The sequence below is a fragment of the Colwellia sp. RE-S-Sl-9 genome (assembly GCF_048296855.1).
GTDB lineage: Bacteria > Pseudomonadota > Gammaproteobacteria > Enterobacterales > Alteromonadaceae > Pseudocolwellia.
On record NZ_CP182631.1, the window covers coordinates 1730144 to 1845486 of the forward strand.

General features: G+C 35.7%; 81 protein-coding genes and 1 pseudogene (2 of these 82 running past the window's edge). 50 read left to right on the top strand and 32 right to left on the bottom strand.

Annotated elements, in window-relative coordinates; genetic code table 11:
- On the bottom strand, positions 1–823 hold the 5' portion of the coding sequence (locus ACM9HF_RS07505; RefSeq protein WP_473616704.1) for a helix-turn-helix domain-containing protein. 65 nt of this gene lie to the left of the window's left edge; 823 of the gene's 888 nt are visible here — the first part of the coding sequence; it begins with the start codon at positions 821–823; the stop codon falls past the left edge of the window.
- Between the two features lie 249 nt (positions 824–1072).
- Between ACM9HF_RS07505 and ycaO the strand changes: the two genes are divergently transcribed.
- A complete protein-coding gene (ycaO, locus tag ACM9HF_RS07510) occupies positions 1073–2827 on the top strand; it encodes a 30S ribosomal protein S12 methylthiotransferase accessory factor YcaO (RefSeq protein ID WP_473616708.1) in 1755 nt (584 codons plus the stop codon).
- An 84-nt stretch (positions 2828–2911) separates the two neighbouring features.
- Here the strand turns inward: ycaO and ACM9HF_RS07515 are convergent, their stop codons facing one another.
- The 3 genes from ACM9HF_RS07515 to ACM9HF_RS07525 all read right to left on the bottom strand — a co-directional run bounded on the left by ACM9HF_RS07515 (position 2912) and on the right by ACM9HF_RS07525 (position 8032).
- Positions 2912–4696, bottom strand: coding sequence for a DEAD/DEAH box helicase (locus tag ACM9HF_RS07515; RefSeq protein ID WP_473616711.1), 1785 nt, complete (start codon positions 4694–4696; stop codon positions 2912–2914).
- Positions 4697–5019: 323 nt separating this feature from the next.
- On the bottom strand, positions 5020–7407 hold the full coding sequence (locus ACM9HF_RS07520) for an AAA family ATPase (RefSeq protein WP_473616714.1): 2388 nt from the start codon (positions 7405–7407) through the stop codon (positions 5020–5022).
- Between the two features lie 130 nt (positions 7408–7537).
- Positions 7538–8032 (bottom strand): zinc ribbon-containing protein, encoded by a 495-nt coding sequence (locus ACM9HF_RS07525; RefSeq protein ID WP_077338116.1) that lies wholly within the window; start codon positions 8030–8032, stop codon positions 7538–7540.
- A 208-nt stretch (positions 8033–8240) separates the two neighbouring features.
- Here ACM9HF_RS07525 and leuS point away from each other — a divergent pair, with 208 nt between their 5' ends.
- From leuS to lipA, 13 genes are all read left to right on the top strand, one after another.
- Positions 8241–10829 carry a leucine--tRNA ligase gene (leuS, locus tag ACM9HF_RS07530; RefSeq protein WP_473616718.1) on the top strand — a complete coding sequence of 863 codons (2589 nt, stop codon included), beginning with the start codon at positions 8241–8243 and terminating at the stop codon, positions 10827–10829.
- Between the two features lie 127 nt (positions 10830–10956).
- Complete coding sequence (locus ACM9HF_RS07535; RefSeq protein ID WP_245825360.1) at positions 10957–11466, top strand: LPS-assembly lipoprotein LptE; 510 nt, start codon at positions 10957–10959, stop codon at positions 11464–11466.
- 54 nt (positions 11467–11520) lie between these two features.
- Positions 11521–12564: a DNA polymerase III subunit delta gene (gene holA / locus ACM9HF_RS07540; RefSeq protein WP_473616723.1), complete on the top strand. Its 1044-nt coding sequence runs from the start codon at positions 11521–11523 to the stop codon at positions 12562–12564.
- A complete protein-coding gene (gene nadD / locus ACM9HF_RS07545) occupies positions 12564–13253 on the top strand; it encodes a nicotinate-nucleotide adenylyltransferase (RefSeq protein WP_473616726.1) in 690 nt (229 codons plus the stop codon). Before holA ends, nadD begins: the two co-directional genes overlap by 1 nt.
- A gap of 172 nt (positions 13254–13425) precedes the next feature.
- Positions 13426–13743 carry a ribosome silencing factor gene (gene rsfS, locus ACM9HF_RS07550; RefSeq protein WP_077338120.1) on the top strand — a complete coding sequence of 106 codons (318 nt, stop codon included), beginning with the start codon at positions 13426–13428 and terminating at the stop codon, positions 13741–13743.
- An 11-nt stretch (positions 13744–13754) separates the two neighbouring features.
- Entirely contained in the window at positions 13755–14225 is a 471-nt protein-coding gene (gene rlmH / locus ACM9HF_RS07555) for a 23S rRNA (pseudouridine(1915)-N(3))-methyltransferase RlmH (RefSeq protein ID WP_473616729.1), read from the top strand.
- Positions 14226–14231: 6 nt separating this feature from the next.
- Positions 14232–16208 carry a penicillin-binding protein 2 gene (gene mrdA, locus ACM9HF_RS07560; RefSeq protein WP_473616733.1) on the top strand — a complete coding sequence of 659 codons (1977 nt, stop codon included), beginning with the start codon at positions 14232–14234 and terminating at the stop codon, positions 16206–16208.
- Positions 16205–17320 (top strand): rod shape-determining protein RodA, encoded by a 1116-nt coding sequence (gene rodA, locus ACM9HF_RS07565; protein ID WP_473616736.1) that lies wholly within the window; start codon positions 16205–16207, stop codon positions 17318–17320. Before mrdA ends, rodA begins: the two co-directional genes overlap by 4 nt.
- A gap of 29 nt (positions 17321–17349) precedes the next feature.
- Positions 17350–18114, top strand: a complete 765-nt coding sequence (locus ACM9HF_RS07570; protein WP_473616740.1) for a septal ring lytic transglycosylase RlpA family protein — start codon at positions 17350–17352, stop codon at positions 18112–18114.
- A gap of 322 nt (positions 18115–18436) precedes the next feature.
- Positions 18437–19618 carry a serine hydrolase gene (locus ACM9HF_RS07575; protein WP_473618268.1) on the top strand — a complete coding sequence of 394 codons (1182 nt, stop codon included), beginning with the start codon at positions 18437–18439 and terminating at the stop codon, positions 19616–19618.
- Positions 19619–19974: 356 nt separating this feature from the next.
- The gene (ybeD, locus tag ACM9HF_RS07580) at positions 19975–20238 is read left to right on the top strand and encodes a DUF493 family protein YbeD (protein WP_473616744.1); all 264 of its coding nucleotides are present in this window, start codon (positions 19975–19977) and stop codon (positions 20236–20238) included.
- Between the two features lie 117 nt (positions 20239–20355).
- Complete coding sequence (gene lipB, locus ACM9HF_RS07585) at positions 20356–21015, top strand: lipoyl(octanoyl) transferase LipB (RefSeq protein ID WP_473616747.1); 660 nt, start codon at positions 20356–20358, stop codon at positions 21013–21015.
- Positions 21005–21973: a lipoyl synthase gene (gene lipA / locus ACM9HF_RS07590; protein ID WP_076418822.1), complete on the top strand. Its 969-nt coding sequence runs from the start codon at positions 21005–21007 to the stop codon at positions 21971–21973. Before lipB ends, lipA begins: the two co-directional genes overlap by 11 nt.
- A 102-nt stretch (positions 21974–22075) precedes the next feature.
- On the opposite strand, the gene norR is transcribed toward lipA, so the two are convergent.
- Positions 22076–23674, bottom strand: coding sequence for a nitric oxide reductase transcriptional regulator NorR (gene norR / locus ACM9HF_RS07595; protein WP_473616754.1), 1599 nt, complete (start codon positions 23672–23674; stop codon positions 22076–22078).
- Positions 23675–23958: 284 nt separating this feature from the next.
- On the opposite strand from norR, the gene hmpA reads away from it, so the two are divergent.
- Positions 23959–25140 (top strand): NO-inducible flavohemoprotein, encoded by a 1182-nt coding sequence (gene hmpA / locus ACM9HF_RS07600; RefSeq protein ID WP_473616758.1) that lies wholly within the window; start codon positions 23959–23961, stop codon positions 25138–25140.
- A 138-nt stretch (positions 25141–25278) separates the two neighbouring features.
- Here the strand turns inward: hmpA and ACM9HF_RS07605 are convergent, their stop codons facing one another.
- From ACM9HF_RS07605 to prmB, 3 genes are all read right to left on the bottom strand, one after another.
- Complete coding sequence (locus tag ACM9HF_RS07605; protein ID WP_473616762.1) at positions 25279–26439, bottom strand: MFS transporter; 1161 nt, start codon at positions 26437–26439, stop codon at positions 25279–25281.
- Positions 26440–26994: 555 nt separating this feature from the next.
- Complete coding sequence (aroC, locus tag ACM9HF_RS07610; RefSeq protein ID WP_473616766.1) at positions 26995–28086, bottom strand: chorismate synthase; 1092 nt, start codon at positions 28084–28086, stop codon at positions 26995–26997.
- A 43-nt stretch (positions 28087–28129) separates the two neighbouring features.
- A complete protein-coding gene (gene prmB, locus ACM9HF_RS07615; protein ID WP_473616770.1) occupies positions 28130–29065 on the bottom strand; it encodes a 50S ribosomal protein L3 N(5)-glutamine methyltransferase in 936 nt (311 codons plus the stop codon).
- Positions 29066–29119: 54 nt separating this feature from the next.
- On the opposite strand from prmB, the gene smrB reads away from it, so the two are divergent.
- Entirely contained in the window at positions 29120–29659 is a 540-nt protein-coding gene (gene smrB / locus ACM9HF_RS07620; RefSeq protein WP_473616773.1) for an endonuclease SmrB, read from the top strand.
- 23 nt (positions 29660–29682) lie between these two features.
- Here smrB and sixA read toward each other — a convergent pair whose 3' ends face one another.
- Positions 29683–30159 carry a phosphohistidine phosphatase SixA gene (gene sixA / locus ACM9HF_RS07625; protein ID WP_473616776.1) on the bottom strand — a complete coding sequence of 159 codons (477 nt, stop codon included), beginning with the start codon at positions 30157–30159 and terminating at the stop codon, positions 29683–29685.
- A 210-nt stretch (positions 30160–30369) separates the two neighbouring features.
- Here sixA and ACM9HF_RS07630 point away from each other — a divergent pair, with 210 nt between their 5' ends.
- The 3 genes from ACM9HF_RS07630 to ACM9HF_RS07640 all read left to right on the top strand — a co-directional run bounded on the left by ACM9HF_RS07630 (position 30370) and on the right by ACM9HF_RS07640 (position 38507).
- The gene (locus ACM9HF_RS07630; protein WP_473616780.1) at positions 30370–33165 is read left to right on the top strand and encodes an insulinase family protein; all 2796 of its coding nucleotides are present in this window, start codon (positions 30370–30372) and stop codon (positions 33163–33165) included.
- 220 nt (positions 33166–33385) lie between these two features.
- Positions 33386–37963 carry an EAL domain-containing protein gene (locus ACM9HF_RS07635; RefSeq protein WP_473616784.1) on the top strand — a complete coding sequence of 1526 codons (4578 nt, stop codon included), beginning with the start codon at positions 33386–33388 and terminating at the stop codon, positions 37961–37963.
- Positions 37964–38207: 244 nt separating this feature from the next.
- Entirely contained in the window at positions 38208–38507 is a 300-nt protein-coding gene (locus ACM9HF_RS07640; protein WP_473616788.1) for a hypothetical protein, read from the top strand.
- 607 nt (positions 38508–39114) lie between these two features.
- Here ACM9HF_RS07640 and fadJ read toward each other — a convergent pair.
- Both fadJ and fadI read right to left on the bottom strand, forming a co-directional pair.
- Positions 39115–41283 (bottom strand): fatty acid oxidation complex subunit alpha FadJ, encoded by a 2169-nt coding sequence (fadJ, locus tag ACM9HF_RS07645; RefSeq protein ID WP_473616791.1) that lies wholly within the window; start codon positions 41281–41283, stop codon positions 39115–39117.
- Positions 41283–42590, bottom strand: a complete 1308-nt coding sequence (fadI, locus tag ACM9HF_RS07650) for an acetyl-CoA C-acyltransferase FadI (RefSeq protein WP_473616793.1) — start codon at positions 42588–42590, stop codon at positions 41283–41285. The genes fadJ and fadI overlap by 1 nt, the downstream gene beginning before the upstream one ends.
- 342 nt (positions 42591–42932) lie before the next feature.
- Between fadI and ACM9HF_RS07655 the strand changes: the two genes are divergently transcribed.
- From ACM9HF_RS07655 to ACM9HF_RS07695, 9 genes and pseudogenes are all read left to right on the top strand, one after another.
- Entirely contained in the window at positions 42933–43889 is a 957-nt protein-coding gene (locus ACM9HF_RS07655; RefSeq protein ID WP_473616795.1) for an AAA family ATPase, read from the top strand.
- A 29-nt stretch (positions 43890–43918) separates the two neighbouring features.
- A complete protein-coding gene (locus tag ACM9HF_RS07660; RefSeq protein WP_473616797.1) occupies positions 43919–44941 on the top strand; it encodes a DUF58 domain-containing protein in 1023 nt (340 codons plus the stop codon).
- The gene (locus ACM9HF_RS07665) at positions 44929–45444 is read left to right on the top strand and encodes a DUF4381 domain-containing protein (protein ID WP_473616800.1); all 516 of its coding nucleotides are present in this window, start codon (positions 44929–44931) and stop codon (positions 45442–45444) included. The genes ACM9HF_RS07660 and ACM9HF_RS07665 overlap by 13 nt, the downstream gene beginning before the upstream one ends.
- A complete protein-coding gene (locus ACM9HF_RS07670; protein ID WP_473616802.1) occupies positions 45441–46436 on the top strand; it encodes a vWA domain-containing protein in 996 nt (331 codons plus the stop codon). The genes ACM9HF_RS07665 and ACM9HF_RS07670 overlap by 4 nt, the downstream gene beginning before the upstream one ends.
- A 1-nt stretch (position 46437) precedes the next feature.
- Complete coding sequence (locus tag ACM9HF_RS07675; protein WP_473616805.1) at positions 46438–48348, top strand: vWA domain-containing protein; 1911 nt, start codon at positions 46438–46440, stop codon at positions 48346–48348.
- Positions 48342–50033 carry a BatD family protein gene (locus ACM9HF_RS07680; protein ID WP_473616808.1) on the top strand — a complete coding sequence of 564 codons (1692 nt, stop codon included), beginning with the start codon at positions 48342–48344 and terminating at the stop codon, positions 50031–50033. Before ACM9HF_RS07675 ends, ACM9HF_RS07680 begins: the two co-directional genes overlap by 7 nt.
- A gap of 224 nt (positions 50034–50257) precedes the next feature.
- A complete protein-coding gene (locus ACM9HF_RS07685; RefSeq protein ID WP_473616812.1) occupies positions 50258–50773 on the top strand; it encodes a sigma-70 family RNA polymerase sigma factor in 516 nt (171 codons plus the stop codon).
- Positions 50766–51478 (top strand): annotated as a pseudogene (locus ACM9HF_RS07690) (DUF3379 family protein). The gene ACM9HF_RS07685 and the pseudogene ACM9HF_RS07690 overlap by 8 nt, the downstream one beginning before the upstream one ends.
- A gap of 376 nt (positions 51479–51854) precedes the next feature.
- Entirely contained in the window at positions 51855–53075 is a 1221-nt protein-coding gene (locus ACM9HF_RS07695; RefSeq protein ID WP_473616815.1) for an EAL and HDOD domain-containing protein, read from the top strand.
- 101 nt (positions 53076–53176) lie between these two features.
- Here ACM9HF_RS07695 and ACM9HF_RS07700 read toward each other — a convergent pair whose 3' ends face one another.
- Positions 53177–55750: a glycoside hydrolase family 3 protein gene (locus ACM9HF_RS07700; protein ID WP_473616819.1), complete on the bottom strand. Its 2574-nt coding sequence runs from the start codon at positions 55748–55750 to the stop codon at positions 53177–53179.
- 349 nt (positions 55751–56099) lie between these two features.
- On the opposite strand from ACM9HF_RS07700, the gene ACM9HF_RS07705 reads away from it, so the two are divergent.
- From ACM9HF_RS07705 to ACM9HF_RS07715, 3 genes are all read left to right on the top strand, one after another.
- Positions 56100–57428 carry a GH1 family beta-glucosidase gene (locus ACM9HF_RS07705; RefSeq protein ID WP_473616822.1) on the top strand — a complete coding sequence of 443 codons (1329 nt, stop codon included), beginning with the start codon at positions 56100–56102 and terminating at the stop codon, positions 57426–57428.
- Between the two features lie 88 nt (positions 57429–57516).
- A complete protein-coding gene (locus tag ACM9HF_RS07710) occupies positions 57517–59043 on the top strand; it encodes an MFS transporter (RefSeq protein ID WP_473616826.1) in 1527 nt (508 codons plus the stop codon).
- A 173-nt stretch (positions 59044–59216) separates the two neighbouring features.
- Positions 59217–60218 carry a LacI family DNA-binding transcriptional regulator gene (locus ACM9HF_RS07715; RefSeq protein WP_473616829.1) on the top strand — a complete coding sequence of 334 codons (1002 nt, stop codon included), beginning with the start codon at positions 59217–59219 and terminating at the stop codon, positions 60216–60218.
- Positions 60219–60396: 178 nt separating this feature from the next.
- On the opposite strand, the gene ACM9HF_RS07720 is transcribed toward ACM9HF_RS07715, so the two are convergent.
- Positions 60397–61206 (bottom strand): helix-turn-helix domain-containing protein, encoded by an 810-nt coding sequence (locus ACM9HF_RS07720; protein WP_473616832.1) that lies wholly within the window; start codon positions 61204–61206, stop codon positions 60397–60399.
- 136 nt (positions 61207–61342) lie between these two features.
- Between ACM9HF_RS07720 and ACM9HF_RS07725 the strand changes: the two genes are divergently transcribed.
- Both ACM9HF_RS07725 and ACM9HF_RS07730 read left to right on the top strand, forming a co-directional pair.
- The gene (locus tag ACM9HF_RS07725) at positions 61343–62110 is read left to right on the top strand and encodes a phytanoyl-CoA dioxygenase family protein (protein ID WP_473616835.1); all 768 of its coding nucleotides are present in this window, start codon (positions 61343–61345) and stop codon (positions 62108–62110) included.
- Positions 62111–62357: 247 nt separating this feature from the next.
- The gene (locus tag ACM9HF_RS07730; RefSeq protein WP_473616839.1) at positions 62358–63458 is read left to right on the top strand and encodes an NHL repeat-containing protein; all 1101 of its coding nucleotides are present in this window, start codon (positions 62358–62360) and stop codon (positions 63456–63458) included.
- Positions 63459–63672: 214 nt separating this feature from the next.
- Here ACM9HF_RS07730 and ACM9HF_RS07735 read toward each other — a convergent pair whose 3' ends face one another.
- The 3 genes from ACM9HF_RS07735 to ACM9HF_RS07745 form a co-directional block, all read right to left on the bottom strand.
- On the bottom strand, positions 63673–64941 hold the full coding sequence (locus tag ACM9HF_RS07735) for a glycerate kinase type-2 family protein (RefSeq protein ID WP_473616842.1): 1269 nt from the start codon (positions 64939–64941) through the stop codon (positions 63673–63675).
- Positions 64942–64995: 54 nt separating this feature from the next.
- On the bottom strand, positions 64996–66576 hold the full coding sequence (locus ACM9HF_RS07740; protein WP_473616845.1) for a sodium:solute symporter family protein: 1581 nt from the start codon (positions 66574–66576) through the stop codon (positions 64996–64998).
- A gap of 169 nt (positions 66577–66745) precedes the next feature.
- Entirely contained in the window at positions 66746–69226 is a 2481-nt protein-coding gene (locus ACM9HF_RS07745) for a TonB-dependent receptor domain-containing protein (protein WP_473616848.1), read from the bottom strand.
- Between the two features lie 292 nt (positions 69227–69518).
- Here ACM9HF_RS07745 and ACM9HF_RS07750 point away from each other — a divergent pair, with 292 nt between their 5' ends.
- The 4 genes from ACM9HF_RS07750 (at position 69519) to ACM9HF_RS07765 (ending at position 74321) form a co-directional block, all read left to right on the top strand.
- On the top strand, positions 69519–70787 hold the full coding sequence (locus tag ACM9HF_RS07750; protein WP_473616851.1) for an MGH1-like glycoside hydrolase domain-containing protein: 1269 nt from the start codon (positions 69519–69521) through the stop codon (positions 70785–70787).
- A 21-nt stretch (positions 70788–70808) separates the two neighbouring features.
- Entirely contained in the window at positions 70809–71801 is a 993-nt protein-coding gene (locus tag ACM9HF_RS07755) for a carbohydrate kinase family protein (RefSeq protein ID WP_473616854.1), read from the top strand.
- Positions 71802–71816: 15 nt separating this feature from the next.
- Positions 71817–72992 (top strand): AGE family epimerase/isomerase, encoded by a 1176-nt coding sequence (locus ACM9HF_RS07760; protein WP_473616858.1) that lies wholly within the window; start codon positions 71817–71819, stop codon positions 72990–72992.
- 171 nt (positions 72993–73163) lie between these two features.
- Complete coding sequence (locus tag ACM9HF_RS07765) at positions 73164–74321, top strand: ROK family transcriptional regulator (protein WP_473616862.1); 1158 nt, start codon at positions 73164–73166, stop codon at positions 74319–74321.
- A gap of 21 nt (positions 74322–74342) precedes the next feature.
- Here the strand turns inward: ACM9HF_RS07765 and ACM9HF_RS07770 are convergent, their stop codons facing one another.
- Positions 74343–75173 carry a helix-turn-helix transcriptional regulator gene (locus ACM9HF_RS07770; protein WP_473616865.1) on the bottom strand — a complete coding sequence of 277 codons (831 nt, stop codon included), beginning with the start codon at positions 75171–75173 and terminating at the stop codon, positions 74343–74345.
- Between the two features lie 158 nt (positions 75174–75331).
- On the opposite strand from ACM9HF_RS07770, the gene ACM9HF_RS07775 reads away from it, so the two are divergent.
- The 5 genes from ACM9HF_RS07775 (at position 75332) to ACM9HF_RS07795 (ending at position 85189) form a co-directional block, all read left to right on the top strand.
- The gene (locus tag ACM9HF_RS07775; protein ID WP_473616868.1) at positions 75332–75628 is read left to right on the top strand and encodes a SemiSWEET transporter; all 297 of its coding nucleotides are present in this window, start codon (positions 75332–75334) and stop codon (positions 75626–75628) included.
- Between the two features lie 416 nt (positions 75629–76044).
- Complete coding sequence (locus ACM9HF_RS07780) at positions 76045–77751, top strand: methyl-accepting chemotaxis protein (protein WP_473616871.1); 1707 nt, start codon at positions 76045–76047, stop codon at positions 77749–77751.
- Between the two features lie 393 nt (positions 77752–78144).
- Entirely contained in the window at positions 78145–80904 is a 2760-nt protein-coding gene (locus ACM9HF_RS07785) for an EAL domain-containing protein (RefSeq protein WP_473616874.1), read from the top strand.
- A gap of 211 nt (positions 80905–81115) precedes the next feature.
- A complete protein-coding gene (locus ACM9HF_RS07790) occupies positions 81116–83662 on the top strand; it encodes a glycoside hydrolase family 2 TIM barrel-domain containing protein (RefSeq protein WP_473616879.1) in 2547 nt (848 codons plus the stop codon).
- 363 nt (positions 83663–84025) lie between these two features.
- Positions 84026–85189: a serine hydrolase domain-containing protein gene (locus tag ACM9HF_RS07795; RefSeq protein ID WP_473616882.1), complete on the top strand. Its 1164-nt coding sequence runs from the start codon at positions 84026–84028 to the stop codon at positions 85187–85189.
- Positions 85190–85206: 17 nt separating this feature from the next.
- Here the strand turns inward: ACM9HF_RS07795 and ACM9HF_RS07800 are convergent, their stop codons facing one another.
- Complete coding sequence (locus tag ACM9HF_RS07800) at positions 85207–85833, bottom strand: LuxR C-terminal-related transcriptional regulator (protein WP_473616885.1); 627 nt, start codon at positions 85831–85833, stop codon at positions 85207–85209.
- A 157-nt stretch (positions 85834–85990) separates the two neighbouring features.
- On the opposite strand from ACM9HF_RS07800, the gene ACM9HF_RS07805 reads away from it, so the two are divergent.
- Positions 85991–86476, top strand: coding sequence for a hotdog fold domain-containing protein (locus ACM9HF_RS07805; protein WP_473616887.1), 486 nt, complete (start codon positions 85991–85993; stop codon positions 86474–86476).
- Positions 86477–86540: 64 nt separating this feature from the next.
- Here the strand turns inward: ACM9HF_RS07805 and ACM9HF_RS07810 are convergent, their stop codons facing one another.
- The 3 genes from ACM9HF_RS07810 to ACM9HF_RS07820 all read right to left on the bottom strand — a co-directional run bounded on the left by ACM9HF_RS07810 (position 86541) and on the right by ACM9HF_RS07820 (position 94489).
- Entirely contained in the window at positions 86541–91733 is a 5193-nt protein-coding gene (locus tag ACM9HF_RS07810; RefSeq protein ID WP_473616891.1) for a DNA repair ATPase, read from the bottom strand.
- Positions 91734–91798: 65 nt separating this feature from the next.
- The gene (locus tag ACM9HF_RS07815; RefSeq protein ID WP_473616893.1) at positions 91799–93781 is read right to left on the bottom strand and encodes a flotillin family protein; all 1983 of its coding nucleotides are present in this window, start codon (positions 93779–93781) and stop codon (positions 91799–91801) included.
- A gap of 75 nt (positions 93782–93856) precedes the next feature.
- A complete protein-coding gene (locus ACM9HF_RS07820) occupies positions 93857–94489 on the bottom strand; it encodes a hypothetical protein (RefSeq protein WP_473616896.1) in 633 nt (210 codons plus the stop codon).
- A gap of 280 nt (positions 94490–94769) precedes the next feature.
- Between ACM9HF_RS07820 and ACM9HF_RS07825 the strand changes: the two genes are divergently transcribed.
- The 7 genes from ACM9HF_RS07825 (at position 94770) to ACM9HF_RS07855 (ending at position 103596) form a co-directional block, all read left to right on the top strand.
- Positions 94770–95195 carry a hypothetical protein gene (locus ACM9HF_RS07825; protein ID WP_473616898.1) on the top strand — a complete coding sequence of 142 codons (426 nt, stop codon included), beginning with the start codon at positions 94770–94772 and terminating at the stop codon, positions 95193–95195.
- A 340-nt stretch (positions 95196–95535) separates the two neighbouring features.
- A complete protein-coding gene (locus ACM9HF_RS07830; RefSeq protein ID WP_473616900.1) occupies positions 95536–95997 on the top strand; it encodes a (2Fe-2S)-binding protein in 462 nt (153 codons plus the stop codon).
- 3 nt (positions 95998–96000) lie between these two features.
- A complete protein-coding gene (locus ACM9HF_RS07835) occupies positions 96001–98175 on the top strand; it encodes a xanthine dehydrogenase family protein molybdopterin-binding subunit (protein WP_473616903.1) in 2175 nt (724 codons plus the stop codon).
- 327 nt (positions 98176–98502) lie between these two features.
- Entirely contained in the window at positions 98503–99567 is a 1065-nt protein-coding gene (locus ACM9HF_RS07840) for a GGDEF domain-containing protein (protein WP_473616906.1), read from the top strand.
- Between the two features lie 478 nt (positions 99568–100045).
- A complete protein-coding gene (locus ACM9HF_RS07845; protein ID WP_473616910.1) occupies positions 100046–100525 on the top strand; it encodes a hypothetical protein in 480 nt (159 codons plus the stop codon).
- A complete protein-coding gene (locus tag ACM9HF_RS07850; protein WP_473616913.1) occupies positions 100515–102128 on the top strand; it encodes a GMC oxidoreductase in 1614 nt (537 codons plus the stop codon). The genes ACM9HF_RS07845 and ACM9HF_RS07850 overlap by 11 nt, the downstream gene beginning before the upstream one ends.
- A complete protein-coding gene (locus ACM9HF_RS07855) occupies positions 102121–103596 on the top strand; it encodes a ferritin-like domain-containing protein (RefSeq protein WP_473616916.1) in 1476 nt (491 codons plus the stop codon). Before ACM9HF_RS07850 ends, ACM9HF_RS07855 begins: the two co-directional genes overlap by 8 nt.
- A gap of 302 nt (positions 103597–103898) precedes the next feature.
- Here ACM9HF_RS07855 and ACM9HF_RS07860 read toward each other — a convergent pair whose 3' ends face one another.
- The 11 genes from ACM9HF_RS07860 to cysE all read right to left on the bottom strand — a co-directional run.
- Complete coding sequence (locus ACM9HF_RS07860) at positions 103899–104441, bottom strand: hypothetical protein (protein WP_473616920.1); 543 nt, start codon at positions 104439–104441, stop codon at positions 103899–103901.
- A complete protein-coding gene (locus ACM9HF_RS07865) occupies positions 104441–106933 on the bottom strand; it encodes a LamG domain-containing protein (RefSeq protein WP_473616923.1) in 2493 nt (830 codons plus the stop codon). The genes ACM9HF_RS07860 and ACM9HF_RS07865 overlap by 1 nt, the downstream gene beginning before the upstream one ends.
- Before the next feature lie 720 nt (positions 106934–107653).
- Positions 107654–108976, bottom strand: a complete 1323-nt coding sequence (locus ACM9HF_RS07870; protein ID WP_473616926.1) for a hypothetical protein — start codon at positions 108974–108976, stop codon at positions 107654–107656.
- A gap of 237 nt (positions 108977–109213) precedes the next feature.
- Complete coding sequence (gene fdx, locus ACM9HF_RS07875; RefSeq protein ID WP_473616928.1) at positions 109214–109552, bottom strand: ISC system 2Fe-2S type ferredoxin; 339 nt, start codon at positions 109550–109552, stop codon at positions 109214–109216.
- Positions 109553–109556: 4 nt separating this feature from the next.
- Positions 109557–111431: a Fe-S protein assembly chaperone HscA gene (gene hscA, locus ACM9HF_RS07880; protein WP_473616931.1), complete on the bottom strand. Its 1875-nt coding sequence runs from the start codon at positions 111429–111431 to the stop codon at positions 109557–109559.
- A gap of 14 nt (positions 111432–111445) precedes the next feature.
- Positions 111446–111973, bottom strand: a complete 528-nt coding sequence (gene hscB / locus ACM9HF_RS07885) for a co-chaperone HscB (RefSeq protein WP_473616935.1) — start codon at positions 111971–111973, stop codon at positions 111446–111448.
- A gap of 26 nt (positions 111974–111999) precedes the next feature.
- Positions 112000–112323 carry an iron-sulfur cluster assembly protein IscA gene (gene iscA, locus ACM9HF_RS07890; protein ID WP_076419319.1) on the bottom strand — a complete coding sequence of 108 codons (324 nt, stop codon included), beginning with the start codon at positions 112321–112323 and terminating at the stop codon, positions 112000–112002.
- A gap of 17 nt (positions 112324–112340) precedes the next feature.
- The gene (gene iscU / locus ACM9HF_RS07895) at positions 112341–112721 is read right to left on the bottom strand and encodes a Fe-S cluster assembly scaffold IscU (protein WP_473616940.1); all 381 of its coding nucleotides are present in this window, start codon (positions 112719–112721) and stop codon (positions 112341–112343) included.
- Positions 112722–112821: 100 nt separating this feature from the next.
- A complete protein-coding gene (locus ACM9HF_RS07900) occupies positions 112822–114036 on the bottom strand; it encodes an IscS subfamily cysteine desulfurase (RefSeq protein WP_077340741.1) in 1215 nt (404 codons plus the stop codon).
- 36 nt (positions 114037–114072) lie between these two features.
- Entirely contained in the window at positions 114073–114585 is a 513-nt protein-coding gene (iscR, locus tag ACM9HF_RS07905; RefSeq protein WP_076419316.1) for a Fe-S cluster assembly transcriptional regulator IscR, read from the bottom strand.
- A gap of 184 nt (positions 114586–114769) precedes the next feature.
- Positions 114770–115343, bottom strand: partial view of a serine O-acetyltransferase gene (gene cysE / locus ACM9HF_RS07910; RefSeq protein ID WP_473616947.1) — the 3' portion only. It continues 236 nt past the right edge of the window; the window shows 574 of its 810 coding nt (coding positions 237–810); its start codon lies beyond the right edge, outside the window; it ends in the stop codon at positions 114770–114772.

Genomic DNA, 115343 nt, shown 5'->3' on the forward strand with positions numbered 1-115343 from the left:
TTGTGGTTTCTTTAAAACCTAGGTATTCAGCTAAGCTATCTATATCACATTGTTCAATCACCAATCGCCGCTTAGCTTCAAGAACAACATAACGATCTATATAAGATTTTGCAGTTACCCCACTTATTTTTTTACATAAAAGATTTAATGTCTTATAAGTGATCCCTAACTTATCCGCATAAAATCCAGCTTCTCTGGTGTCGTTATAATGACTCTCAATTATTTTTTGAAACGCAACAAACTTTTTAAGATGTGAACTAGGTAAGGTATAAGTTAAATTTTTTCTTTCCCTTGATAGTATCATTATCAAGGCACCAAATAGAGATATTATAATTTCAAGAAATGGATTAGCTTGACTGATTTCAACATTCAATTCATCGATTAATCGCATCGTACTTTGTTCCAAACTTTTATTTAAACTTATATGAGGAACAAAAGTCTTAGGCATAGTCGAACCTAAAGAAAATGGAATAGATAATTTACTATGTAAACGAGTAAGAAATAACTCTGTATAAATAATGACTTTACCTTTTAATTTATTAGAAAAATCAAATGCCTGTATTTGTCCCTTATTCACAAAAAGAACACTACCCGCTTGAAAATATGTTTTCTCAAAATCTATTAAGTGATAACCAGTTCCTTGTTCAATAACAATCAAAATATTAAAACCAAGTCTGTGTGGTAAATTAGGTCGAGTTTCCCATTGATTAGAGCGTTGTTGAAGAGTTTCTAATTCCACAACCTCCAATTCAAACGCATCAGACCTATAGTAAAATGACACTTCTGGCACATATTTAATTTTAGACTTTTGTTTAGAAAGCATATAGCTTTATCCTAAAGGTAATGAAACAAGAACTGATATACCCGTAGCCATTGAATATGCGGGGATAAAATAAAAACAAAGCTAGCCACACAATAATACGATTAGAGCCACTAACTATACCCGTAACCTTTAGCGTGTCTTAATATTAAAAGTAAAATCTTACACTTTGAATGGTAACGAGTATAGCTTTCGGTATAATAATCTTCATAATATGCATTAACTTAATATACCCACTGCCGAGACATTTTCATGACTGAAAGCACAAACGAAAAAACCTTTATTAAAGGTAAAGATCGCGACCTTGAATCATCTATTTCTACCATGCAAGAAAAGCTTGTTTCTTTCGGTTTTGATATTGTAGAAGCGTCATGGTTAAACCCGCTTGCTAATTGCTATTCTGTTCACATTAAAGATGCATCATGCGGATTAATGTTCACTAACGGTAAAGGTTCTTCCGCAAAGTCATGTTTAGCCAGTGCTTTAGGTGAGTATTTTGAGCGTTTAAGTTGTAATTACTTTTTTGCTGATTATTATTTAGGTGAAGAAATCTCGAATAGTGAGTTTGTTCACTACCCAAATGAAAAGTGGTTTTTCAGCGAAGACGATACCATTCCAGAAGGTATTCTTGACGAAGGTTTATGGGATTACTTTGATCCTAATAAAGAAATAACCGTTGATAAACTTTACGACATGAACTCAGGTAACGGTGAGCGTGGGATTTGCGCCCTACCTTATATAAGAGAGCGTGATCAAAAAGCTATTTATGTGCCTGTAAATGTTATTGGTAATGTGTTTGTTAGTAATGGTATGTCGGCAGGTAATACCCAAAACGAAGCGCGCGTACAAAGCTTGTCTGAAGTATTTGAACGCTACGTAAAAAATAAAATTATTGCAGAAGGTATTTGTTTACCTGAAGTACCTCTAGAAGTATTAGAGCGATTCCCAACTATTTTAGCCGATTGTAAAGAACTAGAAAGCCATGGTTTTCACTTACGTATTGCTGATGCATCCTTAGGTGGCTTATACCCGGTAATGAGCGTAACCTTAATTAACCCTAAAGACGGAAGTGTATTTGCGTCGTTTGGTGCTCATCCAAGTTTTGAAGTGGCATTAGAACGTACCGTAACTGAATTATTACAAGGTAGAAGTTTAGATCAATTAGACGTATTTCAACCGCCAAGTTTTGATGAAGACGAAATAGCCTCACCTCATAACATTGAATTACACTTTATTGATTCAAGTGGCTTTATTTCTTACGACTTTTTTAAAGAAACGCCTGATTACGAATTTGTTGATTGGGATTTTGACGCCGATACACAAAGCGAATATGACAACCTTGTAAAAATTATTCACGACATGGGTCACGACATATTGATATCTGACTATAACCATTTAGATGTATACGCTTGTCGTATATTAGTACCTGGTATGTCAGATATTTACCCTGTAGATGAAATTGTTTGGAACAACAATAACGACGGGGCCTTATTCAGAGAAGCCTTTTTAACATTAAAAGATGGTGATCCAGAGGAATGGCTAGAAATTTTAGACGCATTAGAGCAAGGCGGATACAACGACGCACTTGCTGCCGCAGAATTTATTGGTTTAGCGCCAGACGCTGGGACAACGTGGGCAGACTTCCGCTTGGGAGAGATGAAAGCTGTACTTGCACTAGCAGCACAGGATGAACAAGCACTTGATTGGGTTAACTGGGCATTACATTTAGACCAAAACAATGAAGAAAACACACGTAAATATCGTTGTTTACAAGCACTACTTGAAATAAAGTGGGATGAATCGCGTGACTATAGCCAATACATGACCTCTTTAGGATTAATGTACGGTAAAGAGCTTTCAGAGCGTTGTTTAGATATTGTTGAAGGTAAGATAGTATTTGATGGTTTACATTGCCCAGGCTTGAGCTTAGAAGGTTTTGAAACGCATCAAAAGCTACTTGAAGGATATAAAAAGCTGCAAGCTGCAAAAGTTAAAAACTGGAAGTAATAATTATATTTCAATCATAAAAAAAGACGCTAATTAGCGTCTTTTTTTGTTTCTGTCACCCTAATGAGGATGAATCAAACTAAATTAGCTTGGTCTACGTTCTGTACGACGAGGACGTTCTGCTGGTGCAGCTGAAGCATCAGAAACACTAATATCAATAGCTTGACGACGAATACGTACATTCTTCAATTGCTTAAACGACTTCTCAGGCATACCTTTAGGTAACTGAACAAAACTATGTTTTTCGTGTAAGTTAATTGCGCCAATATAGCTGCTATCAAGAGAAATTTCGTTAGCAATAGCACCAACAATATCGCCAGGCTTAGCGCCATGCTCTTTACCTACTTCTAGGCGGTATGTTTGCCAATCAACGTCTGTACGGTTTTCTTTCGCTTTACGAGGAGCTCTTTCACCACCACGACCAGCATCTCTTCCGCCACGACTATCTCTTGCGCCACGCTCATTTCTTCCACCACGGTCATTTCTAGCGCCACGATCATTTCTGTCGTTACGTTCACGAGTATCACGACGAGGCTTAGGATCTTCTTTTGGTTGTAACGGCTGGTTAATCTGTCTTTCAAATAATAATGCTGCCGCTAAGTCTGTCATTGAAAGCTCTGACTGTTCAGCCATTTGCTCAACAATTTCACGCATTGCTTTAATATCTCTATTAGCAACAACATCAGCTATTTTAGTACGAGTACGTTCAATACGTGCTTTACCAATATCTTCAATATTTGGTAACTCATAAGTATTGATTGTGCCAGACGTTAAACGTTCATAATGACGTAATGAATACATTTCACGAGGACGACAGAAAGCAATTGACATACCTTCACGACCAGCACGGCCTGTACGACCAATACGGTGAACGTAAGCTTCGTTATCACCTGGTAAATCGTAGTTAATAACTAAAGTAATACGAGGAATATCTAAACCACGAGCTACAACATCTGTTGCTACTAAGATTGAAGATTTACCTGATTTCATTTGATCAATAGTACGTTCGCGTTGTTGCTGGTTCATATCACCATTCAACGGAAGTGCTGGGTAACCTGCGCGTTCTAATTTTTCAGCAACATCTACAGTATCGTTACGAGTACGAACAAAAACAATCATTGCATCGTATTCAACACTTTCAGCAATACGTTCAAGTGCTGTAATTTTGCTAATGCCACTAACTTTCCAAGCAAACTGTTGGATGTTTGCTTTAGATTTTTTAACAGCTGCAATTTTAATATGTTCAGGATCTTTTAAGAAACGGTTAGCGACTTTACGAATTTGCGCAGGCATAGTCGCAGAGAATAACGCCATTTGCGTTTGCTTAGGTAAATGCTCAAGGATCCATTCAATGTCTTCTAAAAAGCCCATGTTTAACATTTCATCTGCTTCATCTAATACACAGAAAGAAAGGTTATCTAGTTTTAAGCTTTTACGACGTAAGTGATCCATTAAACGACCAGGAGTACCTACTACAACTTGTGCGCCACGCTCAAGTTGTTGAAATTGTGGTTGGTAAGATTGGCCACCATATAAAGTAGCAACCTTTAAACCTTTCATGTTTTTAGCAAATGTTTCAATAGCTGCGGCTACTTGAATTGCTAATTCACGCGTTGGTGCTAACACCATTAATTGAGGTTTTTTAATTGATGTATCAATTTTTGCTAAAGCAGGTAAGCCAAACGCAGCAGTTTTACCTGTACCAGTTTGCGCTTCACCTAAAACATCTTTACCCGCTAAAAGTGGCGGAATAGTTTGTGCTTGGATAGCAGTTGAAGATTCAAAACCTAAGGTTTTTAATGCAGATAATAAAGTTTCAGGCAAGCCTAAAGAGTCAAAGCTCACAGGAGCATCGTTAGTTGTTGTCATAATATTGTCTTCTCTTGGCAAGATTTGATTCAGGGAAAAAATATTTTAATCAAAGATCTCGCATACATATATACGAGGAAACCACCAGGAAGACTTAAGGCACAATCGGGATGCTAAATATGAACATTTAGCTAGGCAAGTCTATTGGGCGGATATACCCCACTCATTTCACATCAAGCATTGCTTATTGAAGTCAGCTTAAGTGAGGCGCGCATTATACAGACTATACAATTTTATACAAGATAAATATGAGTATTGTGTGTAAATAATAGACTTCTCTTTTATATTATTGAATATTTACTCTAACTTTTTACGTACTGACCTTACTCACCACCTTCTAACATATCAGCAAAAGAAGAAAGTTTTTCTAATGCTAAGCTATGCACTGTTTTTCTTGGATATCGTCCTAAACTATTCGCTTTTCCCGCAGTAACTCCTAGCAGTAATTCTAACGATTGATCAATATCTTCAACAGCATGTATAGCAAACACGCCTTCTTCTACCGCATTAATCACTTCATCAGACAGCATGAGGTTGATGACATTGGTGTGAGGAATGATAACCCCTTGTTTTCCAGTTAAACCTCGGTCTTTACATAAACGATAAAAGCCTTCTATTTTTTCATTCACGCCGCCAATAGACTGTACTTCACCGTGCTGATTAATTGAGCCTGTAATAGCAATCCCCTGATCAATAGGCAGTTGGGTAATTGATGAAATTAATGCGCACAATTCGGCCATTGAGGCACTATCACCATCAATATGGCCATACGATTGTTCAATCGCAATATTAGCTGAAATTGAAACAGGAAATTCTTGACCGTATTTATGCCCCAAATACCCCGTCAACAATAAAAATCCTTTTGAATGAATAGATTTTCCTAAATCGACTTCGCGTTCAATATCAGTAACACCTTGGCTACCAGCATACACAGTAGCGGTAATACGGGCAGGAGTACCAAAAACACTCTCACCAATTTCAAGTACAGTTAAACCATTTACTTTGCCCACTTGCTTACCTTGCGTGGTAATAAGTACTTGTCGTTCTTTAATTTCGCTCAACCATGTTTCACTAATACGTCCTGTTCTTCTTTCCTTAGCCGCAAGCGCTAACTTGATATGTTTAGCGGTAAGTTCACCTTCTTCTTTGAGCTTATTCCATAAATAATGAGCTTCATCTAATAAGTCGTTAGAATGAACGATATTAGCTGATATTTTATGTTGATGTTCTTCTCTTCTTAGCGCGTACTTTATCAGCTCCACAATGGCATCGTTTGATACCGTTGGATATTGATTTTTTTGTGCGCGTTGTCGAATTAAATTCGCATAGGCTATAAGGTTATCGTCGTTTTTATCAAGGTATCGATCAAAATCAGCAAGCACTCTAAACAGCTCGTTAAACTCTTGATCGTAAGCGTGCAAGGTGTAATAAATGTCAGCGTCGCCTAAAAGTATAATTTTTACTTTTAACGGAATTTTTTCAGGTTGAAGGCTATACGAACCAGGCTGAGAAAACTCAGAATATGGATTTTCTATAGTAACTTCTTGAGTTTTTATCGCTAATTTAAGGCGTGCCCACACTAATGGCTGGTTTAAAATTTTCTCAGCATCTAATAATAAATAACCACCATTAGCTTTATGTAGAGCGCCCGGTCGAATCAAACGATAACTCGTATAAGAACTGCCTTGAAAGCTAGCAAAATCAACATGCCCAAATAAGTTTTGATAAGTTGGATTTTGCTCATAAACAACAGGAGCGCCGCCATTCGCTTCTCGCGAAACTAATAAGTTAGGTAAAAAATGCTCTACCATAAGTTTGCGATTATCTTTGGCTTTTTGTTTTTCGTTATCTTCCCCTACTAAAATATCAAGTACCGTATCAACTACGTGCACTTTTACTTTAGATAAGTATTTTAAAACACCTAAGTTACTCGAAAACTCATGTTCTAACTCTTTTAATAAAGGCTGAATACTTTGAGCTGCAGTTTCATTTTTAAGCTTTTTAAGTTTATCAGTAGATAAACGTTTCCACTTAGGCAGTTCGATTAACTCTTCCGAGAGTAGGTTTTCTAACTCTGTTAACGACTGATAAAATGCGCTGCGCTTTTCTTCATCTAAGCTTGCTAGTTCGTTTTCACTTAACGGCTTTCCATCAACAACAGGAGAAAAACCAATCTCGCCGTTTTCTTCAAATAACATAACGTTGCACTTTAAAGCGGTTTCTTCAACTTTACTGATCGCTTCATCATACTGTTGGTTAAATTCACGATCGATTGCTGCTTTTTGACGCTGATAACTAGGGTTATCAAACAGCTCTGGAAATAATGCAATTAAATCATCAATAAAAGTATTAATACGAGCAACCAGTTGTTTGCCATCTCCCGGACTTAAATATAACTTATACGGGGCATGAGTATCATCAAAGTTATTGATATAACACCATTCTTCAGGCGTATTTTGATTTTTAGCTGACTCGGTAAGCATTTGTTTTATTAATGTTTGTCTACCCGTTCCATGCTCCCCCATTGCAAACACATTAAAACCAACTGAGTTCATGGCTAAACCAAATTCTAACGCTTCTTTAGCTCTTTCATGCCCAACAAAAGGCTGTTTGATTTTTTCAATATCGTCTGACTGAGTGAATAGAGATTCTGGTAATTGCGCCGTTAATTTTTGAGGTTTGACCAAGGTGGTAACGGTTTCTGATGTCATGAAGATCTCACTATAAAGGTTAGGAAAACAAGCACTTTGCTGGGAAAAAGCTATTTAAAGCCATAATAAAGGCATAGTGTACTCTTACATTAAGCTAGATAGCAAAGCACAGATTAAAAAATAAATATATTTATGGTGTTAAGCTTTTTCGACAAAAAGTCGTACCATTACATTTGATACAAGATGAGAGAATAGTGACGTGGTGTATTTGCTGTAAATGATGACAAGTTAAGCATTCTACTTCGCCAAAGCCAATATAGTCGCCTTCCTTGTACAAACCATCATGAACAAAGTCTTCTTGAAGTTCAGCCCATTCAACACGTGTTTGGTCAGTTACGCACGCAAGATTTTTCCAAAAAGTTTCTTTTAATAATTGAAGATATAAAGAATGTTGAATATCTGATTGTGACTGTTGATAAAACTCGATTAAATCTAACTTAAAGTTAGCGATAAATTGTTGGTACTTTTCTTCTGGAATACTTTCGGCAGATTTTACCCACTTTTTAGCTTCTTCTACTAATTCAACTACATGCGTAAGCTCATGTGATTTTAAATCATCAAACCAGCTTACTAAATCATTACCGCTAGTATGTGAATTATTGTGAGTGTTAGACTTTTTAGTCATATTATCCCCTTCAGCTAAACTGATAACAAAGTGACATACAGCTAATTTGAGTATAGACAATATTCCTAAAATACTTAAATTAGTTTATTTATAGTGTGTAGATAAGGTATTCTATAGGTATTAATTTATCCCCTTATATGATCAAGAATGCAATCAATAATTTCTTGAAAATAATAAGCAATTTTTTTGAATACCTGAGAAATCGTTAATGGAATCCATCTACAATCCCCAATCTATAGAAGCCGAAGTTCAACAACATTGGACCGAAAACAAAACATTTGCTGCAGTTGAAAAACCTGAGCAAGAAAAATTTTATTGTTTAGCCATGTTCCCTTACCCAAGTGGTAAATTACATATGGGCCATGTTCGTAACTATAGCTTAGGCGATGTTATTTCTCGATATCAGCGTATGCAAGGCAAAAACGTAATGCAACCTATGGGCTGGGATGCGTTTGGTTTACCTGCTGAAAATGCGGCAATCAAAAACAAATCAGCACCTGCTAAATGGACTTACCAAAACATTGACTACATGCGTAATCAATTAAAGTCGTTAGGTTTTGGTTACGATTGGGACCGCGAATTTGCTACCTGCGATAAAGACTACTACCGCTGGGAACAATGGTTTTTCACTAAACTTTACGAAAAAGGCTTAGTGTACAAAAAAAATGCTACTGTGAATTGGGATCCTGTTGATCAAACCGTTCTTGCTAACGAACAAGTTATTGATGGCAGAGGATGGCGTTCAGGTGCAATAGTTGAGCGTAAAGAAATCCCACAATGGTTTATTAAAATTACCGATTATGCTGAAGAGTTATTACAAGATTTAGATCAATTAACTGACTGGCCTGAACAAGTAAAAACTATGCAACGTAACTGGATTGGTCGCTCAGAAGGTGTTGAATTAACCTTTAATGTTGCCGATTCAAACGAAAGTTTTGATGTTTACACAACTCGCCCAGACACTTTAATGGGTGTAACGTATGTAGCCGTAGCTGCACAACACCCGCTAGCTTTAGAGGCGGCTAAAAATAACGCTGACGTTGCTGCGTTTATTGAAGGTTGTAAAACCAATAAAGCTACTGAAGCCGACATGGCAACAATGGAAAAGAAAGGTGTTGATCTTGGCTTAAAAGCTATTCACCCGATTACCGGTGAGTTAGTTCCTGTTTGGGCAGCAAATTTTGTATTAATGGATTATGGTTCAGGTGCTGTTATGTCGGTTCCTGGACACGACCAACGCGACTGGGAATTTGCTACTAAATATGGCTTAAACATTACGCAAGTGATTGCGGGTGCTGAAGGCGAAGATATTGCAACAGCTGCTATTACAGAAAAAAATACCTTAATTAACTCAGGTGAATTTGACGGATTAAACTTTGAAGAAGCTTTTAAAGCCATTTCAGATAAATTAATTGCTGAAAACAAAGGATCTATTAAAGTTAACTATCGTCTACGTGATTGGGGTGTTTCTCGTCAACGTTATTGGGGCACACCGATCCCAATGATCAACTTAGCTGATGGTACCTCTGTTGCTGTTCCTGAAGATCAGCTACCTGTAGAGTTACCTGTAGACGTAATTATGGATGGCGTAACATCGCCTATTAAAGACGACCCAACATGGGCTAAAACAACATACAATGGCGAAGACGCACTACGCGAAACCGATACATTTGATACCTTTATGGAATCGTCTTGGTATTACGCACGTTTTTGTTCATCTGACGATAAAACACAAATGCTTGATCCAGAAAAAGCAAACTATTGGTTACCTGTTGACCAATATGTTGGCGGTATTGAGCACGCTATTTTACATTTACTTTATGCGCGTTTTTTCCATAAATTATTACGAGATGTAGGCCTAGTTGATTGTGACGAACCTTTCAAAAAGTTACTCTGTCAAGGTATGGTATTAGCGGATACTTATTACCGTGAAGCTGAAAATGGCTCTCAAGACTGGATAGCACCAACAGACGTAGAAGTTGAACGTAACGAAAAAGGCCAAATAACAGCAGCTAAAAGTAAAATAGACGGTGAAGCGGTTATTTCAGCGGGCATGAGTAAAATGTCTAAATCTAAAAATAATGGTATTGACCCACAAGCAGTTATACAACAATACGGTGCTGATACCGTTCGTTTATTTATTATGTTTACTTCACCACCGGAGCAAACGTTAGAATGGTCTGACTCAGGGGTTGAAGGCGCACATAGATTCTTAAAACGTGTTTGGAAGCTTGCTTACGACTTTACTCAAGAAGAAGCTTTAACACCTGAACAAACACTAGCAAATGTGACATTAAATGCAGATCAAAAAGCATTACGTCGCGAATTACATAAAGCAATTGGTAAAGTAAGTGATGATATTGGTCGTCGTAATACCTTTAACACGGCAATTGCTGCGATTATGGAGTTAATGAACCATTTAACCAAAGCAAAATTAGATACGGTTGAAGATCGCGTTGTCATGCAAGAAGCCGTCAGAGCTGTTATTTTAATGCTTACTCCTATTGTTCCGCACTTAAGTCATCATGTTTGGAACATTATTGGCGATGGTAATGCTGTTGAAAATACACCATGGCCTGCCGTTGATGAAAGTGCCTTAGTTGAAGACAAAAAACTAATTATCGTACAAGTAAACGGTAAATTACGTGCAAAAATTACCGTTGCAGCCGATGCAACTAAAGAGCAAGTAGAAACAATAGGTTTTGCAGACGAAGTTGTCGCTCGATTTATTGAAGATAAAACGATACGTAAAGTGATATATGTTCCAGGTAAGTTATTAAATATAGTCGCTAACTAAAAACACATATCTATTGTAATTCAAGGGTAGAAATATTATTTCTACCCTTTTAATACTTAATTTTATTATTAAAAATTCATATCAACTCATTCGTAAAAGTTGGTAGAACAATCAGAGAAATGTAACATTGAAAATAAACGTTAAATCAAATAGCTGCACTTTATGGTTATGCTTAATTTTAACATTCGGCTTAATTCAAGGATGTGGATTTCAATTACGCGGCGATTATTTACTTTCTCCTCAATTACAAAACATCTATGTAAGCTCAGTTGATAAACATGGCGAGCTAACACGTTTAGTAAAGCAACATTTATTGTTTAATAAAATAAACATTACTCCGCAATTAACACAACAAACACCTGAATTACGTATTTTAAATGACACCTTAGATAGAAGAACCCTCTCGGTATTTTCTAATGGTCAGGTAGCAGAATACGAGCTTATTTATTCAGCTAAATATCAATTGATTTTTGAAGACCAAGAAGTCAGAGATTATGAAATTGAATTAAATAGAGATTATCAAGACGATCCTAATTTAGCGCTTGCAAAAAGTCGTGAGTTAACGCTAATGTTAAGTGAAATGCGTCAAGAAGCAGCAGATAAAATTTTAAGAAACTTATCAAGTTTAAAATTATAAGTTTTACTGTTTACGCTGTTCTAAATACCACACAAAGAAACTAAGCTATTCATTATGCGTATTTACCATAACAATTTGTCAGGTACACTTAATCAAGGCTTCAAACCTGTTTGGTTAATATTTGGTGATGAGCCATGGCAAAAAAATGATAGCTTAGCCACAATTAAAAACACTTACTTACAACAAGGCTTTGACGAGATTATTCGTTTTACTGCCGATGATAAGTTTGATTGGTCAAATGTCACTTATGAATACCAATCAATGAGTTTATTTTCCAGTCAACGTATTATCGAAATAGAAATAATATCCGGCAAGGTCAATGAAACCGCAAGTAAAGCACTCATAGCGTTAAGTGAACAATTTAATAACGATGTTATTTTAATTATTCATGGTGCAAAGCTTGATGCCGCCCAACAAAAAAAGAAATGGTTTAAAACCTTTGAAAACCTAGGTTGCTTTTTACCTTTATACGATATTGAAGGTAAACAACTCCACCAGTGGCTAAACCGCCAAATTAAGCAGCTTAATCTAAATATTCACCCTGATGTTCTTCCCTTGATGATTGAGCTATTTGAAGGTAATTTACTAGCTTTAGATCAAGAACTTCAAAAGCTTTCTATTTTGTTTGGTCAAAATCTAATAACAATACAAGACGCTGAAAAAATCATTATTAATCAGGCTAAATTTAATCCTTTTCAAGTGATTGATACCTTATTAATAGGCAATTTAAAAAAATGCGTTTCTATTCTTGATCAGCTTCAACATGAAGGGGCTCCAATAGGTCAATTAGTGTGGTTTATGCACAAAGAAATATCTCAATTAATTGCAATGCAAGAAAGGCTTAAACAAGGCGAATCAATCAACGATTTGTACAAGTTTTATCGTATATGGGATAAGAAAAAGCCCTTATATCAAAATGCCTTAAACAATATGAGTATGCATAATTTACAGCAGGGTTTAAGTCGATTAGCACAAGTTGATTTGATCAGTAAAACCGCCAGCGACTTTAATCCCTATTTGTTACTTTCAGATGTTTGTATCACCTTATATTTTGGGCAAACAACGTCAAACTTACCGTTAGATTACGAATATAGTTAATGAACACCTCAGAGAATATAAAAGATAAAGCACTAAAAATAGGCATTTTAGGTGGTACTTTCGATCCTATTCATAAAGGCCATATAGAGCCTGCTAAACAAGTCATCAAACAGTTTTCTCTCGACAAAGTCCTCGTAATTCCGGCGCATAAGCCACCTCATAAAAATAGTACAAATGCTTCAACAGAACATCGTGTAAACATGGCAAAACTGGTTTGTAAAAAAGAACCTTTTTTTGAGTTAGACATAAGAGAAATAAAACGCTCTACCCTATCGTACACAATAGATACGTTGAAAGAAATTAAAGCAGAATACCCCACAAGTGAACTGTATTTTATTATGGGAATGGATTCATTATTAAGCTTTACCACCTGGTATTTATGGCAAGAAATTCTGCAACAATGCCATTTAATTGTGAATACTAGGCCCGGTTACGATTTATCAACCATTAACAATGAAAGCAAAAAATTATTAGCTACACACCAATATTTATCTTCTTCTGCGGATATCACTACAGATAATAACGCAGTAAAAAAGTCAGGATATATTTTTTTACACAATTGTGACGACGTAAATATTTCATCCACTGAAATTAGAAAAAATCTAGTCAATAACCTTGACTGCTCACAATGGTTACCTAGCGATATTATTGAATATATTAACGCTAATCAGTTATATAGAAATAAATAGCCCATATTAAAAACAGACCATAGTTCTCTTTTATTCATCGAACGTGCTAATAACTACTCTAAATTATTAAGTAAGTTTTCGATTCAAGTAAAATGCACGCTTACCTAAGAATTTAAAAAGTGATATTATGTAGCTCATATATAACCATTAATAAAACCAAAGAGAACACACGTTGGAAAATACCGCACTTAAAGCCTTTGTTATTGAAAAACTAGAAGACATGAAAGGCCGAGATATTACCGTTTTAGATATATCAAAAAAATCAAGTTTTGCTGATTACATGATCGTATGTTCAGGCAACTCAAACAGACATGTAAAATCAATTGCCCAATCAGTTGCTATGGAATGTAGAGCTGAAGGTTTAGAACCTTTAGGCATTGAAGGAAATGATGTGGGCGAATGGTCACTCGTAGATCTAGGTGAAATTATCGTTCATGTTATGACTGACCCTACTCGAGATTTATACCAAATAGAACAATTATGGGAATAGTATAGTTTATTATGCGTATTACCCTTTACGCGGTAGGCAATAAAATGCCATCGTGGGTCACGGAAGGATTCAACGAGTATTGCCGAAGATTTCCGCGTGATATGTCATTTCATTTAGTTGAGATCCCTCCAGGTAAACGGGGGAAAAACGCAGATATTTCTCGTATTCTCGAAAAAGAAGGTGAACTAACCTTAGCGGCTATTCCAAAAGGAAACCGTATTGTTACCCTTGAAGTAGAAGGCAAACCTTGGACAACACCTCAATTAGCTCAACAACTTGAACGCTGGCACCACGACAGCAGAGATGTTGCGTTGCTTGTGGGTGGACCTGAAGGGCTAGCACCTGCTTGTATTCAAGCATCTGAACAAAAATGGTCTTTATCACCACTCACTTTACCTCACCCTATGGTAAGAATAGTTGTTGCTGAAAGTTTATACCGTGCGTGGAGCATTAATAACAACCATCCATACCACAGAGAATAACCTTAAGTGTCAGCACGTAAACGCATTTCTATAAAAAACCATACGGCAGAAGCTAACTTATTTGCACGTAGAGCTTTTATTTCATTTATCGGAATACTAATTATGTTGCTGATCTTATTCAGTAATATATATAGTCTTGAGGTTAATTCTTACGATAAATACCAAACAAAATCTAACTCTAATCGTATAAAGTTATTGCCTGTTGCTCCTAACCGCGGTCTTATATTTGATCGAAACGGCGTTTTATTAGCTGAAAACAAACCTATTTATAGTTTAGAAGTCATTCCTGAAGATGTTAAAAACATACAAGAAAAACTAACAGAAGTAAGTCAATTATTAGATATTAGCGCAGAAAAACAAGAAAAAGTTCTAAAGTCAATTCGTAGCAAACGACGTTTTAAACCTGTTGAAATACACTCTAGGTTGAGTGATCAACAAGTTGCAACTTTTTCGGTAAATCAACATAAATTCCCTGGTTTTTTTATTGATGCTCGATTAAAACGTTACTACCCATTTGGTGATTTAACGACACATTCAATAGGTTATGTGGCTAGAATAAACCAACGCGACAACATAAAACTTGAAGATCAGGGTAAAGCTGATAACTATGCTGCAACCCGTAATATAGGCAAATTGGGCTTAGAAAAATATTACGAAGACGTGCTACATGGCACCATTGGTCACCAAGAAGTAGAAATAAATAACCAAGGTAGAATAATAAGAACCCTAAGCTTTAATCCTCCTGTACCAGGAAAAGACATTACACTAAGTCTTGATATTGAATTACAAATGGTCGCTAAACGCGCCTTATCGGGAAAACGCGGTTCAATCGTTATTATGGATCCTCGCAATGGTGAAATACTCGCAATGTATTCAAACCCTAGCTACGACGGTAATTTATTTGTTCACGGCATTAGTAGTAAAAATTACAATAAATTAAGAAACTCTAAAGACTTACCTTTTATCAATAGAAGTACGCAAGGCCTATTTCCGCCAGCTTCAACCATAAAACCTCTTATCGCCTTAACAGGTCTAGAAGAGAAAATGATCACCCCAGAATATGAAATTTTTGATCCCGGCTTTTATCAACTTAAAGGTGTGAAAACCAAAAGGCGCGATTGGAAAAAATGGGGGCATGGTAAAGTCAATTTAACCAAATCTTTAGAAGAGTCTTGTAATGTGTATTACTACGACCTTGCCTTTAGATTAGGCATAACGCGTATAAGTAACATGATGGAAAAGTTTGGCTTTGGTGAGTATAGCGGTTTAGATATTCATGAAGAACGAAGCGGTACTATGCCAAGTATTGAATGGAAAAGAGCTAAATATAATCAACAATGGTATACCGGCGAAACGCTATCTGTGGGTATAGGGCAAAGTTATTGGACAGTAACCCCCATTCAACTCGTTAATGCAATTACAATTTTGGTCAATAAAGGTGAAGTAAAAATACCACATTTATTAAAATCAACGACCGAAACAACCAATATCATCATTGATAATAAAAAATCAGTGTCTACTGTCACTAAAGATGTCATTTACGAAGACAAACCCCCTATCATTATACAAGATCCTAAAAATTGGGATTTAGTATTAGATGCTTTACATAACACTGTTCAAAAATACGGAGCAACAGGTTATAACGCATTTAAAGGAACAACTTACGATGCAGCAGGTAAAACTGGTTCAGCGCAAGTTGCCAATATTAAACAAGATGAAAAATACGATGCTGAAACTACACAAGAGAATCAACGCGATAACGCTATGTTTATCTCTTTTGCTCCCTATGAGTCACCAGAAATAGTCGTAGCGGTTGCTATAGAAAACGTAGCAAAAGGTGGTGGTGCATCAAACGCAGCGCCAGTAGCAAGACAAATGATGGATCAGTATTTTGGTGACAGAGTGATTATCAGTAAAGATCCAAGTCGCCACCCACATCACACAAAAGTTTATGGTGAAAAAAACGTGAGTAACCACAAGTGAGAACAGCAGGCCAAGATCATCAAAGGCATAGAACCCTACTTCAACGTATTCATGTCGACCTTCCTCTATTAATTGGTATTGTATGCTTAATGATATTAGGCCTCTTTGTTGTATACAGTGCTGGTGGACAAGAATTAGATATTGTCATTAGACAATCTATTCGCTTAGGCATAGCCTTAGTCGTTATGTTAGTTGTAGCACAAATTCCACCTATGTCTTATCAAAAATGGGCTGTACCTATGTTTGTTTTAGGCTTAATGTTACTTGTGTCTGTACTCTTATTTGGACACATAGGTAAAGGTGCGCAACGCTGGTTAGACCTAGGTTTTATGAAATTTCAACCCTCTGAAATAATGAAACTTATTGTACCTATCACCATCGCTTGGTACGTAAGCCAATACGATCTACCAGCAAAAATATCTAATATCATTATCGCTTTTATTTTAGTACTTATGCCTACACTACTCATCGCTAAACAACCCGACTTAGGCACCTCTTTACTGATTGCTTGCTCAGGTATATTTGTTATATTTTTAGCAGGCGCTAGTTGGAAGTTAATTGGTGTTTGTGTGGGTTTAGCTTCAGGCTTTGCACCTATTTTATGGTTTTTCTTGATGGAAACTTATCAAAAGCAACGTGTATTAACCTTCTTAAATCCAGAACAAGATCCTTTAGGCAGTGGATACCATATTATTCAATCAAAAATAGCTATAGGTTCAGGAGGAATTCATGGCAAGGGTTGGTTACAAGGTACACAATCTCAACTGGAATTTTTACCTGAACGACATACCGACTTTATTTTTGCCGTATTTAGTGAAGAATTTGGTTTAATAGGCGTTTCTGCATTACTGGCCGTTTATCTAGCCATAGTTATACGAGGGCTTTACATTGCCATTAATGCTCAACAAGCCTTTACTAAATTGTTAGCGGGTAGTTTAACCTTAACTTTTTTCGTTTATGTTTTTGTTAATATTGGTATGGTTTCTGGTTTATTACCTGTTGTAGGTGTCCCCTTACCTCTTGTAAGCTACGGTGGTACATCTATGGTAACCCTAATGGCTGGGTTTGGCATGATCATGGCAATAAGCACCAATAAACGCGTACATGCATAATAAGTACAAATAAATAAACAAGGCTGAGTATGAGACACGAGAAATGGTTAGTTTTATTAATAATATTGATTAGTGCTTGTAGTACTCAAACAGGTCGATACCACCAGAAAGATGACAGCACCCCCACTCGAACACCTACAGCGGCTGAATTGTTAGATGCAGTACCCAGAAATGAAGCCCATAGTAGAGGTGGAAATAAAAATTACAATGTCAGAGGTAAAAACTATCAAGTTATAGAGTCTGCCAATAACTTTAAACAAACGGGTGTTGCTTCTTGGTATGGCAATAAATTTCATGGTCATTTAACATCAAATGGTGAAGTTTATAACATGTATAGCATGAGTGCTGCCCATAAAAACTTACCCCTGCCCACTTATGTAAAAGTAACAAACCACCTCAATAAAAAATCAGTGGTTGTTCGAGTAAACGACCGTGGTCCTTTTCATGAAAACAGAATTATAGATTTATCTTACAGTGCGGCCTACAAACTTGATATGCTAAAAAAAGGTACGGCAATCGTTACCATTGAAGCCATTAATACTGATCAAACTCTTGAGAAAAACACATCTCCCATCGGTTATATTCAAGTTTTTGCAACTCAGCATAAACATATAGCGATAGAAACATCTAATGCCTTAAAAAAACAATATACCTACAAAATTAGCACTCCATATCAAGACGGGGTTTATCGAGTAAAAATAGGCCCATTCATCAGTCAAATGAAACTTGAACAAGCACTCACTAAAATCAAACAAAGTGGGTATCCGAAAGCATTTAAAAGCTACATAGAATAGTCTAAGTTAAAGATAAATAACCGCAGCTCACATTATTATTTATCTTCAATTAACTTTATTTGGAGTAAATACCCTTTACCACTTAAGAGGCTATTTCAGAGCATCTTAAATGATAACGGGTATATAAAGCTAAAATTTAACCAGCGACTACCACTAAAAATAATAAAAATATCAATTCACTCTATATTTTTTGTATAAAATACACGAAAAGTAACAACTTCCTCCTTACTAGACCATAGTAATAAAGAATAATAATGCTATACTGCTGAAAAATATTTTGGCTTTTATAACAGTAGAATAAAGGAACATTATGCTTATTTTTATGACGAAGAAACTGCTTTCGTCACGCGCAAAAATCTTCACATTACTAGGTACATTATCTCTTAGCGCATTCTCCCCCGTACATGCAAATAATATTATTCCAGCTCCACCAACTGTAAACGCAAAAGCACATATATTGATCGACTTTACAACAGGTAAAGTTATCTCTGAAGAAAATGCTGACAGTTTATTAGCGCCTGCTAGTTTAACTAAAATGATGACAAGCTATATTATCGGTAAAGAATTAACCTCTGGTAATATAAAAAATACCGACAAAGTCACCATTAGTGAATCAGCTTGGGCAAAAAACTTCCCTGAATCATCTAAAATGTTTATTGAAGTAGGCACTGAAGTATCCGTAGAGCTACTTAACCAAGGCATTATTGTTGCGTCAGGTAACGATGCCTGTGTTGCCATGGCAGAACATATTGCAGGTAGCGAAAGCGCCTTTGCTGATTTAATGAATGCTCATGCAGAACAACTCGGTATGAACAGCAGTTACTTTGAAAACAGCCATGGCCTAGACAGCCAAGAACACAAAACTACAGCACGCGACATGGCCACTTTAGCCAAAGCTCTTATTAACGATGTACCTGAAGAATATAAAATATACAAACAAAAGTCTTTTACTTACAACAACATAAAACAATATAACCGTAACAGCTTGTTATGGGACAAAAGTATGAATGTTGACGGCTTAAAAACAGGACACACTTCACAAGCCGGTTACAGCTTAGTAACATCTGCAACTAAAGGCGATATGCGTTTAATCAGTGTGGTTATGGGTACCGAAAGCGAAAGAGCACGTAAAGTAGAAAGTAAAAAACTACTCAATTACGGCTTTAGATTTTTTGAAACTTATACACCATACAAAGCAGGCGAAAAATTTGTTACCAATCGCGTTTGGATGGGTGATGTTCCTGAAGTTGACTTAGGCATTATGGTAAGCACTCCAATTACCATTCCTCGCGGACAACGTAAAAATTTAGAAGCTAATTTTGAATTAAGTAAACAACTTACGGCACCTTTAGGTAAAGGCGAAGTCGTAGGTAAAGTATTTTTACAACTTAATGGCGAAGATATAGCAGAATATCCACTAGTAACCCTTCAAGAAATTAATGAAGGTAGTATGTTTAGTCGTTTAATGGACTACGTAAAGCTACAGTTTGCAGATCTACTTTAAACAAAATTAAATCTTATCGACTAAATTTGAAGGGATACGTTTAACGTATCCCTTTTTCATTTTCAGTAAACTAAAGTATTGTCGGTCTTGAGTTGAGCCAACTCTTATTTTATCTTTATAACAAGTAGTTAACTATCTCTTAAACCCAATTCAGGTTAAATAAATATTCGTTTTCGATCATCACTCTTTATTTTGAATAAAATATCTCATGAATGAAACAAGTATAAACTGTGTTTTCAGCTTTACAGTAGTAGCAGCTAAATTTCAAAAACATATCAGATGAGGTTAGCGCTAAAGCGCAAATTAGTGATAAAATAGTTTATATCACTATAATCTGAAAGTCCCTAGGTACAAAAATGCAAACTAAGTTTGATGAATTATTAGAGTTTCCTACCGTTTTAAACTTCAAAGTAATGGGTGTTGCTTGTGATGAGCTGCCAGATCTTATTATTGCTGAATTACAAAAACATACTCCGGATGATTATTCTCCCAAAATAAAACCTAGTTCGAAAGGAAACTATCATTCAGTTTCAATTGCGGTAACAGTAACAAGTAAAGATCATATTGAAACAATTTATAAAACACTTACTGCTATTGAAGAAGTACGTTACGTACTTTAATACGAATAATCGCACCATAAATATAAATCCTTATAAGCTGTACAATGTAATGTCATTTTTATTCTTTTATAATACGTTTAACACATCAGTCCGTTTACTATATACCAAGGCCAATGTATGAATGACTCCTTGATTGTTAGACAATTAAATCAAACGGATTACACAACCGTTTGGCATGCCATGCAGAGCTTTACGGATAATCGTAATGATGAAACATTAGATGAAATTTGGTTAGTTGAGCACCCTGCTGTTTTTACACAAGGACAAGCAGGTAAAGAAGAGCACATACTAAGTACAAGTAATATTCCTATTGTAAAAGTAGATCGTGGCGGGCAAGTAACTTACCACGGACCAGGACAGCAAGTTTTATACGTATTAATTAACCTTCGTAGAAGAAAAATGGGTGTAAGAAATCTTGTTACACTAATTGAAAATGCGATTATTGATTCACTTAATGACTATGGCATTACAGCAGTAGCAAAACCTGATGCTCCAGGCGTTTATATAGATAACAAAAAGGTAGCATCGTTAGGCTTAAGAGTAAGAAAAGGTTGTTCTTTTCACGGTTTAGCATTGAACGTTAACATGGATTTGTCACCATTTTTACTCATTAATCCATGTGGCTACGCAGGTTTAGAAATGGTTCAAACCTCTACCTTAAATGGACCAAAAAACGTATTAGAAGCAGGAGAGTCTTTAGTTAAGCATATAAGCACTCTTTTAAACTCAAACACTATTGTATATAAAACAGGGTTGGAAACATTAAATGACAACTAAATCATCACGTATAGAAGCTGGTACTAAACTGCGTGACGCCGATAAAATGGCGCATATCCCTATTAAAGTTGTTCCTTCTGAAAGAGAAACAATGTTACGTAAACCTGAATGGTTACGTATAAAATTACCAAGAACAACAGATCGTATCGACGCGATAAAGTCAGCTTTACGTAAACATGATTTACACTCAGTATGTGAAGAAGCCTCATGCCCTAACCTATCTGAATGTTTTAACCACGGTACAGCAACCTTTATGATTTTGGGTGATATTTGTACACGTCGTTGTCCGTTTTGTGATGTAGGTCACGGTCGTCCTTTAGCCGTAAATCAAGACGAACCTAAAAAACTAGCTCTTACCTTGAAAGACATGGCACTTAAATACGTAGTTATTACCTCAGTAGATAGAGATGATTTACGTGACGGCGGTGCACAACAATTTGCTGAATGTATTAAAGAAATTAGCGTACATTCTCCACACACCAAAGTTGAAATATTAGTTCCAGATTTTCGTGGTCGTATGGATAAAGCATTAGAAATACTGAACGCTCATCCTCCTCATACTTTCAACCATAATATGGAAACAGCACCACGCTTATATACCAAAGCTCGCCCAGGTGCCAACTACCAATGGTCATTAGATTTATTGAAGAAATTTGGCGAAGCTAATCCTACTGTTCCTACTAAATCAGGCCTTATGGTTGGTTTAGGTGAAACTAACGAAGAAATACTAGAAGTAATGCGTGATTTACGCGCTCATGGTGTAACCATGTTAACCATTGGTCAATACCTACAACCAAGTAAGCATCATTTACCAGTTGAACGTTACGTACACCCTGACGACTTTGACATGTTTCAAAGAGAAGCTATGAAAATGGGCTTTGACCACGCAGCCTGTGGCCCACTAGTTCGCTCTTCTTACCATGCTGATAAACAAGCTGCAGGTGAAGAAGTTAAGTAATTTCTATTACTTTTAACCTTGATAAAGGTGAACTGAATTCAGTTCACCTTTTTTATATCTATTTTTCGTTAACAACGACCTATTCCTAATACAATAATATATTTAGACGACTGTTTTTATTACATTAACCCCCAATCTTTTTGCTAAACGATTTAAATTTGCTCTATCCGTATTTAAACGTTTAGCGGCCATACTCCAACTCCCCTTTTCTTCAGTTAATACTTTACTGATCAACATCTTTTGAAATTCATCGACTTCATGCCGTAAGTTCATTGACGACTGAACAGAGCTTTCAGCTATTCTTTTCATTTTTTCTTGGAGAGTTGTTCTATTTTGATTAAAAAACTCATTACTTAAATTATCACAATCACTTAATGTTATTTTAACCACCGCTTTATTTTTTTGTTTAGCAAAAGCCTTTAAAGCGGCTCTGCTTAATAAATGTTCTAACTCACGAATATTACCCGGCCAATGATAAGCAGATAAATACTCAATAACATCTGGTGATGTTTTAAGTTGCTTAATACCTAATTTACGTTTCGTTTTTTCAATAAAGAATCCTGTTAATAAGGCAATATCCCCTACTCTTTCTCTTAGAGGTGGGACTTCAATTGGATACACATTTAAACGATGAAATAAATCGGCTCGAAAGTTTCCTTTTTCAACTTCATTTTGTAAATTACGATTAGTGGCTGCAATAATTCTTACATCTACAGTGATTAGTTTGTCTTGCCCTACTGCTTGAATTTCATTACTTTGAATAGCTCTAAGTAGCTTACTTTGTGCAGCTAAAGGTAACTCACCTACTTCATCCAAAAACAAAGTACCACCATCAGCAATAACAAACTTCCCTGCTCTATTTTTATCAGCTCCGGTAAAAGCGCCCTTAACATGACCAAATAACTCACTTTCGATTAAATTATCAGGTAATGCGGCACAATTAACATAAACAATAGGTAAAGTGTTTCGAGAAGATTGTTGATGAATGTCATGTGCCACTAGCTCTTTGCCTGAACCACTCTCACCTTGTATTAATACGTTGTAATGTGATGATGCCACAAGTGTTATTTCTTTCTTCAAATGTATCATTTTGGCGCTTTGGCCAATTAATTCATTTTGTTCAGAAACAACATTAGGTTGACTTAATGCAGCAACAACTTGGTTGGAATGATCAATATTTCGCTCTAACTGTTCAAGTGTTAAAGCAGTATTTAAACTCACTGAAGCCATTGCGGTGATCAATTCCAATGTACGTTCAGGAATGTTGTCAAAAAGTTCAGGAATTAAACTATCTAAAGTCAAAATACCAATTAATCGGTCTTCAAAGTGTAGCGGTATCCCCATACATGAATGAATAGGTAAATCGCCGTCATGAGCAATTAACAAACCATCATACGGATCGGGTAATGGGCAATTACTTGGAAACCTAACAAATTTTTCTGATTGGCAAATTTTAGTTAAACGCGGGTGTTCAGCTATAACAAAGCGTCTCCCTAGCGTGTCTTTACTTAACCCTTGTAGCGCTAAAGGCACCAAGTATTCACCTTTAACTGCAAGTACAGCAACGGCTTCGCAAGTAATAGCTTTTCTGATCGTCGATAACAAATTATCAAAACGATCATTACTAGTGAGACTTTTAGTTAAATTTAACGACAATTCAATAAGTGCCGCTGAAGAAATTTCATTCATAGCATCAATCATTTAAGTAAAACACAGTCCCAGTGTGTCAAATAAAAAACAAAAAGTCAAAAAGACACAAAAATCAAGGAGTCATTTTGACTCTTAAAATCAATAAAAAATACAAATAAAAACATAAACCTTTGAAATTAAAATATAAATAAAAGATGGCTCAACTATTGTAATGCTTAATTCATTACGTTTTTAACAATAATTTACCCATTTTTTAATTAGGCTTTATTTACCTTGTAGCAATGTAAATGAACTAATAGGTGGGCATTACATATTTAATCACTTAGGAGCCATTAATGTTAACTACCGAACATATTGCTGTTGTAAAAAGTACAATTCCTTTATTAGAAGCTGGCGGGCCAGCTATTACCGATCACTTTTATCGACGTATGTTTACTCATAATCCCGAATTACAAAATATTTTTAATATGAGTAACCAAAAAACAGGACGCCAGAAAACCGCTTTATTTGAAGCAATTTTAGCTTACGCTAAAAATATTGATAATTTAGCCGTACTAAAACATGCCGTTGAGCGCATTACACAAAAACATACGAGCTTTCATATTCAACCAGAGCATTATCAAATTGTAGGCTTGCATCTTATTGAAACCTTACGAGAGCTCCTGCCTGAACAATTTACTGAAGAAGTAGAGTCTGCGTGGACAGCTGCTTATGGCGTATTAGCTACCATATTTATTAACCGCGAAGAAGAGTTATACCGTGAACGCGAAGCAAGCTATGGCGGTTGGCGAGGCAAACGTGCTTTTTGTTTAGTGGATAAAACAGTGGAATCAGCCTTAGTTACAAGCTTCGTTTTTGAACCAATGGATCAACAACCTGTTCTTGATTATCAAGTAGGGCAATATATTGGAATAGAATTAACACCCTCAGGTAGTGAACATATAGAGATACGCCAATATTCTCTGTCCGATAAGCCAAATGGTAAAAGCTATCGTATTTCGGTAAAACGAGAGCTAGGTGAACAAAATGGTTTAATGTCTAATCACTTACACGACAACCTAAATGTTGGCGATTTAGTAGATTTACATGCACCAGCGGGTGACTTCTTTTTTGTGAATCGTGAAGCGCCAGTGGTTTTAATTTCTGCAGGTGTAGGTATCACTCCTATGCAAGCTATGTTAGAAAAACTGGCTGATGAAGATTACGACAATCAAATTCATTATATTCACGCTTGTGAAAACGAGGATCAACATTCATTCGCAAAGCGTACTCAAGATTTATGTCACAGCAAGGGCTGGTCTTACAATACTTGGTATAAAGAGCAAGCTATCGAAAAAGAAAATACTCATCATGGTTTTATTAATTTTAACCAAGTTGATCTACCGTTAAACGATGGTAATTTTTACTTATGCGGACCTGTTGGTTTTATGAAATTTGCTAAAACAGACTTGATGAAACTAGGTGTTTGTGAAGAGCGTATTCATTATGAAGTGTTTGGCCCTCACGCTTCATTGTAATATGAATTAATCTCAGGAAAACCTGTAGTTTCCCTGCTCATAGAGCCGACTAGAGCTCCCTCTAATCGGCTTCAATTTATGCTTAAATAGATTAACGACTTTTTTTAATCTAATAAAAAATCAAATAATTAAATCGGATTAAGTCTTTTTGTCTCGATCACTTACCTTAATAAATAAAGCGAGAATAGCACCAATAAATGCAGCAAGCATGGCCATATCAAAAGCAGTAGTTGAACCTGCACCATTTAACCAAAGCACACCCGCTAAATACGCACCTATTGCACCACCAATACCATAAACACCACCAATATATACGGCTTGACCTCTGTTTTGTTGACTAGGATCGAAATGTCGTTGTAAGAACTGTATTGACGCACTGTGATATAAACCAAAACTTGCGGCGTGTATTGCCTGAGATAGGATCATAACTAACATAGAGTCACCTAAATGCCCCATCAAAAACCAGCGAAAAGATGTTGTTATAAGGCTAAAGACTAAAATATTTTTAATACTAAAATGTTTAAATATTTTACCTGCATAAATAAAAATAGTGATTTCAGCAATAACCCCTAAAGAAATTAATATGCCTACGGCAAAACCGGGATATTGCAAGTCTCTTAAATACAAAGCAAAAAAACTATAATAAGGACCAAAACTTAATTGTAATAATAAACCCGCAATAAAAAACACAGCAAAATTTATATTGAAAAGTTTCCTTTTAATGGATGAGGTTTTGGTAATTTGAGACTGCTTAATTTTAGACTGTTTAATTAATAACGTAGATAAAAACAAACCCAATAAAATAATAAAACCTATGTAAGTAAAAGCTTCCGAACTAAATTGCTCAATGACTTCCCCTGCTACAACGGCAAAAAATATAAAACCAATACTTCCCCACAATCTAATACGTGCGTAAATTTTGGCACTTCGCCTGATAGAGTTAAGTGTCATAACTTCAAGCTGAGGTAAAATTGCGGTCCAAAATAGGCTGAAAGTTGCTAAACAAAAAACAACGGGCCAATAATCATTTAGCCAAAAAAGAAACGTAAAAAAAGCACAGGCTAAAAAAGCCCCTAACCTGATAATTCCTAGCTGCTGGCCTGTTTTATCAGCCAAAACAGCCCATAATGTAGGCCCAATAATTTTAGTTGCTGTAAAAATAGCAAGTATTTCTCCTATCTCCACAGACGAAAAATTTTTTCCATCTAAAAACAGTGGTAAAAAAGGAATGATCAAGCCAAGTAAGCCAAAATACCAAAAGTAGCTAAATGACGAACGTAAAAACAATGCAGACTTCATTTATTTTCCTAAGAACAATCACAATAACCAATTGACCATTTAGCTTCGTTTAAAATAAGTCTATTCATTAATGCGCTTGATATATACCCGTTACCACTCAAGCTGCGTATTTCAGAGCACTTGAGCGATATCAATTCAAGGCAATACTTTGTAATAATGGTCGTTCCCTTATAAAAAGCATTGTTGATGAAGTGATTTTGCTCAAGCGCTTCTCCGATGGGTCTAAAAACAATTTATGGGGCTTATTAACTTTAGTAAGGTTCCTACACGAATGTAGGACATTAGGGTAACGCAGGAACAGTTACCGAGAATAACCATGACGTAAACTTAATGCCTTGCATACATGGATGTATGTACTTAGATTTCGTCTGGAACATGAAATCTGTGCCTAAATTGTTTTTAGTTCCCACTGAAACCTGCATCTTGAATGATAACGGGTATAAATAACGCTTGAATGAGAAGCAAAAACATAAAAAAGTAAGCCAATATAAAGTAAAGTTTTATATCGGCTTATGATGATAAATTATACTATTCCCCTTAAAGGAATAGGATTAACTATTTTGATATATCAGGCGTTTCGCACATAACATCAGCATTTTGCGCTCTATTACGCATATAATGGTCCATTAACGTTAACGCCAGCATAGCTTCAGCAATAGGAACAGCTCGAATACCAACACACGGATCGTGTCTACCTTTAGTAATTAAGTCAGTAGACTCACCTTGTTTGTTAATGGTTTTACCACTAACACCAATGCTTGATGTAGGTTTAAGTGCAATATGTGCAACAATATTTTGACCTGAAGAAATACCGCCTAAAACACCACCAGCACTATTTTTGGCAAAGCCATTAGGCGTAAGTTCATCACGGTGTACAGAGCCTTTTTGATTAACTACTTCAAAGCCGTCACCAATTTCAACACCTTTAACGGCATTAATCCCCATTAGCGCATGAGCAATATCAGCATCTAATCGATCAAAAATTGGCTCACCTAAACCAACAGGCACATTTTCAGCAACAACCGTTAATTTGGCGCCAATAGAATCTTTTTGGCGCATAATGTCGCGTAAGTATTCATCAAGCTGTTCAAGTTTGTTGGCATCAGGGAAGAAAAACGGATTAGTTTCTACAATATCCCAATCGTACGTTTCCGCTTTTATATCAGCAATTTGTGTTACACAAGCACGAATAACAATACCGAGTTTTTCTTTTAAGAATTTTTTAGCAATAGAGCCTGCGGCCACTCGCATAGCAGTTTCACGAGCAGAAGAACGCCCGCCACCACGGTAATCACGAATACCGTATTTTTGCCAATAGGTATAATCAGCATGCCCAGGGCGAAAGCTTTCAGAGATATTGCCGTAATCTTGCGAACGCTGATCTTTATTTTTGATCACTAAGCCAATTGGCGTACCTGTTGTTTTACCTTCAAATACACCTGACATAATGGTAACTTCGTCATCTTCGCGACGAGCTGTAGTAAATCGAGATTGACCAGGTTTACGTCGATCTAAATCAACTTGCAGATCTTCTTCCGTTAAGGATAAACCAGGGGGGCAACCATCAATAATGGCGCCTAAACCTAAACCATGGCTCTCACCATAAGTGGTTACTGTAAATAATTTTCCGAACGTATTACCTGACATACTAAATTAACTACCTTTACTGAAAATAAAACTCAAAATAAATCTATACATTTTGTTTAAAAATGTCTGAAAATTCTTCTAATTGTGCTTTGGTTAACATAAACACACCATGACCACCATGTTCAAACGTTAGCCACTTAAACGGTACTTCGGGATATACTGATGCAACATGAATTTGTGAGTTACCTACCTCACAAATTAATATACCATTTTCTGATAGGTACGCTGCACTTTCCGCTAATATTTTTCTAACAATGTCTAACCCATCTTCGCCACATCCCAAGCCCATTTCAGGCTCATGTAAATACTCTTGCGGAAGGGAATCAACATCATCTTGATCAACATAAGGAGGATTAGTCACAATTAAATCATAAACTTGCCCTTCAACCCCAGAAAAAACGTCAGATTGAATTGGAATAACTTGTTCTGATAAACCATGATTTTCTATATTAATGTTGGCAACATTTAGCGCATCAATCGATAAATCAACAGCATCAACTTCAGCTTCAGGGAATGCATAAGCACATGCGATAGCGATACAACCGCTACCTGTACATAAATCTAAAATTCTATGAGGTACGCTGTTTTCATCAATTAAATTTACAAATCTATTTTCAATTAGCTCTCCTATAGGAGAACGAGGTACCAAAACACGTTGATCAACATAAAAGGGTAAATTGGCAAAAACGGCTTGATTAGTTAAATACGCAGCAGGGATTTCTTCAACAATACGTTTTTCAATAATCGATAATACGTTGTTTTTTTCGTCTGAGGTTAACTGACAAGAAAAAACTTGCTCAAATAAACTTTCAGGTAAATTTAGCGTAAACATAATTAATGAAATAGCTTCATCCCAAGCGTTATTTGTACCATGCCCAAAATAAAGATCTGCCTGATTAAATTGGCTTGTTGCAAACCGAACAAAATCGCCTGTTGTATTTAATTGTTCATTAATAGATGAAAAGTTCAACTCTTTCACATGTTTTCCTATAAGAGGCTTGTGATTACTGATAGATGTTTTTAAACTGACGACATGAAACTAAAAGACAGCTTAACGCCAGAAGAAAAACAACTATTCAAAGATGCTGTAGGTAAAGTAAAGCCTATTGTACAGGATAAAATTCAACCCTCAAAGAAAAGCACTAAAACCAAAAGAATTATTAAAGATAAAGAATCAAATAAACAAAATGCACAATTTTATTTTTCTGATGACTTTGAGCCGGATCTTAATCAGCAAGGACCATTAAAATATATACGTGAAGATGTGGACACATTTGAAGCTAAAAAATTACGCAGAGGTGATTACGCGCCGGATCTTATATTAGATTTGCATGGACTTGATCAGCAACAAGCTAAATTAGAAATTGCGTCTTTATTATTTGCCTGTCAAAAAGAGCATGCTCACTGTATTTGCATCATACATGGGCTAGGCTCTCGAGTACTCAAAAACAAAGTACCTCATTGGTTGGTACAACACCCTGATGTAATGGCATTTCATCAAGCACCATTAGAATGGGGGGGAAATGGCGCCATTTTAGCGCTAATTGAAATAGAAGATAAGTTTACTCTATAAAAACCAGCTAAACTTATCACAAATTAACACAGCTCATTTGGAGAAGTTAAACTTACCATATGCCCTTTCATACGTTTTGTATCGTAATCAATATGAGCAATTCCAGCGGTTTGAAAAATAGGCCCATTACCATCAACGGTTAACTCTGCCACCAAGTAACTAACTAATGGCATATGAGAAACGATAAGCAAGGTTTTGATCTTATCCGTAACACATACACCGTCTATATAATCATGCATTTGCTCAGCAGAGCCTGAAGGAGTAATAAAATCTAGCGTGGTAACTAATATATCGTCACCTAAATAACTAATTAACTCTTTTGTGGTTTCCTGAGCTCTGATAAATGGACTTACAATAATTTGATCGATAGAGATTTTTTCAGAATCTAGCCACTTAGCCATAACGTGAGCTTCTAACTTACCTTGAACCGTTAATCCACGAAGTGCGTCACTACTACCCGAAGTAAATGCTTGACCATGACGCATTATATAAACTTGCATAAATTATCCACGCATACTCAATGTATGCAACAGCTTTCCCAAATTGAGGCTATAGTAAAGCAATACAACTTTTTTTTATAACAACTGTTAAGAATATAATGGACTCATCTTATTCCATACGGTAATTTAAAAGCTAAAAATAGATTACAACACATCGCTTAGTTTTCGTGTGACGTATAAAAATACAACAAACTAAAGCGGGAGCCTCCTTTGAAAACAAGCCCTAATGATCATAAGCACTATTTAGCTATTACGTTAAATAACGGTTTACGTGTTTTATTAATAAATAATAATGAAACCAAAAAGTCTGCAGCGGCACTAGCTGTTAATGTTGGTCATTTCAGTGATCCTTGTGACAGGCAAGGCTTAGCTCACTTTTTAGAGCACATGTTATTTTTAGGAACTGAAAAATATCCTGATGGTAGTGAATATCAAAAATTTATTAGCCAACACGGCGGAAGCAATAATGCATGGACAGCAACAGAGCATACTTGTTACTTTTTAGATATTAATCATCAATTTTTTGAAGAAGCTTTAGACCGTTTTAGTCAATTTTTTACCTCTCCCCTTCTCTCTGAAGCATTTGTACAATCAGAAAGAGAAAATATTGATGCTGAATATAAATTAAAATTAAAAGATGATATTCGACGACTTTACGATGTGCATAAAGAAACCATCAATCAAGCGCACCCTTTTTCAAAGTTTTCTGTTGGAAATCACGAAACACTTGCTGATAGAAACAACAAAAGTATCCAACAAGAAATAAAAGCATTCTATAACAAGTATTATCAAGCAACAGCAATGACACTTGTTATTGAAGGCCCTCAATCACTTAGCGAGTTAAAAGTATTAGCTGAATCTAAATTTTCAAATATTCCCAACACTAAAAAACAGATCAATAAAATCAATTCCCCATTATATTTACCAGAGCATCAATCAACATTAATTAATGTAAGCCCAGTTAAAAACGATCATCAGTTAATTATTAGCTTTGCAATGCCAGCGATAGATGATTTATATAGAAATAAACCCGAATCAATTTTAGCTTACTTATTAGGGCATGAAGGTATAGGAAGTATTTATTCTTTATTAAAGAAAAAGCAATGGATAATAGGGTTAACGGCGGGTTCTGGAATTAATGGTTCGAACTTTAAAGATTTTAATATCAGCTTTCAGTTAACACCCATAGGTGAGAAATACATAAACGACATTGTCACAATTGTTTTTCAATATATTCAATTAATGAAAGAAAAACCTTTAGCTGGTTTTTATTATGAAGAAAAACAAACCTTAGCTAATATTGCTTTTCAGTATGCTGAAAAATTAAAACCGCTAGACTCCGTTTGTCAATTAGTCATCAACATGCAACATTATCCAGAAAATGACTACATTTTTGGTGATTACGCTATGGATGAATACCGCCAAGAAGAAGTGAACAATTTACTGCAATACTTATCTCCGAGTAATATGCGTCTTATTCATATAAGCAAAGAAAATACCTTTGATCAAACTAGTAAATGGTATGAAGTTCCTTATATGGTATCTAAAATTAACACTGAATTATTAAATCTTTGGGAAAATTGTCAAACTATCGACGCTTTATCACTTCCCGGTAAAAACCCTTACATAATTAAAAATCCGTCAGTATTATCAAATGAGCTTACCGAACAAGAAAAACAAAGTTTACCTTCAGTACCTACATGTATCGACAAAGAGAATGGTTATGAACTGTGGTTTAAACAAGATGCAACATTTAGTGTTCCAAAAGGTTACGTATATATCGGTATTGACTCGCCTATAATCATTCAATCAAATGAAAACATTGCAATGACTCGGTTATTTGTTGATCTATTTAGCGACTCTATTATAGAAAAACATTACGACGCAGAAATAGCAGGCATACAATATCATTTATATGCACATCAAGGAGGAATGACACTACAACTCTCAGGTTTTACTGACAAACAAAGTCATCTACTTACACGATTATTGGAAGACTTAAAACAAAGTGAATTTACTAAAGAGCAATTCTCTTTACTAAAAAAACAATTAATTCAACATTGGAAAAATACTGATACAAGTAAATCAATTTCACAACTTTTCTCTTTTTTAAGTTCATCAATTCAACCTAACAACCCAAGTAGCAAAGAATTAGCAAATACATTAACAAAAGTAACATTTGAGCAATTCACTCTATTTATCAATAATATTTTTGAACATGTTTCTGTAAAGTCATTAATACATGGAAATTGGCACAAAGAACACGCTAAAAATATAGGGAATATAATTAAAGAGTTTTTCATCAATAATATAGATAGAAAAAACAGCGTTAGTCCTTCAGTAATTACAATAAAAGATCAAGGTAGAATCACCTTTCCTATTGTATTACCGCAGCATGATCATGCCACAATCACCTATTACCCAATGCCAAATAAAGATTTACAGTCTGTAGCAAAAAGCATGTTAACCAGCCAATTGTTATCTCCTTTATTTTTCCAAGAAATGCGTACCGAAAAACAATATGGTTATTTAGTAGGTGTTAATTTTATTCCTATTAATAGATACCCCGGTATTGCTTTTTATATCCAGTCACCTAATACGGAATCTACACACTTATCAATAGCGATTGATACTTTTATTAATAACGCCTATGAAAATATTGAAGAAATGGAAACCGAACATTGGGAACATGTAAAACAGGGGCTTGCCAGTCAGTTATTAGAAAGAGACTCTAGTTTACGTATTAAAAGCCAGAGGTTTTGGGCTGCTATTTGTACCGATGAGTGTAATTTCAATCAAAAAAAACAACTCATCAAAGAAATTAATAAATTAACCTTACCTGAGATAAAAAGCTTTTTGAAAGAAACATTAAAAACAACAAACTCACCAGACAGAATTAATTTATTATCTTTTACAGACAAAGATCAATTAGAAAGTAGTCACTTAGAAAATAAAAACATTACAAATACTTTATATTTATTAAATAATTACGCAAGAAAACATTAAACCTGCCGATAACATTAATACATGGGTCAGTCTATTTATGTCACCTCCTTATATTATGCCAGCTCTAGTGAAGAGTTGACTTAATCACAGTCATGACTTTAAATAGCAGTGTGATACCAAAATAATTATAAAATCATAGTGATTACGCGTTTAAAATATGAATAATTTAGACGAGTTATTGTGATCATTTCTAAACGCATATACTTTCAAGGCTGTTGTAGTGTTTATTGTTTTAAGCCGTCTTTGGGCTACCCCATTAAAAAAAGTGATTTTTACTTTCTCATTATTTTTTGCGCTGTTAAGCTCAATAAATTACGTATTTGCTAATGAAAGCATTAGTGCCCCTCAATTAAAATTCAAATCATTAACAATCAAACAAGGTTTATCACAAAGTTATGTTTTCGATATAGTCGAAGATAAACAAGGCTTCATGTGGATAGCTACACAAGAAGGCCTCAATAGATACGATGGTAAAGAGTTTGTTCATTATAAAAATAATATATTAGACAAAAATTCAATTGCTAATAATTTTATACGAAAAGTTTTTATTGATAACACTGGCGTACTTTGGATAGGCACCCAAAATGGCTTAAGTCGATATAATGCTAACACCGATAATTTTGAAAACTTCTATCATGATAAAAACAATACAGCGACTCTCCAAGATAATATTATTTGGGATATATACCAAGATCAAGAAAATGTAATTTGGGTAACGACCGCATCAGGTATTCATTACTATACCGAAAAAGATAATAGTTTCAATCCAGTTAGAATTCGAAATCATGAGAAAAAACTTAAAGAAATCAAAGTTTTTTTTCAAGACAGCCAAAAAAACTATTGGTTAGGTACATACGAAAATGGCATTTATATCTTAGGTGAAGACTTAACAAACGCTATATCATTACAATCAGAAAACAAGTGGGGGTTATCGATTGATGCTAACAAGTTATCTGATATTACCGTAGTAGATAATGATTATTGGCTAGCTACAGACAAAGGAGTGTTTATAGTTGGTAAAGACTATAAGCTCAAAAAACATTTGACTACAGAGTCAAAAAACTCTCCTATTTCATCTAATATTATTAAATCAATTATTCAAAAAGATGATACTCAAGTTTGGATTGGAACACAAAACGGCTTAACAACCTTTAATTTGCATAATCAAACAACCGTTCAATATAAGGTAGACGAATCAAATAATTCTTTAGTAAATGATCTTATTCATAATTTATATAGAGATTCATCCAATAAAATATGGATATGTACGGATGGGGGGCTTAACACATTTTCTCCTATTTCGATGAGTTTTAAACATCACCTGTTTGATAATAAAGCAAAAAGTCAAATATTAGATGCTTTGGCTGAATTACCAAATGAAAATATACTTTTAGCTAGAGGTGATGGAGCTATATTTAGTTTCAATAAACAAGAAAGCCATAAACTTCCAATTCAACTTGAAGAAAGTATATTCAATATACTCAGTCAATCTTCCGACAATATTATTGTTTTAACCATTAATAACAACTTATTTGAATATAATTTAGTTAAAAACGCATTAACACCACACAAAAAATGGAAATCAAACTCTAATTACCCTTACGAAAGTAGTATTGTTTTAGCTAACAATGCTCTTTGGTACTTCAATAATGAGAACATACTCACTAGCTACGAATTATCAACACACGAATTTACTAAATATCAAACGAATATTAACAACCAAGCCTACCGCACCAAAATAACAAGCCTTTATTTAGATAAAGCTGAAGATGGAAATTTTATTTGGGCGACTTCAATAGATAATGAAATCGTAAAGTTTTCATTAGAAACAAAATTATTCACAAGCATTTATAATATACAAACCAATAATTACCTGATTAGTAACTCAAAAAGTTTAATAAAATCAGGTAAGTGGTTGTGGTTAGGTTCTTTTGATCAAGGCATTTTATTGTTTGACACCGAGACACAAGAATCTCAGGTATTTAACGAAAGTAATAAATTAACTAACAATACCATCAATGGTATGTTTGTTGATGATAAACATAATGCTTGGTTTAGTACCAACAAAGGTATTTCCTCAATTAATCCCTTTAAAAAAACAGCAATTAATTATGGTGAACAATTTGGTATTGAAGCAAATGAATTTATTAACGGTAGCATTTTATATTCATCTGAAAAGGTAGCCTACTTTGGCGGACTCAATGGATTTCATAGTGCTAATTTAAATGAAGTAACAAGTATAAAACAAAAAATACATCAGCCTATTATTACCAATTTATTAATCTCTAATAAAAAGGTTGATATTAAAGCTAAAACCGAAAATGATAATCAAATCAACCAATCAAAATTTACATTGGCCAGCCACTTAAATAATACAGACACACTGACCTTACAGCATGAACAATCACCATTTAGTTTAGAGTTTATCTCACCTAATGCTAAAATCTTGAATCAGATAGAATACCGATATCGTTTAAAAGGTTTAGAAACAAACTGGATTGAAACCGACGTTAATAACCGGAGGGCCACTTATACCAATTTAGACGCGGGTTCCTACGTATTTGAAGTTCAAGTTATAGACTTATTAAACCCAACAATAAGCCAAACTAAAACATTAAACATTACCATCATGCCCCCTTGGTGGTTATCTAAATCAGCTATTATCTTATATACCTTATTTACCCTTCTTTTGTTTGGCTATTTCATATTTCAATTAAGACAAAAACGTTTATCTCATCTTCAAATAGAACTCAGTGAAGAGCGCTTAAAGCTTTCGTTATGGGGAAGTGGTGATGAAATGTGGGATTGGAATATTAAAAGCGGTAAAATATTCCGTTCTAATATATGGGGAATATTAGAATTCCCTCAAGATGGAAAAAGAAACGTCGGTGCAGAACAAACCAATATACACCAGCACGATATTCCTAGAGTTAGAGAAGCCTTAGAAGCGCACTTTAACAAACAAACCGATCACTTTGAGGCAACCTACCGAGTAAAAGATAAAAACGAGCGATGGATTTGGGTGCTTGATAGAGGAAAAATCGTAGAGCGAGATGATACTGACTCTCCAACACGTATGACAGGTACCTTAAAAGATATTAGCCAAATAAAAAGAGCGGATGAACGATTAAAATTATTTGCAAAATGTATTGAAAATATATCTGATGCTGTTGTTATTTTTGATCGTCAATTTACAATTGTAGATGTAAACAAGGCCTATCAACGTATTACCCAAATCAATAAAGCGGATATGCTAGGTAAAAGCTTACGATTTGTACAATATCCAGAAAGCTTCACTCAAAACATCAAAAAACATCTCATTACACAAGGTGGTTGGCATGGTGAAATTGAAGATAAACACGCTAACGACGATATTTATATCATCGATTTAAATATCGACATCATTAAAGACGAAAACAATAATATTTCTCATTTTGTTGGTGTATTTTCAGATGTTACAGAGCGTAAAAGAAATGAAGCCGAATTAAGAAAACTGGCTAATTCTGACACCTTAACAGGATTACCTAATCGCTCTTATTTCCAAGCGAATCAAACACGATTAGTAAAAACTAAAGTCCCTCATGCTTTATTAGTTTTTGATCTAGATAATTTTAAAAAAATAAATGATTCAATGGGTCACGGTGTTGGCGATGCTTTATTATGTAAAGTTGCGCAACGCATTATTGCCTCAGGGAGAAAAAAAGATACTGTATATCGCCTTGGTGGTGACGAATTTAGTATCATTGTTGAAAACACCAATGATATTCACACCATAACCACTATAGCTAAAAACATACTTAAAACTATCGCTCAACCGATGAAATTAAAAAATCAGGAAGTGGTACTTTATAGCAGTATCGGTATTGTTTTATTTCCTGAAGATGGCGCTTCGTCACAAGAATTACTTAAAAATGCAGATACAGCGATGTATCACGCTAAAAATACAGGTGGTAATAAGTATCAATTTTTCAGTGAGTCTATGAACAAAAAAGCCGTAAAAAGACTCCAAATTGAAAACTTAATTCGTTATGGATTAAAAGAAGATTATTTCTCTGTATTTTATCAACCTAAAATAGAAATAAGCACAGGAAAAATTGCAGGTATGGAAGCGCTAGTTCGGTTTGAAACACCTTCAAAAGGGATCATCAGCCCTGTTGTTTTCATCCCTGTATCAGAAGAAACAGGCCAAATTATTGATATTGGTGAAATCGTTTTAAGAAAATCTTGTTTTGCCACTAAAAAATGGGTCGACTCAGGTCTCTTTGAAGGCAGGATAGCCGTAAACCTATCTGCTGTTCAATTTACCCAACCCAATTTGGTAGGCATGATTTCAGATATACTCAAAGAAAGTCAACTGCCTGCAAAACATCTAGAATTAGAAATAACAGAAGGAACTGTTATGGACTCACCACAACAAGCCATTGATACTATGTTACAAATAAGAGCTATGGGTATTCACTTATCATTAGATGACTTTGGTACGGGGTATTCTTCTTTAGCTTATCTAAAAAAATTCCCATTAAATACCTTAAAAATAGATAAAGCCTTTGTCGATGATATTGAAACATCAGAACAAGGAAGAAATATGGTAGCAACTATAGTAACAATCGCCCATAACTTAGGTTTACACGTTGTAGCAGAAGGGGTTGAAACCAACCAACAACTCAGTTTTTTATCGGGTTTACGTTGTGAACAACTTCAAGGTTATTTATACAGCAAACCTTTACCTGAAAATGATTTTCAAAAATATTTGCTGTCACATCAAATCACTAATAAATCGACTTCATTTAATAACTAGTCAGACTCATACTAATCCCCTCTTACTGCTCAAGATGCATATTCAGAATATTGACTGCAAACTATCTCACTAATTAATTGAACGGTATTACTCGCGTCAAAATTACGACTTATCACTTCACCATTTAATTGATGTCTTGCTATACAAGATGTAGAGCCAACATTTAATTAATGGCATGTATTTCGCTTTACTCATTATGCTAATAACAATAGCACTAATAATAATTAATAAACGAGGAAGAAACATGCTAAGTTCAATTATTTTATCACTAGTAATGGCACAACCAGCTCCAGTTGCAGATGTAAACCAAATCGAATTAAAAGAAGCTGCTCGCCGTGGTTACCGCATGCACGATACATTTTCTATCGATGAGGCTGCTCGTCGTGGATACCGCATGCACGATACATTTTCTATCGATGAAGCTGCTCGCCGTGGATACCGCATGCACGATACATTTTCTATCGATGAGGCTGCTCGTCGTGGATATCGCATGCACGATACATTTTCTATAGAAAAAACGGCTCGTCGTGGCTATCGCATGTAGGAGGCAATATGATTTCAATTTTTAAAGCTTTATTCACTCAAAAACCAAAAGAAAAAACTATTGCTGATCGCATTGAGATTAAAGAAATGCCAGCAAATTCATGGTGGTCTTAATCATTGATTACTCATTATAAATAGCGTCACAGGGATGTTCGCCATTTTATTATTTATACTTATCTACTTTAATATTAAGCTCTAAATATCAAACTATTAAACCCAAACTTCTTATTTATTTTCATTCTCTTTTGCATACAAAACATTGGCCATATAAATGGACCAAACAGCATACCAGCTAGAGTCCAACGCTTATAACCTAAGCCACTTCTTAATGCCTGACAATAAAAAAAAGCCGCACAAACTATCCCAACAACGAATAAAAGAAACAACATAAATACAGCCAACCTCAAGAAGAAAATAGAGTATAAACTCTTAATATTTTATGGGTGCGAAATATAGCAATTATCAATCACTGCCTCAAGACAAAAGCTAGAACAAATTCAACTATCTATATACAAAAAAAAGAGGCATTAAATTACCTCTTTTATGGAAAAAACAGTCCTATAATGCGGCTATTTCTAACCTATCTGCTACTTTTTAAATAGACTTAATCAATGCTGCTCTTTATTCTCTTGTGCCATTTTGATCAAAGCTTCACATGGAGTATAACGCTCACCGTACTCTTGTGCCCAAAACTTTAATTTTTCAACAATATAATTCGCTCCTATTTTATTTATATATTGAAACGGACCACCTAAAAATGGAGGAAAACCAATACCAAATATAGCACCAATATCACCATCTCTAGTACTTCTTATAATTCCTTCATCTAAACATCGAGCAGCTTCGTTTAGCATTAAAAATACAGCGCGTTGACTAATAGTTTCATTTGATAATTTAGCGTTTTTAACAACCCCTAATAAAGCATAAATTGATTCATCTGCTTGTTTACCTGTTACTTTTTTTCCATAACTGTAAAAGCCCTTGTTTGATTTTTTACCTAAACGACCATCATCAATTAATTTATCAAACGCAGGAGGAGTGGCAAATCGATCACCTAACTCATTATATAAAATAGGACTGATTTTTGAACCAACATCAATACCTACTTCATCAAGTAGTTGTAATGGTCCAACAGGAAAACCAAATGACACTAATGCCTTATCTATGGTTTCAATAGCTTCACCTTCTAGCAGCATAAATGCAGCTTCATTTACATAAGGCGCTAAAATTCTATTCACATAAAACCCCGCTTTATCGGCTACAACAATAGGCGTTTTACCTTGTTTTTTAGCAAATTCAACGGTAGTAGAAATCGTTTGTTCTGAAGTGTTTGCATGAGGAATAATTTCTGCCAAAGGCATTTTATCTACTGGTGAAAAATAGTGTAGGCCAATAACATTTTCAGGCCTTTCGGCTTTTTCTGCTATTTTTCCAATAGGTAAACTTGAAGTATTACTCGCAAAAATAGTCTCTTCACTACAATTTAGTTCTACTTCTTTAACCATATTCTGTTTCAAATCTAAATCTTCAAATACAGCTTCAATCACCATATCGCAATGTTTAAAACCCGTATAATCAGTAGATCCTGTAATAGCTGAAAGCTGTTTTTGCATTTCGCTCGCACGAATAAATCGACGTTGAACTTTTTTATTCAATAGCTTGTAGGCATACTTAAGTGCGTAACTAATCCCTTTATGTGAAATATCTTTAATACGAACGGGAACATTCGCTTTAGTTGCTGTTACAAAGGCGATACCACCTCCCATCAGCCCACCGCCTAATACACCTACACTGTTAATTTTTTTAGGTTTAACACCCTTAACACCGTATTCTTTCTTCATTTCAGTTGTAGCAAAAAACAACTGACGTAACTGCCCTGAAATCTCACTCTTAGCTAATTCACCAAAATGATTAGCTTCTGTTTGATAGCCTTTAGCTGAAGCTTCTTGAACTCCCACTTTTACGCAATCAATAATCTTAAGGGGAGACGGATAATTCCCTTTTGTTTTAGACAAAACAGTTTTCTTAGCTTGACTAAAAATAATACTACGACCTAATGCATTGCCTTCTAACAACTTATCCATCAAAGATATTTTACGTGTTGTATTTAAATAGCGTGCGTTGACAGACAAAGACACCTTGTTAGATAAAATAATATCTTCAGCTGTTTTTATTAATATACTTTTAGGAACTACATGATCAACCAAGCCAGATTTTAATGCTTGAATTGGGCGTAAGTGTTTACCTGTTAGCATCATATCTAAAGCTTTTTGAATACCAACAAGTTTAGGTAAACGTTGCGTACCACCACCGCCAGGTAGCAAACCCAGCTGAACCTCAGGTAACCCTAAAGCCGTTTCAGCACTATCGCTACATACTCGTGCATGACAAGCCATAGCTAACTCTAAGCCACCACCTAAACATGCACCATTAATCGCCGCAACAATAGGGATAGATAAAGTTTCAATTTGTTCAAAAACCGCATGTGCTTGTCGAGACAAAGCTTTAGCTTCTTCTACAGACTCACAATTAGCAATCATTGTAACATCTGCACCAGCAACAAAAGAGCTTGGTTTACCGCTAAGCAGTACAATACCTTTAATTGAATCGTCAGCTTTTATTTCAGACAACACACCCACAACTTGTTCAGCAAATTCAGCTTTTAGCGTATTCATAGCATCGCCAATAACATCCATAACCAAGTGGGCAATACCGTTATCCTGTTTGATCAATGTGAATGTACTTTGAGGGTTTTCTTTAATTGCTGTTTTAGTCATTAGTCTGTCTCCACTATCATTGCTACGCCTAAACCACCTGCCGCACATGCCGTGGTTAAACCTGTTCCACCACCTCTTCTGTTTAATTCATTTAACGTTTGAACAATTAAACGTGTACCTGTGGCCGCAAACGGATGTCCATAAGCTAGCGAGCCTCCCATTACATTAAATTTGTCCATATCTATTTCACCTATCGCTTTATCTCTTCCTAAATGTTTTTGAGCAAATGATTGACTACCAAACATTTTCACGTTAGCTAAAGCTTGTGCAGCAAAAGCCTCATGCATTTCAATTAAGTCTAAATCTTTTAACTCCATGCCCGCTCTTGCGAGTGCAATAGGTGTTGAAAAACTCGGTCCCATCAACATATCTTCCCAAACATCAATGGCAGAAAAACCATAACTTTTAATATAACCTAACGGCTTATAACCTAGCTCTTTTGCTCTCCCCTCACGCATAAGTAAAATAGCAGAAGCGCCATCGGTTAACGGTGAGCTTGTTGCCGCTGTAACACTGCCATATTTACGATCAAATACAGGGCGTAATTTCGCGTAGCTTTCCAAAACAGAATTTTCACGAATACAATTATCTTTATCAATAAAGCCATTATAAGGTTCGCTATGAGCAACCATAACCTCACCAGCCAACTTCCCTTCAGCCCAAGATTGCGTGGCTAAAGTATGAGAACGATGAGCTAACGCGTCTTGCTCTTCTCTTGATATGGAATAAGTTTTTGCCATTTGCTCAGCCGTTTGCCCCATTGAAAGACCCGTTGAGTATTCAGCAACAGCAGGGGGAACAGGAAGCAGATCTTTAAAACCTAACCGTCTAATTAAGGCTAATTTTTGCCCTAGCGTTTTCGTTTTAGTTAAATCTAATAAGGTTTTTGCCAGATTTTTAGTGACCCCAACCGGCGCTACCGAAGTAGAATCAGCCCCCCCAGCAACGCCTACATCAATCATACCTGCCATAATAGACTCGGTAATATTTACGGCTGATTGAAAGCTTGTTGCACAGGCCCTCGATACACTGTAGGCATCGGTACGAACATTCATACCTGTACCTAAAACTATTTCGCGTGCAATGTTAGGAGCTTCAGGCATTTGAACCACTTGACCAAAAACTAACTGCTCAATAATATCAGGATCAATGTCATGCTTTTTAAGGAGTTCATTAACAACCATTTTACCTAAATCAACAGCAGGCACTCCATGAAATGCAGTTGCTTGTTTTGCAAATGGTGTACGTAGTCCAGCGACAACTGCGATACGCTCGCCACTTGATGTGACTAACTTAGTTTGTTTCATATTATTTCCCATTGATAGCGATTGGTATAAATTCTAGCCATAAAATCTTAAAACATCTTTTTATATTATTTAAAGCCAAGAGGTCCGACCTCTTAACTATTGATTTAATTCTAACCTTTTTTTTCAAATATTCAATAAATATAACGTCTCTTAATTTGTTTACGTTGTTAAATTTTTAAATATTAAATGAAAAACTTACTTACAAATTGAGACTAGCAGTTGTTTTCTAAATGATTAACCATATATCTGTACAAACTATGAGTGCTTTATCGTTAATTTTGCAAAAATCGTTAACATTAAAGCCTTTTAACCCCAAAACTAAGAACTAATTAAGTATTCGTTATGGCAATAGCACATTTCTCATCGTTAAAAGAACATTTATCTGAACAAATTATTGGACAAAAAGCATTAGTAGAAAACTTACTTATTGCTTTATTAGCTAATGGACATTTAATTGTTGAAGGTCCTCCAGGCTTAGCAAAAACTCGAGCAGTAAATGCGTTAGCAGATGGTTTAGAAGCAGACTTTCATCGTGTGCAATTTACTCCTGACTTATTGCCAGCAGATTTAACCGGTACCGATATTTATCGTCCTGAAGATGGAACCTTTGTATTTCAACCGGGCCCACTTTTTAGGAACTTAGTATTAGCAGATGAAATTAACCGTGCGCCAGCGAAAGTACAATCAGCTTTATTAGAAGCGATGGCGGAAGGACAAATAACTGTTGGTAGAAAAACGTATCCGCTACCTGAACTTTTTCTAGTTATGGCCACACAAAACCCTATCGAACAAGAAGGTACTTACCCTTTACCTGAAGCACAACTCGATAGATTTTTAATGCATCTTGAAATTGATTACCCCGATGCTGAAAGTGAGTTAGCTATTTTAAAACTGAATCGCGGCGAAGCCTTAAAAGAAGCTAAAAAAGCCATCAGTGTTATCTCGCAAGCCGATATTTTTTCAGCTCGCGACGAAGTCATGAAAATTCATATGGCGCCTAGTATTGAAAACTATATTGTTGATTTGATCATGGCAACTAGAGCACCTGAAAAATACGACGATAAATTAAAGCTTTGGTTAGCTTATGGCGCCAGCCCAAGGGCAACTATTGCTTTAGATCGATGTGCACGAGCCAGAGCATGGTTACATAACAGAGACTTTGTCAGCCCTGAAGATGTTCAAGCCGTATTTCATAACGTATTAAGACACCGAATTTTACTGACATACCAAGCTGAAGCTGAAGGTATAACCAGCAATCAATTACTTGATCATTTATTAAGTTTAGTTGCTGTTGCTTAGCCCCATTTATATAAAACAAGAAAAACATTATGTGGTTTAGTCAGAAAAAACAAAAAGTAACGCAACATAATACAACGCAAGTATTAGCGAATATACTCTCAAATGGTATTGATGTGTCAATTAATGAACTCATTCAATACCAAACGAAAACCTCACTAATTAATTTAGCCGCTCGAAAAGATCTACACGGTAAAATGTCAGGTAATTACCTTGCCCGAAGTAAAGGGCGTGGAATGGAATTTGATGAAGTAAGACACTATCAAACCGGCGACGATATTAGAGCTATTGATTGGCGAGTTACAGCGAGAACAGGCATAACCCATACAAAAGTATTTCGTGAAGAAGTAGAACGCCCCGTATTTATTGCAACCGACTTAAGCGACAACATGCTTTTTGGTAGTCAATTGTTATTTAAATCAGTTCAAGCATCACATTTAGCAGCATTGGTTGCATGGCATGCAAAAGAACGCGGCGACCGTATTGGCGGAATTGTGTTTAATCAGTATAAACATACGGAATTAAAGCCTCGCAGCCGCCAGCAAGGCGTTTTACATTACCTGTACTCGTTATCAAACATTCATCAAAACACCTCTGAAGCATTATTTAATAAGCACTCAGAGAATGGTATAAACGAAAATTCAGCCCAAAAATCTTTTGATGAAAACTGTGGACGAATAAGACAGCTATCTAAACCCGGAAGTTTAATTTATTTAATTACTGATGGTAATCATTTATCGCAAGAATCACTTAGGCACTTAACCAATATAAGTCGTCATTGTGAGCTCGTTGTATGCCTGATTAGTGATCCACTTGAAGTCGAACTTCCAAAAAGTGATAAAAAAATCAATGTAGCAGTAACTGATGGTAAGAAAAAACAGCAGCTATTAATTGGCGATAAAAACTTAGCTCAAAAATACAAACAGCAAGCAGAAGAATTAACCCAAAATAAAGAAGCATTACTCGCTAAAGCGGGTGCTCGTATTTTACATTTTTCTGCTGGTACAACCTTAGAAACTCAATTAAAAAATGGGATTACGTCGTGGACCCGTTAGCACAACTGCAAGATATTCAACTACCCGATAAAATACACAACTACCCAATTGCAATTGGTTGGTGGATTTTAGCTATTATTTGTATAGCGCTGCTCTTATTTATTAGTTTTAAAATAATTAAAAATAAAAAGCTAAAACACTCTCAGCAGCAAGCCATATCAAAACTTAGCTCTACCGAAACAACGATAGAAGAATGTGTTACGGTACTAAAATGGGCCGCTTTACAGTATTTTCCAAGAGAAAACATTGCAAATTTATACGGCGAAGGGTTTCATTTGTTTCTACAAAATACACTGCCATTACAGCATCAAGAAAAATTTAAAACATTAAGCGCCGACTCATTACAAAACATGTACCAAAAAAATAGCTCAGTTGAAGAGAATGATAATTTTCATCAAGCATCAATATATTGGCTGAAGCACGCATTACCTCCTAAGAACAATGTAGCTACTACAACAAATAGTTTAGCGACAAATGAAGCATTACCGGAGAGCAAATCATGATCCATTTTGAATGGCCATACCTATTTTTTGCTCTACCACTTCCCTTACTTATTTACTGGTTACCGTCAAAGAACAAATCAGAAGTTGTTCCTTTAAAGGTACCTGTATTACTCGAAGGTATGAATAGCGCTACCGCTACTACTTCAAATAAAAAAGCATCATTAATATTACTCTCTATTATTTGGATATTATTAGTGCTGGCATCTACTAGACCACAATGGCTGGGTGAAGCAGTAAATATTCCTTCGGAAGGTCGAGAAATGATGATAGCCGTTGACCTTTCAGGCAGTATGCAAGTTGAAGATATGTCATTAAACGGTCGAGCCGTGAATCGCCTTGATATGCTCAAAGTGCTATTAGGTGACTTTATTGAAAGAAGAACAGGCGATCGCCTAGGTTTAATTCTTTTTGGTGATGATGCTTACATGCAAACGCCCATGACTTTTGACCGTAAAACCGTACAACAAATGCTCGACGAAACAGTATTAGGCTTAGTAGGTCAACAAACAGCCATAGGTGACGCTATCGCTTTAGCAGTAAAGCGGTTTAACGAAGCAGAAGAATCTAACCGTGTTTTACTGCTACTTACCGATGGGCAAAATACCGCAGGAAAAATAACACCTGAAGAAGCATTAGAAATCGCTATTGCTAAAGATGTTACCATCTACTCAATTGGTATAGGGGCTGATGTTATGCTTCAACAGTCTATTTTTGGTACTCGACAAGTTAACCCTTCAAGCGACTTAGATGAAAAATCTCTTAAAAATATGGCCGAAAAAACAAATGGGCATTATTTTAGAGCGAGAAGCAGCGCTGATTTAGCACAAATTTATCAATTACTCGATACACTAGAACCCGTAGAACAAGACCAAAAACAAATGCGCCCTCTTAGCGCTTTATACTACTGGCCTTTAGGCATAGCACTGGCTTTATGCTTTATTTACTTAAGTTTAATAAATATTACTTCTCGCATATCAAATAGGAGTATCTAGCATGGCTGATTTCCACTTTATTCGTCCCTATTGGTTTTTAGCACTTATTGCGCTATTTATTGCCCTTTATTTATTAAAAAAAATGAGAATAAGCCAATCAGGTTGGCAAGGTTTATTACCTAAACATTTAGCTAATGTATTAATTAAAAACGCTCAAGAAAGTAAACCACTTTCATTAATTATACCTTTTATTATTGGGCTATTAGCCATTATCTCGATGGCAGGTCCTAGTTGGCAAAAACTTCCTCAACCTGTATACCAACTCGCTCGTGGCTCGGTATTGATCATGGATATGTCTTATTCAATGTATTCAACTGACTTATCACCCAACAGGCTAACGCGAGCACGTTATAAAGCGATAGATTTACTCGATAATATTAACGAAGGCGAGATGGGCCTAATAGCCTACGCTGGTGATGCTTTTATAATAAGCCCGTTAACGGAAGATATTAATAATATAAAACTATTACTCCCCTCTCTTTCTCCCGAACTTATGCCAGAGTTAGGAAGTGATCCTATGAGAGCACTCACTCTTGCCGATGAAATGTTAAAAAATGCAGGACATATAGACGGAGATATTTATTGGTTTACTGACGGTATTGAAAACAGCGAAATTCAAGATATTACCGAGTGGTCTAGAAACCATACCTATCGATTAAATATTTTAGGCGTAGGCACAAAAAACGGTGCGCCAATTAAATTAAGCAATGGCGAATTTATGAAAGACAACAATGGCGCTATCGTTGTTCCTAAATTAAAAGGTAATTCACTAAAAGGTTTAGCTGAACGCGGTAACGGCCAATACGTTAAATTACAAACTAACAGTGACGATATTAAAAAATTACTTAAAAATGCCAATAGTTTATCCGATAACAAAGAAACTGAGAAAAAGGAAAGCTCCAATACAGGAGACCAATGGGAAGAAGCTGGTCCTTATATTATTCTCATTATTTTACCCTTCGTATTAATGTATTTTAGACGAGGCCGATTACTCGCTTTATTTCCGCTAGCTATACTATTAACTCCTACAGACCAAGTCTACGCAGATGTTTGGGATGACTTATGGAAAACTAAAAATCAACAAGCACAAGCAAAGTTTGATCAAAAACAATACAAAGAAGCCGCAGAACAATTTAATGATCCGCTTTGGCAAGGCAGTGCTCAATACAAAGCTGGAAACTTTGAAGAAGCCTTAAAATCATTTCAACAAAGTGATACAGCCCAAGCCCTATACAACCAAGGCAATGCTTTAGCAAAATTGAATAAACTCGATGAAGCAATACAGCATTACGAAAAAGCACTCGAAAAAGATCCAAATCTTGAAAGTGCTAAAGCCAATAAAGCGTTGATCGAAAAACTAAAAGAACAGCAACAACAATCAGATCAAAATCAAAAAGGTGATAATCAAGAAGAAAAAGATGGCGATCAAGAGCAATCAGAACAAGAAAGCCAGAATAGTGAAAATAATCAAGATAATAACGAAAACAGTGAAAATCAGCAGCAAGGTGATCAACAAAATAGCCAGCAGCAAAACGACCAACAAAATGGTGAACAAGATGACTCGCAATCGCAAAATGAAGAAAGCGATGAAACAGATTCAGAGCAAACAGAAGAACAAAACCAATCTGAACAAAACGAATCTGAACAGGAGTCAGAAGAAAGCAAAAATAACGAGCAATCTCAAAGCGTAGCCGAACAAGAAGGTGAAAACGATTCAGAACAAACTGAAGAACAAAAAGCACAAGCAATTAGAACAGCTGAAAAACTCGCTCAAGAATCGGAACAAAAACATCAACAAATATTAAATAAAGTGACTGACGACCCTTACCAATTATTACGCAATAAAATGCAATTGGAATACAAAAAACGTCGTCAAAACAGAAGTAATTTAGGAGCAACTAAAAAGTGGTAATAAATTTTATTCGTTTAATAGCTTTATCAACATTAACAAGCTTATTACTTATTCAGTCAGCTTTTGCATTAACGCAAGTCACAGCTACAGTTGATAAAAATCCAGTAATGGAGAAAGAATCCTTTATTTTAGAAGTTACTGCTGATGACGATGTTGATACCAATGCATTAGATACGTCTCCCCTGCTGAAAGATTTTATTGTTGGGCGAACATCAGTAAGCTCACAAACCAGTATGGTTAATTTTAATACCACGCGCACAACAAAATGGACAACAGTTCTTATTGCTCGTACAGCAGGTAATTTTACTATTCCAGCGTTAACGGTAGAATCCTTATCTACCCGCCCTATCTCATTAGAAGTACTAAAAACAAGTAATCAAACAACGTCAGCTTCTCAAGATATTTTTATTACCACAGAGGTTTCATCAAAAGAAGTTTACGTACAAGAACAGCTCACCTTAACTATCAAGCTTCACTTTGCTGCAGAATTAAAACGTGGCAGCTTATCAGAACCGACTTTAGATGGCGCATCAATCACTCAAATAGGTAAAGATAAAGAAAGTGATACCATCATCAACGGTAAAAGATATCGCGTTATTGAACGAAATTATGCAATCAACCCACAAAACAGTGGTGAATTTATTATAAAAACACCAGTTTTTTCTGGTGAAATCATCTCACAAACAAATCGTAGAAGTAATTTTTTAAGCTTTGCTGACACTAAACCCGTCAGTGCGCTAGGCGAAGATATTAACTTAACAGTCAAACCTATTCCTGATAACTATCAAGGCTTTTGGTTACCTAGTGAAATACTCACCTTACACCAAGAATGGCAACCTAATAACGAAAGTTTCATGGTAGGCGAGCCAATAACAAGAACAGTAATATTGACGGCCGCAGGCCTATCTGAAGAGCAACTACCCAAAATTGAAATGAGTGTTCCATCAGGAATAAAAGTTTATCCTGATCAAGCCGAACTTCATACCGGTATGAATAACAACAAGTTGGTCAGCCAGAAAAAACAAAATTTTGCACTCGTTGCAAGTAAAGTAGGAACTTATCAGTTACCTGAAATTCGTATTCCTTGGTGGAATACCGTCACCAATAAAATGCAATATGCGGTTATTCCAGCAAAAAACATAACCATTACTCCTAATGAAGAAATGGCTAATGATAAACAAAATAACAACGTAACCAATAACACTGCACAAGCTATCCCTACAACGGTTAATGAAAATAAACCATTAGAAACTAAAACCGTTATAGTTAAAGAAGCCTCGTGGCTACAATGGCTATTTTTAGCCCTTTGGTTACTAACCTCCTTTGCTTGGTTAATCTCTTCATTTAATAAAAAGAAGAAAAACACTAAAACAATAAAAACAGTCACTCAAAATAGTTATAAAGCTTTACTTAATGCGTGTGACAAAAATAACGGAGAAGAAGCTCTACAACTTATTGTGCCATGGAGTATAGAGTTATTTTCTAATCCGAACATTTCAACATTAGAAGACGCGAAAAACATTATTAATCAAGCCGAATTTAACCAAGCAGTAGCTGATGTGCAACAATGCTTTTATGGTAAAACAGCGCAAAATTGGAATGGTAGTACATTAAAATCACTTATTGTCGATATCAATAAACACCCTAGTAACACTCAAAGCCAGACAATAACACTCAATCCGTAATACTCCCCCCTATCTTTTATCAATCCAAAAGATAGGGGTTCGCAAAATCACGCAAAAATGTCATAGTAGCCCCCAGCTATCCTTTGTTATCCCCGTTACCATTCAAGATACGTATTTCAAAATATCTTGATTAGTAACGGGTATAGAAACCACCTTATAAAATTATTTGAATGATAAAAAAACTATTTGGAAATAAAAAAGCTTCCTCTCAGGTCTCTTCTAACATGACTACTAAACAAGTTAGATACGAAGCACTCGTTAAAGCTCTTCATGCCGATATATATCGTTATGCATACTGGTTATGTCACGAAAAACAAGTCGCAGAAGACCTAGTGCAAGAAACCTTTTTACGTGCTTGGCGCGCTTTAGATTCGTTAAAAGATGAAAAAGCAGCTAAGTCTTGGCTGATCACTATTTTAAGACGTGAAAACGCTCGTCGTTTCGAACGAAAACGTTTCGATATGAGTGAATACGAAGAAGCCACGATAACAGATACCCAATCGATTAGTTCTGAGCAAGATATTGAAAATCATTGGTTACGTGAAAAGATTGGCTCACTTCCAGAAGAATACAGAGAACCTCTAGTTTTACAGGTGATAGGTGGTTTTAGCGGAGAAGAAATTGCAGGCCTTCTATCTTTAAACAAGAACACAGTAATGACACGCTTATTCAGAGCAAGAAATCAGCTGAAAGAAGCATTAGAAAAAGAACCAGAAGTACGAGGTACATACAATGGATGATTTGCAGTTTAGACGAAATATATACGCAGATCCTCAATGCGCAGACGAAGATATTATTAACGCAAAAGCGTCAGATCCTAGTAAACAAAAATTTGCTAGAGAAATAGAGCTATTGGATCAACAAATATTAAACGCACTTAAAGTGCCTGTTCCTGATGATATGGCGCAAAAACTTATTTTACGCCAAGCGCTCGATAGTCATCAGCAGCAAAAAAGAAAAAAAGAATTCATTTAGCTTTAGCGGCATCAGTAGCGTTTGCTATGGGATTAACCATTAACTTCATGCAATTTTCAAACGCTTATACAAATATGGGTGACTATGCGTTTGCACATACAGCTCATGAAGCTGAATATTTTTCGAATAATGACGAAGCCACAGTTACCCTAGCCTCATTAAACAAGAAAATGGCTTCGTTTCATGGTAATTTTTCAGACAAACTAGGTAACTTGATTTTTGCGGATTACTGTCGCTTTGATGGGATGAAAAGCTTACATTTAGTCTATAAAGGTGAAAACTCACCAGTTAACGTTTTTATTATCCCTAAAAGTGAGCATTTAGCCTTTATTAATAGTTTTTCTAATCAACAGCTAAACGGGAAGTCTCTACAGTTTAAAGAGGCTGATATTATTGTTGTAGGCGATAAAACCGAGTCATTACAAAAATGGCAGGAAAATATAAAATCGAATGTAACTTGGTCAATCTAATTTTTTGATTATTAGTTATAAAAAAGGTCAACAGCCCCTAGTCTCTCAATATTGATGTTTTTGTGTATAACAAGGCGAATTTAGGCATAAAAATATCTTGTTGAGTAACTTTGCTTATCCCGAGCTGAGGTTAATTATACAATTGAGTAAGCTATTATTAATAATATGACTTTTAAACAAAAAAAGTAAAAAAATTAATGAAATAAGTTACTAATTCAAATATATTCTTATTACTCGTTAAAATCTCTAAGTAAATCACTTTTTTACTTATTTTTTAATCTTCCTAGGCAAAATTTTGGATCTCAGTGTATAGTTTCTCTGTAGAGGAAAATTTTTCAGAGTAATTAGGACTAATAAATAGAATACTAGGAGTAATATGTATTTTTACGCGGCTAGACAGCCCATTTTGGATCTAAACAAAAAATTATATGCTTACGAATTACTTTTTCGAGATAGCATTGATAATGTTTTTCCTGATGTTGATGGTGATGAAGCAACCAGTAAAATGGTTGAAGCTAGCAAGTTCAATATGGGTATATCTGAATTCACTTCAAACAAACCAGCCTTTATTAATTTTACACTTGAAACATTAAGTAAGGGTTATCCTGAAATGTTAACTACTGATGAAGTAGTTGTTGAAATTTTAGAAACAATAAAACCAGGAAAACGCTTATTAGCCTTATGTAAAGATCTATACGAAAAAGGATATACACTCGCACTTGACGATTATCAACATCAAGCTGTTTGGGCGCACTTTTATCCTTATATAAAAATAATCAAAATAGATTGGCAAATATCCACTGTTGATGAAATTAAAGAAGTTATTAGCGCAATAGAAAAATTCCCTCATATAAAGTTACTGGCTGAAAAAGTAGAAACATATGAAGAATATAACCAAGCCGTAGAGTTAGGCTGTGAATTATTTCAAGGGTTCTTTTTTGCAAAACCTGAAATGATAAAAACAAAAACATTATCACCTTCACAAATGGCAATGGCAGAGCTCCTTTACGAAACATCAAAACCTGATTTAGATTTAGTCAATATTACCTCTGTTTTTGAGCGTGACGTAACACTGTCTTATAAACTCTTACGCTATGCTAACTCAGCTATTTTTAGAAGAAGAGCTGAAATATCTACCATTAAACAAGCTTTAGTAACCCTTGGATTAGTGGAGTTAAAACGATTTATAGGGTTAATGTTTACCGCAAACGTAAATCCAGATAAACCTTCTGAGTTAATTAATTCAGCGATGGCACGAGCTAAGTTTTGTGAACTTGCCGCTGAGAATATAAAACATAATTTAGACAGTTCAATAGCTTTCTTAACAGGTTTACTTTCATTGATAGATGCAATACTTGATGAAGACATTGAAAGTGTTTTAGCCAAGCTACCACTAGCCCAAGAAATTAAAGATACATTACTAACAAAGCAAGGCGATATGGCCCAATTAATTCAATTGGTTGAATTTATAGAACATGCTCAATGGGATGAATCTGCAGCCACAATGGAAAAGCTAGGATTAACAAAAGATCAAACGGTGGAATATTACAACCAAGCACTCTCTTGGGCTGATGAGCAAAGTTTATTGGCTAGTTAATATTAAAATCAAAGCATAAAATTATAAAAAAGGGCTCGTTAATTCATATTAACGAGCCCTTTTTTAATAGCTTAAAAATATCAAAGTCAATTTACTAAAAACTAACGGCAACTTATTGTTAAAGCATTTGTCTTAACGGGTTCAATCCTTATATTAGCTAAACCTAACGATACTTTACCTTGAGGCATTAACTTAAATGGAACCACTAAATCGCCCATTTTCATACCAGCTTTACTAAAGCAAGCTAAATCAATTGATACGGTTTCCCATGTATTCGGCGTTAATTGATTTAATGCCTCATTAATATCCATAGACGCACCACAGCTGCCCTCACCTTCGCACTCCATAGACAAAGCTAACCCTTGCGTAATTTTACCTGTAGTTCTCACCATAAATTTAAGTGCAGAACCTTGAGCTAAATCAGGTCGAAAATCTTCCCTGAAGCTACTTTTACTCGCAATCATAATACCTGCCTGTAGCGTTCCATCTAATTCAATTTGCATCGCATCTTCTTGAACAATACGATCTATCGTTCGGTATTTTAATCCCTCTAACGTATGTGAATTTGCATTCACTTCAACTTGCTTATTACCAGACAATAACCACAACAACCAAGGTTTGTGCATTGTTCCGGTGTATATTCCTCGAGTAATCGTTTCTGAAGTGTTCCACTCAAACGTTTCATTTAAATGATCAGCTAACACATTTTTATCGCCGTAGCTCAAACCAAAGCCATAGGGTAGTAACGGATCATAAATAGCATCATGCCTATTAACGGCTGTTTGATTAGGTAATTTAGGCCAAGAAAATGAAAGCTTCCCAGTAAAGTCATATTGAATATTATCGTCTGTTGACTTTAATATAACATCAGCAACCCCTTGCCCTTCTGAGCCCGGTAACCAAATAGCGACAAAAGCGTCTGAGGCGTTTATTTCTGCATTTACCCACATAGGTCTGCCACTAATAAATAACGCAACAACAGGTATTCCCTTTGATTGAAATGACTTCAGTAAGGCTAAGTCTTGTTTTTCACCTAACTGAAACTCAAGATTTGCTCTATCTCCATGGCCTTCTGCATAAGGATCTTCTCCAAAAACAACAACTGCAACATCGGGTTTTTGTGAATATTGCCCATCAATACTTAATGTAGTTGTGCCCCCCGCTGCTTTTACTTGCTCTGCAATTCCTTGATAAATAGAAGTTCCGCCTGGGAACTCAGCATTGGTATTTTGTGTACCTTGCCAAGTTACCGTCCAACCACCTGATTGTTTGGTAATATTATTGGCTCCGTCTCCTGCCACTAAAATATGTTGCTTAGGAGAAAGGGGTAAAATATTATTTTTATTTTTTAACAACACTAAAGACTGACGCACAGCATCTCGAGCTACCGCTCTATGCTCTTTCGCACCTATTAACTCTGTTTTTCCAGACAATGCTCTATTAGCTGGGCTAGGTTTATCAAATAAGCCTGCTCTTAATTTAACGCGTAAAATACGGCTAACCGCATCGTCAACACGAGAAACTAGAATTTCACCTGCTTTAACTTGAGCAATCGTATTTTCAAGCAAAGGCTTCCATGCAGAAGTAGGTACCATAAATATATCTAACCCTGCATTTACAGCTTGAGCACAACTTTCATTTGAGCAACCTTTGACTTGTCCGTGGCCATTCCAGTCACCCACAACAAAGCCGTCGAAGCCCATTTTTTCTTTTAAAACATCATTCAATAAATACTTGCTGCCATGATTTTTTTCACCGTGCCAACTATTAAAAGAAGCCATCACAGACTGAGACCCAGCAGATAATCCCCCCATATAACCTTGCGCGTGAAGTTTGAAAAGATCTTCTTCTGAATCAATATTATCACCTTGATCATCTCCGCCAACGGTTCCGCCATCACCTAAAAAATGTTTAACGGTACTAATAACCCGATTATCTCCTAGAAAGTCTTTATCCGCATGGCCTTGCAAACCTTTAACGATAGACGCAGCATATGTTTTCACTATGTCAGGATCTTCAGAATAACCTTCGTAAGTTCTTCCCCAACGATCATCACGTACTACAGCAACTGTTGGTGCAAACACCCAATCAATGCCCGTTACCATAACTTCTTTAGCTGTGATTGCAGCAATTTTTTCGATTAAATCAGGGTTATTAGCAGCACCTAAACCAATATTATGTGGAAACAAAGTAGCGCCAATAACATTGTTATGGCCGTGTACAGCATCAGTCCCCCACATGGTTGGAATATTAATACCATCTAAACTGTCATCTACTGACGCTTGATACATATCCTCTGCAAGCTTTATCCAATCATTTGGTGTTGAATGTTTGTTACCATTTGGGAAAGAGCCGCCGCCATTTAAATACGAACCAAAGCCATATTTACGCATATCGTCAACGGTAATATCTCTAATTTCAGGTTGTATCATCTGAGCAACTTTTTGCTCTAACGTCATACTATCCACTAAAGCTTTTACTTTACGCTCTAATTCAGGATCGGTTTTCACTTCGTATGCTAATTTTGGCCAAAGCTGATTGTTATTCTGTTCAAGCGCACCTTTAATCTGCTTTGATGATTGCTCTTCAATTTTGTTATGTTCAACGCTATTACACCCCTGAATAAGGAATAATAAGGTAAAACTTAACGCTAATGTTGAATTATATTTTTTCATAAAGAAACCCAGAATATTTAGAAAATATTATTGTGTTTATTCGCCTATTTATATAAATAGACGAACAAGCGCCATATAAATATTTTCTTTAAAAAACAGTTATTAATCGTTATAAATAAAAAGAAAAATAAAGACTTACTTCAAACTCAAACAAATAGTAAATAATTTGTAGATAGCGTATTAAATAAAACTTATTGACCTTTTAGGTATAAAACACTAACCTAAATGTAAGCGCTTTCATAGTGGTATTTTAAATAATAGCAATTTTGATAAATCGTTAAAATATTGAATCACTAATATTCAATAAAAATTACAGAACTAAATTCTTCTACTATTTCTTGGACGTAAAATGAGAAAACTATCTTTACCCGTAAATTCTAAAATGCTTACACCTTCGTTTACCTTTGGTGTAGCAACAGCTTCATTTCAAATAGAAGGAGGTATCGATTCAAGATTGCCCTGTATTTGGGACACATTCTGTGCAACCCCAAATAAAGTAGCTGACGGCTCTAATGGTGCAACCGCTTGCGATCATTATAATTTATGGGAAGATGATTTAGATTTAATTGAATCTTTAGGTGTAGATGCATACCGATTTTCAATTTCTTGGCCCAGAGTTATGCATAAAAATGGGGAATTAAATCAAGAAGGTGTTAATTATTACCTGAATATTTTAGAACGCTTAAAGCAAAAAAACATCAAAGCGTTTGTAACGCTATATCATTGGGATTTACCGCAACACCTTGAAGATAATGGCGGTTGGCTAAACCGTGAAACAGCTTTCGAATTTGCTGACTATACAGATAAAATAACACAAGCTATCGGCCATAAGGTTCACTCTTTTGCGACCCTAAACGAACCCTTTTGTAGTGCCTATTTAGGCTATGAAATTGGCGTACATGCCCCGGGTAAAATGGGGCAAGGGAACGGAAGAAAAGCAGCACATCATTTATTATTAGGCCATGGTTTAGCTATGGAAAAACTCAACAAAAACTGCCCTCATGCTCTTAACGGCATTGTACTTAATTTTACGCCTTGCTATCCCGCTAGCGAAAAAGAAGAAGATATTAAAGTGACTCAGTTCGCTGACGACTACTTTAATCAATGGTACGCAAAGCCAATATTTGATGGTGAATATCCGGAAATATTACACGAATTACCTGAAGAAAATCGTCCAGAAATATTAGCCGGAGACATGGAGATAATTTCTCATCCAATTGATTTCTTGGGTATTAATTTTTATACGCGTGCTATATACAAAGCTGACGACACTGAACATTTTATTCAATTAGCTCCACCATCACCTAGAACTGATATTGGTTGGGAAGTATATCCACAAGCACTCAACAAACTACTTACATCACTTAATGAAACCTATAAACTGCCACCTGTTTACATCACCGAAAACGGTGCTGCTATGGCTGATATAATGGAAAACGGCCAAGTAAATGATTTTGATAGAGTTAACTATTACCAACAACATTTAACCGTGGTAGATCAAGCAATTAAAAATGGTATCACCATTGACGGTTATTTTGCTTGGAGTTTAATGGATAATTTTGAATGGGCAGAAGGTTACTTAAAACGCTTTGGTATTGTTCATGTTGACTATGAAACACAAAAAAGAACCATTAAAGCTAGCGGACATGCCTTTAAATATTTGATATCTAATAGATAGTTAAAAAGTTAAATTATTATCCGTAATCAGATACGATGAAGTTAATATTCATCGTTTACCATAAACTAACAATAATAAGATAATCAATATGACCAAACTGCCATTCTATGAAAAAGTCGGTTACGCCATGGGAGATGCTGCTGCTAATTTAGTGTGGCGTGGAGCGTTAGCTTACTTAGCCGTATTTTATACCGACACGTTTGGAATCACCGCCGCCGCCGCCGCCATGCTATTTTTAGTGGTTAGATTATCTGACGGAGTTACGGATATTGTAATGGGCATGATCGCCGACAGAACAAACACGCGTTGGGGTAAATTTAGACCTTGGATTTTATGGTCTACTCCCGTTCTTGGCTTATTTATGGTGCTATGTTTTACCACACCGAACTTTAGCGATAATGGCAAACTAGTTTATGCCTACTTTACCTACATAGGTTTAACCTTAGCTTACACATTAAACAACGTGCCCTACTCTGCCTTGATGGGTGTGATGACAGACAGCGATACAGAAAGAACAAGCTTATCGGGCTTCAGATTTGCTGGAGCATTTTTAGGAGGCCTTTTAGTGATGGGATTTCTGCCTGATTTAGTCGCTTACTTTGGTAATGGCAACGATGCTCAAGGCTATCAATATACTATGTACGTATTTGCATCGTTACTTATTGCTTTAATGGTGATTACATTTGCAACAACAAAAGAGCGCGTAGAAGCTCCGGTTGATCCAAACTCTAATTTAAAAACAGAGCTTTGGGATTTAACCAAAAACCTACCTTTTATTATTTTACCCTTATTATCAATGACCTTATTTTTTTACTATCGCGAAATATACAGCGGTATATTCTTCGTTGTTGTAATGACAGCTATGGCTATTTTTATCAAAAAACTCGTCAAAAACACACCTGAAAACATGACAGGAACTCAGCGCGACATGGTTGATTTGTTAACCAACAAACCTTGGTTAATTCTTCTTGGTATGGGATTCTTAACTATGATGTTTAATGGCATAAAATACGGTGTAATCGCCTACTATTTTAAATACCATGTAGGTGACGAACTTATGGCAGGTCAGTACTTTGTTGCTTTGCTTATTGTTTCTATTTTAGGTGCTTTAGCCACAGAACACTTATCTAAATGGCTGGGTAAAAAGAAGGTATTTATTATCTCACTCATACTGAGCGGCCTTTTAACAGGCGCTTTTTATTGGGTACCACAAGGCAATGTTACCGCTATTTTTGTTTTAGGTTGTTCCGCTGAATTTTTCGCCGCTATGATGCCAACGTTATTTTTTACTATGCTAGGTGATTCAGCCGATTACTCTGAATGGAAAAACAAAAGAAGAGCCACTGGATTAATTTATTCCGCGGGTACTTTTGTACAAAAAACAGGTGGTGGTTTTGCCGGAGCGTTAGTATTAGTTGTACTGGCGAGTTACGGCTATAACGGTATGGATGCATCAACAATTGATCAGTCTTTACCTGGCATGCAATTATTAATGAGTTGGATCCCCGCCAGTTTTGCTTTTATTGCTGCAGGACTTATGGTTTTATATCCATTAACAAGTCAGCAAAATGCATTAATTGGTTCTGATCTAATGCAACGTAGAGTAGAAAACTAAAGAGATAAACTTTTTAGTCTACTGACCTCTTTAAGAAGAATCATGATAAAATATAAAAATTAATTTATAACCTATTTTTAACATGTCACCTAACGTAAAATAGACACTTAAATAACATTATTGTATAAAAATAGTTTACCCCGAACAGGGGTTAATAATAACAATGGATAATCATGGCAACTATTTACCAAGTTTCTGAACTTGCAGGTGTATCATTAGCAACCGTATCTCGTGTTTTAAATAAAAATACCCGCGTTAGTGATAAAACACGTGAGAAAGTTGAGAATGCCATGAATGAATTAGGCTATCGACCTAACTCTATCGCTCAATCTCTTGCATCCAATCGCTCAAACAGCGTTGGTATCCTTGTCGCTGAACTGCACGGCCCTATTTTTGGTCATATGATGGCAGGGGTAGAATCTGAATTAAGAGCTGCAGGTAAACACGTTATTATTACCACCGGTCACAGTGAAGAAGAAAAAGAAAAAGACGGTATAGAATTTTTACTCAGTAGAAATTGCGATGCACTTGTTTTGCATGTTGAGGCTGTTTCAGATGAGTTCTTAATCGAATTAAGTAAAGGTAAAGTACCTGTTTATTTAATGAGCCGTTACGTAAATGAACTAAAAGATCACTGCATTAGTATAGATAACCGCTTAGGTGGTTATTTAGCAACTCAAGCCGTTTTAGCGCAAGGTCACACCGAGATTGCGTACATTACAGGTCACCAATATAAAGCCGACTCTGTTAATCGTCTTATTGGCCATAAAAAAGCATTAGCTGAAAAAAATATAACTTTTGATGAAAACCTATTTTTTGTGGGCGACTACAAAGAAACAGGCGGAAGCGCAGGATTAAAACACTTTATTGATAATAAACGATCATTTTCAGCTTTAGTTTGCGCCAACGATGAAATGGCATCAGGTGCCATGAAATATGCACGAGAGCATGGTTATGAACTCCCTGAAGACTTATCAATAATGGGCTTTGATAATGTTATTTTTGCTAACTATTTATATCCTAAATTAACCACCATTGATAATCCCGTAAACGAGATGGGAAAGATGGCGGCTAAGTTAGTCCTTAAAACCGTGTATAACCAGAAAAATATTGAGATTCAAAATATCTTTGAACCTAAAGTTATTATGCGTAAGTCTGTTATTAAATATAAATAACACTCATTAAAGTGATGTATCCCCCTTCAGTGCACGGCATCTGAGCAGTTCATTGTCAAAAATATATTTTTATCAAGCCTTATTCAATTTAACCTGACTCCTACATGAATGTAACGCATGACGTTGAACGCAAGATCTGTTATTGCGACCAATCACAATAACCAATTGATCATTTATCTTATCTCACAGGATGTTTTAGCTTACATGGAGGCTTCCCATTTACACCTACATAAGCTCGATAAAACGAAGAATAATCCCCAAAGCCTACATCTAATGCAGCATTCAACAGCGATAAATTTGGTTTAGATCTAATAGCGGCTTCAATCGCATTGAGCCGTAATTGAGTCCTATAAGCCGTCATTGTTACCCCTACTTCACGCTTAAACACTTGACCTAAATGAGTATTACTCGCCCCAGCTTGATCCGCTACTTGTGCAATAGTTAATGTTAGATCATTTCGCATTAGCCTTAATGCTCTTGCAACTGCAGGGTGTGCAGTTAAAGTTGTAGTATGCTGAGCTTGCTTCCAATGCTGATGCATACGATACAACCACCAACCTAGCCCAATATTTAGTGCATCCGCATCATGAGTATTAATTAATATATCCGACAAAGATACCAATTCATCTAAAGCTACTTCAGATAAACGTCGTGGTATATGAGAAGAGTCTCCATATTCCTCTGGGTGTAAGGGAGGAGACATTAATAACGATGGTGAAATTGCTGCAACAATCATATCAGCGTCATCATCCTCTTTTACCAAAAAATGTGCATCTGCCGCCCGCGCTAAAAGCAAAGTACCTCGACCTAAAACAATCAATTCACCATTGATAAAATACTGTATCTGCCCAGTCAGACCAATAAAAATATTTAATTCTGGAATACGTCTAGGGGCAGGATCAAATAATCGTCTAGTGCTACGTCGCCATATACGACCTCGCTCATCAGGTGCTAAGAGAGGAATTAATGGAGGCGGATTATTAATCAACAGATATTCCTTATATAGAAAAACGCAATGATATACATGTAAAACGCAAATAATACGGGGTTATTCTCTGATATTGTACACTTAAAAGCAATATAACCAATATAACTAAACAAAACCAAATTTAAGGAAAACTAAAATGTCAGATATCGCCACTCAGTTTGCCGAAAATGGCTTTTACCATGCTAAAGGTTTATTCAACGCAGCTGAAGTTAGTGTACTTGAGAAAGATTTTGAACAAATTGTTACACAACTAAATAACAGTAATGAAAACATCGACGCTACATGGAACGGAACAGAAACCAGACGTATAGCGTCTAAAAACGATACCATCTTGCATACTCATAATGTACAAAAGTATTCACGCAACTGGCTCGATGCATTCTTACACTCAAAATTCTTACATGTCGCTGAGCAAATATTAGGAAATGATATTATATTGCATCACTCTAAGCTGTTTCAAAAACCATCTGAAAATGGTTCTCCTTTCCCAATGCATCAAGACTGGTCATATTTCCCTACAGTCAAAGACACCATGATCGCAGGCATTATACATGTGAGCAATGCTACTGATGAGATGGGTTGCTTAAGAGTTTATCCTGGCTCCCATAAACTGGGAAGGATCGAAGGATCGAATGGCCGTCAGCCTAATAAGATTCTGGATCAATATCCTATTAAAAATGCTCAAGTGATTGAAGCCGAACCTGGTGACGTCGTTTTTTTCCACTACTTCACATTACATGGCTCCATGCCCAATCGCTCGAATAAAGTACGTAAAACTGTTCTTTGTCAACTTTATAATGGAGCTGATCATGTTGAACCAGAGAACAACCACCCCAACGAACGACTGGTGCTGCAAGGATGGAACCATCATATTTCTCGAGATGAAGCAGGCTACAAACTGTAAAGCAACTTCATAAAAACTCTTTAATTTTTCGTTGAAGATAGTGCTATTTTAATCAAAATTACCAGAGCCAGTTGACCTTTACGGTATGTTTTTACAACCGCTAGTTTGGCCTTTATACCAAGCTAGCATTACCTTACAGGTTTGTTTAAACAAAATTCATACCCAAAAGTTCAAAAACCTCTAGCATCTAACTTATATTGATTGCGATAGGGTTATCTTCAACATTTAAGCTTTCAAGTGATTAATAATGTCAACAATAAAAAATGCTATTACCCCTCCACATAACCTTACATCTGAATCAATAATTAACCCACACGGTATGATAGTTGGTGAAGGCAAATTTAAATATCGAATAAACACCAATTGGGGAAAACTTGATCCAGCAAAAATACCTGTGGAAAATTGTCACGACATCACCCTAGATTCAAAAGACCGAGTTATTATGGTGACTGATAATATTCAAAACAATTTTATTATTTACAACAAAAATGGAGAGTTACTCGAGCATTTTGGTACCGAATTCCCTGGCGCGCATGCCATAAAAATTGTTCACGAAAATTCTGAAGATTTTATGTATATTGTTGATAGCGGCTGGAAGTTAAATAGAAACTGGGATGGAGTAACAACTGGCAAGCCTGACTCCCCTTACAACAAAGTTATTGGCCAATCAGGCTTCATTGCCAAATTAAATATGCAAGGCGATATAATATTCACTATTGGTCACCCGCAAACTATTGGAATATATACACCAGACATGCCGTTTAAGCCAACTGATATAGCAATAGCCCCTAATGGGGACATATATATTACTGACGGATACGGCTCCGATTACCTTATACAATACGATAGTCAGGGGCGATATATTCACCATTGGGGTGGTCACGATAATACAGATACTCACTTAAACTTATCAAATACACATGGAATCAATATCGATTTACGAAATCCATTAGATCCCCACCTAGTGGTTAGCTCTAGAGCTGAACGAGCATTAAAATTATTTTCATTAAATGGTGAATATCGTAAAACTATTTCTGTACCAGGAGCATGGATTGGAGGTCCTGTTTTCAAAGGTGAATATTTTTATGCCCCCGTTTGTTGGTCTGATGTTGACGGTAAAAAAACTGATAATTCAGGGTTTATTTCTATTTTTGATAAAAATAATCAAGTAATAGCTAATATTGGTGGTGAAAAGCCAATATATATAAACGGCGAACTACAGCCAATGAAAAGCACCAAGGATATATTTCATCATTGCCATGGAGTGTGTGTAGATGATGATGGAAACTTATATGTTAGTCAGTGGAAGGCAAATCATACATATCCGATTAAACTAGAAAAAATATAATTCATAATGATTTAACCTGAACTCGCTTAATAAATGCTTCTCTAGCAGCTATTTTTTATATTTCAATTTGTTAAGCATCTCTTAAACCGAGTTCAGGTTAATTAAATGCTGTTGATCTTTACAATAAAAAAGTAAACAACATTTGGGGCAGTTATGATGATTTAACATAACGCTCCCAAATGTGAGATTTATATTAACAGTAGATAACTAGAAATTACTGCCTAGGCTCAACCATAATAACTCTAAAGTCATTCACATTGGTATGTGTTGGGCCTGTAATAATTAAATCATTCAGCGCTTCAAAAAAATGAAAACTATCATTCTTCATTAAATAATACTCAAGCGACAACCCTTTCTCTTGTGCTCGTTCTAACGTAGCTTCATCAATAAAAGCACCAGCAACATCTTTATTTCCGTCAACGCCGTCTGTATCACACGCTAACGCTGATATTCCTTTAGCACCCTTTAATTCTTTAGCTAACGCAAGCATGTATTGTTGATTAGGTCCGCCATCCCCAGATTCTTTATCTAAAGTAACCGTAAGCTCTCCACCTGAAAAAAACAATGTGGGTTCATTCAACGTTTGCGCTTCTAAAGCGATTTTTGCATGTTCTGCGGCGACTTTATTCGCATCACCCACTTCATCATAATTAAGAACTTTAATTTTCCATTTCGACAAATCAACACTCGCAATCGCTTTATCAATAGACTGTCGAGCATTAGCCATAATAGTAAAATTTTTAATAAGCTCTGGAGATATTGACTGATCAGAAATGCTTTCTTTAGCGGGTTCAGCAAGCAGCGCCTTTTCGACTGAAGCAATAGGCTCCCAATGGTATTTCCTTAATACACTAAGAGCTTGTTCACCTGTAGTAGAATCTTTGACCGTAGGACCCGAAGCTATAGTTGCAGGATCATCGCCTACTACGTCAGAAATAATTAAGGTATAAAACTCGCCTTTAATGGCTTGAGCTAGCTTGCCACCTTTTATTTGAGACAGTTGTTTGCGCACACAATTAATTTCGTCAATAGAAGCTCCAGAGCCTAATAAAAACTTATTTAATTGCATTTTTTCTGCAAAACTAACACCTTCAATAGGTAATGAAAGTAAAGCAGAACCTCCGCCTGAAATTAAAAAAACGACTGGTACATCTTTAGGTACGCTCTGAGCTAAAGCTAAAATTTCTTTACCTGCGTTAATACTCCCTTCATCAGGAATAGGATGACCTGCCGTTAATATTTTAATACGACCAATACTTGAGTTATTGGTATAGCCATGGCGAGTAACAACCGTTCCATAACATTTTTCTCCAAAGAACTCGTGCATAGTATTAGCCATATCCACAGCGGCTTTTCCTGCTCCTATTACACATAAACCGTTACTGGCATCTATATTTTCAAGATGTTTTGGCATACATACCGACGGTAGACTTTCGTTTACTGCGATTTCAAATAAATTTTGTAAGAATTTTTTAGTTTTCATTGTATTACACACATAAAATAAAAAACAAAGGACCTTTCGATCCTCTGTTAAAAGCTAACTAAATAACAGCGGGATTGATAAACAAATAGCGATCATCACAAAAAAGTAAGCCACTAAAATAACGATATCTTTTTTTGTTAAAATAGCAGGAGTATCAGCTAAAGAAGTTAATGATGGGTTATAAGCCATACGCTCTGTTTTATTAAAAAGTAAAATTCCATATGCAACAACACAAGTCACAATTAACCCAACCAAGTTCCACCAAAACCAAAACAATTCAGGCACGCATAACCAGAGGAAAATATTAAATGCTACCCCCGAAAGAAGTCCAATATTAATCTGTAAAGCACATAAACGTTTATCAAAAACAGCCAATAAGAAAATGGCTAAAATAGGTCCATAAAAAACAGAGCCCACTTTATTTATAGCTTCAATCACGGTTGCGGCGATATCACCTGCATACAGAGAAAGTGTTAAAGTAACCACTCCCCATATAATCGACGTATATTTCGCGTATTTCATATACGTTTCATCGTCAGGCTTCTTACCAGAAATACGACAATAATCCTCTACCGTAACCGCTGATAATGAATTAATAGTTGAACTTAATGACGACATTGCCGCAGCTAAAATAGCCACAATTAAAATACCTATCATGCCATGAGGAAGATAGTTAATAATAAACACAGGCATCATCATATCGCTTTTATCTTGCGGTATTAACTCAGCAAAACTTGCATCAGTTAAAGCTAACGTACCAATAATTAAGCCTGAAAAACAATAAAGTAAAGTAACAGGAAAGCGTAAAAAGCCATTCGCCATCATCATTTTTTTAAGTTGGCTGGGATCTTTTGCCGAAAGTGCACGTTGGGTTTGAGTTTGGTCACAACCGTAATAAGAGGCATACAAAACGATACCGCCGAATACCATAGGTAAAAAACCAAAGCCATCACCTTCCACACCATAGGATGAGAAATTAATCGCCTGTAAACGAGATTGATCTACGTTTTCCAATAAACTACTAATACCACCGAGATGACTTAAGCCAAAATAGATACAAGCAACCGTACCTAATACGATAATAATCATTTGAATCGCATCACCATATACAACGGCTTTCATTCCACCCTGAAGTGAATATAACAGAGTGATAACACCTACCAATACAATAGACTGCCATAATGTTATGCCCATAGTAGCAATAAGAATAAGTGACACAGCATAAATCATGATACCGGTAGAAAAAGCACGGCTAAATTGAAAAACAAAACTGATAACCAATCGGGAAGAACGCCCAAACCGTTGCTCTAGATAGTCGTAAATACTAACAACCCCCGAACGATACAAAACGGGTAATACAGTAGATAAAACCAAAATCATAGCTAGTGGAACAGCTAATTCGTAAGACAACCACTGCATTCCACCACCTTCTCGAAGTCCAACAAACGCAGGTGCAGATACAAAACTAATCGCCGAAAGTTGTGTTGCCATTACTGACAACGTTAGAGGCTTCCAGCCTAGTGTTCTACCACCTAAGAAATAATCAGATTTAGTTGATTGTCCCCTAAGTTTGAATCCCATATAAACAAGTAGGAAAAGATAAACAGCAATAATGCCATAATCAAGAATATTCATTGAAGTAACAGCCTTAGCCCAAATTTAGTGATTTAAGCAAGAATAAAATATAGTTATATGCTTTTACGCTGTGTAAATTACATCGGGTATTTTTTACATAACGTATAACTTTATGAAAAAGGCAATACTTTTATTGGTATTGCCTTTTATTGGTATAACTTAATATTGATTAAAAGTCATATCTTGCTGTAATACTAACTCTACGAGGTAACACAGGACGGCCAACGAAGAATTCACCACCATTTACTTGACTATTACCTTGTCGTGGAGACCCTTCAGAAATACCTTCACTATCAAATAAATTCCAAACCCCTAAACCTAAACGGATTTGTTGTTCATTCATAAGCTCCCATGTATAACCTAATTCTAGTGTTGAAATAGTATGACTGTCTAATACAACACTATTACTGTCGTTAGCAAAAGCTTCGCCAAAATAGCTAAATGCTATACGAGCATCAACTGCGCCGTTATTATATGCAAAGCCAATATTACCTGATAAATCTGGCTGTCTACTTGGTTCTTTACCGTCGTTATTTCCTTCTGCAAATTGAGCATCTTGATAAGTTAAGTTACCATCAATAATAAACTCATCAGAAATATTCCATCGAGCAATAACTTCAACACCCGTTGTTTCAGTTGATAGCGTTGTTACTGTTTCAACAATCTCACCATTAAGGCCATTTTCAAACGTAACGCCACGTCGATTATCTAAATTCGCCATAAATATTGATGCATCAATATATAAATCATCAGGAAAATACTTAATACCTAAAGTTGCTAAGGTAATATCTTCACCCTCGTAACTTTGCGGCTCACCATTTTCATTAAATTGAATACTTCTTAATTGCGGGAAGAAATACCCTTTTGAAGCATTACCATAAAGGTTAATGTCATCATCTAATTTATATAAAGCGGCTACTGAAAATGCAGCTTCTGTAGTACTAACTTCACCGTATAAAAACTGCCCATTACCAGTAGTATTAACTTGTAAATTTGGTGCTAAACTTGGGTCATCATTTACAACAACACTTGTACTGCCTTCTGATTTTTGAGTTCCTTCAGAACGTTCAATCCTCATACCCACGTCAAACGCCCAATCATCATTTTCCATTTGATCGGTAATATATAATGCAGTACGGGTATTAGTAAGTTGCTTATTGGTATAACCAATTCCTGGCCCAACAACACCATTTTTAGAATATTGAACTACATTTCCTGCACCATCTGTAAATGATAGATCAACTAAACGAGCATTTTTACCATCACTAAAATCAGCTAAATAACTTGAAGTTATATTATAATCCATTTGTTCAGCATGAATAAAAAACGTACCTATATTTAACGTATGCTCAAACCCACCGCCTTCTAAAGTACCAGTAAGGTTAAATTCAGTACTGAAAAAACTACCATCACGTTGGCGATCTAATAACCTATTACCAAATAATAACGTATCATTAGGTACAGCTTTGCCTGTTTCAGACCATGTATAGCTAGGTGTACCATATAAATCTGTTAAAGATTGTTTAGTACCATCACCATTCACATCAAAACCATGAGCTGCATTATCGGCATAACCTGCTAACGGCTCTGGAGAATTAGCAATACCATCACCATCTAAAAAGAGGTTAAATTGATGGTCATAATCAGCTCCTTTTGCTTTAGCATTTAATGTCCAGCTATCATTTAAGTCTTTTTCAAACTCAATAGCAATTGAGCCACCAATTGTAGAAACACCATTTCTAATAGGTGATTCATAAGTACCATCTGCTGTTGGATAAGATAACTCAGCAGCAGAAACTGTTTGACCTACATAAACGGTACCACCATCATTACCTGTTAACCTTTCTCTGCTCTCTCCATCAAGAGGTAATGGTAAGAAAAACTGTACTTGATCATCGATCATTTGACCTGATATTTTGAAAAAACCATCATCAAATTCTTTAAGAATGTTACCGCGTAATTGATAACCTTTGGTAGGTAAGCCTGAATCTAATGGCCCTTCGTCGTATCTATAATATCCAGACATAGCATAATATAGATTATCTTGGCTTGATAATGGTCCGCTAGTATAAAAATCGGTTCTTAAACGACCATCTTCTGCAATTTCTACTTGAACGGTACTTTCTGGATCATCTGATCCCGTTTTAGAAATATAGTTAATAATACCAACTACAGAGCCAGGTCCAAATAAGTTAGAGACACCACCGCCAACAAATTCAACACGTTCGATACCTATATCTGCACGATAATAAACATCTTGTGCTGAAGATGTTAGTCCAGACTGAAATGTTGGCATACCATCAAAATTTAAAGGTGTAAATTGAAATTGCCCGCCAGAAGGTAAGCCTCGAACAAAAGCGTTAGTTGCAACTTCACCACCACCGCCTTCAACTTTTATTCCCGGAACACTCATTAGCATATCAGCTTGGCTACTAAAACCTTTACGAGCCATATCTTCATTACTAAACCATGTAGTTTTTGCTGGAGTATCAGCTTCAGTACGCTGTACGCTTGAACCTGTTACAAGAATAACTTCAGTATTTTCTGCTGCTTTTTTCTTGTCTGCAGACACTTCTTCTGCAGCCCACGTAAATGTAGATGATGTAGCTAAAGCAACCATAATAACTTTAGATAATATATTTAATTTCATTTCTTACTTCCCCGTATAACATGTTGATATTTAATTGTTTTAAAATTCATGTCCAGTTATTAATAAACAAAATGTTTGCAGTTAACTCAATTTAATATAGTTCATTTCACGATAAATTCTATCTTAGATTTTAGTTAACCTATTTTTTGCTTGTTTACTAATTACTCACTACAGTAAAACATATAGTTTTTTTCATTTCAACCCAAAATAGGTTTTATTTATCTTGATATCGAGTTCGATTTAATGATTTAATACCCATAACGAGTTATTTATATTTAGAGAGAGTATAAAAATGACAGATAAAAATGCATTAATAGAGCAAGCAAAAAATATTTTAAAACGGAACGATGTAGACGGTTACACAGTGCCTACACATGACTTATATCCCTTTCAGTGGAATTGGGATGCCGCTATTACCGCCTTAGGATGGATGAAATTTGATGAAAGCCGTGCATGGCTAGAAATAGAAATGCTATTAAAAGGTCAATGGGATAATGGCATGGTGCCACATATTATTTTTCATAAGCCTGTAGATACCTATTTCCCAGGACCAGATGTTTGGGGGGTTAAAAATGAGATCCCAACAACGGCAATATCACAACCTCCTGTACTTGTTAGTATAGTTAAAATTATGGTTGAGCAAGCAACTGACAAAGCCCTAGCTGAAAGCAAGTTAGCTGAAATGTTACCTAAACTTATTGCCTATCATCAATGGTGGTACAACGACCGAGATCCCGAAAACACAGGCCTTGTTGTGAGCTATCATCCATGGGAATCGGGTATGGATAACAGCCCAGCTTGGGATGAAAGTTTAGCTGCCGTACCTCCGGTAAACTATACCTATAAACGTAAAGATCTCGATCATGTTGATTCAGACGAACGACCTCATGCAGAACAGTATGACCGCTACCTTTACCTTGTTGATTTTTTCAAAGAATCAAACTTTGACAGTGAAATCATTTATAAAAATTGTCCATATAAAGTCAATGACTTAGGTATCATTACAATACTACACAAAGCCACTAAAGATCTTATTTCTCTTTGTAAAAAATCAAACTCAAACGAGCAAGAAGTGACTTGGTTTAATGAGCAATTGGCATTAACAGAAAAAGGGATTAATACCCTTTGGAGCAATGAACATAACAGCTTCTTGAATAAAGATGTTATCACTCAAAAATTATCTCCTGTGTTAACCACCGGAACCATGCTCGTTATTTATGCTGAACTTGCTTCAACCGAACAAATGAATGTTCTGAAGCCTTTATTAAATGACTGGTTAAACGAAACTAAATATTGTATGTCTTCAACCTATGCTAAATGTGAAGCGTTTGAGCCACAAAGATATTGGCGCGGTCCAGTATGGTTACATATTAACTGGATGATCGCATTAGGCGCTGACAGCTATGGCTTAACCGAAGAAAGCGCACAATTAAAAGCAGAATCAGAAGAGCTATTAGTAGAGTTTGGTTACTTCGAATATTTCAATAGTAAAACAGGTGTAGGCTGTGGCGGTGACGATTTTTCGTGGACTGCAGCAATCGCATTACATTGGTTTTTATAAAGTATAAAGAGAGATAGACTAATGAAATCAGTCATTTGTTTTGGTGAAGCCCTTATCGATTTTTTAAATACTAATCGATTTGAAGAAAAGCCTTTATGGTTAAATGAGTTTCGACAATACCCCGGCGGCGCGCCAGCAAATGTTGCTGTAGCCATAGCAAGGTTAGGTGGAACATCTTTATTTGCAGGACAAGTAGGTAAAGACAGTTTCGGTGATTTTTTAGAGCAAGCACTTACTTGTTATCAAGTAGACACTCGATTAATGAGCCGTCACCCCACTGCAAAAACAGCACTTGCGTTTGTTACACTCGATGAAGAAGGTGATAGAAGTTTTACCTTTTTCAGAGAAGCTACAGCTGACTTATTGTTTAAACCTTCTCAAGTAGATGAAAACTGGTTTACTCACTCTTCTATCTTTCATTTTTGTAGTAATACGTTAACCAATGCAGATATTACCGAAACCACACAATTTGCAGTAACTATGGCGAAAACAAAAGGACTAACCATTAGTTTCGATGTTAATTTACGCCATAATTTATGGCTAAATGAATCGGTAAACATTGAACGTGTTAATGCCTTAGCTGAACAGGCTCATGTATTAAAATACTCAAAAGACGAATTAGATTTCCTCGCCCAAGGAAAGCAAAAAGCTTATATCAACAAATTAATCACCCAAGGTGTAATGCTGGTGCTTGTAACTGATGGCCCTGATACCATTCATTACTATAGTAGTACTTGTGCTGGAACGGTTAATCCACCATGTGTAAATGCTGTAGATACTACCGCAGGTGGGGATGCCTTTATTGGCGGCTTTTTATTTGGTTTAAACAAAATTAGCCAAACAAGCTCAACTAAACAACATCTAACTTCAGTAAACTCAATCATTCCTTTAATCAACTTTGCAGCAGCTTGTGGTGCGCATGCCGTTACTAAACCCGGCGCATTCCCAGCACTCCCAATATTTGATGATGTATCTTCAAGTTGGCAATTAAACTCATTCGATAATAAATCGTAAATAAAAAGGCCGAATATGAATTTTTATAGCTCTGAATTTTTAACACAACATAGCCAATCTATTCTTGATTTTTATGACAATAGTGTTGTTGATCAAACTGGCGGTTATTATCAAAATTTTTATGATAATGGCGAAGTTTTTAATGGGGGTTTTCGCCAATTAGTCAGTAGTACACGTATTATTGTTAACTATGCTATGGCAGGAATAGCCTTTAATAAACCAGAATACTTTACGATTGCAAAGCATGGTCTTGATTACCTAGAACAAATACATTGGCAAGAAAAAAGCCAAACCTATGCATGGACTTTAGAAAATCATCAGCCTCTTGATATGACACAACAAGCCTATGGTTACGCATTTGTTTTATTAGCCTATGCCGCTGCTAAAAAAGCCAATATTATAACAACCGATGAGCCATTATTAAAAACTTATCAGTTATTAGAGCAACGCTTTTGGCAACCTGAATTTGGTTTATACGCCGATGAAATTAACATGCATGGAGAGCTGAATGACTATCGTGGCCAAAATGCCAATATGCATTTATGTGAAGCTATGATTGCCGCTTATGAAGCAACCCATAATAATTTATTTTTAGACAGAGCTTTTCTCATTGCTGAAAATATAGCTCAACGTCAAGCAAGTTATACCAATGGTTTAATTTGGGAGCATTATAAAACCGACTTTTCTCCTGATTGGGAATACAACAAAAATGATCCTAAAAACTTATATCGTCCTTGGGGATTTCAGCCAGGTCATCAAACCGAATGGACAAAGCTATTATTAATGCTTAACCGTCACAAACCGACTGCTTGGTTAGTTGACACAGCAAAAGTATTATTCGATAAAGCGATGGATGTTGCATGGGATGAAACTCACGGCGGACTTATTTACGGTTTTGATCCTCAAGGAAATTGGTGCGACGACGACAAATACTTTTGGGTACAAGCAGAAAGCTTTGCCGCTGCCGCCATGTTACATAAAGCAACAGGTGAAGAAATCTATTTAACTCATTACAATAAACTGTGGCAATATAGCTGGGATCACATGATCGATCATACCTATGGCGCATGGTTTAGAGTGTTAACGCGTGATAATAAAAAAATGTCTGATGAAAAAAGTAGCGCTGGTGCAAAATGCGACTACCACACGTTAGGCGCTTGTTTAGAAGTATTAAGAACAATAACACCCTAATGTTAAAAATACTTGTTATCTCAATATGCGTGTTACCTAAAGCACGCATATTAATAATTCAGTAGATAACAATATCTGATTAAACAAAACAAACCACCAAAGGTTTTAACTTATTCTAAAAAAGATGTTTTAATAACTGCCTGTTACATAATATAAATTTTGGTTACTTGAATGCTAGCGTACAATGATAAAGGTTTACTTAGGTCTGGCTTTACTCTAGGCAAAGGAGATAAGCTTTTTCAACATAATGAGCGTGCAATATTAAAGCACGTTTTTTGGAATAAAAATGTCACCCAAAGCCAAATAGCAGAAGTGACTAAAATACCACAACAAACCATGTCTCGTATGGTTAAATCTCTTATTGATCTAGGCGCATTAAATCAAACTGATACCATCAGCTCTTCATCTCGCGGTAAACCAGGTACGAACTTAGAACCTAATCCTAATTACGCATATACCTTTGGTCTTTCTATTTTATTAAATGCAATAGCCATTACCGTGATGAACTTTAAAGGTGAAGTGGTAGGTACACAATTAATAGAAATGGAAGACATGAGTATAAAACACGTATTAAAAAACGTGAGTCTATTAATTGATGAATTATCGTTAAAGTATGAAATTCCGTATGAACGCATATTAGGTATGGGCGTAGGAATATCAGGATTTTTTAGTTCTATGGATGGAAAAATGAACACTCACCATGCATTAGAAGAATGGGCGCAAATTAACATAGCCAAAATAGTAGCAGATACTTTTAACCTACCTACATGGGTAGTGAACGATGGTACAGGCGCTGCTGCAGGAGAAGGTATTGTAGGAAAAGGCAAAGAATATAAAAACTTTGTTTACTTATTTATTTCTTCGGCTTTTGGTGGTGGGTTAATTAACAATCTCGATATACTAAAAGGCACATATGGTAATGCTGGAGAGATAGGTGACATGCTGCCTCCTAAACTCTATAGCCACCCTAACTTAGAACTATTTCGCCGTATTTTACTTAAAAATGGCATTGAGATGCCGTCTATTTATAGCTTAAACGAAACTTACGATCCCCAATGGCCAGGTGTAGATGAATGGATATATAAAGTACAAGACTCGTTTGATCTAGTTGCAACCTGTAGCTCTGCCCTATTAGATACTCAAGCCATTATTATTGGTGGGCATATCCCGAAACAACTCGCTGAAAAAATAATTCCCCGCATTGATGTTTATGCTCAGTTTCGTCGCGGAGAAAAAAGACCGCAACCTAAAATTGTATGTGCCGAAGTTGTTACTAACCCTGTAGCTGTAGGTGCTGCAACACTCCCATTACGTGATTGGTGTTTTTAAGTTAAACAACCCGCATTCGGGTTAAATAAGATCAGTTTTCCTAAATAATCCTGGGGGCAAACCAATTGATTTTTTGAAACGTTTTGAAAAATTAAAAACATCTTTGTAACCCACTTGTTCCGCTATTTGTTCAATTGACCACGTGGTATTTTTTAATAAATACTTTGCCCGCTCCATACGTAAAAAGATCAAATGCTGGATAGGACTCCTCGTAAAATGTTTTTGAAATAGTCGATATAAATGTGGCGATGAGTAATGAATAATCTTCCCCATATCTTCAACAGTCCAATTGAAATGAAGTTTTTTTTCAATATCTCGTATAAGTTGAGCAAGTTTTTGATGATCAGATGCACCTAAAGACTCTGCACATAAGGTTTCGTCTAAATAGTATTCAAGCTGTTTAACTGAAGGCTGTCGTAAAATACTGGAACGTTCGTAATAAATAAAACTTAATATATGAAAAATTTGCCTACCGCTTTCACACAATGCGACCGAAGGTCTATTCTCACATAACGTTCTCCAATGTAAGCAATCGTTTAAATCAAACCATACCATCGAAAAACTTTCACACTGTAACTCTATTAAAAAAGGTTTATGAGCAGGAAGCGTAACTAAATGGCCTTTATCAATGGTTTGTTGACCTTTTTCAGTGTGTAGCTCTAATGAACCATCAACAACATAAAAGATGGTATGGCACATAGGATCTGCCCTACCCACACAATACTTACCTGATAAAAATGAAACGCCACACAACTTAATTTCAAGCTTGTCTAACTCAGGCACTTTATTACACTCAACAAAGCGTTCATTGCATTCTGGGCCAATTTCTAATACATCTAACCATTCGGCCATACATGCTCCTTTTTCGAACAATGATAGTTTTGGATAAATATAAGATAGATTCCCCCATAAAACAATAATCCATTACATATTAAAATAGCATCAGTAGTTAGTTAACCCACTAACAAGTTTTTACTTAGTAAGATATATTTTTATTTGAGGAGTCACTTATGACCAACATTGAAATCTTAGGATTTACATCAGCATTTTTAACAACATTTTCTTTTCTTCCTCAAGCAATACAAGTGATAAAAACACGTGATACTGCATCGTTGTCTTTAGCTATGTATAGTATTTTTACGGTAGGTGTTGGTTTTTGGTTAGTATATGGAATAATTAAAGAAGACAGTGCCATGATAGTTGCTAACATGATCACTTTTATTTTATCTTCTATAATATTATCAATAAAAGTATATAACGATTTACAGGTTAAACGTCATACAGAGCCCTTGACTGAATCTATATAATGATCACAGATTAAGGTAATAACCTTATGTTTATTACCTTAATTAACCCCTTCTAACCATACTATTCATTTTCTATTCATCACGTACAAGTCACAAAACTAAAAAACTCCCCCACTAAATTTAAGTTATTCATTTTTTGTGCAAATTAAAAAATAGATACTATAGTTTTTAATAATTAGGAATAAATAACCTAACGCGGTTTAAAATTTTTTAATAAATTGAAATACGTAATATTCTTTCAACTGATGATCTAACTTGATAATTTTTCTTACTTCAAAAAAATTTCGCGTCCGTAGCGGGTCTATTGCAAATAAATTTAACGATGAAGTTAGCAAAATAGTTACTAGAAAACATTTATTAAACCGAGCTGAGATTTAATAGTACTAACCTTCTACTATAGTTAATAAGGAATTTACATGACGATAAAGACTCGCCTAATGGCAATACTTATTGCCATTATCATCTTACTACTTGGCGGCATTGCTGCGGAAAACATAGCAAGCCACAAAAATACAATTCAAACAAAAAGTAGTACAACTCGTTACCTTTCCTATCTACTTGCCGATGAGTTTCGTCAAACATCAATGGATCTTACGAGACTTTGCCGTACTTTCGTCGCAACCGGTAACAATGAATACTGGGAAGCTTACTGGGATATTGTTAAATGGCGAAATGGTGATATTGAAAGACCTGAATATGTGGATGTAAATTTATACCGAGGAAAAAAGAAAAAACAAAGTGACATCATGAAAGAATTAAACTTTTCTCGTGCTGAATTCGCCTTACTAGACGAAGCAAGTAAAAATTCCAATGGATTAATAGAAACAGAAACACAAGCAATGGAATCAATAAAGGCAGGTAAAATTGTAACAGGCCCATTTAAAGCTTTACCTAACGAAACTGTTAACGATTTTGCATTACGTATCGTTTTTAACAAAGCCTATCATCAAGAAGTAAATAATATAATGGCACCTGTCGATAAGTTTTTCTCTAATCTTGATCATCGAACTTCAACTGAATTGAAAAATTCTCAACAGGAAGCTGCTTTTTGGCTAAATATCAGCTTAAGCATTCGAATACTTATCGCGCTTCTAGTGATCGCATTAATGTTTTTTATCATTCAAACATTATTCAAGCCTCTAAAACACGCTACTTCTGCTATGTTAAATATTGGCGAAGGTGATGGTGATTTAAGTAAACGTTTAGATGAAAGTGGTAAAGATGAACTATCTTCTTTGGCTCGTGGTTTCAATTTATTCGCTAACCATATTCAACAAGTTGTAATAGAACTACGCGACGCTATTAATGATATTTCAGCATCTTCCTCTCAATTAAGTTCTACGGTAACTCAAACTGACCAAGCAATTTCAGAGCAAAAAAATGGTATCGAAAAATTATTAAAATCTCTAGAAGACATATTACCTGCCGTTCAAGAAATTGCGACAAATGCCTCTCAAGGTGTTGAGTTAGCAAAAGAATCCAATCACGCTGCAGCAGAAGGATTAAAAGTTGTTGATCAGGCTATCAATAATATTAACTTGTTAGATACCGATATAGAGAATGCCTCCGATGTAATAGACACATTAGCAACCGACACAGATAACATTGGCTCGGTATTAGATGTTATACGAGGCATTGCAGACCAAACTAATTTATTGGCATTAAACGCCGCGATTGAAGCGGCAAGAGCTGGTGAACAAGGCCGAGGATTTGCCGTTGTCGCTGATGAAGTTCGTACCTTAGCCCAAAGAACCCAAGACTCTACATCTGAAATTCAATCAATGATTGAAAAGCTACAGGTAGGCGCTAAACAAGCCGTTGAAGTGATGTTAGAAAGTAAAAACCGCACCGCAGCCTGCGTCAGTAATACAAGAGATACTGGCGATTCACTAGGAAAAATAACAGAGTCTGTCGCATCTATAATGCATATCAATACGCAAATAGCTTCTGCTACTGAAAAGCAGAACAACACAATAGATGAAATAAAAAGTAATGTAGACAATATTAACCAACATATTGAACAAACAGCTCAAGGCTCAAGAGAAACCGCAAATAATAGTCAATATACGAGTCAATTATCTGGAAAAATCAAAATACTCGTTGATCAATTTAAAACGTCATAAGCTACAAAACTTAAGCTTTGTCCATATCACTTCGAACTGTTTGAAGTGATATGGAGTATCAATAAAGATTGAATCACCTAAAGCAACTTATAAAAATATCTCCACCCTATAATATTCAACGAAAATCAAAAAAACTTCCTTTCAAAAGTGGCAAAAATTTCAAATGTAACTAAGACTTAGAGTAATACGCATATCAATCACGAAGTGCTTAACAAAAAATTAAAAACAATGAAGTAATAGCAGCTAAATTAAGGTCTGCAGATCTATTTGATACAAAATAAAACTGCCAACTACAACGTACATGAACTTATTCCCCTAAAGATAAGTTTATTAGCAAATAGCTATAACTCCTTCACGGTAGAATTAGAATTAGGAATGAAAAAGGTTAGTTATTTGAAATCACGCCAACAGTCTATTAAAAGCAACATTCAAAGCGTGGTGTTAAGAGCATTAATGCTCTGTTTACTATTAGTTTTTATTGCCGTTTTAACTGTTGAGTACCTCAATACAGACACCATCTTTCGCCAAAACATTAAAAACATATCATCTTTAGTCGCCAAGTATAGCGCTCCTACTTTGATCTTTGATGATGAACAAGAAGCAAACAATACTTTAAAAATTTTAGAAATAGACGATAGAATAATAAAAGCTCAAATCAATAAAAAAAATGGACAAACATTAGCTGAAAAAACTTTTTTACCTAAAAAAAACTTACGTAGTGCCTATGTTGTAAACGTAGATATTATAGAAGACGAAGTAAAATTAGGCGTACTAACATTGTGGGTTGACTTATCTGCTCAGCAATTCAATCTCATCAAAATATTTTTTATTTTACTTTTATTAAGCTTATTAAGTTTATTTATTGCGTTTATTCTTAGTAAACAACTCCCCTCACCAATTACACTCGCTATTTCAAGTGTTGTTAATATTTTTAAAGAAATCCGAAAAACACAAAATTTCGGTCGACGAGTTGAAAGTTCCAATATATCGGAAATGAATACCATTATTGATGGTTTAAATGCCATGTTAGAACAACTTAATAGTAGAGATTATCAACTCCAACGACATAAAGAAAAATTAGAAATAGCGTTAAAAAGTAGTGGCGAAGGTATTTGGGAATTTGATCCTAGATTAAAAATAATCACCAGCGATCACACAACTCAACTCATTATAAAAAATACTGAAAACAACACCTTTACCGATAAAAAATCAACACATTACGAACACCATTACATTACATGGTTAAAGCGTTTTTATCGAGAAGATAGAGCAGCCATTTACAACAATATTAAAAATTTACTGCAAGGAAGTATCAGCGGATTTAAAATTGAATGTCGAATAAAGCTTACCGAAAACTCTTTTCATTGGGTTAATATTCATGGCTTATTATCTTATGATCAAACAGGTTATCCCGCGAGTATAATAGGTACTATTGTTGATGTGCACGAACAAAGAAAAGCACTACAAGAAAGCCAACTACTCTCTGCTATATTTCAACAAACGCAAGATCCTGTTGTTGTTATAAATTCAAATTTTATTATTCAAGCAGCTAATAATGCTTTTAGTAAACACACACATATTAAACCTCAAGGACAACACCTAGAGCAATTTTTCGATAAAAAATATCACGACAGATACTTTTTTGATCGTATCAAAAATTCAATATTAAAAAAGCAGACTTGGGAAGGAGAGCTGCGCTTTCTAACAGCTAACAAGGAAGAACGACCTATATGGCTATCTCTTGTTCCTGTCAGTAAAGGTGAAAATATCAATTATTTAGGAACTTTTTCAAAATTAACTCAACGTCAAAGTATAGAAGATGAATTACGCTATTTAGCCCACTACGACAGTTTAACCGACCTGCCTAATAGGCGTATGTTTAACGACCGCCTAAATCAATGTTTAAAAGCATCTAAACGAAACAAATATAATTTCGCCATTGTTTTTATCGACGTAGATGACTTTAAAAATATTAATGATACTTTAGGTCATAAAGTGGGTGACGAAATATTAATTGCTTTCGCTAAAGCCTTAAAAATTCCCTTACGAAATGTTGATACCGTGTCACGCCTAGGTGGAGACGAGTTCGTTGTTTTATTAGAACAATGCGGACTTAGAGAGCAAGTTGCAGCGGTAACCGAACGACTATTAGATGAAATATCAAAACCACTTTTACTGCAAGGCCATAAACTTAACCCTACATCAAGTATTGGTGTCGCATACTATCCTGACGACGGACGTACTGCTGAAGAGCTCATGATAAATGCTGATTTAGCCATGTATAGAGCTAAAAAAGATAAAAAGTTACCTTATCGTTTTTTCAAAAAAGAATGGGGAAAAATTGCAGAAAGACAATCAAAGCTCCGTTACGCCCTTGCAACAGCCATTGAGCACAATGAGCTATTTATTACATTACAGCCCAAGTTTGATCTGCAAACACTACAAATAGAATCTGCAGAAGCACTGCTGCGTTGGGTACACCCTGAATATGGTTTTATATCACCAGTAGAATTTATTCCGTTAGCTGAAGATAGTGGTTTTATTGAAGAGATTGGTAACTGGGTCTTACATCAAGTAGCGGCTATTTTAGAACGTTGGAAAGAAACAAATCTATCTCACATCAGTATTGCTGTTAATGTTTCAGCAGTTCAGTTTGATGAAGACAAGCTCCTTAAAGAATTAAAAATATTAATAAATTGTTATGATTTCCCTATCGACAAGTTAGAACTAGAATTAACTGAATCTATCTTATTAAAATCTGAATCTAAAGCCACTGAAATACTTAATCAGATTAAAAATATGGGTTTTGTTATATCTATTGATGATTTTGGAACAGGTTATTCATCCCTTCAATATTTAAGTAAGTTCCCTGTGCAAGCACTGAAAATAGATCGTAGCTTTATAATTAATTTTGAAAATGATCCAAGAAATAACACCATAGTTAAAGCCATTATAGCTATGGCTCAAGGGCTTGAAATGAAAGTAATCGCTGAAGGCGTAGAAAACCTGAACCAATTGCAGCTGTTGGCCAAAATGGGAGCCAATATCGGCCAAGGCTATTGGTGTTCAGAGCCTATAAAAATAGTTAAATTTGAAGTATTTGTTCAAGAATGGAGTATAAAAATACTCGATAAAAATTTAAAGACTAATTAAGGAATACAACCTTACCTGTGCATTTATTTTCCCTGTTCTAACAATTTTAATACCCGTTACCACAAATAATAGCTGTTTTAGCTATTATTTTTTAGCAACATTGTATGAGCAAAATCGTGATATATTTTATATTTAAAGTAACATATTTACAAATAAACAGGTGTTATAGTGAATATAGATTATTTGACAATAAAAAATAACAAGGTCTTACATGATCCCAAAAACACATAGAACGCTATCAACACTGTTCATATTGTTCTTATACAGTATATCTATGCTGGCTCAGGCAAAATCAATTGAAGACTTCAACTTCAATTGGAAGTTTACCCTAGAAAAACAACAAGCTGCCCACCAATACACTTTTGATGACAGCACATGGTTCCCCGTCAGATTACCACACGATTGGGCTGTTGCATTACCCTACACTAATGAAAATGCAGCAGCGAGTACAGGCTTTAAAGCAGGTGGAATTGGCTGGTATCGTAAAACATTCAACTTACCTAAATCAGACAAAAATAAAAAAATATGGGTTGAGTTTGATGGTATTTATAACAACTCGGCTATTTGGCTTAATGGTCACTATATTGGTGGCAGACCTTATGGCTATTCCAGTTTTCAAGTAAATTTATCCCAATACGCCAACTACGGTGACAAAGCTAACGTTATCACTGTAAAAGTGGATCGTACCGCATATGCAGATTCACGATGGTACACTGGGTCAGGTATATACAGAAATGTACGTCTAGTTAAAACCGAGCCTGTATATATACCACAGTGGGGTATGCAAGTTACAACCCCTGAGGTTTCCTCGAAAACAGCAAAAGTAAGCATAAATACCCAGATTATTGCCAATAAATATCAAGGCGAACATGCTAAATTAAAAATTGAGTTATTCGACCAAAAAGGTAAAAAAGTTGCTCAAGATAAAGAGTCGTTTGATCTAAGTCATGAGAATAAAATCACTCAAACTCTTACAGTAAAAAAACCTCAATTATGGTCGTTAGAAACACCTCATCTTTACACAGCGAAAGCTACTGTTTATGTTGATGGCGACAAAACAGAAGCAGATATAACTACCTTTGGTATTAGAACCATCAAGTTTGATAGCAATAAAGGGTTTTTCTTAAATGGTGTTAACACAAAACTTAAAGGTGTTAACTTACATCACGATGCTGGTGCAGTAGGTGCGGCTGTTCATAAATCTATTTGGCGTTCTCGATTAGAAAAACTGAAAAGTATTGGTGTAAATGCTTTACGATTATCACATAACCCTCATAACCCAGGGTTACTTGAATTAGCTGATGAAATGGGATTTTTAGTGAACGCTGAAGCCTTTGATGATTGGGATAGAGCTAAAGAAAAAAGCAAAGTGCATGTTGGCGATAATAAAGCGAAAGGAGATTCTGTAATATCATACAGCAAACATTTTAATGAATGGGCTGAACGTGATTTAAAAGATCTTGTTCGTCGAGATTTTAACCATCCGTCTATCATAATGTGGAGTATAGGAAACGAAGTAGAATGGACTTATCCTTATTATAGAAAATCAGCATCTTATGAAGAAGACGGTACAACATATTTTACAGACGCTGCTGACTTTAACCCTTCGCGTATAAAGAAAAAAATTAAGAAATACAACCCTGACAAAATTGACAATTTACCTATCATTGCAAAAATGCTGTCTGGTTTTGTTAAAGAAATAGATACAACCCGTCCAATTACCGCAGGACTAGTTCTTCCATCAGTTGGCTTTGCAACAGGTTATGCCGACGCTTTAGACTTAGTTGGCTTTAATTACCGCGCACCTTCTTATGAAGCGGCTCATAAAATGTATCCCAATAAAGTTATTTATGGATCTGAAAATTGGGGGACATTATCAGAATGGCTGAATGTAAAAGATAAAGATTATATGTCTGGTATTTTTATATGGACAGGTTTTGCTTACAAAGGTGAAGCTGGTCCCTTACCTAAAATGGGATTAGAAATATCTCTGTTTGATTATGTAGGCAATAAAACACCCAGAGGACATTTTTTCGAAACTTTATGGGGTAATAAACCCAAAATATTTTTAGGTACTACATCGGCTAAAGAGTCTGAATTTTCTTATTCAAACGATAATGGATGGATATTTACAAAACGTAAAATACCTGAACATTTATGGCAAGGACTTCGTCGTTGGGAGTGGTTTGATATTTATGAAATGTGGAAGTACAAAACAAATGAAAACATTGTTGTACAAAGTTATACCAATACAGAATCAGCCGAATTATTTTTAAACGGAAAGTCTCTTGGCCGTAAACAACTTAAAGACTTTGATGATCAAATTATAAAATGGATGGTGCCCTATCAAGCAGGCGAGCTAAAAGTTGTTGGGTATAACAGCGGTAAAGCAGTAACTCAAAGTATTTTAAATACTCATGGTAAACTTGCTTCCATTGAACTTAATGCTGAAAAACAAAGCTTAACTGCAGATCAATACGATACAACCTATATTCATGCTACTTTGTTAGATAAAAACGGCAACCTATTGTCTGATGCCGAAATTGACATAAAGTTTACAGTTGAAGGCAACGCTAAAATAGCAGCTGTAGATAACGGATGGGAAAATAATATTCAAGATGTATTAACTGATCATGTTATTACCCATAAAGGCAAAGCGGCACTATTGTTACAAGCACAAGATAAAGCAAGCCAAGTAAAAGTGTATGCAACAGCTAACGGCGTAAAATCTAAGCCTATTTTGATTAACCTAAACTAGGCTTAATTAAGGTCTGTTGACCTTTCATGTTTAAATTTTGTTCGGATTAAAGGCTTGTTAGTCGCGGCGCAAGGGAACTAGCATAATTGTTCTATGTAAATTCCTTGCAACAATGAACAAGAAGCATTTAAACGACCTCATAGGACAGAAAAATCAACAAACCTTAATTTCCTTCAAGATAAAAGTAAAACGATAAAAAACCTACTTTAGCAGAGTTAAAGTAGGTTTTTTAATTACATACCTTAGGAAAGTATAAAGAATATTCGTTAAACCCTGTAAAATAATATAAACTCCTTCCCTTATTTTTAATCGCCTCTGTTTATGTATCGAGTAAATTAGCGTTTACTTGCAAGGTTTACTGTTATGCTTTTTCGTATTATCTTTATTTTTTATTGCCTTATCTTTATCCCTTTATCTTACGGGAAAGATTTTACTGAAGTTAGAAAAAAGTTTTCAAAAACAGTCGCCAGCGAATTAAAAAAACATAACATTCCTGGTGCCGCCTATGTCATTATTCAAAACAATAAAGTCGTTGCGTTAGAAACCTTTGGTTATACAGATAAAAGTAAATCAAAAAAAATAAACGCCGATACAGTTTTTAGATTAGCATCAGTTTCAAAACCTTTTGCAGCAACAATTACCACCATGCTAGCGCAAGAAAAGCGCTTAAACTTATCAGATCCTATTACCCAATATATTCCTAACTTTGTACTTGCTAAAAAAAACGCATCTAAAAAAATTCAAATTAAACACCTATTAAGTCATTCAAGTGGTTTAATGCCTAACGCTTACGACAACTTATTACATGAAAACTGGAATATGCAAAAAATCATAGGCAGATTTGATCGCGTAAGCCCTATTTGCCAACCTGGAATATGCTACGGATATCAAAATATTGCCTACGGTTTTTTACAGTTTGCTATAGAAAATAGTCAACCTAAAAGCTACGCAACGCTATTACAAGAACGTATATTTACCCCTTTAAAAATGGATAATGCTTCAGTAGGTATTGATAACTTTTTAAACAATAAAAATATAGCAAAACCACACGTACTTATTAGAAGTAAAAGAACCGGTAAAAAAGATAAAAACGGAAGATACATCAAGCAAAACGTATGGCATCCCGTAAAAGTACAACCTGACTATTACAAAGTTGCGCCAGCAGCCGGAGTTAACGCTAGCATCACAGATTTAGCTAAATGGTTAAATGCTAATATGGGTAATAATCCTGATATTTTATCACCCAACTTACTTAACGAATTAACAACACCCAGAATAAAAACCAAAAAAGATTTAAGACGTAGATACTGGAAAGAAAGCCTTAAAGATGCCTATTACGGCTATGGATGGCGTATTTACCAATTAGACAAAAGCTCCATAATTTACCATTCTGGCTGGGTACAAGGCTATCGCGCAGATATTGGCTACTCGCCTGAACTTGGGATAGGTTTTGCTATGCTAATGAATGCAGAATCTAACTTAATCAATAAGTTGTCTCACGATTTTTGGAAAGCAGTTCAGCAGTAAAACAACGACCTTTTGACTTAACTCGGCTCAACAACAGACATTAAAGCAAGGTTACGTCCTTCAAGATCTTCGAAAAACACCATCCACTCTTCAGATCCATCATCATGTTTATGGATCATATGGGGTGCATTAACAAATTTAACTCCTAGCGTGGTTAATGTTTCGTATGAAAAATGTATATCAGAAACCCTGAGGTACAAAATTGATTCAACGGTATTAACGTCTTCACTCTCAGACAGCATTAATCGAACGCCCCCTAAATCAAAAAAAGCTAATTTTCCAAAGGTATACAAATGAGCTAGCCCTAAAACATCACGATACCAAGCCTCTGATTTTTTAATGTTTTTAACGGTTCTGGCCGTTTGCCCTAAAGCTAAAATACTATGTTGGTTATTCATATTTTCTCCTTGGATTATCAGTAAACTCTCTTTAGGTACTCCCACCCAACACATTAAAGCTTTACGGTTTTTTAAACCTAATTTAGCTATTGCATTTGCAACGTGATATTTCACTCCGTCTAAACTAATCTTTTCAAGATCAGCAATTTGCTGATTGGTTAAGCCATGGCGAACAGCATTAGCTGTTCGCCATTCAGCAAGAGTGAGAATATCTTTATGTGGCGGTCGACCGCGTAATTTTTTCATATGAATAGATTAGCTTATTAAAAGTTTATTTACCCTCCCCTTTTTTAACCTTTTTATTCCTATAAATAACACAGAGTAATAACACTAACATTGACATATTCATATTATTGAAACAAACTCATTAGACCAGTTGTTTTTTATTTAGGAATAAAGATAAATGTCGTATAAACCTTCCAAAAGTCTCATGCTAAAATTGTGGAAAATATTCGGTGGTTTCACTATAGGACGGTGGATTGTAGGTAAGGCTTTATGCTTTACAGCTCCTTATTTTGGTACGATTAAACCTAAGTTAATTATTGTAAAACCGGGTCATGTAGAACTTACCATTAAAAAACGTAGGGCTGTTTATAATCATTTAAAATCAGTTCATGCCATTGCCATGTGTAATGCTGCTGAACTTTCTGCAGGTGTTTGTATAGACATATCTTTAAGCGATGATCTACGCTGGATACCTATTGGTATGACGGTTCAATACTTGAAAATTGCCAAAACAGACTTACGCATAATTTGTAAAATAGATAGGTTTGATTGGGAGAAAGCCGAAGATGTCGTGCTACCTGTTGATGTTTATGATACGGAACACAACAAGGTTTTTCATGCTGATATTACTATGCGAATTTCACCAAAACCATCACAACCATAAATGAAAAAGGTAATAACATTCTCTGCTATTACCTTTTCATAATTAACCTATAGCCATAAAGGTTTTAATCAAAAATGGCTCCTCCTGTATTATGACTCTCTCTACTTGTTGCCAACTCTTTAGTAACTTTTTGAACCGTCATAAAATTAAGAGTTTTTAATGTCTCTATTATTTCTAAATCAACATTTTTATTGCTGTTAAGTACAGATAATAACGGCGTTATAAACGATTCCATATGCTGCGTAAATAAAGACAAGGTTTGTGTTAATTCAGCGTTATCTGGCTTTTCAACATTTACTTGTAACTTTAAACTAGACAGTGTTTCGTTCAATGTGTCTAAACTACCAGACTGAGACTGTTGCAGTACTTGGCTAATTTGATTCAATCCCTTTTGCAATAATGATATTTGGCTCGCAATAGCAGCCATTGGATTGTCGTTATTACCTAAGTTTTGATGACGAACAAAATCATCTTTTATGATTTTCCAGCGCTCTGCTTGCTCACTAGTTTGGTTATTACGAAGTTCAGCTAATTTAAGTAGATTTTCTTCAGCACCTATTGTTAATGTTTGAGCTTCACCTCGGTAATGATCTGCAATCAGTTGTTCAACTTCTTCGTCAGTCATCACAGGTACAATTTTTTCTACCATTTTATTCATGTTTCGGTAGCTACCTTGTAACTTAAAGGGTGGCTCGGTTCTGTATTTGTCGTCTTGGGCAGCAGATGCAATATATTGTTCATTCGCTTTTAAAACGGTTTCTTGAACCTTGCGAATACGCTTAATAACCGCAACAATTTCATTCACTTCGGCTTGTGAATAACTATGTTTAAGATCCGTTGCAGCAACCGGTTCTCCATCTGCCATTTTAACTAAATTATACAAGTCATCCATATCGCGTGTAGCAAGTGGCGCAATGTAAGAGTTACTGGTTAAGCTATTTTCAATAAAACTTAAAGAAAACTCATGTTCACGACCACTTAGCGTATCACCCAAATTATAAATATCAGCACGGTTAGCTAACATGTCTGGAATACTAAATGCTTCGCCTGACTCGGTATACGGATTACCCGCCATAACAACTGCAAACTTTTTACCACGCATGTCGTAGGTTTTACTTTCGCCATTCCACACACCATCTACCCGTCTTGAACCATCACAAAGAGAAATAAATTTTTGTAAAAACTCAGGATTAGTATGTTGAATATCATCAAGGTACAACATAACGTTGTTACCCATTTCAAAGGCTAAGTTGATTTTTTCTACTTCATTCTTTGCCGTTGAGTTATTTGCCTGCGCGGGATCAAGCGATAATTGGTCGTGTCCAATAGACGGACAGTTAATTTTAACAAAGGTCATACCCAGCTTACTGGCTACGTATTCGATTAATGTTGTTTTACCGTAACCCGGAGGAGAAATAAGTAATAATAACCCCATTAAATCTGAACGTTTGTTATTACCTGCAGCACCAATTTGTTTAGCTAAGTTAGTACCTATTATTGGAAAATACACATCGTTAATCAGTTTATTTCGTACAAAAGAAGATAACGCTCTAGGTTTGAACTCTTCAAGTTGTAGTCGTTTACGCTGTTTTTCTAATACCTGTTGTTTGGTTTGATGAAACTGCTTAAATGCAGGTACATGTTCATACGTAAATTTACGTAACTTTGTGATAAATTCTTGATAGTTAATTTTTAATTTTCGATCATTAATCTGTTTATGCTGACCCAATAAGCCTTCTACAATACAATAGGTTTTAGCCGCAGAAGTATAAAACTCACTGTGCTGCTCTAACGTCATCAACATAGAAGCTTCAATTAATACATCTAAATGAATGTCTAATTTTTGATGATGAGCAAAAGCTTGTAACCACGCTAAATGGAGTTGATATTTTTGTTCTAAAGTTGAACAGCCTGATAGCGCGCTTTCAATTTGCTGTTCTAAGCTCTTATGTTTAAGTTGTGATTTTAGTTGTTTAACTAGATCTACACTTTCTTCTTTTATAACAAACTTTTGTTCAGCTAAAGCAAGCTCTTGAATAAGATACGTTGCTGATAAGACCGTGTCGCCGTTTAACCAAGGTTGCTCTTTAATATAGGTAGTTAATACACTTGACAATTCATCCGTTAGCTGTTGCCTAAGCTGATTATCGCCGAAGGTTTCTTCCATTAAGTGTAAGTTATGACAACGCTGTACTAAGTCTTTACGTTGGTTATCTTCTAATTTTGTTGAAAAGAAAAACACAGCGAGTTTTCTCTCTAACGCGGGGTAAGCTAATAGGCCTATAGATTCTCGTAACGATAATAGCTGTGTTAAAATTAAAGCGGCATCGGCGTCATGTACACCTTTATCATAACCTTCTTGATAGCGTGGCTCTGCCGCTTTTCTAATAAACTCTACTAATTGATTATTTTTTACCGCGTCTTTTAAGTGATCAATTTGAGTTTTACCAGACAATTCAGCTTCAAATAATAAGCTAGCGGCTAAGTATTCACCTCGGTATACATCACCACATTCAGAAATAAGTTCTTGCTGCCATAAATATTCAGTACCCGCAAATAGTTCAGCGTCTAGGTTTTCAAAATACTCACTGCCACTAATGTGTAATACCATTGCCTTGTCACGTGGCAATAAGGTTAGTTCTAGTTTTTGCTTATTAACCGAGAACTGATGTTCGCCTATTTTAACTAAGCTACCGTCGGCTGAATAAATATCGGTTTTATCTCTAAGAGCTCTTATGCCTTGTTCTTTAGCATTTTTTAGCTGAGCATCAATGTCATCAGCTCTAACATTGTCATCAAGTTCTCTTAATTGCTCTATCAGTTGTCTTAACTTAGACACCATAGGGTCGCCAGCAAAATAACTATTGAGCTTGTCTTGATCATTAAAACCTTGGCTACGACGAATAACACCTTCGATAATACGCTGTGCCGCTGTCATTAAATTAAGACAACGACGCTGCTGAGAATCCATAAGCTGTTGTTTATGTTGCTCGAAGTTATCGTAAATTTCGTCTCGTTTAGCGAGGATCTCAGTATAAAACTCCTCATAATCGCTAAATTGACTTTCTAAGTCTTCAAGCTGAATAAGTATTTGAGAGAGTTGTTGATCGCAAGATTGCGGTGTATCACTCGCATTTAAGCCACTGGTAACACTTTGGCTTAGTAGTTTAAATCTGGCACCAAATTCGGCTCTAGCCTCTTCACTGCCTACACTTTTTGCGGCTAAATCTGCGTTCGCTTTAACACGATTAATTTGACTAAATACACCTGATATATCTTCGAGTATACGTGTGCGCTGCCTGCTGTCTTCAATATCTAAAGACAGCATGGTGCGATTAAGTAATTCTAAACCTTGAATAAGCTCTTCAATGGCTAAACGTATAGGTTTTAATGCGGTGATTGACTCACTATCTGTAATCGCTGCTTCTAATTCTGCGATGGTAGTTTGGTAAGGGGTAAGTGCATTATCTTGCTGTAAAAAATCAGCCGTTGCTTGGCTAAGTCCTTTAGTGAGTTCGTCTAAAGTAACTTCCATGGTGTTAATTTCATCTACGTCAACATAACGTAATTCTTTATGAGAAATTAACTCGCCTTTAAATTGTGCTAACTCAGATAAATTATCAACAAATTGCTTAGCGTTATTAAAGCGATTTAATTGGAGATTTTTGGTTAACTCAGTAAGCTTATTTCGAGCTTCTGACATAACGGCATCAGAGCTTGCTTTAATGCTAACGACTTTTTCAAACTCATCTAATACGAGTTCTGAAGTCGTAACAACTTGTTTGATCAGATCATTTAGAGTCGATAAGCTTGTATCATTCAACCAATGATATTTATCAAAAAGCTGCTTAGATTCTTTAACTAAATCGTTAAAATGATGCTCGCTAGGCGCTTCAATAGAAATTAATTTAACAACGCTATATAAATCAGACACGCCTCTAACAAGTTCAGGATTACCTATTTTGCCAAAAAAACTTGTGTCGGTAGGTTGGTTGCTCGCATATTCTTCGGTACAAAATGGGGTTTGCCATATTTGCATAGCATGCACACGCGAAGGTTCAGATTCTGCACTAAAAACTACAGCCCTTCCATTATCGTACAAGCTTTGACCGTGACCATAAATAGGGTTTTGTAATGTTCTCGTGATCAGGTTATAGCCAAATAAAGCATACTGACCTGCATTAGGTTCATAAAATATATAAAGAAAATCTTCACCGTTGGGTGATTTAACTACACGGTGCAGTTGAAGATCTTCAGCATTGTCTTCAAAACTCTTATGTTCTCCATTTTGCAGATAGTATCCACCAGGAAAAATAATACCGTGATCTTCAGGTAATTGAATACACGCATGTGCGATTGCGTCTTGGCGTAATACAGTTTTGGTTTTGCAGTTAAAAATTAAATGTCGGGTTTGCTCTTCACGGTAGGGCTTTATTTTTAATAAAATAAGTTCGCCCACTTTAGCGTAGCGAATATCCGCATCGTCTAAAGATTGGTGTTCATCATCAACAGGCTCTGAATATATACCTTGCCCTGCTTCGGTATTATTTTCTACTTTAAGGGTAAGTGACCCGCCCATGGTTTCAACAAAAAGCATATCAAATAAATTAAAGTGCGGATGCTTACCTTGCTCTTGTTGTTCTCGTGATACTTTATGCCATTCAAAATCAAAATTTTCTGGCTGTTTTATATCTCTTTCACCACGGTTATCAATGTAAGTGACTTTATAATCTGGGTCGATCCCCCAGCGAAAAACACGTATGTCATCAATACGCTCACCAATTTGAAATATTGCAAAAACTTTGCTGCCTTGACGGTAAACATGAGATAAAAAGGTTTTTTTATAGTAGGTATATAGCTCATCAAAATCGCGAACAAATTCAGGATCATCAAGAAAGCTACCTTGTATTGGCAAGTCTACAATTTCAATCTCACCATTGTTATCTTGAAGTTGATGCAAACTAAATACATCAGAAATGGTGATATTACGTTGTAAACCTAAAAAAACGTTATACCCAAAAAGTAAGGTGTCTCCAATAGCCGCTATGTCTCTCGCAACACAATTATGCTCGGTTCTCACTCTTACACGAGCATCAACGTTCATATCAGTTGAGCCAAATGTTGAAATACGTTCATCATTTAACTGTTTTATTTGTGTATTAAGTTCACTACCTAAGGCGGATAGTCGGCGTTGTATTAGCTCGTATGAGCCACCTTCTGCAACGGCTTGATTGGTGACACTTTCCTTATTTGTCATTTAAGACTCCATGATGCTGTATGAAGCCTTTAATGGTAAAGGCTTCATCTATTTACTGAAAAAATTTACTTAACGTCTGAAGTATTTTGGCTACCTAAATTTAATAGCGCCGCCAAAGCACCTTTTTGTGTGTCATCAGCATTATTTAATGTTGATAACAGTTTAGACATATTGAAATTTTTCATGGTTTCACTTGTTTGTGCAGCACCTGATAACACACCACTCAAATCGTCCATAATATTACGATCACCATTTAAATGATCTTTAAGTAAGGTTTTTACTGTATCGCTTTCATTGACTAAACCATCGATAGATTTACCAACAGTAATAGACTTCATAAATTGATGTAGGAACTCACCGTCTCCTCCCATAATATTTATGTTAGCTTCGCTTAATGCTGTCGCTAAAACGCCTGCTTGTTTCTCAGCTAAATCTACGCTGTTGTCTAGTCTAGCTAAGGTAAGTTCTCGCTCTTGATTTAAGCGTAAACCAAAAGTTTCAAACTCACGTGCTTGTTCAGACATTGCGTTAAGCACTTCTTGCTTCTCACGTAAGCCAGCTGCTTCAGCAAATGCTTTTTCTTGAATACCTTTCGCCTCGGCGGTTAGTTTTAACTCAAGCGCTTTAGCTTCAGCTTCACCTTGTCTTTCATGTGCATCGGCTTGTGCTAGCGTTATTTGTGCTTCTGCTAACCCTTGTGATGCAGCTTCAGCTTGGTGCCCTTCTGCTAATATTTTTTTAGACTCAGACTGCTTGCTGGCAGTTTTTAATTCAGCTTCAGCAATAGTTTGCATTTTTCTTGCGGTATGCTCTGCGGCTTGCTCTTGTGCTTTAGCTGATTCAATATCTTTCACTAAAGCTTCTTCGGCTTCACCTTTCGCTTTAATCACTTTTTCATCTTTCTGGCGATTAGCTTCAGACACTACACGTAAATCTTTAATACGCTCTTCTTCTTCTGCAACGCTTTTATCTACCATAATTCGTTCTCTTTGAACTTCGGCGATGTTTTTGCGCTCAACCTCTAACGCTTTTTCTTTATCAATGCGTAGCGTTTCCACTTCTTTTTCACGGTCAATTGACTCAATTTGACGTGCTCGTGTTACTTTTTCTTCTTCGATTGCAACGGCTCTGAAGCGATTTTGTTCTGCAATATCAGCCTCACGTTGTTTATTTTCTTCGGCAACGGCAATTATTTGTTCAGTGCCGATTCTTGCTTGTTCAGACTTACAACGCTCTTCTTCAACAATTTTTGCAGTTTCGGCTTCTTCGCGCGCTTTTACTGAAGCTATTTCTCTAGTTTGTTTAGCTTGCGAATCAGCTAATTGTCGTTCTAACTCTAAGCTTTTTTCTTCTGCTTCAATATTTTGACGTTTAATACGAATTTCTTCTTGGCGTTTTAAGTCATTCGTTTGTACACTTTGTTGAGCCGTAAGCTCAGTTATACGTCGAATACCTTCTGAATCCATTATATTATTAGGGTCTAAATCACTAATTGATGTTTGCTCTAAAAAGTCGATTGCAACATCTTCAAGTACGTAACCAGATAAGTCTTGACCGATCACTTCTTTAATCTTGTCTCTAAACCTATCGCGCTGGGTAAATAGTTCGGTAAAGTTAAGTTGTTTACCTACGGTTTTAAGGGCTTCTGAAAACTTAGCTTCGAATAATTCTTGTAATGTTTCAGGGTAAGATGAACGTTCACAACCTACCTGTTTCGCAACTCGTAAAATGTCTTCTTTGGTTTCGTTTACTCGAATATAAAACGTAATAATAATATCGGCGCGAATGTTGTCTTGACAGATCAAACCTGAGCGCCCTTTACGTTCAAGCATCATACGCTTGGTTGAAATATCCATAATTTCTTTTTTATGAATAATAGGAATAACCAAGCCGCCTGTGGTGCTTATTTCAGGCTCTGCTCGCAATTTGTTAATAATTAACGCCTGCCCTTGTTCTACTTTGTTATAAAACTTTGCGACCATGATTAACAATGAAAAGACGAAAAGAGCGCCAATTCCGATAGCTAAATAAAGTGGTTCCATTACCATGTGTTTTTCCTCTTATTTAAAACATAGCCACACTATTGGCGGCCAAATAGATTGTAATTTTGTAAAATGAATAAGTTAGTGAGAGTAAGGTGCAACAATATAAGTGTGGCTGTCTTTTAGGTACTCAATTACGAGTACTTCATCCCCCTTTTTTAGCGTGTGCTGCGGATCACAGCGTACATCAAAGAGTATTTCGGCCCCCTCGTTAAATAAACGTGCTTGGCCAAAGCTGTCGCTTACGGTACTTGTAGCTATAATGGCATTTTTACCAACTAGATGATGACTTGTCGTAGTTTCAACGCTTGTAAACATGCCCTTTATAGGACGAAGAATGACCGCAGCAATGGGAAGTGATATTGCAAAAACAATAACATCAGTTATAGCCCCCATCACGTAATATAACCAACCGTCAGGTAACCAAGTAAGTAGGTATAATTGAAGATAAAAACTGATCAACCAACAAATAAGAACAATAATGCTGATCACAAGTGTAAAAGGCACGCCAGTTAAACCAAAAGTAAGCATTAAGCCGGTGAGTCCACCAATAGAAATTTCAGGATCCAGATCTATATCAAGTTCAGCATCACCTGAAAAGCCTAAATCGACAAGTCCCAACATACCTACAAGCCAATACACGACCACAACACCTAGTAGGGTTGAATATATAACAGTGGGGAATTGTGAAGCGACTTGAAGCAGTTGTTCCATATTTCATCCTTAAAATAAATAACATAACGCTTATATGTTTTGTTATTTTGAAATTTGATTTTGTGTAGATTAATCATACCCATTTGACATAATATGTCAAATGGGTATGATGACTAACATCTTTTATTGGGATAAATTATCATATAGCTTAGTTAAAATCATTTAATAAAATATTCATAGGTAAATTATTTGATTCATTTATCTAGTGGCATGTATTAACCAATAATTATATGATTAGTCTAAACATTTCAACATAAAATAACGTTAATAAGGATTTTAAATGAGAGGCGCAGGTGGTACTTCAGGTGGATTAGGACACTTTTTTATTGGCCTAATTATGATGTGTGGTGGCTTTTATATGTTATTAAATGCAATCACTGTAACGTCAAGTTTTGGCATGGGCATGCGGTTATATGGCTTTTCAGCGGGTGGTGGAAGCTTTAATGTAACGAGCGGTATGATCATGATCCCTTTTATTTTTGGTGTGGGTTTAATTTTTTATAACAGTAAAAATATTTTAGGTTGGGTGTTATCTGTAGGCTCGATAACCGCGTTAATTTTTGGTGTTATCTCTTCTATTCGTTTTTCTTTTAGAACCATGAGCTCATTTGATCTTATCGTTATATTGGTTTTAGCTGTCGGCGGCTTAGGTTTGTTTTTACGTTCTTTAAAAACATTAGATCAAAAATATCCTGATCAAAAATAAAACGATTAAATAAAGAGGAATTTTTCAAAATAACATAGGTATAAAAACAGGCCGTTGCCCCTAAGGTACACCATAGAATAGCGAATACCAGTTGATCGATTTATTATTCAAAAGGTATTCGTGATTTTTTAGAATTGAAAGAATAACTACTTTATCCCTCCCCTATCTGGCGCTAAAAGCGAGAGTAAACTAAAAACTTACAATATAGTAACTTATATATTTTAAGTTACAATTTTTGCTTGTAATGTTTCATCTGCTATTTATATGCTATGTTAAAATCCTTGTCTTTAAAATAAATTACATTTTATTTCAATCTGATTCTAACGAAGGACTAATAGCAATGACGTTAAAACTTAATATTAATGGCGTTAAAAAAAACGTGGATGTTAGTGATGACACTCCCTTATTATGGGTTATACGTGATGAACTCAAGCTTACGGGAACAAAATTTGGCTGCGGTGTAGCTCAGTGTGGAGCTTGTACTGTACACATTGATGGGCAACCACAACGTTCATGTGTATTTCCAGCTAAATCCGCTGAAAATATGGAAATAACCACGATTGAGTCTGTATCAGGTAAAGAAGCTCAAGCGATTCAAGCGGCATGGCAAGAGTTAGATGTTCCACAATGCGGTTATTGTCAATCAGGACAAATTATGAGTGCTGTTGGCGTATTAAAAAACACCCCTAAACCAACAGACAACGATATTGACGCAGGCATGTCAGGTAACTTATGTCGTTGTGCTACTTATGTGCGCATTCGTAAGGCTATTCATTTAGCAGCTGAAAAATTAGAGGGATAAAAAATGTCAGATTCTATTAAAGAAATATCTAAATCACGTCGTCGCTTTTTAAAAGGTAGTGCTGCCAGTCTAGTTATCAGCATGCATCTCCCTATGTTACTTTCCAATCGTGCTATAGCAAATATAAAAGAAACAAAATTGACTGCGAATGCATTCATTAAAATTTCAGAAGATAATACCGTTACCGTATTAATAAAGCATATCGAAGTAGGACAAGGCGCATTTACAGGTTTAGCATCTTTAGCCGCAGATGAAATGGATGCTAGTTGGTCACAAATACGTGCTGAACATGCACCTGCTAATATAAAACTTTATGCTAACTTGTCTTTTGGAGTTCAAGGTACAGGTGGTTCAACTGGACTTGCCAATAGTTATATGACTATGCGTAAAGCTGGCGCAACAGCAAAGCAGTGGCTCATAAATGCAGCAGCCAAAAAATGGCAAGTTAATGCTAATGAAATATCCGTACAAAACGGTATTGTTAGCCACCCTTCTGGAAAACAAGCCAGCTTTGGTGATTTAGTCGCTATAGCAGCAACCCTTTCGGCTCCTACAGAAGAGCCTAAGTTAAAAAATGCCAACCAATTTACATTCATTGGTAAAGAGTTACCTAGGTTAGATACCAAAGGAAAAACAACAGGTAGTAGCATATATGGTTTAGATATCCATAAACCTAATATGATAACGGCAGTTGTCGCTCATCCTCCAGCTTTTGGTGCAACAGTTGCTTCATTCGATGCAACTGAAGCAAAAAAAATTGAAGGCGTGAAAGATGTTAAGGCGATTCCATTTGGTATTGTGGTATATGCAAACAGTACCTACAACGCTATTAAAGGTCGTAGAGCCTTAAAAATAGAATGGGACTATAGCAAAGCTGAAACCCGTACGAGTAAAGAACTATTCAAAACATTTAGTACAACGGTATCTAAGCCAGGTATTCAAGTAACCAAAAAAGGTAACGCTGAAGCGGCAGTAACTCAGGCTGATAAAAAACTTGAGATTGAACTATCTTTTCCTTATTTAGCTCATGCGGCAATGGAACCATTAAATGCGGTAATGCAATTTAAACGTGGAAAAGTTACGGCTTGGTTTGGTAGTCAAATCCCCACTTTAGATCAAGGCACTATTGCAAAAGTATTTGGTATAGAACCAAGTAAAGTTGATATTCAAACACAAATCACTGGTGGGAGCTTTGGCCGCCGTACTCAACCTGACGGAAGTTTTGCAGCAGAAGCGGCTTATGTAACAAAAATGGCTGACGAAGGTGTGCCCGTAAAATTAGTTTGGACAAGAGAAGACGACATTCAAGGTGGACATTACCGCGCGATGTCAGTACATAAGATGGCTGGTGCACTAGACGAAAAAGGTAAAATAATAGGATGGAAACATAGCATTGCGGTTCAATCTATTAGAAAAAATAGTCCTTTTGAAGCACAAATTAAAAACGGTATAGATGAAAGCTCTGTTGAGGGAGCTGAACACATACCATACGCTTTACCCAACATAGATGTGCAACTGCACAACATGGAAACTGGCGTCCCCGTACTTTGGTGGCGTTCGGTAGGTCACTCCCACACGGGTTATGCCGTTGAAACAGCGATTGACTTATTATTAGATATGGCAGAAAAAGATCCTATCAAAGGTCGCCTTGAGTTGATGGAAGAAAACTCAAGAGAAGCACAAGTACTAAAACATGTTGCTAACATGGCAGAAAAGTCAGGACCTGTACCTAAAGGACGAGCCAGAGGTGTTGCTGTAGTAGAGTCTTTTGGCAGTTATGTAGCTGAAATAGCTGAAATTTCAAAAGATAACAACGGCATGCCTAAAGTACATCACGTTTGGTGTGCGGTTGACTGCGGAATTGCCGTCAATCCCGATATTGTTAAAGCTCAAATGCAAGGTGGCATAGGTTTTGGTTTAGATGCTGCGCTTCATGGCGAAATAATTTTAGGTGAGAAAGGAAAAGTAGAACAAAGTAATTTCCATAATTATACAGCCTTACGAATAACAGAAATGCCAGAAATTGATATAGAGATATTACCATCAGACGCCGCACCTACAGGTGTTGGTGAACCAGGCACACCACCAATAGCACCAGCCGTATCTAATGCGTGGCGCCGTTTAACCGGACAATATGTTACTACACTTCCCTTCAGTAAAGGAACAAAGCTAACTTAGCAACAAATGGGATAGGCGCTTAATCTGCCGTCTATCCCTTTATTAATATACCTTCACTTATCACGTCTCAAGCAATATGGTGTTTTTACATTTATACAGCTATAGTTTTAATTTAAAATTCACTTTTTATACGAAGAATAAATGGTCAAATACACAGCTTAATCGTTCCAGACTGAACCTAAGCACCTACGTCCTGTAGGCGAGGCATTTATTTTAATAAGGAGTGTTCTAATTTCTAAATAAATAACGATGCAATTGGTATTAAACATATGAAAATCATCTTTTAAGCAAGAATATACTATATTCTTAGAGGAATAGTTTACTGTAATGAAAAACTATGAATTAAAGCTTAATACAACTCGATGGGTGTTACTCGCAGTAACAATCGCCATGGGTTTATTTGCAATTTTAGACCTATCTATTTTACCAACGCCCCTACACGATGAGTACATAACAAGCCGATTTTTGATTCAAGTTCCAACAATGATAGCCCTTCTGTTATCTTCATACTTTGACCACTTTAAAAAGCACCGACATAAGCTTTATTTTGTTGTATTAACGACCCTTTCTCTATCGAATATTTGGTTTATAAAACAAGCATGGGTGATAGACATGTTTAGTTTTCCTTATGATGGGCTACTCATTTATTCTGTGTTTGCCTTTTTTGTACTTCGGTTAGATTTTAAACTATCAATTTTATATGTACTGTTGTGCTTTTTAGCTTTGGCCAAACTATTAACTTTATATCCAATTTATGCTGACCTTAACTCAATTTACTTAGGTTTTTATTCTATTGTAAGTTTAATTTGTTTAGTGGGATTATATACCACTGAAAACTCTTTCAAGCGGGCTGAAGAACTAACAAATAAGCTTGAAGAGCAAAGTCAAACAGACCAACTATCAGGCTTACTTAATCGAAGAGCTTATGAAAAAGAAGCATTAAAGTGTTTTACATCTGATGATAAGAATAAGCCAGTCTCTATATTTTTAATCGACATCGACGACTTTAAAAAATTTAATGACAAGTTTGGACACCTCGAAGGTGATGTCATCATTAAAACGCAAGCAGATATATTAAAAGAAGTATTTAAAAGAGACCAGGATATTGTTGGTCGTTATGGCGGAGAAGAATTTATTGTTATAGCACCAAATACCCCTATTACTGAAGCTGAAAAAATGGCAGCTCAAGTAAATAATTTATGGCAAAAGTTTAATCAGGAAAATGAAAAATATAGTGATCTTTCTTGTTCAATTGGCTTGGTTAACCTCAAAGATTTGTCAATTAATTGCGATTTAAAATCATTTATTTTACAAGCAGACAAAGCCCTTTATCTTGCAAAAAACAGTGGTAAAAATTGTTATAAATCGACTGATTATTCGATATCAGAATAATGCTATATTTTTTCATTTCCTTACACAACATCTATACCGTTACCATTCAAGAGGCTATTTCAGAGCGCTTGAATGGTAACGGGTATATAACTATTATCGCATTTTAAGGCATAAATTGAGACCATAAAATAAGACAATTACTCTTGATTTAGTTTTTATTCTAAAATTAGACTACAGTTAGTGATGGCTATAAAATTTAAATATTGTATAAAATAGCCAATACCAGTGCAAAAACTGATATAAATAAAAAACGTTTAGTGATATTACTTTTTATTTGCTGAGTATAATTCGAAATTTAACAATCTTTGTTAGGATACAAAGTTATATAAAATGGATTTTTAAATAGTGCTCTTTTTAAATCCCTCTTATATTCCCCATAATTCTACAATATAAAACTTTTGTTTATATTTCTTATACTACCTTTTAAGTCATTGATAACTTAATGTAAGTTTATCAAAAACATGGAATGGAATATAAAATGAATAAACAACCTGTCATTCACCCTATTAGTAAAAACTTTGAAAAACTAAACCAAGATATCTTTGAAACCATGTTCAAGTTATTTGAGCATATAGGTGTCTATTGGAAAAACATGGATAACTCGACCCCCTATCGATCAGAGCTCTATGTTTTTATGCAAAACCGAATAAATTTATACCCCATTTATCAAGAATATTATAAAACAGCTTACACCACGATTAATCAAATGATTTTAGAAGTAGGAGCTGAAAATTGTTACGAAATAATATTTACGGATCCTTACGCTAACCTCCCTCCTGTAGATTCAAATTTATCTATTGTTAGACAAAAAGTATCAAACGAATTTATTGATTTTCAACTCTCTATTGGTGGATTTAAATCCTTTGGCGCTAAAAATTATCCTGGATATATTGGCGGAGCTTTTATCCCTGGAGAAGCAGTACCTTACCGAACTATGGAGAATAACAATGAAATATGATCTAGTTATAATAGGCTCTGGGATCGCTGCTACAGCTCTTTCCCATAAGGTATTAGAAAAAAATAAAAATGCATCTATTTTAATGTTAGAAGCTGGACAAAAAGTAAAAATGCAAGATGCAGCCCTTTGGCAAGATTACATTGTAAGCGGCAAACTACCCTACTCTAAATTTAATGATCAAGCATACCCAGAAAGAGATATACCAGGACAAAATCAAAATATTGGAGCAACCGTAGTTCCATTAGCGGGGTCAAGAGTAATGACATATGGAGGATCAACAATACATTGGGGTGGTTGGTCTTTCCGTTTAAAGCCTGAAGATTTTTTAATGAAAACCAATACCAACACAAGTATTGATTGGCCCATTGATTACGAGACTCTAGAGCCTTATTACGGACAGGCTGAACACTATATTGGCGTTTCTGGAGATTCAAAGAACTTAAATCCACCACGCTCCACACCTTATCCATTTCCTGCGTTTCCATTCACATTTGAAGACAGCAGCATAGCTTCAGCAATAAAATCTCTTAATATGGACTTTTCAAATGTACCTATTGCAAGACACGGTATATTAAGTAGCTCAACGTTCAACGCACCTTGTAAAACAACCGGTACATGTAAATATTGTCCTTTTGGTGCTAGGTACGCTGCCACGAATTTTTTAAATCATATGAGTGATGAAAAAGATTACCCTAATTTAGAAATTCGAATTAACAGCATAGTTAATACCATTGATATGGATACTAAACAAAGAGCAAAAGGAGTGACTTATTTTGATAAAACAACTAAAAAAACTATGAGTGTATCCGCTAAAATAGTAATTGTGGCTGGTGGAGCTATCGAATCTCCTAAATTATTACAACGTTCAACATCTGACTTTTGGATAAATGGAATAGGTAATGATGAAGGAAATGTTGGTCGCTACTTTGTTACTCACCCTTACTTTATTTTTAGCGCCAATATCGCAGAAAATAAATCCCTTAAACAACCAGAAATGAACTTCCCTACACTTTGTAGTCGTCACTACGACAATGAATTTGAACAAAAAAAAGGAAAATTTATATTAATACACCCACCTAGTTCACCTCAAATTGATATTGCCACTTTAATGAAAAACGGTAATACGCGAGAAGAAATTGAAGAAAGTATTAGAGGTTCAAACACGGTTCAAATACACGGAATGGTGGAAATATTTAGCGAATATAAGAACAACATAACTAACTTACCAGGAGCCAAAAACCAAATAGGTCTACCTCAAACCATTGTAGATTATTCTCAATCGCCAGAATTTAACGATCGTATGACTTATATTCAATCCAAAGTTGAAGAGATTTTTAAAAAAATGGATGCAAAAATACAAGGAAAACCAACAATTTCATGGCGAGCGGATCATTCTGCATGTACTTGTAGAATGAGTGAAGACCCCAAAAAAGGTGTTACAGATAAAAACATGAAAATACATGGCGTTGATAATATATATGTTTGCTCAAATGCTGCATTTACCTCTACGGGTGCAATCAACCCCACATTAACATTAACCGCTTTATCTTTAAGGCTTGGCGATCATATAAACACACAACTGGAGGCGTTAGATCATGAATGATTTACAACTTCGCAAACAAGAGTTAATTGATAATTTGCATAAAGCACTGGAATTAGAGTTATCAACTATACCGCCTTATTTAACTGCACTTTTAAGTATTAAGCCAAATACTAATAAAAAGTCTGCCGCACTTATTCATAGTGTAGCCATGGAAGAAATGTTACATATGCTTCTCGTGTGTAACTTAATAGCGAGTATAGGTGGCAAAGTAACCTTTAATAAAAAAAACGTTCCCACTTACCCTCTTACATTAGAATTTAAGGGGGAAAAATTTAAAGACCGTGAATTTGAGATTAACTTAGAAAAATTCAGCGAATCGGCAATTGACACATTTTTAAAAATAGAAATGCCGACTGAATTTATTGGTCGTAAAAAAAGTATGCTGCGTTCATCAGAAATGGAAATTCCGGGTATTACCATTGGTGCATTTTATGAACAGCTAAAGCACCAACTCAATGAAGCGTGTGATGTATTTTCTGAACCAGAAGTCTTTAGCGGAGATCCTGCCAATCAACTCGGTGAGAACTTTTATTGGAAAGGCGATGGCGAGCCAATTAAAGTAGTAGATTTAGCATCAGCCCATAAAGCAATAGACCTAATAATAACCCAAGGTGAAGGTTGCTCAGATTCAATTTTTGATTTAGACACTAAATACTTTAATCAAAGAGCAGATATAGCACATTACTTTAAATTTAATGAAATAAAGCACCATAGATCATATCAAGAAACGGATACACCAACAGAGCCACCTACTGGTGAAGCCTTTGATGTTAATTATCACCAAGCTTATCCATTATTAAAAAACCCAACAACACAAAGTTATGAAAACAGCCCTGTACTATCAAGCTTAAACAAGCAATTTAATAGCAACTATTCAGTTATGCTGTATCAAATTGCTGAAGCGTTTAATGGCTCACCTAATGTGTTGTACACAGCAATAAATAATGGCATGAGAAGCTTAAGCCCTATTGCACTGCAAATGATGGAAATACCCGTTCCTAACCATGAAAACTACCGTGGCACCCCCTCCTTCGAATGGATAGAACCCGAATTTGATAAAAAGAGTCAGGTTCAAGAAATATCACTTATTTCAAAATGGCAATTATTAGATGGCTGCCCTCCTGAGTTATATCAAGAGCTAAACAACCTAGCTAATAAAGTAAAAGAAGAAGCTGGCACATTGATGTACTTAGTACATCTACAATCGGAAAAGCCGCTTAATCAGGAGAGTAAACCTATAATACCCGAGCCTTCAGAAATCCCCTTAACACAACAAACCGAAGTTATATTTATAGAAATATATAAAGATGCTCAAGCTTTTAGTGATCATGTAACAGGTGAAATTTTTAATACATTCAAAGATAAATATTTTAAATATTTCAAGCCTGATCCAATAACAAAAGGCTGGCCATTAACCAAAACAGAATTTTTAACTCGTAGATCTGGTTTTATTAAAAACGGAATTTGAGCATTTCCAAAACACAATTTTAGAAATAGCCTAAAATAATAGAAAAGGGTAATAACATCGCTGTTGTTACCCTTTTTAATATTCTTTACTTTTTGCAATCATTAAAATACTAGCTATTTTCAGACATCGTATTAATGGTATATACACATTAAAACAAATTAAAATTACAACTTATCTTAGGCTATCTAATAATAAATTCAGACTTATAAAAACCTGTGTTGTATTATTAGACGCCTTTATTAAAGAGAGTAAACTAACATTGTTTTTAATCATTAGATTACCCCGTTTAGACGGTATCTAGATTACTTATTTTGACACTTTTGAACTAAATACTTTCTTAACAATATAAAAACACCTAAAGCAAATAATGCGATTGCAGGAGACTCAGGAACCTCCTGTGCGGCAATTGATTCACCTAAAAAGTTTTGCACATCTAAGTAATCTAAGCTGGTATTTATTGGCGAATTAGTATCCATCAACGCAGTAAAACTAGCAGTACCTAATTTGAATGAGGTACTTAACTCGTTTTGCCAGTCATCTAAAAACTCAACTTGTAACGTTAACGGTGAAAACCCAAAATCGTCAAAAGCATCGGTATAGGTACTATTATTGAAAACGTTATTATCAAAAATAAAACCATCAAAAGCTAAATCAGCGTCATTGAATGATAAATCGAATTCCAACCAATATGTTTCTGAATTTATTGAATTAACAAAAACATCCATCGTAACTATATCATCTTTGTTATATGTAACTTCATCAAAATCAACAATGATTAATGATGCCGTACTAGCCCATGAAACAAAGAGTGAAATCACGGCAAGGCTTTTTATTAAATTTAACATTATTGAACTCCACAACGGCTATATGTACATAAGTTAACTAAGTAACGACTGTCTTGACGATTAATCACACCATCATTATTTAAGTCATATACTTGATGTAAATTATGAGTGCCTCGTAATGCAGAGGTAAATGCTCTGACATCCATAGTATCAACATCTTGATCACCGTCTAAGTCACCTAAAACACCTATGTTCTTATCAAACGGTAAGTGATCAATCTCATCATTAACACCATCGTTATCATCATCTGAATCAATAAGGTCACCTAAATCATCATTATCAAAGTCGTTATCAATAGTTAATCTTGCAATGCCTTTATCGTATGTTTTGCCATCAGAAGCCGTGAATTGTGCATATAAGAAATAAAAGTTTCCTTCAGGAAGCTCGCTGTTAGCTTTTGCTCCCGCCAACGGAATAGAGAGTGTTGAAGTCGCGGTTTGTTCTCCAATAACGCTACCGTCAATTACCACTATATCGTTCACCAAACTCCAATCAGAACGAAGTTCGCGTAAAAATACTTTTAAACCGCCAACACCATCTGTAACAAGGTTACCAGTCCCCGCTTCAACATTAACTTTTACCTGCATAGGTTTAGTCGTTAAATGCGTTGTATTACGGTACTTTGCGTCATCATCAAATGAAAGAGATGGTTCTACCGGTGTAGGTTCTGGCTCAACACTTACACAACCTTCACATAACAATTTAAAAGTACGTACGTAGTCATATGATGTAGTACGTTGCTCTTCTGTACCAGCTTTAACCATTCCACCATCTTCTGGCACTTCATTCCAGTCATAGGTTTCTATTGCCATTTGAATCCACATTTCCTGATCAAATGCAATGGGATGCACTATGCTGTAAACAAGCTGACCATCTAAGTAAAAGTCGATTTCATTCTGTGATTTCCAGTGAGCGCCATAGATATAATAACGTTCAGTTGTTTTCTTGCCAGCTGGCACCATTGTAGAATTTTGTCGTCTGTTTTCGTCATTACAACTTGTTTGACGATGAAACATATTTGAATGATAAATATGTTCCCAATCCATTGCCCAACTGTGAGTCAAACCTTCGTTAACTTTACCGATAGTTTCTTGGATATCAATCTCGAACATTGTCTTACAATCACTATTTTTACTCATTAACCAAAACGTTGATGACATTTCTGTTTGGTTAGCTTTCATTTTGGCTTCGTAGTAATAAGATACACCGTCCTTAGGTGCGCTTGTTGGGAAAATAGAACGAATTATTGCGCCTTTATATTTAAAGTAGGCTTGTTTAAAGTTTCCATTTGCATCTTTATAAGGAGTATCTAACCATTGCGGACCACCTTCTAATTCATCAACGGTAATTTTTAAGTTGCCGTCATTAACGCTAACCGTATCTGTAGTAAATAAACCTGGTGCTCTACCTGTCCATAACCAACCGTTTCCTACTGGCTCTACTTGCCATTTATCAGCATTAATATTAGCACCTTCAAATTCGTCAGACATGTTATCGATTTTCAGCCAATTCATACCTGGAAAAGCCGGTGTTTGTACCCCTTGGAAAAACGGAACGTCAGTTATTGCACCAACACTAGCGTTTCTTGGCGCTGAATCTATTTCATCACTCGCACCATCATTATCGTCATCTGTATCAATTGAATCGACAATACTGTCACCATCAAAATCACTATCGATATTAATATTTGCGATACTACTGTTATAAACATTTCCATTTGATGAACCAAATTCAGCAAATAAGAAATAGAAATTTCCGTCAGGAAGTTGATTGCTTGGTACTAAACCATTTAACGGAATCAGAATATTTGAAACGGCTGTTTGCTTACCAATTACACTATCATCGAAAACTACAGTGTCTTTTACTAGCTGCCAATTAGATTTTAATTCGCGTAAATAAACTTTAAGACCACCTTTAGTATTATTTACAATATTGCCAGCACCCGCTTCAACATCAATAGTTACGTTAAGTGAACCTGTATTAGCATAAGTGCTAGTTTTTATATGATCACTTCCTTGAATAGTCAAAGAAGGAGCGACTTGTGCAGCTTCTATGTTTATACCGGCTACATTTACTGTGTAAGCATTTCCATCTGAAGAGAAAAACTTTACAAATAGGAAGTAAAAGTGCCCATCAGGAAGGTTTGCTGTTGCTGTTAATCCTTGTAAAGGGATCTCAACATTTGAAGTGCCACTCGTTTTGCCTATTGCTGATGCATCTGAAACAATTGTGTCTTTCACTACAGACCAATTTGAACGAAGTTCTCTTAAAAAATATTTAACTCCTCCTAATTGGTTCGTAACCGTGTTGTTATCACCAGCATGATAATTCACACTTACAGGTAAAACGCTATTGGTTTGATATACGTTTTGCGTATATTGTGTTGCATTGTCAAAAGTTACCGAAGCTGCAGTTTGAGCATTACTCTCAAACGGGAGCCACGACAAAACGACGGTCAAAAATATTCCGAACATTGTTATTGTTTTATTCATTATATTTACCCTATTAATTGATCACTAAATAAACCTAAATTAAGGTATTTATTAGAAATCAAATATTGATTTTTTAATCTAGTGTTCTTGTTACTTAGTTTGTTATAAAAATTTGTAACATTAGCCACTGCATAGAAACGTAATAAAAATATAATATTTTTCTTTAGTCATAACCATGGAACTCATTAATTGAAAGCTCCAAAATAGACCAAAGATAAAATCCCCGATTTATCAGCGTTACCTTCATAAATTCCTCGACTTTACTTCCCTATAGGAGTTAATAGTTAAGGATAATTACTCTTAAATACTATATTTTTAGGTTTCTTTAAATCAATTCATTTACTTACTTTTAACATGTAAGCCAATGTTTTAACTTACGTTTACTAACAGTAAAGTTTGGTAATGGAAGGTAAGGACTCTTTGGCTTACGTAATTTAACGTTAAACACGTAGAAACAGTTTTAAAATGAATAAATAAGTAACTCTTACTATAAAAAAACACTGAGCAAACATTCATATGTCAGTTTAGCTCGAATTAAAAGAACCCTTTAAGATTAATAGGTTTCAAAGGTTCTGAATATTTTGTTAAATTTGTTGTGTTTTTTAACAGAATTGTTTTTAACAGATGCTAAAAGGCCAGTGATTTCTAAAAAAAACACTGCATAATTAAGTGAAGCCTATCTTATTGAATCTAAGCGACATCACGTTAAGAGATGATCAGCTAATCATTATTATTCCAGATTGCATTTGCATCTACTTTATCAATACTCAAAATTTTGGAATTTAGGTGTGAATGATTAAAACTAGCGACTTCAAAAAGTATTTCGAAATTAGTTAAAGATTTATCTGATACATTTGCTGAATCAACATCTAAATTAAGAGAAGATAAATTTTTTGGATTTGTTATGAATTGGGAAACAGACATAATAGCAGCATCAGTAAATCCAGATATTATGTACAATACATTACCTGTCGCTCCCTGATATTTCGAAAAAAGACCATAATCAGTATAGCCTGAATAAAATGGTGGAATTAATTTATAGTTTTTACCTGTTTTCTTATTTATAAAATTAAACTGTGCGCTTAAATCGTAATTTGACCCCTGATAAAAGCCATATAACTGGTCAAAATCTACAAATTTACCTATATACACAATGTTATAATTATTGATCTCTTCAGCAGATAAATCTGATGACATTTTTACTTTATAAAGCTCCTTGTTTTGAATAATAGGTACTATGTCAGCCAACGCAATTACTGCACCTTTTGGTGCAAATTTTTTATTGGGTAGGTTCTGAAAATTTAATTCAGGTTTTTCCTTAAGAAATGTCATTAACTCAGTTGTACCATTCACAAAATGATTTCTCATTAAGCTTTCTATTTTTTTAGGTGAGTTATCTACAACCTTATAGAAAAATGAATCACCAATAACAATAAGCGTTTTTTTGTTATTTTCGTTTAAGTCTTTCCATATAGGGTGATTTTGTATAACCATTTCAGGATCATTATTTAGATAATCGTTATTAATAATCACGAATATATTCAATAATAGGGATAATGAAAAAATAACACCTAACGTCCAAATTAATGGTGAACTATTTAATTGATACTTTGGCTGAGGAATATTTAATAGAGAGTTTTCGACAACATCTATGTTCGCTAAGTCAGCTGATTGTGATTCAGTTTTAAAAAAGGTTAATTCATACTTCCCATGAGGTATGGTTAGTTGAAAGCGTTCATTTTCACCTTCATTTACATAATATCTTTCTAATTTTTTTCTTAAGTTTGAAATGTAAACTCTGACTGAAGCGTCGTCGGAAGGATTATATTCATCCCCTTTATTAAATACTGCTTTAGCAATCATCACTTCGCTAGGCGGCGAAGACGTTTCTGATTCTGCTGCTATTTGCGCTACCGTATTGTCTACAAGGTAATTAAGTAATGCTATATATTTGTCTGAACGACCGAAAGACTGGCTATCCTTTATCCGTTCTAGCTGAACAAGTAACTCTTCCTTTTGAGGAAAGAACTTTTTTTGCTTCATTAATCACCCCTTATTTTGTATATAAATTAACAATATCATATTCAATAGAAATAAGTCACTGCATGTTTATTTAGCAGAAGGGCGAACTTCAAGTTAAGTTAAAACTGTTCTAAATTTTTAGTGAAAAATACTGGAGAAATATAGGAATTGAAGTTAAAAATCTAAAGTAAAAAAGGATAATAACATCACTATTATTATCCTTTTTTTTATCATTCTTTTTTCACAATCAGTACAATATTAGTGGTTTTCAGACACCATATTTACCGTGTATTTTGGAATTTCAACAACAAGATCAATATCACCAACAATGGCTTGGCAACCTAAACGAGAATCAGGTTCTAAACCCCATGCTCTATCTAGCATGTCTTCTTCAAGCTCGTCGCTTTCTGCAATAGAGTCGAAACCTTCACGAATAATAATATGACATGTTGTACATGCACATACTTTTTCACAAGCGTGTTCAATACCTATGTCGTTTTTTAGCGCAACATTCAGTACACTTTCGCCTGGTTCTGCATCTAATACAGCACCGTCTGGGCAAAGTTCTTCGTTAGGTAAAAATATAATTTTTGGCATGTTACTAAACCTCGTCTACTGAATGGCCTGCTAATGCTGTTTTGATGGATGAATCCATGCGTCTTTCAGCGAAAATAGCAGTACTTTCGTTTAATTTGTCGATAGCCGATTCAATATCATCAGCTACATCTGATTGTATAATTTTATTTAATGCTGTAATAGCTTCGTTAATAACATTCGCTTCATCTTCGCTTAATAAGTTGCCATCTGCAGCTAAGGCCGATTGAACAGACTCTATTACGCGCGCTGCTTCAACTTGTTGCTCTTTTACCATACGTGCTTCTATGTCTTGTTTAGCATTGCTCATAGAAGCTTTTAGCATAGAAGCAATTTGATGCTCTTCTAATCCGAATGAAGGTTTAACTTCGATACGTGATTCTACGCCCGTAGATTTCTCCATAGCTGACACTTCGAGTAAACCGTCGGCATCAACTTTAAAGGTTACACGAATATGCGCCGCGCCAGCAGTCATTGCTGGAATACCACGTAATTCAAAGCGCGCTAATGATCTACAGTCTTCAACTAATTCACGTTCACCTTGTAAAACATGAACAGCCATAGCCGTTTGTCCGTCTTTAAAAGTGGTAAATTCTTGTGCTTTGGCTACAGGAATTGTGGTGTTTCGTGGAATAACTTTTTCAACCAAACCGCCCATGGTTTCTAAACCAAGCGATAGTGGAATTACGTCAAGTAATAACATGTCGCTATCAGGTTTATTACCCGCAAGTATATCCGCTTGAATTGCAGCGCCTACGGCAACAACTTTGTCAGGGTCGATTGAAGTAAGAGGCGTTTTCTTGAAGTATTTTTCTACTTCTTCACGCACTAGCGGTACTCTTGTAGAACCACCAACCATAACCACTTCTAGTACTTCTTCTGTTGTTATATCAGCATCTTTCAATGTACGTTTACAAGCTCGTAGTGTTTTATTTACTAGGCTTGAAATTAAGCTATTAAAAGTTTCTTTGGTTAAAATACCTTGCCATTTTTCACCGTTCTCTAATACTAAGTTGATCTCGGTTGAGTCATTTTGGCTTAATTGTTCTTTAGCATTACAGGCTTGTTGAGAAAGCTGACGCTCTAATTTACGTGATAAAGGTCGTGTAAGCTGTGCTTGTTCAATAAGGTGATCAACAAGTGTTACGTCGAAATCATCGCCACCTAACGCGGCATCGCCACCTGTAGATAAAACTTCAAATACGCCTTTATTTAAACGTAATACTGAAATATCAAAGGTTCCACCGCCTAAGTCGTAAACAGCAATAACGCCTTGTTGCTTACCTTCATGTTTAGTATCTAACCCATAAGCAACAGCCGCCGCAGTTGGTTCGTTTAATAAACGTAATACATTAACATTAGCTAACTTGGCTGCATCTTTAGTGCTTTGGCGTTGTGCATCATCAAAATGAGCAGGTACGGTAATAACGACACCTTTAAGCTCTCCACCTAATGCATTTTCAGCACGGGCAACTAAGGTTTTAAGAATTTCAGCTGACGCTTGAACCGGATTTATCGGCCCGCGACGTGTGTTAATTTCAGGATGGTTTTCGTCACCACAAAAATCGTAAGGTAAAGATGGATATTTAGATTGAATATCACTCAACGAACGACCAATTAAACGTTTTGCAGAAACAATAGTATTTTCAGGATCGTTAACAGAAAACGCTTTTGCTGCGTTCCCTACTAAAATATTGTCGGCTTGGTAGCTAACAATTGACGGTAGAATGTCTATACCCTGTTCGTCTTGTAGAGTTTCAGCTAAGCCACTTTTTACGCTAGCCACAAGTGAGTTTGTTGTACCCAAATCAATACCTGCTGCTAGATTATGTTCATGGGGTACTGTACTTTGTCCAGGTTCTGCAATTTGTAATAAAGCCATAGGGGATCTTTTAATTAATCATCTAATAGAGAGTCTTCGAGACGATCTAACTCTATATGAAGTTTTTGATAAAATTTAAGTTTGCGTAAATTGTCACACGCTAGCGTATTCGATTCTGGTGAGTTTTCATTTAACTGAGCTTGCATCATTTTAAAGAGCTGTTCGTATTCAGTGTCTAATGTTTCAGTTGCACTAAATATTTCAGCTTCTATGTCATCGGATCCTTTGATCTCAGATAACATTTCGCGTAATTCCATTTGATGCATTAAAAAAGCGGTATCACCAAATGATGCTTGTTCATTTGGCATTTCAGTTCCGCGCTGCGTTAATATATAAGTCGCTCGAGTAAGCGGATTTTTTAATGTTTGATATGCATCATTGATCATTGACGACTTTTGAACAGCAAGTAATTGCTCTTGTGAAGATGCACTAGCAAAACGGTCTGGATGAACCGTTTTTTGTAATGATTGATATACTTCAGCTAATTTTGTTGTATCGAGATCAAAGTGGTCTTCTAAACCAAATAATTGAAAGTAATTCACTATAAATCCAGTATTAATACAATAAATTAAACGTTGAAGCTTTCGCCACAACCACACTCACCTTTTGCATTAGGATTGGTGAACTTGAAACCTTCGTTTAGTCCTTCTTTAATGAAATCTAGCTCGATACCACTTAAGTAAACTAAGCTTTTAGCATCAATAATGATATTCACACCATTAATGCTAAAGAGTTCATCGTCTTCGTTAAGGTCGTCTACAAACTCAAGTACATATGCTAAGCCAGAACAACCTGTAGTTTTTATACCTAAACGTAAGCCAAGACCTTTGCCTCGGTTAACCATGAACGATTTTACTCGTTCAGTGGCTGCAGGAGTCATTGTAACACTCATACTAATAACCTCTTTTACTAAACTTTTTTACTGCGGTAATCTGCAATCGCTGCTTTGATAGCGTCTTCAGCTAAAATTGAACAGTGAATTTTTACTGGCGGTAATGCTAATTCTTCAGCAATAGCTGTGTTTTTGATTTCGCCAGCTTCGTCGATAGACTTGCCTTTAACCCATTCAGTTACTAATGAGCTTGAAGCAATAGCAGAACCACAACCGTATGTTTTGAATTTTGCATCTTCAATAATACCGTCTGCAGAAATTTTAAGTTGTAACTTCATTACGTCACCACATGCTGGTGCGCCAACCATACCGGTTGCTACATTTGGATCATTTTTATCCATTGAGCCAACGTTACGTGGGTTTTCATAATGATCGATTACTTTTTCGCTATAAGCCATGATATTTCTCCTAAGTTGTTTAAGTGACTTATTATTCGCCTCTTACAGGCATGAAAATAAATAATAAGTCTGTAAACAATACTTGTTTAATAGGTGCTAACTAGTGAGCAGCCCATTCGATTGAATCTAAATCAATACCATCTTGGAACATTTCCCAAAGTGGTGACATGTCACGTAAGTGACCAATAGATTGTTGAATGATGTTAATTGCGTGGTCAATTTCTTCTTCGGTAGTAAAACGACCAAAGCTGAAACGAATTGAACTATGCGCCATTTCATCATTTAAACCTAAAGCACGTAATACGTACGAAGGCTCTAAACTTGCTGATGTACATGCTGAACCTGAAGATACGGCTAAGTCTTTAAGTGCCATAATTAATGATTCGCCTTCAACAAAGTTGAAGCTTACATTTAAATTACCAGGGTAGCGTTTGTCTGCATCACCATTAATGAAAACTTGTTCCATTGAGCTAATACCAGCCCAAAGACGATCTCTCATTTTCGTTACGTGAATACGGTCTTGCTCTAATTCTTCTTTAGCAATTCTAAATGCTTCGCCCATTCCCACAATTTGATGAGTAGCTAAAGTACCAGAACGCATACCACGTTCATGACCACCGCCGTGTGTTTGAGCTTCTAAACGAACACGTGGTTTACGGCTAACATACAATGCGCCAATACCTTTAGGCCCGTATATTTTATGTGCTGAGAATGACATAAGGTCAACTTTCAGGTTTTCCATATCGATAGCAATTTTACCTGCACTTTGTGCGGCATCAACATGGAAAATAATCTTTTTAGCACGACACATTTCGCCAATTTCAGCGATGTCTTGAATTACACCAATTTCGTTGTTTACATGCATGATGCTTACAACAATAGTGTCTTCACGAATCGCGTCATTTAGCTTATTTAAATCAATTAAACCGTTTGATTCAGGATCTAAATAAGTAACTTCAAAACCTTGGCGTTCTAATTCTCTACATGTATCTAAAACAGCTTTGTGCTCAGTTTTACATGTAATGATGTGCTTACCTTTTTTCGAATAAAAGTTAGCTGCACCTTTAATCGCTAGGTTGTTTGATTCTGTCGCGCCTGATGTAAATACAATTTCACGAGGATCGGCGTTAATTAAATCAGCAATTTGGTTACGAGCAATGTCTACTGCTTCTTCAGCCTGCCAACCAAACTTGTGTGAACGAGACGCAGGGTTACCGTAAAAACCATCAGTAGTCATATACTGCATCATTTTTTCAGCAACACGCTTATCTACAGGTGTTGTTGCTGAATAATCAAAATAAATAGGAAGCTTCATAAGCTAACTCTCTCCAACTTTGTAGATCGGCAAATATTATTGCAAATCAGGTAAAATGCTTTGGGTTGTAATTAAAATATTATTTGAATGAGTGCTTTCACGCTTTTGTTTATGCATGTCGTCTTGGCGTTGTGAAACCATTTTAACGTTTCTTTCCTCAACGAGCTCTGAAAGCGAAATATTCTGTAAAAAATCTTCTATGCGTACGCTTAAATCTTCCCATAATGAATGGGTTAAACATTGGTTACCACCTTGGCAGTTACCTTGTCCGGAACATTTAGTTGCATTAATGCTTTCATCAACCGCAAAAATAACGTCTGCTACAGCAATTTGAGCTGAACATCTACCTAAGCGATAACCACCACCAGGACCTCGCACGCTATTAACCAAACCATGTTTACGTAAACGCGAGAATAGCTGTTCTAAATACGACAATGAAATACCTTGTCGTTCAGATATGTCAGCTAATGATACAGGACCTGAAATGGCATGAATGGCAACATCAAGCATTGCGGTAACCGCATAACGCCCTTTTGAAGTCAGTTTCATTATGTTCTCCTGTATTTTTGCTGCGCATTTTACATAACCATGTAAAATAATCAACTATATAACCAAGTAATTTAGTCAAGTATTTTACGCGAGATAAAAATAGAGTCAACATAAATACCTGAGTATTTTACTCAAGTATTTATGTTTAGCATAATGGCTTACCCCAAATTAGGGTTAACTAATATTATATTTCAGGATCGAAGGCAGTAACGATAGATTCTCTACGTTTTGCAGCTTCTTTTTCGTCTTCAACAAATTCACCAACACGTAATTCAGGTAACGATTGCTGACAAACATTACCCCCGAGTTGATTCACTTCTTTACATAAATCTTCTACTTTGGTGTCCATTAAATGCATGTGATCTAATAAACGTCCTATCGCTTTCGCGACAGGATCTGGATTATCGCCAGAGACAGCATAAGCATCGAAGCCAAATTTTTGCGCTGTTTTTTCTCGTTCAGACATTTCTGCTTCAGACTTCTTAATATTAACAATGCGGGCTGGTATACCAACCGCGGTTGCATTATCGGGTAAGTCTTTTACAACAACAGAGTTAGAGCCCACTTTGCCACCATGACCAATAGTAATAGGCCCTAAAACTTTAGCTCCAGCTCCAATAACAACGTTATTACCTAGTGTAGGGTGGCGCTTACCTGCATTCCAACTTGTACCACCTAAGGTAACACCGTGATATAACGTACAATCTTCACCAATTTCGGCGGTTTCACCAATCACAACACCCATACCATGATCAATA

Bases quoted from the DNA above. Each gene is read 5' to 3' on its own strand.
- ACM9HF_RS07740 (WP_473616845.1), bottom strand. From the start codon at position 66,576: ATGAATATTCTTGATTATGGCATTATTGCTGTTTATCTTTTCCTACTT.
- leuS (WP_473616718.1), top strand. From the start codon at position 8,241: ATGGAATCCATCTACAATCCCCAATCTATAGAAGCCGAAGTTCAACAA.
- ACM9HF_RS07855 (WP_473616916.1), top strand. From the start codon at position 102,121: ATGAATGATTTACAACTTCGCAAACAAGAGTTAATTGATAATTTGCAT.
- ACM9HF_RS07850 (WP_473616913.1), top strand. From the start codon at position 100,515: ATGAAATATGATCTAGTTATAATAGGCTCTGGGATCGCTGCTACAGCT.
- ACM9HF_RS07825 (WP_473616898.1), top strand. From the start codon at position 94,770: ATGAGAGGCGCAGGTGGTACTTCAGGTGGATTAGGACACTTTTTTATT.
- ACM9HF_RS07845 (WP_473616910.1), top strand. From the start codon at position 100,046: ATGAATAAACAACCTGTCATTCACCCTATTAGTAAAAACTTTGAAAAA.
- ACM9HF_RS07865 (WP_473616923.1), bottom strand. From the start codon at position 106,933: ATGAATAAAACAATAACAATGTTCGGAATATTTTTGACCGTCGTTTTG.
- ACM9HF_RS07830 (WP_473616900.1), top strand. From the start codon at position 95,536: ATGACGTTAAAACTTAATATTAATGGCGTTAAAAAAAACGTGGATGTT.
- lipB (WP_473616747.1), top strand. From the start codon at position 20,356: ATGAATGACTCCTTGATTGTTAGACAATTAAATCAAACGGATTACACA.
- ACM9HF_RS07685 (WP_473616812.1), top strand. From the start codon at position 50,258: ATGACTACTAAACAAGTTAGATACGAAGCACTCGTTAAAGCTCTTCAT.
- holA (WP_473616723.1), top strand. From the start codon at position 11,521: ATGCGTATTTACCATAACAATTTGTCAGGTACACTTAATCAAGGCTTC.
- iscR (WP_076419316.1), bottom strand. From the start codon at position 114,585: ATGAAACTGACTTCAAAAGGGCGTTATGCGGTTACCGCAATGCTTGAT.
- ACM9HF_RS07525 (WP_077338116.1), bottom strand. From the start codon at position 8,032: ATGACTAAAAAGTCTAACACTCACAATAATTCACATACTAGCGGTAAT.
- nadD (WP_473616726.1), top strand. From the start codon at position 12,564: ATGAACACCTCAGAGAATATAAAAGATAAAGCACTAAAAATAGGCATT.
- ACM9HF_RS07840 (WP_473616906.1), top strand. From the start codon at position 98,503: ATGAAAAACTATGAATTAAAGCTTAATACAACTCGATGGGTGTTACTC.
- ACM9HF_RS07800 (WP_473616885.1), bottom strand. From the start codon at position 85,833: ATGAAAAAATTACGCGGTCGACCGCCACATAAAGATATTCTCACTCTT.
- ACM9HF_RS07790 (WP_473616879.1), top strand. From the start codon at position 81,116: ATGATCCCAAAAACACATAGAACGCTATCAACACTGTTCATATTGTTC.
- iscA (WP_076419319.1), bottom strand. From the start codon at position 112,323: ATGAGTGTTACAATGACTCCTGCAGCCACTGAACGAGTAAAATCGTTC.
- ACM9HF_RS07520 (WP_473616714.1), bottom strand. From the start codon at position 7,407: ATGACATCAGAAACCGTTACCACCTTGGTCAAACCTCAAAAATTAACG.
- ACM9HF_RS07815 (WP_473616893.1), bottom strand. From the start codon at position 93,781: ATGGTAATGGAACCACTTTATTTAGCTATCGGAATTGGCGCTCTTTTC.
- ACM9HF_RS07755 (WP_473616854.1), top strand. From the start codon at position 70,809: ATGAAATCAGTCATTTGTTTTGGTGAAGCCCTTATCGATTTTTTAAAT.
- ACM9HF_RS07725 (WP_473616835.1), top strand. From the start codon at position 61,343: ATGTCAGATATCGCCACTCAGTTTGCCGAAAATGGCTTTTACCATGCT.
- ACM9HF_RS07640 (WP_473616788.1), top strand. From the start codon at position 38,208: ATGCTAAGTTCAATTATTTTATCACTAGTAATGGCACAACCAGCTCCA.
- ACM9HF_RS07675 (WP_473616805.1), top strand. From the start codon at position 46,438: ATGGCTGATTTCCACTTTATTCGTCCCTATTGGTTTTTAGCACTTATT.
- fadI (WP_473616793.1), bottom strand. From the start codon at position 42,590: ATGAAACAAACTAAGTTAGTCACATCAAGTGGCGAGCGTATCGCAGTT.
- aroC (WP_473616766.1), bottom strand. From the start codon at position 28,086: ATGTCAGGTAATACGTTCGGAAAATTATTTACAGTAACCACTTATGGT.
- lipA (WP_076418822.1), top strand. From the start codon at position 21,005: ATGACAACTAAATCATCACGTATAGAAGCTGGTACTAAACTGCGTGAC.
- ACM9HF_RS07835 (WP_473616903.1), top strand. From the start codon at position 96,001: ATGTCAGATTCTATTAAAGAAATATCTAAATCACGTCGTCGCTTTTTA.
- ACM9HF_RS07870 (WP_473616926.1), bottom strand. From the start codon at position 108,976: ATGAAGCAAAAAAAGTTCTTTCCTCAAAAGGAAGAGTTACTTGTTCAG.
- ACM9HF_RS07860 (WP_473616920.1), bottom strand. From the start codon at position 104,441: ATGTTAAATTTAATAAAAAGCCTTGCCGTGATTTCACTCTTTGTTTCA.
- fadJ (WP_473616791.1), bottom strand. From the start codon at position 41,283: ATGACTAAAACAGCAATTAAAGAAAACCCTCAAAGTACATTCACATTG.
- ACM9HF_RS07795 (WP_473616882.1), top strand. From the start codon at position 84,026: ATGCTTTTTCGTATTATCTTTATTTTTTATTGCCTTATCTTTATCCCT.
- ACM9HF_RS07805 (WP_473616887.1), top strand. From the start codon at position 85,991: ATGTCGTATAAACCTTCCAAAAGTCTCATGCTAAAATTGTGGAAAATA.
- rlmH (WP_473616729.1), top strand. From the start codon at position 13,755: ATGCGTATTACCCTTTACGCGGTAGGCAATAAAATGCCATCGTGGGTC.
- ACM9HF_RS07810 (WP_473616891.1), bottom strand. From the start codon at position 91,733: ATGACAAATAAGGAAAGTGTCACCAATCAAGCCGTTGCAGAAGGTGGC.
- sixA (WP_473616776.1), bottom strand. From the start codon at position 30,159: ATGCAAGTTTATATAATGCGTCATGGTCAAGCATTTACTTCGGGTAGT.
- ACM9HF_RS07515 (WP_473616711.1), bottom strand. From the start codon at position 4,696: ATGACAACAACTAACGATGCTCCTGTGAGCTTTGACTCTTTAGGCTTG.
- ACM9HF_RS07670 (WP_473616802.1), top strand. From the start codon at position 45,441: ATGATCCATTTTGAATGGCCATACCTATTTTTTGCTCTACCACTTCCC.
- ACM9HF_RS07715 (WP_473616829.1), top strand. From the start codon at position 59,217: ATGGCAACTATTTACCAAGTTTCTGAACTTGCAGGTGTATCATTAGCA.
- ACM9HF_RS07750 (WP_473616851.1), top strand. From the start codon at position 69,519: ATGACAGATAAAAATGCATTAATAGAGCAAGCAAAAAATATTTTAAAA.
- norR (WP_473616754.1), bottom strand. From the start codon at position 23,674: ATGATTGATGCTATGAATGAAATTTCTTCAGCGGCACTTATTGAATTG.
- ACM9HF_RS07730 (WP_473616839.1), top strand. From the start codon at position 62,358: ATGTCAACAATAAAAAATGCTATTACCCCTCCACATAACCTTACATCT.
- ACM9HF_RS07710 (WP_473616826.1), top strand. From the start codon at position 57,517: ATGACCAAACTGCCATTCTATGAAAAAGTCGGTTACGCCATGGGAGAT.
- ACM9HF_RS07695 (WP_473616815.1), top strand. From the start codon at position 51,855: ATGTATTTTTACGCGGCTAGACAGCCCATTTTGGATCTAAACAAAAAA.
- smrB (WP_473616773.1), top strand. From the start codon at position 29,120: ATGAAACTAAAAGACAGCTTAACGCCAGAAGAAAAACAACTATTCAAA.
- ACM9HF_RS07760 (WP_473616858.1), top strand. From the start codon at position 71,817: ATGAATTTTTATAGCTCTGAATTTTTAACACAACATAGCCAATCTATT.
- ACM9HF_RS07705 (WP_473616822.1), top strand. From the start codon at position 56,100: ATGAGAAAACTATCTTTACCCGTAAATTCTAAAATGCTTACACCTTCG.
- ACM9HF_RS07700 (WP_473616819.1), bottom strand. From the start codon at position 55,750: ATGAAAAAATATAATTCAACATTAGCGTTAAGTTTTACCTTATTATTC.
- ybeD (WP_473616744.1), top strand. From the start codon at position 19,975: ATGCAAACTAAGTTTGATGAATTATTAGAGTTTCCTACCGTTTTAAAC.
- ACM9HF_RS07735 (WP_473616842.1), bottom strand. From the start codon at position 64,941: ATGAAAACTAAAAAATTCTTACAAAATTTATTTGAAATCGCAGTAAAC.
- ACM9HF_RS07820 (WP_473616896.1), bottom strand. From the start codon at position 94,489: ATGGAACAACTGCTTCAAGTCGCTTCACAATTCCCCACTGTTATATAT.
- ACM9HF_RS07775 (WP_473616868.1), top strand. From the start codon at position 75,332: ATGACCAACATTGAAATCTTAGGATTTACATCAGCATTTTTAACAACA.
- ACM9HF_RS07570 (WP_473616740.1), top strand. From the start codon at position 17,350: ATGAGACACGAGAAATGGTTAGTTTTATTAATAATATTGATTAGTGCT.
- ACM9HF_RS07745 (WP_473616848.1), bottom strand. From the start codon at position 69,226: ATGAAATTAAATATATTATCTAAAGTTATTATGGTTGCTTTAGCTACA.
- ACM9HF_RS07575 (WP_473618268.1), top strand. From the start codon at position 18,437: ATGACGAAGAAACTGCTTTCGTCACGCGCAAAAATCTTCACATTACTA.
- ACM9HF_RS07780 (WP_473616871.1), top strand. From the start codon at position 76,045: ATGACGATAAAGACTCGCCTAATGGCAATACTTATTGCCATTATCATC.
- ACM9HF_RS07765 (WP_473616862.1), top strand. From the start codon at position 73,164: ATGCTAGCGTACAATGATAAAGGTTTACTTAGGTCTGGCTTTACTCTA.
- ycaO (WP_473616708.1), top strand. From the start codon at position 1,073: ATGACTGAAAGCACAAACGAAAAAACCTTTATTAAAGGTAAAGATCGC.
- hmpA (WP_473616758.1), top strand. From the start codon at position 23,959: ATGTTAACTACCGAACATATTGCTGTTGTAAAAAGTACAATTCCTTTA.
- ACM9HF_RS07900 (WP_077340741.1), bottom strand. From the start codon at position 114,036: ATGAAGCTTCCTATTTATTTTGATTATTCAGCAACAACACCTGTAGAT.
- ACM9HF_RS07655 (WP_473616795.1), top strand. From the start codon at position 42,933: ATGGCAATAGCACATTTCTCATCGTTAAAAGAACATTTATCTGAACAA.
- iscU (WP_473616940.1), bottom strand. From the start codon at position 112,721: ATGGCTTATAGCGAAAAAGTAATCGATCATTATGAAAACCCACGTAAC.
- ACM9HF_RS07770 (WP_473616865.1), bottom strand. From the start codon at position 75,173: ATGGCCGAATGGTTAGATGTATTAGAAATTGGCCCAGAATGCAATGAA.
- fdx (WP_473616928.1), bottom strand. From the start codon at position 109,552: ATGCCAAAAATTATATTTTTACCTAACGAAGAACTTTGCCCAGACGGT.
- ACM9HF_RS07605 (WP_473616762.1), bottom strand. From the start codon at position 26,439: ATGAAGTCTGCATTGTTTTTACGTTCGTCATTTAGCTACTTTTGGTAT.
- hscA (WP_473616931.1), bottom strand. From the start codon at position 111,431: ATGGCTTTATTACAAATTGCAGAACCTGGACAAAGTACAGTACCCCAT.
- ACM9HF_RS07660 (WP_473616797.1), top strand. From the start codon at position 43,919: ATGTGGTTTAGTCAGAAAAAACAAAAAGTAACGCAACATAATACAACG.